Consider the following 115343-nt stretch of genomic DNA (forward strand, 5'->3'; position numbering starts at 1 on the left):
AGTAAAATCTCTTGTTTTTTCCGACAGTTTTTCTGCCCTGTCGTGCCACTCGTCTGCTCTTGCTTTAGCAAACTTCTTGTTATCCTCGTCAAGACTGTATTTTGCCCTGCGGTCAAAGCGTTCGGCTTGCTTTTCTGCGTGCTGCTGCTGTACTTCAAGTCCTCTTTGGCGGTCAAGCTCTGCAAGCTCGTCATCGGAGAGAGGTCCGCTCAAATCGTCAAGTTCAGGGTAGTGGGTGCTTGTGCTGTCCTTACAGCGAGGGTGGAAAAGTCCCTCCGCTATGGCGGTTGAAAGCAGCGGATAATCACCGTCCGATTTTTTGCCGTTTGAATACACATCATCAATAAACACCCTGCCTATATACTTTGCACAATCAGGGCAACCGCCCTGTCTTGAGTTTACCACAACAAGCGAAAGTCCGTACTTAGCTCTTTCTTCACCCTCACCTCTTAGATAGGCTCTCTTGTTCGCCGTCTTGATTGCCATATCCGCATAGTCTGAAAGCGTGTGCCTTGCACCGTTCTTGTACTCCACACAATTCAGCCCTGCGTTTAGCATATCCTTACAAGCCATATCAACAGCTTTTTCGTAAGTGCCTGCACCTGTGTTTGCATAGACTTGAGCGTTAAAAATCGCCTTGCGGCACTTGTCGTTGCTCATACGCAGGACTGCCGTTTCCGCCCTCTTTAAATCGTCTGTGGTCGATTTTACAAGAGCGTCAAGCTTTCGGTCGTTGACCTTAAAAAACTCGCCTGTGCTCTCTCCTGCGGGCATATTCGGTGTAAAGCCGTCCTTGATTGCCTCAAGTATTTTAGCCTCCTGCTCTGCGTTACCGTCAGCCCTTGCCGTGCGTATCATTTCTTCAACCTTGCTGTTAATGCTCTTGAACTGCTTGCCAAATTTTTGGGCGTTCGTTTTGCGGTACTCCTCAAGCGCCTTTAGTTGTTCTGCCTGCCATTGGGTCCAATTATAGCCCTCTTTTTCTTCTTCCGCCCTGTGACGGCTGAAATTGCGCATCATACTGTCAATAAGTTCGTTTTCGATTTCTTCAAAGGCTTTTCCGATATCGTAATCACTCATCTGTCAGTCCTGCCAAATCGTCGAATGACGAGGTTTCTGCCTCGCTCGCTATGCCCTGCTCCTCTTTAATGCGTTGTACCTCTTCGGCTTTCCAATCGTCCGACTTACTGTCGCCGTACAATTCCTCGACCGAGGTTTCAACCGACATCAAACCGCCCTGTCTTGCTTTTGATACAGTTTCAACCTGACTTTCAAATGACGGATTGGCGTACTCACCAAAGTTTACGGATACCTCTATTCCGTCAACAATTCCCTTGCCGTTAAGCTCACTGTCTGCATTGAGTACAACATCAACAAGGCTCTGCATAGCGTTCTCGGTGAGCTCAACAAGGTTCTGTCTTGTATACAGAGTTGTTTTCTCTTTTTCTCTCTGTGCCTCGGCATTATCGAGTTTCTTCGTATCAATACCAAGGGTTGACGGAGAAATAACACCCTGCAAGCAAAGGTCAAGAGCGGTTATATAAGAACTTAAATAGCTTTCATGCTGAATCTGCGGACTTTCGGTGTAAATCCTATTGCCGTTGCCGTTTTCCGACATATCGTTTCCTACTGCAATAAATCGGTTGTCAAACGGATTTGGCGACATCGGCTGACAGGTTTCGGGGTTTCGAGGGATAAGACATTCAGGCACATACTGCTTTGTTCGGCAAGCTCTTAAAGCGTCCATCCACTGCGACCACACTTCATCAAGGCTGTCGAAAGCGTCTGTTTTTATGCCGATAATGCCCGCACCTCTGCCCTTGTGGCACGATTTGCCGTAAATAACCGGTACTGCCCACATATACGATGTATCAAAGGTTACACCGTTGCTGTCTATCCAATCAAGTGCCTTAACTGTGTGTAAATCGACCTCTCTGCCGTTATCATCATACAAAGCATAACGAATATAGCCGTAACCGTATGTTTCCTCAAAACGGAAATGTCGGTGATTTTGCGTGTAATCTGTATAAAACTTAACCTCTCTGATTCTGCCGCGCACATAAGTTAAGTCGATGTTTTCGGCAGGATACCATTCAACAATCGGAACATCTGATACAGCCGTGTCAAAGCTGACCTTAAAAGCACCGTCACCGACAACACAAAGGTCAAGGAGCATTTGCTTTATTACACCTGCGAGTTTGTTTTCTTTCTCTATCTCCGCCCACCGTTCGGCATAAGCTGTCGTATTTTTGCTTGTAACCTCTGTACCGTTGTAGTCTGCAATCACAATATTAGCGAGTGTATCGCAAATGAGAGCGGGCAAGCCTGTGTGGATTTTTCGTATTTTCAGCCCTTTGGTACACTCGGCAGACCAAAAGCGTGTTTTGTCGCTGTCAAGCTGTGTGTAAAGCTGTGAAAGCTGTCTGCTGTTGCCCCAATACCAAATGCGGTTGGTAAAGCATTCAGTTTGATGATTGCTCGTTTCGTCAACGGTTATCGTTCTGTCGGGCGCTTTAGCGATATGTAAAAAATTTCTTAATCCTGTTCTGATTGTATCAGCCATTCTGTTTATCAGCCCCATTTATTTCACTTCCAATAATATTTTTAAACGGCAGCCACGCATATTGACTGCTATTTATGCAATGGTCGTGGCCGTCCTCGGGTGTGTTGTCTTTATCTTCTCGCCAGCTGTAAATTTCAAACTCGGCAATTGTATTCTTGCAATGCTCAAGCACAAGGAAACAATCTTTTGCGAGCCAGCCGAGAACAAGATTGATACGGTCGATTATCTTTGTTTTCTTCCACGCATTTGCAAAATCATAAATACAGCCGTTTTGCCGCTTGTACTTCTGAAATTCGGTAATAGTCGCTTGGTCGGCGTTGTCGATGAATGCTGTTCTCGCAAAGCCCCACTCCTCCCGGTTGCGGTCAAGAAAAGCAATAAAGTTTTTAACCGTATCACTCGGAGCAATCGGCGTTTGCATTTCAGCGTTGTTATAAACTCTTTCATCAAGCTGAACACACTTGCCCTTGTTTGTAATACCGAAAAAGGTCATTGCGATTGTGTCGGGTGACTTCTGCGAATATGCGGTGTCAAGTCCTGCCGTAAACTGAATAAAATGCTCGCTTTTACGGTCGGAGTTTAAAAACCGCTTTGCCCATTCTTTTGTTTTTATGTGCCTTGCCCTCTCAAAGTTTGAGAATACAAGCCCTGTTGCCCTGCCTCGCAATCCTAAGATTTTGTTTTTATAAAGCTTTGTTCCTTTTGGAGCAGAGGCTTTTTTCTTTTCAACCTGTTCGGGTGTAAGGCTTAAATTATCAGTAAAAGAAAAGAACCAGTACCGCCAATCCGGCACAGGTTCTTCGTTAAGCTCCGCCATAATCTCGGGCGGAACATCTTTTGCGTATTTCTTAAACGGTCTTGAACGGTTTACAAATTCCTTGTAAACAGGCAAAGACGGGTCATCGGGGTTAAGTGTTGCAAGCAAATAGTCATTACGGGTTGACATCTCTCGGATAAACTCAATATCGGCGGTGTTTATCTCATCAATATACACACAGCCAAATTGTGCACCGAGTACCATTTCCCATTTATCTCGACTGCTGTAGCCGAGAATATAGATAATTTTGCCCTCAAACTTGATATGCGGGAGCTTGTAGTCCTTGTCGCCGTTGCCACAGTAAACTGCGTTACGGTGCAGGTCGAGAATACCGTTATCCTGCTGAATGATAGTTTCCTCCGCCTTGCCGGTTGTCTTGGCGGCAATGGCATGTATCTTTTTGGAACTTTGCGACACCATTCGCATAAACTTTACACCGGCACCGACCGTTGTCTTGCCCGATGCGGTAGTGCCCTCAAGAAATTCAGCCGACACATTTGTTGTGTTTATGAAGTCAATGTACTTTTGCGACAAAGGAAAGCTACTCACTCAAGCCCTCACCGCCTAACTGTCTGAACACATCAGAGAGCTTTTCGGATTGCTCAACCTTTGCGTCAACCTTGACAATGTATTCACCAGTCATTTTGTTGAGTGTATCAATCGCACGAATACGGTCTGACGGGTCCTGCTCGTCACTTCTTGCAATGTCAGAGAGAGCAACCTGTCTGTCTTTAGCACTCATAATGCGTTCATCTTTGAGCTTGTCGGATAACTCTTTGATGTATTTTGAAACTCCAACATTCTCCAACAATTCATACGCTCTTGCGTTTGCGTAATTTTCTGAATATCCTGCCTGTATCGCACTCTGAACGGTGTTACCGCTCTGCGCATAATATTCCGCAAACTTCCTCTGTCTTGCATTTAATTTGTCTTTCACGGTATCACCGCCCTTTCTAAAAATAAGCAAAAGAAAAGACAGCACATTTCTGTACTGTCTTTAAACACAGGTTTCCGGAGTTGCACCGGAATCTGTAAAAACTGTTTTCCTATTTAAACTATCCCCTGCGTTTATAATATTATATCAATAAATTTCTAAATATTCAAGTGTTTTCTTTTTCTTTCCCATTTATTCAATAATACACTTACATATTTCTGTTCTTTATCAGTCAATTGACGATCTCCAATTTCATTATGTTCATAACCCAAATGGGTATGTGGCATCATTCCATTATGAGGTCTACCTTTAACGTCAATTTGTTTTATTCTTTCGCCGTAGTTGTCATAAAAAGTAACACTTTTGATGTTGCTCTGTTTGTCAAGAGTAGCATACACTCTATTTTTTGTCATAGTTTCCATAGGAGCTTTTATCGAAGTATTACCATTCATACGAATTACTTTTATTTCACCAAATTGAGCAACTGCTTTGTATTCCGTACCGTACTTTTTACCTTTATCGCTTATTCCACTTGAAGAACCTCTTCCGCCCATTATTCTGACCTCCTGAATTTTTCCTGAAATGATTTGATGTTGATGATGTTTCCAACACATTCTTCGGGGACTTTGCCGTAGAAGATGACCGTTTCAGGCTGTAAGCGTTCAATCATATCTTTGTAACCTTTCAAAAACAGTTCTTTGGCAATCTTGTTTTTCTGAGTGCCGACACTCGACACGGCGACTGTTCCGCCGCAAGGCTCGCCGTCAAAGCACCATTCAAAACTCTTTTCGTCGCTCCAACAAATTGTTGGTATTACTTCAATACCATAAAGCTGTAAATATGCGCCTATCCAATGTTTGCGATAGTGGTTATAAATCTGCAACGCTTTCGGATAATCAGCGTAAAGGCTAAAATCAGGTGATAACACACAATTGAATTTTTGTAGCCTCTCAATGTACCTGTCGGGTGTATTCCATAATCTTTGGAACTGGTAATCGTCCAAAAAGAAATGCACACCGCAGTTGTTCTGCTTACTGCTCAAAACTTCATTAAATCCGATAAAGTTGTTTTCTGTAATTTTTGTAGGCTCAATAATCGGGATGTCATATTCTCCTGCACCCTGAAAAATCGCTCTTGTGCTATTTTCGTAACCTGTACCGCATTTGTCTTTATACATTAATTCCACCCCGCAAAAGCAAAACCGCCCTCAACGAGAGCGGTCTGCCGTTATTTTTGAAAAAGGAGAACTACAAAATGTCTCTTATTATCAATTTCTTCATTTTATATTATACTGCACCTAAACCGAAAAACCGAACAACTTTTACCAACGGTGGCGGTTGCACATAATTCTTATGTTATCCGGTGTATTTATTCCGCCTGTATCAACTGCTATCTTCGCCCAGCTGTATCGCAAGCTAAGGTGCATAAACAAACAGTTCTCCACAAAATCGTCACGAGATAGGCTGTTGAGCGCTGCGTTTCGGCGGATTTCAAGGTTTTGTATCTCTCTCTGAATATCTGCAATCTGCACCACCGCATTGCCTACCTTGTCGGAGGTCTGACCTGACGGAACGATTCGTTCACCCAGCGTGCCTGCTGTGTTATCCGCCTCGGCAGAAATGCGTACTATCTTCGCCCTCAGTCTCGAAATCTCTCGGTTAATCTCCTTAATCTCTTTAGCCGTCAAGTTATCACCTCCAAATCACCAAGATAATCAGCCACAATTCCGAATGCAATCAGCATTCCCTCGCTTATGTAATAATGTTTGTCCTTTCTGCTTTTGCTGTCATTATATCCGCTCATCTTCTCCTGTTCACTTTCTATGCGTTCAGATATTTCTGCTTTCAGTTCGTCAAGTGTCATTGTTTTGCTCCTTTTTTCTCTCCTCAATTCTTCTTTTGTGTACTATTTCTTTCTGTATCATAGCGTTATATTCTTCCTCGCCGATAATTTCCTTGAAACAGCTTTCGCAATAATCTAAATTAAATCTGCCGCCGTATGTAGTGTATGGTCTTACGGTTAATTCAACTTTTCTGTGGTCGCCGTATTTTAATTGTTTTCCGCACTTGTTGCAAAAGGTCTTAATCATCTGCTTTCTCCTCCTCTCTATCCATTCTCGCACCGCAATGTGGGCAATAGTTTTCAAATTGATAACGGTTGTTAATGACTTGATAAACAACATCTCTCCCGCAAGTTAAGCAGTATGCTTCCGCTTCACCTACTTTTCTCTCTTTCTTTTTTACCCACTTTGAGAGTTTAACTTCGTCAACAACTTTAAGTTTAATTTTTATACGACTGATTTTTTTAATATGGGACAATCTAAAAACACAATTACTAACAACCTTATCCCCACAAGTGCAGAAATATCGTAACTTTGGTATTGACAAATTAGCGTCATTTTCAAAGGCTTTTTCACTTGTTTTATGTAAAATGCCCTCAATCACCGTTCCGTCAAAAAGTACGATTTCAACATATTTTCCTAAATGTCTTTCGAGTTCATATCTTGTCATAATTTTTACTCCTTTAAAGTTCTGACTTTTTCGCCATATCTGCGAGTTTGACCTCTGAATAATATTTCTCTCATAATATCCTCCTTAAATTCTTCCAAGCCTTTCGAGTGCCGTATATTCTCCGTAGCTTAAGTGTGTTCCGTGCCGCTTATTATACAAATTGATTTTCTTGCATTTTTCTTCAAGTGTATCGGATTTATTGTAATTGCGTGCGGCTGTTTTTCTTAATTTGCTGTTTTTGATGATTTCTCTGTGCTGTTGTTTTCTCATTTCAACACCGCACTCGGTGCAGTATTTTTGATTTGCACTTCTTTTTTCAAATGCTTGCATACATAATTCGCAGATTGCCTGCTGTTTCATTCTTTCATCTCCTTTACCTTTTCACTTATTCTTTTAACAAATCCGTTCTCATTTGTTAATAGCTCTATCGTCTGCAACGCAAGGCTTAGCATTTCGTCTTTGGTTGCCGCCTGCTTGTACATCTTGCGAACGAGATCGGCGGATTTCTTTATATTGTCCTGTATTCTCGTACACAGTCTTAAATACTCCTCGCCCTCATCGTGGTACTGTCTGTACTCACTCTGCAATTCCTGTTGAAGTTTCAGGCAAGTAATCATATCCCACCCCTTGTGGCGGTTGTTGTAACCGAGTTTTGCAAGTTTTGAAAAGTATTTGTATTCGGCAGGCGGATAGTCGGTATAATCAAGCTGACCGTCAATAGCTTTATCCTCAAGCCTTGCAAACTCTGTTTTGTCTTTAAAATTTGGTTTCATATATTCCTCCCTGCGGAGGCTTGTGGTGGGTTGAAGCCATTTTTAAATAACCCTTTATATATATAATATTTTTATTTTTCTTATACGAAAGGTTATAAAACCCCTCAAACCCTCCTCAAGCCACCACACTAACATTCAGAACGAATAGAAATACCGGTGAAATAATTGTAATTTCTTCCCTTTATCTTCTCAAATCGTTTGGCAAGTTCGGTGCTGAACTTGGTATTTGACATACAATATTCGTTGTTGCTGTCTGCCCACGATGCATAGGCGGCATACAGCATACTTGCCTGTACAGTGCCCTCAAGAGTACATTTATCCTCGATAAAAGCAGAAATAACATCCATTTCACGCCTGTACTCTCTCACGCTCTTTAATACAGCGGCGGGCATTTGCAGGCCCTCTCTCTGCCACATCAGACAGCCGTCAATGCACCATTTAAAAATCGCTGTCATCTCCGCCTTTAGCTTATGCGTAAGGTTTTTATCTACCTTGTCCTCGGGTATCTGCACATTGAACGGTATCATATGTATTCTTCGCCAAATGCCTGTGTCTGTGCCTCTGATAATAGGTTTATGGTTTGTCGCCATCCATAATTTGAACTCGGGTTTAAACTCAAATTCCTCACTGTACAGCTTTCTTGCCGTTACCGTATCGTCACCTGTAAGCTGTTTTAAAAGTCCCTCATTCAGCCGCACACCCTCATTTGGCTCTACAGATGTAACAAGTCTTGCGCCCTTTAATCGTGCAATGTCGCTGTTTATGGCATTGCTCTGCGAGCTTTTCACCATAATGGTTTCGGGCTGAATATTCGCCGCATAATCGCCGAAAACATCTCTTATTACATCAATAAAAGTACTCTTGCCGTTTCGACCTGTACCGTAAAGAAAAAATGCACATTGTTCCGCCGTTGAGCCTGTCAGACTGTAGCCTACCGCCTTTTGAATGTATCTGATTAAGTCTTTGTCGCCTGCAAAAATATCGTCAAGGAACGCAAGCCAACGAGGGCAGTCGGCAGCTTCGGCGCAATCGACCGAAGTAATCTTTGTAAAGTAATATTCGGGGTTATGTGCCTTTACATCGCCGTTTTTCAGATTAATAATTCCGCTTGGCGTGTTGAGTGCCATTTTGTATCTGTCCATTTGTATCGGCAAAATTGGAAGATGATGTTCAATTTCGTTGAGCATTGCTTTTTTTGACTTATTTGAACGGCTTGATTTCATATGCTTTTCAAATGCTTTCGCCATATCTCCGCCGCTCTCTTCATCAGCCTGCAAGTAAAGCTTTGCCTCGGCTTTCATAGCCTCAACGCACTTATCTGCCATTCTTAAGATAACACCGAGATTGTCAACGCTCCACCTCATTGAATTATAAAAATACCATTTCTTTTCCGTATAGCAGTAGCGAACATTTTCGCCAAACAGGTCAACAAACCTTTCTGCGTTGCCCATATCGTCAAATGTATATGCACGCATTTTTTCTTCGTCAACAGTCTGAATAACCTTGCCGTTGCCTATTGAAATCGAATAATCGTTTTGTTTTTTAGGGTTATAGGTCTGACTGCAACCCGATATTGCTTTTTGCAGGGTGATTACTCCGTATGTAGTGCCTGACTGCTTTCTGTCCCACTTGTCACGCATTAAACCCGATTGGCGGAAAATTGCGTCCATTTTTTCGGCATCGCAGCCGCACCAAAAGGCAAGCATATTGCAAAATGCCATATCCGCCTCGCTCTGTGATGAGTAAGCCGAAAAGTCACCGCTGTACAGAGCCTTGAAAAGACTGCCGTTCTTAGCGCTGCAGGCGGCTCTGACGATGTCATCAACGGAATTTAAATTGACCGTAATATTCTTGTTCGGCTTAGGCTCTGCCGCCTTGCCGAGATATTTGGAGTGCAACGGCTTAACACTCTCGGTACAATCGTTGATGTATCCGTATTCCGAGCAGTAGTTTCCTGTCACAACGAAAAATCTGCCGTTCTCGTACATTTCAAAACCGCCCGAATCATTCTTTGCCTTTCTTCTGCCCTCGGGAAGAGTTCCCTTGCAAATTATATGAACGCCTGTTTTGCTCTGCGAAAATTCTGTGTAGCTCTGTAAAGTGTTCACGAACTCGCTGATTATGTTGTCAGCTCCGCCGTTTTGGTAATCCTGAATGTCATTCGGCATATCGTCAAGGTCAACACCGAAAAACGGTGAATTTGAGAACATAAAGCCTATGCCCGAATATTTGGCGGATTCTCTGACAGCGGTTTCAAAATCCGACCAAGTGTCGGGATTGTTTGACTGGGCAAGTCCGCCCGTCTTTGGATTGACGGGCTTCTTAGAAATGCCGCTGTGCGACTTCGGGTCAGGGTATGCCTGCCAACACACCCAATTTTTATAGCCTTTTAATTCCTGCGGAATTGCACTGTATTTATCGTTAAAATTTGTAAATCCCATATTTTATACCTCCTTATGGATTCTTATGAATTTCATATGTACCGACTTAAAATTCAAAAGTTGCATAAATTAGTGCAATTTCCGTAAAAATTTTCTGAATTAAAACGGTAAATCATCATCAAGCGGCATATCCGTAAAGCCTTGATTTGTCGGCTGTGCAGATGCATAGCTTTGCTGTGGCTGTGCATAGGCTGTAGCTGTATTGGTCGTCGTCTGCTTTGGAATATGCTTTACAGTCGGATATTTTGTAGGATTTCTCCAGCTTACTCGCTCCTGTGTTTTTCCGTTGTATTCTTCGTGCTTTATAGTTACACGCATTGGCTTATTGACAAGCTCACCGCAGAACTGCTCAAGGCTGTCGTACTCCTTGCCATCGGGAAGTCCTGCCGCCTTGCCGAGTGCCATAATCTGACCATAGCTGTATCCCTTGACCTGCAAGTCTGCGTTTGTAGGCTCTTTCTTCTTCCACAATGTATCAAATATATATCCATTTTTATAGTTCTGCTCAACATCATTTCTGATTACCATTGAGATGTTCAGATTTTCTTTGCCATTCTTTGTTACTCTCTCCTCAACCTTAGCGATAAGGCACTCATAATCGCCCTCCGGCTTGATTGAGCTGCCCTGTGTTGCTTCGTTCCAGTTTGATTTAAAACCCATGATTATTCCTCCAAAATTAATTTAATTGCTTCATTGGCACTTCTGCATATTCCTGCTACCGCACCGTTAAATTTCATCATCTGTAAAAAGTTATGCTGCTTTTCGGTTGCTCTGCCTTTTGCTGTTTTAACCTCAATGAATACCGCCTTGCCGTCTGATTTTCTGACACCGAATAAATCAGAAAAACCCGGTGGTACACCTGTGCTGAAATATCGTCCGTCCTTTGTGTAACCCTGTCCGACATTGATACGAAAAATATCGCAGTACGGTGCAATTGCAAGGCGGATTTCATTCTGTATAGCGTGTTCTTCTGTCAAGCTATCAATCCTCTCTTTCGTGCTTGATAATACGCCCAGCCGGGCTTATAGCCGTGTGTTTTTGCGTAAACAAGTAAATCGTTGTAGCTGCCGCAATCAGATGGTGAACTGAAATCGAGCTTAAAGCCCTCAACCTTTATAAGCTCTGCGGCAGTATCAAAATCAACCTTTCGCTCTGCTGTCGGAAATTCATATCCGCATCGAGGGCATACGGCTTTCTGCCCCGGTGGTGGTGCAGAGAATGTAAAAAAACACTCGGGGCATTGCTTGACCTTTGTTGCCTGCTCGTCTTCAAGCTTTTTAACACTCTTTTTCTCTCGTTTTTCAAGTGACCACACTCTGTCATCGTCAGGCATTCCGTGTCTTGCATAGTTGCCCACATGGTCAATGATTACCGCCCTTTTGTTCGGTCTGTATCGCATACATCGCATTGACTGCTGAATGTAAAGCGTAAGGCTGTGAGTAGGTCGGAGCAGAATTGTACATTCGCAGTCGGGCACATCAAAACCCTCTGAAATCAAATCCACATTGCAAAGAATTGTAATTTTTCCGCTGCGAAACTCGTTTATAATCTGTTCTCTCTGCACCTTCGGAGTTGCTCCGTCAATATGCCTTGCGGATATACCCGCTTCGCAAAATGCCTGTGCGGTTGCCATACTGTGTTTGACAGTTGAACAATAGCACACTGCTTTTTTGCCGTCTGCAAGCTGTCTGTAATACTTGATTACATCTCCGAAAACTGTATTTTTAGTCATTGCTTTTTCTATCTCGGAGGCGACATATTCGCCCATTTTGGTGTGCAGTCCTGTAAGGTCGGCAACACTCGGAGCATAGTAATCATATGGGGCAAGGCAGTTATGCTCAATGAGCCACTTGGTACTTACTCCTACAATCAGCTTGTCGTTGACATCACCCAAGCCATCACCGTTTAGACGGCAAGGTGTTGCGGTTACTCCGACCCTCGGAACATCTGAAAAATATTCATAAATGCGTTTGTAGCTTTGTGCAAGGCTGTGATGATTTTCGTCCGTAATGATTAACGCAGGCTTAGGAAGTTTTTTAAGCCTGCGTGTAAAGGTTTGTACCATACCAATCTGACATAAATCCATAAGCACACCCCAGCGGACAAAGGTTCTGAATATTTGGTCAACAAGCTCTCTCCTGTGAACAAGGAACAGCACCCGTTTACCGTTCCAAGTTGTTCGTCTTGCAATTTCTGCGACAATGCAGGACTTTCCGCCACCGCACCCAAGGACAATGCAAGGAGCTTTGTAACCCTCTCGCCAAGCTTGCCTTACTTGCTCCACAAGGTCATTCTGATACGGTCGAAGCTGCATTTCTGGCACCCTCTCTCTGCTTTTCCTGTTTCTTCTGCTTTATCAGCTTTGCGACACACTGCATACAGAGCTGTCTGCCGTAATTTTTGGTTGTGCCGTCAATGATCTGCTTAACGGTGCGTTTACCGTCAGAAAGTATCGGTGCTTTGCACTCATCGCAATACTGTTCGGGTTGCATTGAATAGTATGTTCTCAATGCTTCATCAACAATTTTAAGGTCATTTGATATGTACATTGAATCAAACAAGCCTATCGGACTTTTGCAAGTGTCGTTACCGTCTGTTTGTGTTGCAAAAAGATACTTGCCGTCAACAACAACCGTTTTCAAAACTGTGGTAAACATTCCCTCAACCGAGATTTTTTCGTCAAGCAGCTTACCGATTGTTTTAGCTTTTTGTCTGCCGTTTTCGTCGGTATCAATATGACTTAAAAAATAAACAATTGTATCGCTTGGTAGAGTTTCAATCTGTTTCACAAGTTCCCAAAAATTTTTGCCAATGTCGGTAAACTTCTGAAAGCCTGTTTCCTTGGCTCTTCTCATATACTCGTTAGCCATGAGATACTGTGCGTCATCAACTGCAATCGACTTACATTTCTGCTTTTTGATAAAGTCCTCAATATCAATGTAGTTATCAGAGTTGATTGATGAAGCAAATTTTGTTCTGAACGGGAGTGATTTTCCATTCACATTTACAAGAGCAAGTTCATTTGCTTTGAAATTTCTTAAAGAGGCAGATTTTCCGCTGCCTGAATATCCTAAAACCAATATAGGTAATCCCATAAATAACACCTCACTTAATACTTAATGACTGCTTGGCTTCCATATGTACGAAGGGGATTTCTTCACCCTTTTTGCAGAGAGCTTTGACATCATTCTTTTTCACTTCGGGCATACTGTATTTCAAAAGGTGGGCAAGATTGTGTTCCTCTGCCCACTCAACGAATGAAATTTCATCATCAATAACAAGGCTCGGTGCGTTGTTTCTGATTGATACAACTGCGTGCGGCATATCTACCTTGCTCCTGCCGATTGCTTTCATTGCGTTAAGAAGATATGCAGCGAGTTTTTCAACCTCTCGCTCTTTCTGCGACTGCCTCTTAGCGATTGCAGATTTCTCAAACTTGAGTATATTAGCCTCGGCTTTAAGCTGTTTGATGTAGACCGCAATGCTTTCTGCTTTCTCGTCAAATTCGCCCTCAATGCCCTCGAGTGTATCAAACCACGCTGTAAGCATTTTTTCTTTGTATGCCTCAACATCTTCGATAATGTCGCCGTTGCCGTCAATCGGCTGACCGTCTGCGTCAGTATCGGGTTCATATTCGTTTATGTCTTCAAATTGGCTGAATAATTCAGCAAAGCTTTCAGTAAGTTCATAAAGTTTCATTGTTGCTCCCCCTTAAAGATTTATGTTTTGTGTGGCAAGTGCTTCTATTAAATGTTCAACCTTGCCCTTGAAAAATTCCTTGTCCTGTGACTGCTTGGCGAAATCGAGCATACGGATAAAGCTGTCATATGCAATCGAAAAATATGCCTTAAAGACATCCTTGTCATCTGATGTACCGTCGGCAGTCTGAACATTTTTCAGCCTTTCTTCATACTCCTCTTTCTGTCTGCGAAGAGCCTCTTGCTTTTCGTCCTCAAGCTGTTTCCTTACGATTTTCTCGTTCTCACGATATTCTGCTTCGAGTTCGTCGTTGCGTTTGATGTTCTCACGCTCAAGTGCTCTGATGGTTTCGTTCAGTCTGCGCTCATTATCGCTCGGCTCTGCAACGGCAACCTCAATAGGGCGGCTTTCAAGTTCCTGAACTTTATTTGTCAGCTTGAAATTTTTGTTCTTTTCCTCTGCAAGCTGATTTTCAATATTGCGATAGCTTTCTTTTGAAGTGTCCGCCTGCTGCTTGTAATAGTCTGCGTCTTTCTTAGCGTTATTGAGCTGTCTGCAATAGTCAATGCTCTTGTCGGTTGCCTCCTGCTTTTCGCCTTTCAGCCTGTCAATCTCTGCCTTTAACTGCTTAACCGTTGTGTTTTCAAGGTCAAGTTTTTCGGCGATTTCAGCCTGTTCGGGTTCGCTGATTGTGGCAAGAAGTGATAGCTTTGTCATTCCGATTTGTCCAATCGATTGGACATTTTCAGGATTTATTTTTTCTACAATAGAAATATAGTTATATGCGTTACTGCGTTTCATACCTACTTCATTCTCGCAGTAGTCCTCAAAATTCGGATAGCCAAGCTCCTTATACAGCTTGTTGTCACGCATAGTCTTGAGTCCGTTGCACATATCCCATATGTTCTGCTGTGCAAGATTTGCGCTGACAAGAATTTTCTGATGCAGTTCAATGGCCTGCTTATGCTGTTTGCTTACTGTTATTTCTGACATTTTTTATATCCTCCAAAAATTTAGTATATTGCTGTTCAAATTCAACAATTTCGGGTGGCTTTTTATAATTCGACTCTCGTTCGTTTTTGTAGCCGTGACATTGCACTATCGTCAGGCTTTTGGGATTTACTTCAATCGTGAAGTAAGGAATTGACGGTGACGCTTTATGCCGAATAAACAGGATTACTGTGTCACCTCTTGCGTGACGGTTTACATATCCGCCGACACAATGCTTAAGAATTTTTCCCTCTGAAATAATTTCTTCGCCTGTTTCAGGCGCAAGCATTACAAGATTTTGCGTGTCCATCAACAGAGGCTTAAGAGTTTTTGCCCTCTTAGCTATCATTTCCGCTTCAGTCTTATTTGTGTAATAAGCAACCTTTTCAACGGCTCTGTCATGAGCCTGTTCAAGATGAGCAGGCATCAGCTCTTCAATTCCCTCGGGAAGTCTTTTGCAGTTGTCGAGATAATCCTTCCACAGCATTACTCTCTGATGATTCTTGCCGTACTTCAAAATCTGCCTGTATTTAACACCGGCATCGTGAATTTCGTTAACGGCAAAAGTTCCAAGCTTTGACAGACTGCTTACAAAACTGCTTGCGTTCTGAATGTTCGGTTCTTCTTTAATGATGTTGCGGTAAAGCTCAATTTCGTTTGTGCCATATTCACAAAACCTGTGTATATCCGTCTTGCGACATCCAAGCATTTTAAGCAGATTGTTTTCTTTCCAATGAATTTTGTTTAGCTTTAACTGACCGTTCATCAATAAGTCTGCAATCCTATCAAATCCGCCTTTGATCAAATACTCTGCATTGTTGTGCCGGACATATAAATTAAGCCACTTTAAGATTTTGTGAACTGTGTACCTATCTGAAAGCTCATACGCCCCTGAATATTTAAGATCTGTATGAGCAATTACATCAAGATTCAGTAGCACCGTTTGTCCCCAGCTGGACAGTAAGGCTTTTTCTGACGGTCCCCAATACCAAGCAAGACCTTGTGAAGTGTATGGAATAACTCCATCACTTTTCATAAGATGAAACGAACCGTAATAGTAAGAGAACCTTTGCATTGCGTGCTGTTCATACACGTACAAGTATTCGTTCGTAAAAGTGTATTCTGGTAATATTTCAATAGGATTTTCATTGTACAAATCATCGGAAAATAACTGATATGCTGTTACAAATCTGATGTACAGCCTGCCGTCAACGGCAAAGCAAAAACCAAACTTGCGACTTCTTTCAAGACTTTTTCGACCGTAGTGCAGGGCTTTTGCTTCTACGCTTTCCTTGCAATGACCGCACACAAATTTCTGATTATGACAAAGTCGGAGCTGTTCGCCGATATGCCAACTTTGACAGCTTGTGCAGAAATAGTCACAGGTTGTTTTGCTTTTATTTTCGTAGAAAGCATACTGCGGAAAGTACATTGCGATCTGCTTTTCGTGTTCATCTGTCAAGTCGGGAATCTTATTAAGCAGGCTGTCAGGATTTTTGATCATGCTGACACCTACCAATCTATAAGATTGCCGAGGTCAAGAGTTACCGGAGCTTTCTCTTGTTCTGTCGGCTGTTCAAGCTCGTATTCGGACATATGTATCTGCATTGCGAAAGTAACCTTTGCTCCGGGGAAAATCTTACCGACAATCTGCTGATACACATCAAGGTCGGAAACTACAGCGGGGAGCTTCTTTCCCACTTCGTCAATCAGGTTTTCAAGGTTTTCTGCAGCCGTAACGGCTCTTGCAAATTCCTCGTTCTGCTCTGAAAATTCGCAGAGCATTTTCTTTACCGGCTCAAGAATTGCTTTAGATTTACGGTCTTTAAGATTTTTTCCGTTGCACAACTTGATTTTTTTTGTTGCAGAGGATATAATTGAATTAGGCTTATTGTTCTTTGTGCTTGTGGCATTTGCGGTGTCACAGGCACTTTTTTTATTGCTCATTTCTTCACCTCTTCCCCGAAAACATCATACTCATACATACTGTTAATGCGTTGTCTAAGCCTTATGTTTTCGTTTTTGTAACCGTTGATTGCGTCATTCTTAATGCAAAGGTCAAGCCTTGCGTTCTCAAGCTCAATCTGCAAGTGCTTAACCAAGCTATGTAAGTGCTTGTTCTCGTCCTTAAGACTGCGTTTTGTTTTAATGTGTCTGAGTGCCATTTGTTATGCCTCCTTATAGTGAATCATAATATTTTTTTGCGTCTTCTTTTGAGATACGCCATTCACCGTACATTTTTTTGGCCGGCAAAACGCCCGACTGTGCTTTTTTCTTTAAACAATCAACCGAGAACCCCCAAAGGGTTGCCAGCAACGGCAAATCTATGTAGAGTGGGACATCGTCCCAGTTGGTTACTGTTTTCATAGATTTTGGCATATATACCCTCCTTATAAATTTATTGCCTTACACCTCTGTTATCCTCTGTAATTTTGTCTGATACGATTTCAACCTTTTCCACATTGGCGACGCTGAGTGCCAGCTTGAGCAGTACAACGTCGCCTACTGTTCGGGTAATCTGATAGCTTGTAACATACGGGATTTCAGTACCGTCAATTTCAAGAAGAAACTTGTCCTTTGTGTCAATAAGTTTAAGTTTTGCCATTTTCTCACCTCCTCGATTTTTGTTGTATTATTTGTAATTAGATGTTACAATATTTTCAATACTATACTGAAAAATATGATTGAAGAACAAAAAGCTACTCATCAGTCGCAAACTTAAAATGAAAATTGAAAAACTCAAGCTGATTAATTGTATCTTGCAGTTCGTCAGCTTGTTTTTTTGCCTTATTTATAAGGCATTTAAACTCCTGAATATTTGTTGCAGATATATAAAGTGTTCCGTCATTTGCATAGTTGCCAATCATTTTTCCTCCCATCTTCTCACCTCCTCACGCTGTTTTCTGCTGTTCGGCAAAGTCCTGCTTATTGTACAGCTGATTTGCTATACTGGATTGTAAGATAAATAACAGAAATCAAGTGATACGCTTTAAGCGTAAATCTTTTCCAAAAAAAATAAAGTCAACAGGAAATCTATACAGTTCACCTATTCTATGCACCATATCCCAACTTGGCGAATATGTTCCTTTTTCGTAGTTAGAAAGAGTTTCCTTGCTAATATTAAGCATATCAGCTGCTTCTTTTTGAGATAAACCAGCGTTTACCCTTGCAGCTTTTAACGTGATTTTAGGATATTCCATTTGCCTCACCTCCTTGGTACACATATATAATATCACGCTAAAAGCGTAATGTCAAGCAAAAAGCGAAATATTTTTAAAAATATCTTGAATTTTTTACGCTTTTAGTGTATAATGCAAATATAACATAAAAGTAGGTGATCTAATGAGCGATAATAGTGAGCTTAACAAAAAAATTTTTGCAAAGAATTTAAACTATTATATGACTACTAACAATAAAACCCAATCGGATCTTGTAACGGACCTTAATTTAACGGCTTCGACTGTTTCTGATTGGGCAAATGGAAAGAAATACCCTCGTGTTGACAAAATGCAACTTTTGGCTGACTATTTTGGTATTCTTAAATCTGATTTGACAGAGGAACACGAAACATCAAAAATGACTGATGACATTGAACTCCAAGAATACCTCGAGGAGCTCAAGAACAGAAGTGAACTAAGAATGTTATTTAGTCTTACTAAGGGTGCTACAAAAGAAGATGTGGAAAAAGCAGTCAGAATTATTGAAGCATTAAAAAAGGATGAATAGCTTTGGGAGAAATTTTTATTAGAGGTTTAGAATTGCCGCTGACCGTACGAGGCGTAACGGTCTTAGATGAGGACGGCAATTACAATGTATATATTAATATTCTGCTTAGCTATGATACTCAACAGAAAGCCGCTAAGCACGAATTAAAGCACATTACATCCGAGCATTTTTATGATTATGAGCCTGTTGTACATAACGAGCTTGAGGCTAATGCTATATAAGAAAGAAGAATTAATTATGGGATTTTTAGATTTATTTAAAAATAAAAATAATAAATTAAAACCAAATACTCTTGCGTATGTTTTGGCTGATTGTAAGAAATTCAAAATTGATACAATTATTATGTTCACTGCCAAAACTTGTAACTATTGTTCAAAATATGGGCGTAAAAGAAACGGTGGAGGAAAAATATATTCAATAAGTGGGAAATCTAAAAAGTACCCTGCATTATCCACTATACCGTCAGATTTGCTACTCGGTAGATGTCCCAAATGCGATAAAACAATCTCTTTTAATACCTACTATCCCGAACTTGAGGATTTAGACAAGCCGTTTTCAGATAAAGAAATAGCAGAGCTTGACCGCCAAAGGAAGAAGAAATGAACAAAGTCCGTATCCTCGGCAAAGCCGTAGGGTTTTACAGTAACATTTATTAGAATAAAAAATCCGCCCTAAAATAGGAAATCAATTTCCCATTTTGGGGTGATAAAGCGAAAATGTCCAATCGATTGGACAAAACAAATTCTGAAAATGTGCAATCGATTGCACAAATCGGAATGATAAAGCGAAAATGTTTACTCGAGTTTACATTTTGCAGTAATGTTAGTGTGGTGGCTTGAGGAGGGTTTGAGGGTTTTTATAACCTTTCGTATAAGAAAAATAAAAATATTATATATATAAAGGGTTATTTAAAAATGGCTTCAACCCACCACAAGCCTCCGCACATAAGCAATAAAAAATCCGCCCTACCCTGCGCCAACAGGATAGAGCGGAAACCATTACACACAGGGTGCAACGGTGCAGTTAAACGCAATATAATTGTATCATACTCCTTTGTGTTTTGCAAGTTTTGCAGATAAATAACACAAGGGATTTTTGCACCCTTTTTACATTAAAAAGGAGTGTTTATAATGAAAAAACGCAAAGACGGCAGGTATCAAAAAAATATCTATATCGGACGAGATGAAAACGGCAAAGCTATGTATAAGTCTGTATTTGGCAAAACGCAAGCTGAGGTTACACGCAAAGCAAATGAAATCAAGCTAAAAATCAGCAAAGGTATGGATATTCTTAGCGAGAATATGCCGTTCAGTGAACTCTGCGAAAATTGGCTGATATACAAAAAGGCTCTGCTTTCTTCTGACAAGCAGTATAAGAGTTATAAAACAAACCTTAAACCGTTTTCTGTATTAGGCGATGTTGCAATCAGCAAACTTGTAAAAGCAGATTTTCAATGTATCATAAATGACTATTTCGCACGAAATCCACATACAGGCAAACCGACTTCAAAGAAAACTCTGCGTGATTACAGAATGACCGCAAGGCAGGTGTTTGACTTTGCTGTTGAAAACCGCATACTTGACTACAATCCATTAACATATGTCAGAATACCGAAAAATGCACCTGTAAGCGAGCGCAGGGCATTGACCGAGCAAGAACAGCGGTGGGTTATGGAAATGCCACACAGAGCACAACTTCCTGCTATGATCATGATGCTGTCTGGTTTAAGATTAAGTGAATGCCTTGCGTTGCAATGGTATGACATTGACCTTGAAAATGCTCAAATTAGTGTTCATCAAAAACTTGTAATGACAGGAACTCCGCACATTGTGCAAGGCGCAAAGTCAAAGGCTGGCATACGAACAGTCAATATTCCCCACACCCTTGTGGATTTTCTGAAAAATCAAAAGAACCATAAACAATCCGACTTTGTTGTACTTACAACAAAAGGGGAGTTCTTCTCAACAACAGCGTGGCGAGAACTGTGGGACAGCTATATGGCAGACCTCAATCTTAAATACGGAGATTTTTCCGAATATGAGCGAAAGCCAAAAAGTAAGTTCGACCCAAAAGGCGTTCCGTTTGTTATTGAAAGATTCACCGCACATTATCTAAGACATACTTTTGCTACAAACTTGTTCTTTTGCGGTCAAGATTTACTTTATGTCCAAAACCAACTCGGACACGCAAAGCCCGAAACGACTTTGAATATTTATACACATTTAGTGCAAACAAATCAGATTAAGAAAATCAATAAAATTATAGACCTAAACGATTACATCTCTGCGATTGCGGAACCGCAAAAAATGATGTTAGTCTGATGTTAGTCAATGTATAATAAAAATACGCTTGTTTACTGCACTTTTTCAAATTCTTGTAATGTTTCGTAATCAGTAGGTCGACGGTTCAAGTCCGTTCACCAGCTCCACAAATAAACCGCATTACCAAGCCGTTTTTAAGGCTTGTGTGCGGTTTTTCTTTTTGCCTGTTTCCCGTAAAACATTGCTTTTAACTGTATTATAATATGCAAATACAGTAAAAAACCCTCACCTACTTCTATTAACTAAGCAAGTCACTGATTTTATATGCTTATATTCTTTATGTTTTTAATACAAGGCTGATTTTAAATCAAATGCAAAATAACCGTTTACATCTAAGAATACTAAATTATGCCGTAAAATTAAGGTGTAGTAATACATACCCATAACAATTTTCGTTAAAACGGTTATTTATCACAAGTTTTGGTAAATTATGGTTTAGAAAACTGTTTTATCAAGCAATTGTAAAAGTTTGGTCGACCTTTTCAAAGGTTGTAAGTGTGGGCAAGCCCACAAATACTTTCCGTTTATGCAATCTGACGATAGGTGCTGTAAAAAGCAGCATATCAAAAAGCCGAGATTCACGAAATAGTGAGTCTCGGTGATTTTTTTGCTTGCATTCTTGAAATTGTATAAAAATATGATATGAAAATATGAAGAATGTTAAAAATGTTTAAAATTTGGGCATAACTCGAAAAGGTGCAAAACCAAGCACCTTTAATGTAGAAAACTTTTTAGTTTTATGTACCTTGTTGATATGGTTTTTCATTGATATTAAATTATATCACAAAAATGACTGCATTCCTACCTTTCGGTTAGAATGCAGTCGTTTTTTTATTTAGGCTGTTTTTTCAGCTCCTTTAAATGCCGTTTAAAATCGTTTAATTTGCGTTTTAATTGATTAGTAGTGTAACTCTTTACATTTTATATAACAAAGCTAACACAACAAAAATATAGTTGTGTTATATTTGAGATAATAGTTCATCATATACAGCATATATCTGTTTGCCTTTTGAATTTATTGCACCTTCTTTATCCATTCCGTATTCGACAACATTAAAGTAAATAATATCCTGAAAACTACTAATATCATCTACAAAGAAAATGGCATTATTATTTTCAAAAGAATGTTTCAAAATAAAATTATTAACATTATCAAGTGTAATTAAAAAATCAAATTGTTTTTTAGTAAGTATAAATTTCATTTTTTTACCTTCTTTGGATTGGTTTGAATAAGATTACCGTTGGCATTAATAGATACTTGGCATTTAGAGTTAGTAAATACAAAACTATCGTTTTTACTACTGTATATAGGTTCTTTATCAGATAGTATAGCATCTTTTATATTCTCAAGCGACACGCCACTTCTTGCTCTGTTATTATGCATAGGATCGTTTTTTGTACCAAAAACACGCTCAATGAAATGCTTGCTTTGTGATTTGATTTTTATTACTTGTTTGATAACATCTTCAACAGCTGATGTATCAAAATAGTTTTTATCAGAATCATAGTTTGTTGGTGTTGCTATTACAACAAAATCCGCATCCTTGTATGCATTTTCATAATCTAAGGTAGCATATAGATTTAAGTTTTCTTTCTTAAAATATTTTTTAATATATTCATCTTTTATCGGAGATAATATGTCATTGATCAGTTTAACTTTTTTTGGAATAATATCAACAGCAATAACTTCATTGTGTTGAGCAAGCAAAGTGGCAATAGATAAGCCAACATATCATGTTCCGGCTACAGCTGTTTTCATTTTAATTACGCCTTTCGCTTTTTTAATTTATTCAGTAGGTTATTAATTGGCACACGAATAACATCCTTCTCATAATCATTCATGGAGAAGAACCAACTACCAACTGAATATAATACTACATATATCAAAACAGTAAATAAAAATACACTCCAGGAATAAAAATTCACAAAATTTGACACTATAAATGTCATTACACATAATAGTGTAGGAATCCATGACATACATAAAATATTCTTCCAAAACAAAGGAATATTGATTTTAGTAACTTTGTAATAATATATATTCATTATTATTCCTTGACCTAAAATATAGGATACACAAGAACACAGTGCAGCTCCGATACCACCCAAATAAGGTACTATAAAATATGTGGATACTGCATTTAATATGGCTATTGCTAAATAAACCAAAGAACGAAATTTATGCTTATTTTGAGCTATTACAATTGTTAGCCCGGTATTTTGAATATACGGAATTACCAAAGGTATCATTGTTACCAGTGCTATATAGTAAGATTCTCCATAATTTTCACCTGCCCACATAATTAAAAATGGGTGACCTAAAGCTATAAAACCCGAAACTACTAATGCCAACAAAAGATACTGTAATCTTCCGACTCTAATAAAAACCTCGGACAAAGCTTGAGTATTTTCTCCATCCAAAGTAACCATTGAATTGATTTTAGGACCAATTACACCGGATACAGCTTGCGACAACTGCATCAATATATTATTAAATGTCGAGCCAACATTATAAATTGCAACAACTGCAGTTCCTACCAACGCACCTAAAATAACCTTATCTGTGGTCCAAAACAGCATATCTACCAAAGTTCCTATAAACATGTACACTGAAAATACGAGCAGTTCTTTAATAAATACACTTTCAAATCGTACAAATTTTGGTATTATTTTTAAAACCTTAAAGCAATAGTATATATTGACAGGGCAGGCAATAAAATTAAGTAGGAGTCCTGAGAATGTCATACCGATTGAGCCAAATCCACAATATAATAGTATAATGTTAGCAACTGGAGCTAAAACTGTAGAAAAAATATCAATAACTCTTCTAAATATGAATCTTTCATATGCAGTAATAATTGATGAAAAAACACTAATTGGAAAGGCAATGGCTGTGTTAAATGCCATCATAACAATCAATATTTTAAGTTTATCTACTTCCTGTTGCGTAAGACCCTTAGAAAAACATGAATCAGTACATAACATTAATATAAATCCGCCGATAATTACTAAAACAGATACTATCCCGTATATTATCAAAAATAAACCAAATATGCTTCTTACTTGTTCTTTCTTGCCTTCGGCTCTATACTTACATATATATCTAATAATTGTACTGCCAAATCCAAAATTCAATAATGATAAATATCCAACAATAGAGTTTGACAAACTGTATAAGCCATACTCAGCTTGACCAAGTATTCTTAACATAATTGGGGTATATATCATAGGTATAATACTACCTATTGCAAGATTGACATACGATAGTAATGTACCCACACGAAGTTGATTAACTTTCATTATGCAGTCTCCTTAATACCGAGTTAAAAAATATCTTTAATGGATTAGTTTTTCTGCCACTTTTCTGTATTTACTTATTTAGCTTTTTACGATTCAGTGGATATGTTTCACCATAATATAATTTATTTAAAACTGTCTTATATTCAAAAGCAGCATTTGAATTAAGCTCATACTCCATAACTGAATTATTTCCCGAGAATGCTTTCCGGCCACTGATAATAATAGTACATCACTTCTTTTGTAAATACAATTTTCTTACATTTATTAATTAGATGATGACTCATATAAATATCTTCAAAAATTTTACCGTCAGGATATTGTAATCCGTTATATAAATCCTTTTTAATAAGCTTAGCCCAAGAGGCAGCCATAATAAAAGAATAATGATCATTTTTATAAATTAATTCTAAACCTCTTTTATTATCAAAACACTCAACGGCAATATTATTACTATCTGGAAATATATAGTCTGTTTCACTGCCTTTTATAAAATCGCATATAGAAATATCTGCGTCACATTTAATTAAATTTTCATACAGCTTTTCAATTATATTTTCTTTTATATAATCATCACTATCTATCCAGAATATGTAATTACCTTTAGCTAATTTTACTCCGAAATTACGAACATATGAAATACCATGATTTTCTTGATGTATTACTTTTATTCGATTATCGTTATTAGCATACTTTTTACATATATTGTAACTGTTATCAGTTGAACCATCATCTATAATCAATATTTCAAGATTTTTATATGTTTGTCTTAATACTGATTCTATACAATATGCAATATTATTTTCAACATTATAAACGGGTATTATAACAGACACAAGAGCTTCGCAGTTTTCTGTTTTAACCATTAATTAATCCTTTCAAGTACTCTTCTTTAAGTTCAGAATACTCTTTAATCTTATCGTTTAATGTAATTTTTATTCTATCTGTATTTTTTTCAAGCCATAAAAAAGAATTTAATAAATTGTTTTTCTGATTCAAATCCTGCACAGGAATAACATAATTATCATATGTACCAAACAAATCTTTAGCAATTCCTTTTGCTTTCACAGAATATCCTACAACTAAAGTTGGTACGCCGGTAGAATACGCAGCAATGGTTGAATGCGTTCTGGCACCAATAAAATAAGCACATTGACTTATAATATATTTTTGTTGCCTACAATTATGATCATCTACAATAGAAATTCTATTTTTGTCTGATATTTTTTTATATAATTGTTGCAATACTTTTCTGTCATCATTAGAATCCCATATTACATGCGGAATTAATGCAATATTATAATCAGTTTGTTCAATGATATAATCAATTAAACATTCATAGTTTTCAAATGTTTTTCCACGGTTCTTTTCATAATCTAAAATAATCGGACTGATATTAATACCTATTGTGTTACCTTTTACAAAGTTTTTGGGTAACTCTGTCTTTTCAATATTAAGAAAAAATGCGGGATCAGGCAATAATATTGTATTAGGATTTACTTGCTTTATAGCATTATAAGATATACTTTCTCTTGCAATAATTAAATCGAATTTTTTAATGTCTTTTCTTATTCTATTATTTTCTAATACAGAAGGCTCAACAGATGTACCCCACAGCACAAGTTTTTTGACTTTTTTTCTTATTAAGTTATTCACAATAGGATACACTTCTGCATCAGAGTAGCAATAATTATCTCCTCCTACAAATAAACCAATATCCATATTATTAATTTGATTAATTGATTGCTTATGAAGTAAAGCGTCCATATAAATAGATTTATTAAAAATTTTCTGCATAAAATATGCTTTAACAAAATCTAAAGACTTTCGATTAATTGTATTTATCTCCTGTCGCAATTGTACAACAGAATCTAAACCATACTGAAGATCTTCACTGCAATTATATGACAAAAGTATAGATTGATTTAAATCTAATTTAAGCAATTGTGCAGTCGATCTTACTATAGCTTCACAACCATGGTTTTTACTCCCGCCATGGACATACATTACTACTTTCATATTATCTACCCAGTTTTCTTCTTATTTTTAATAAGATAAAAATAAGACTATATTTGTTTTTATTATATAAACATAAAATAACTTTTATTAATATTGAATTTACTTCTTTGGGATTAACTCTTTGGATAGTATTTTTTAATCGTTTATAATCAGATAAATATGATTTATATGAATTACAGTTACAATTAATTAATATTGTGTATATGTATCCGGCAACTCTTTTCATATATAGATTTTTTTCATTTTCTCCAAAAGAGTTGTGATTTTCCAAAAAAGTTCTTGTTTTATTTTGTATTTCAATTTGCTTTATAAAATCAATTTTTTTATCAGACATACCAATGGCGGAATTGTCTGTACCGATTAAATAAAAATATCCGGAATAATCTAAAAATAGTATACTATCTAATTTATTATAAATTTTAAGAAAAAAATCATAATCCTCTGCTAAGTTTATACTTTTGTCAAATGAAATACTATTATCAGTTATAATACTTTTTCTAATACATTTACCTGCCACAAATCCATAAATACCGGTGTCCATCTGTTCTTTATAAAAATTTTTACATATATCATCTATTTTGATTACACCATTGTTAAGAGGTTTAATTGTATCTATCAGTTCACTGTTCTTACTTACTTTTGATAAACCTGAAATTATAAAATCATACTGTGGCTGATACAAATTTTCCAAATAATCACTTGCTACATAATCATCAGCATCAATAAAAGTTACAAAATCGCCACAAGACATATTCAAACCAATGTTTCTTGCATTAGAAACACCGTTATTTTCAATACTTATAACTTTTATTTTTTCATTTTCATACTTTTTACATAAGCTAAGCGACTTATCTATTGAACCGTCATCTACAATTATTAATTCCCATTCTTTAAAATTTTGACCGATAATTGATTGTATAGCCCTGTCTATATATTCTTCTTTATTATATACAGGCATAATAATCGAAAGTAAAGTCATTTTTTCATCCTTTTTTATTATATATTTTATATAATACTTTGGTTTTCTTATGTTTCATTAGATATAATTGAAATCTTAATTTTATGGAAATATCTGATAAGTGCAAATTTTTAAAAGCTGTTTTTAACTCTTGTGAATTTAATATCATATTCATTTCATATAAAGCATCTTCTTCAGACAACTTAGAAGCCATACCTAAACAATTACATGCATAATATAGCATATGGATTTTAAGTTGTTCAGAAAAATCATAATCAGAAATTTGATCAAAAAAATTATGTAAATACTCATTCATTTTGCAGTAAACATTCCATGCTCCCGCTCTATATGAAGTTGTGATAGTTCCCGGATTGGAATAATAATGATATAAATATTCGGTTTTTAAATAATAAAAGCTATTACATTTATATCCGACAATAGCACTAAACAAATTATCTTCTGACCATTTTACATCATTTGCGAAAGTAATAGAATTATCAGCTAAAAACTGACGCTTATATAGGCAATGCCAAACCGAAAGTAATGGTCCATAGTCAATATTACTTCCCATAATTAACGCAGGAAAAATATCGCTTCTGATTTTTTCTTTATCATAAAAACCGGAATCAATATTAAGTGTTTTGTTGAAATTAGTACTGTTACTATTAATTCTTTGATAATCGCACATAACAAAGTCGACTTTATATTTAAGCGCTGCATTATACATTTTTTCATACATATCAGTTTCAATATCATCATCAGAGTCCACAAAACCTATATATTCACCTGTAGCTATCTTCAAGCCTGCATTTCTTGCACTGCTTAAACCACCATTTGCTTTATGTACAACTTTAATTCTATTATCTTTATCAGCAAATGAATCGCACATTATTCCGCAATTATCAGGAGAACCATCATCTACTAAAATTATTTCAAGTTCACTGAGAGATTGCTTAATAATAGAATTAACACATCTCTCTAAATATTTTTCAACTTTGTATACAGGAACTACAACACTAACTTTAACTTTATTCATAAAAATATCCTAACACATAATTAACTATTTTCAATAATTTCATATATTTTATTTATTTCTTGAGAATTTGAATAATCATTTTCAGCACAATTTTCAGAAAGCTGTTGCATAAGTACTTTATTATTTAATAACTTTGCTATGCCATCTGCACATCCTTGATTATCCATAGGAACTATAATACCATCATAACCGTCTTTCAATTGACTTGATGATGTAGCGAATTTTGTAATAACAACCGGTTTGCAAAGCATTTGAGCTTCACGAACGGTTACAGCTTTTCCCTCATATCTTGACGGCTGTACATATAAATCACAATTTTTTATGTATGGATATGGATTTATTTTTTTGCCAAGAATAATAACATTATCTTCCATATCAAATTCTTTTATTTTACTTCTGATAATTTCCTCATCTGTGCCATAACCAATTAAATACCATTTTATATTTAACCCTTTTTCTCGTATAAGTTTACATATCGCAGGGACATTATCAAAATTTTTAGCTTCACAAAATCTACCGATTGAGAGTATTATAATTAAATTTTCTTTAAAATCCGTTATTTTTTCTTTTGATTGAAATTCCAAAAATTTAGAACTTAAGATATTCTCTATTGTTATTGACTTGGAAATAAATTCCGGATAATATTTCAAAAATTTTCTTGTACAATCATCTGACACATTTGCGATATAATCTATCTTTGAATAAACTAATCTATCATATCTTCTTGATGGATTTAGTGTATCATAGTCTGTATGAATCCAGGCGATTTTTTTTTTAGCATTAATTTTGTTAACCAAAACATCTGGAACGCCCAAAAAAGAGATAGCACAATCATATTCACCGGGTATATTAGGTAAAATCCACTGTAAAAAACGAGAAGTATATTGCATATGCATCCATACTCCCTCTTTTTCTTTAGACATTAAACAATGTAATTTTAAAAATATTTTGCTTATAATCCTCGAAATGCCAAATAAATACAATTTACTTTTTATTAAACTAACTATAGGAACATCAAATGTTTTATATTTATTTATTTCCGGTATAATTGTCACTTTAGGATTAATAAATTCTAAAAATTCTCCTTCGTGTCTATATAAAAAAAGTTCAACATCATACTTATTATAATCAATAGCGTCGAGTAATCCCAATAAACTTCTCTCGGCGCCTCCCATAAACATAGAAGGCATAGTAAAAAGAATTCTTTTTTTCATGCTTTATCCTCAATATGTCTTATTTTCAAATTATTTTGTAATGTTACTATAGATTTAGACGGTATATCGTCCTTAATAATACACCCGGCACCTATTACGCAATTATCACCTATAGACACCCCTTTTAAAATAATAACATCAGAGGAAATCCAACATTTTTTACCAATTTTTATTGGTGATGATTTATGTAACGGCAGCACTCCTTCATTAGAAGTAAACATATGATTATTATCAAAAATCTTCACATTTGGGCCAAACTGGCATCCATCACCTATTTCCACAGATGATTTAACACTAATCATATTATTTTCATTAAAATAAACATTATTGCCGATTATTAATTTTGCATTGTCATCTACAATTATTGTAATACGACCGTCATTAATAATTTTATCACCTAAATAAACACTGGATTTTTTTGAAAACAAAAGCTTTGAATTATACGAAAACAATTGATATCCGAATAATTTTAATTGTTTACATTTAATAACTTTTATATAAGTTAATTTAATTTTATTAATAATTACTTTTAAATATGGTTTCATCTAATTTTCCTTAACATTCTATGTATTGGTTTCATAATATCACATCTTAACCTTTTATTTTTACTCATCCAAGAAGCTGAAAACCAATGAATCGAATAAGTATTACTTGTTTTTTCTAATATTCCTGTGGGAGCATCATAAGGATTAAAATAATCCGAAGCATATACGGTTATACCATTTAAATATTGAGTTTTTCCATTAAGCTGCAATCCTAATTTTTTTATAGCTTCTGTATTTAAAATAGGACAACCTACTGTACCGCTTTTTCCATCCAAAAGTTTATCATATTCATTTATCATTAATTTTATTGCAGAACTTTCTTTCTCTGCTCCAAAACCAATACCGGTATTAATATATTCATTAACTTCAAAGCCGACAAAAGCTTTATTTTTTAATAAATCGTTAATTGGTTTTATTACCTCAACATCAGTATCATAATAGATACCGCCTTCAAAATATACAATCAACAATCTGGCATAATCGCTCAAAAACGCATATTTCTTATTATCATAGCAATATTTAGTATAAGCGTTTTGATACACATCAAAGTTATCTTCATTCCATTCGACAATTTCATAGTCCGGACAATATTTTCTCCAACTTTCAATGCATTTTTTGATTTTTTTTGATTTCTCTCCTCTGCCAAACCAACAATAATGTATTTTTTTAGGTATCATTTTATTCTCCATTTGTATTAAAACACTAAACTAAAAAGTTCACATAACATTTTGTAGCATATTCCTTTGAATGAATTTTTGCAGGATTTCCCAATACTACCGAATGATCAGGTACATCAAAATTAATAAAGCTGTTTGGTGCAATCATAACATCATTTCCTATATTGACTTTACCGACAATAGTAGAATTTATACCAACCGACACATTATTACCAATTTTAGGAACACCTGCTCTATCTCCTCTATTTTCTCTACCTATAGTACATCCTTTATGTAAATTAACATTATCACCGATTATAACATCTGATGCCACAGTAATATTGTATGGATGTCCTAAATATAACCCTTTTCCAATTGTGGCTGACAGTGAAATTTCTAAACCGTATTTTTTAGTCAATCTATATAATCTTGCTCTGTTAATACAGTTATTTTTTACTTTTAATTTTCTCCATAAATACATAAATTTAAGTTGATGATATAAAAATAAACTAAATTTAGCTTTAAAAGAAAAAGAATAGCTATTACCTGTCATTCTATAGTAATCATATTTAAAAATCTCATTCATAAGCTGCACCTTTTAAAAATTTATATCCAAGATACTTGTCCATAGCTGTTAGTAAAAAATTGGTAATTAGTATGCCATCCCATACCATAAGTAAATACGATTTGATATATAAAATATAATGTATAGCAGATATATGCCGCATTTTTTATCCACGGAATTTTTGAATTAACTACCATCTCGTTAACATTCCATACCAATAGCAATACAGAAAATACTTCGAAATATATATTAAATCTGGCATACACAGATGAAAACACTCCTGCCATTGTAAATACAGTGAAAAACAGAGCCATATTAAATACAGTGTTGTAATATTTATATTTATTTTTCATTAGATCTTTATTGAAAAAAGCTAAAACAATCGGCACAACACTTACCAATACTCTGAAGATATTTATGCTGTAGTTCCATTCTTGTCCGGAATATCTATCACCATAATCCGATCCCGATAACAGGTTATCAACAAATCCTCCTGTCAATGGGGATGTAATTACAATTAATATTGAAATAGCTAAAATAAATTTTGTCATTTTACCGCAAGCTTCTGTATTTGTTATAAAATACAAAAGCAAAAAAATATATGCCGATGTATGTATTTGAGCAACAATAAATACTAACGGTAAAAACAAATACCATTTTCTGTTCGCTAAAAGTTGAAATCCCGCAACTATTATTGCAGTAGCCAAATACTGTCTCAGTCCATTCATTGAATGTTCCCAACAGCCGGACATTATAAAAATATAAAAAGCAAATTTTAAATCACCGCTATAATTATATAAAAAATACATTAAAGGGAAAATAGTTATTAATGAAGTAATTTCAATAAAAACTCTCGGGTCAGTAGATATATAAGTATGTATGAACGACATATAAAACTGAAACAACCATTCGTTTCCAATTGAAAAGGAGGATATGCACTCATCAATTGGCATAGCTTTAGTAAAGATTTCCCAATATGCTATAGTATCACCAAAATCAAATCTTTGTCCTGTTACATACACTAATAACAATGTTCCTAAAATAAAAAATAATGTATTTGTATCTCTTATCTTAGTCTTTTCGGTTTCAATTGTAATATTTTTATCAAGCGGTTTTCTGCCAACATAAAACAATATTAATACTAATACTGTTGTATATACAAATACATTCATTAACTAAATCCCTTCAACCTTCATATAAGAAGATTTTGATTTTTTTACAACGATTATCTTTAACAGAAATCCAAGCGGAACGCTTAATACTGTTAAAAACTTTTCCGGTGATTCTTTTATAAAGTGTTTATTTTTAGCTATTAAAGAACTTGAAACATAGTGAATACAAGCCTTTATCTTTTGTTTGGTATTTATACTGTGTTTCATTTGTTCTTTTCTCCAAAAAGCAAATCCTTTTGGATTCCTTACATATTGTCTGTACATATTTGTACTCGAACCGTCCATTTGATAATCAACAATACAAACACATTCATTAAGTATTTTTAATTCATATTTTTCATCAATCAGATGATACTTATATGCAAGTGCAACATATTTCTCATTGTCAAACACAGGATACGGAGGCGTTTGTTTTATTATATCTGTCCTGTAAATTAGTTTTTTATCACCAAAGCCACCATTATTATAATACCCCATAAGGGTTGTGCTTTCTTTGTCTGTTGGCAATTCTTTGCCAATTACTTTTTTTGTTGAATCGGCAAAATCGAGTGCAATTATACCGGCATAACCTTTATTTTTGTTTTTATTCCAACAATCAATAATCAATTGCACCGCATTATCCGGCATATAATCATCCGAATCTACACAAACATTGAGTTCGGTATCAATATTTTCGTAAGCCGTATTATGCGCTGTATGCATTCCGCCATTTTCTTTGTAAACATACTTTATTTCAAAGCCATTATTAATTTTAATCCATTCCTTTATAATCTCATATGGATTATCAGTAGAACCGTCATCAATAATCAGCCAAACAAAATCCTTGGATGTTTGTCTTTTTAAACTTTCATAAGTTCTTTTTAAAGTATTTATTCTATTATATAATGGTGTAAATACAGTTAAAGTTGCCATTTTCATTCTCCATAACAAAACGAAGTGTAAAAGTTTTGCAGTTTATTTGCATTATTTTTAATATCAAATCCGGAAGCTACAATTTCATCATATGTATCATTTTTCTCAATTTTTGCAGCCTCTATTATTTTATTCGCCCAAAAATCTAAAGGCTTTTCTAAACTATAACGAAAAACTCTATCTGTTTTTATACACTCCGGTGGAACATTATCGGATATAACGCATGGTAATCCGGCAGCTTGAGCTTCAATTATAGAAAGCGGCAAACCCTCGTAAAGTGACGGAAAAAGAAATACATCCATAGCCTGTAAAATTTTATTTACATCGGTTCGGTTACCTAAAAATAAAACACTATCAGATAATGCAAGAGATTCTACTTTTTCTTTAATTGCTTTCTGTCCATCGCCTGTACCAACAAGCACCAGTTTCGCCGCTGTATTCTTTTTATGCACAAAATTAAATACATCAATTATAAAATTATGATTTTTTTGAGGATTAAATCTGCCTACATGGCCGATAACAAAATCTTCTTGGTTAAAGCCAAGTTGTTCTCTCATTTCTTCACGAATTTGTTTATCGAAACGATAAGATTGGGCATCTATTGCATTATTTAAAATTGTATACGGCTTTCCGTTAAACATCCAATCGCCTGCCTCTTTTCCACAAGAAAGCAAATGTGTAGCGTACTTTGGAATTAATCTCTTAGAATATAATTTAATCGGATATTTTAAATTTTTATCTTGACTTTTATTGTGTGAATGAGCAATCCTAACTCTTACACCATTTTTTTTGGCTATTTTTAGAGGGTATGCGCTCATACAATCTAAATGACAATGTACAATATCATATTTATGTTCTTTAAAAAATGAATCCAAAGCATTAAAATAAGATTTTGAAAAAGGATTTAACATTGGCATATGATAAATTTTACCGCCCAAAGCAACTATTTCTTTATCATAATCAGCTTCTTCCTGACGATGAACAAGAAAGTCAAACTGAACTTTATTGCGATCAATATTTCTATAATAGTTCATTATCATAGTTTCAAGACCGCCTCTGCCCATATATGTTACAATTTGTAATACTCTTATCATACTAATCCTTCCAACAATCTATATTAAACATTTAATTTAAATCTAATGCGGCTATAGTTTGTTTCACAATCGAATTTTTGTCAAACTCTTTTTCCATTTTTTTACGAGCTTTCTTTCCCATTTCTTCACGAGTAGTAATATTTGTATTTAAAAACATTTTCATCTTTTCGTAAAGATTATCTGCATTTTTCGATTCACACAGCCAGCCTGTAATTCCGTCTTCCACAGATTCTCTGCATCCGGGAATATTTGTGGTAATTACCGGTCTGCCGGTAGCAGAAGCCTCAAGATTGACATTACTCATTCCCTCATGATAACTGGGCATCACTACACAGTCTGCTTTTGCATAATAAGGTCGAGGTTCTTCCTGGAAGCCGTGAAATGCAACAATGCCTTTCTCAACAAGTCGGTCAACTTTTTCTTTATACTCATCTTCAAAAAAGCCAACTAAATCCAGAATAAATTTCTCGCCGTCATTGTGCAGTTTCTCCGATGCCTCAAAAAGTTCATCCATACCCTTTTCTTTCATAATTCTGCCAAGATATAAAAATCTTGGCGGTTTATTATGCGGATATGGTTGGTAATTATATATTTCCAAATTTATGCCTGCACCGTTTAATACGGTTTCTTTTTCAGGTTGTATGATTTTTCTGCTTTTAAATTCATCAGCATTAACCTGATTTTCAAAAAATACAGTTTGTACTTTTTTAAAAGCGGTTTTATACAATAAAGTAACAAATTGCGCAAGACCTTTTGTTTGAAAAGCTGTTCCTAAGCCCTGAACATTAGCATAAAAAGGAATTTTTAGCTTAGAACACATTAGTCCGCCATAAATATTAGGCTTAATTGAATATGTTATAACTAAATCTGGTTTTTCTTCTTTTAGCATTTTCTTATAAAAATTAATTAAAGAAAGATCGGTAAAAGGATTTATACCTCTTCGCTCCATTTTTGTTTCTATACAGTGCAAACCCATATTCATAAAATCTTCATGATGACCGACAAAAGGCATACTTAATATTACCTCATTATTCTTCATCAACTCTTCAATTAACTCTTTCCTGAAACGATAAAGCATATAAGAATGGTTAGTCAGAATCAAAATTTTCTTTTTCTTATTGCTCATCACTCATAGCTCCTGTTCCGCCTTCCACTACTCCCTCGTGTTTAAATACGCTGACAACTGTCATAAACAAACACTTAACATCAAACGCAAAGCTCAAATTATCATAATAAACCTTGTCCATCTGTACTTTTTCAGGTATAGGAAGTTCATCTCTTCCGTTAATCTGAGCCCAACCGGTCAACCCGGGGGTTAAATTGTTAATGTTATATTCATCTCTTTCAGCTATTAAATCATCTTGATTCCACAGTGCAGGTCTAGGTCCTATAACACTCATATCACCTATAAATATATTGAAAATTTGCGGCAATTCATCTAAACTTGTTTTTCTCAGAAATTTGCCAACTTTAGTGATATATTGTTCCGGATTTTTTAACAAATGAGTAGGACAATCTTTCGGAGTATCAATTCTCATTGTTCTGAATTTAAGTATATTAAAATATTTTTTATCTTTTCCGATTCTCTTTTGCTTAAAGAAAATCGGGCCTTTACTTGTACATTTTATAACTACACAAATTGGTAAATAAACTATTGAGAGAAATACAATTGCCATAAAAGAGCATATAACATCTAAAATTCTCTTAATTATTCTATTGTAAATTGTTTTTTCTCTGTTCATAATTAATACCTCTTAATATATGCACACACTTACACACTACACTTTTTCATAATTATATCACATAAAGTTCAATATATCAACAAAAAAGCTTATTTAAGATTAATATAACTAATAAATTGGCACTTTTCTTTAATATATGCATATTGACCAATATAAATTTGACTATTTTGCATTTTTTTACAAAATCATTGTTAATTTGCAAGAAAACCTACAATTAAATTTGATTATAGTACACAAAATTTTGGGTTCAGCTTTATTTGCAAAAACAGCAGTAATCCTTGCCCCTGAGAGAGTGAAAACAAATACCAACCAATCAGGAGTTCTGCAAATCATAGAGTGCTTTTAAAATATTTTAATATTTTTAGGGGTCATATCATCTACAATATTATTTTATATTATATTAAATTATTGCGATATAAAAATCTTATATAAATGCTATAAATCATAATCTATACCACTATCCGATCTCGGCAACCGCTTTATCATAGTTATCTAATAAAATATAATTATGTTTAAATATTTGCTTATCTCAATTTGCAATACATCTCTCGACCTAATAAACAAAACACTTAGGCTGAATTGCACTTTCATCACCAATAATAGCTATTATATTGTTTCACAACAAAGTTTCTTTCAGCACTTTAATATAACATATTAGCTAAATTTTCGATATTTTTTCTCTAATTAATTGCAATATTCTATATCAATATGGTATAATTTTAAATACATACTACCTAATAAAAGCTGCAGCAGGTGATTAACTTGAACGAAAGCGAAAAACTTTTAAAAGCAAAATCATATCTTGACAAACTCGCCAACGGAATAAATCCAATAACCAATGAATTGGCGTCAGAAAACGATACTATAAATAATATACATATTTCAAGATGTCTTTTTTATGTTTCAGATGTACTTAGAAATTTAATTGAAAATAACAACAATCCGCAAAAAAGAAAAACAGTAAAATTCCCTTTTCTGTTACACCACAGCAATTAGCAGATTATGTTTTTGATGATAACCCAATTACAGTTACCGAAATTACCAAAAAGCTTAACAGTTTTGATTGATACCGAGGAAATGAAAGGAATTAAAACAACAAGCATAACTAATTGGCTTATAAAAATTAATATGCTTGAATATTTTGCAGACGAAAACGGTATTCAACTCGGCATCACAACACAGGAACGCTTGGGTATGTACGGTTCATATAAAGTCGTTTTATATGACAGCAATGTCCAACAATTTATACTTGACAATATAGACACAATTGCGTATTACAACACTCAAAAGAAATCATATAATTTTAATACGGAGAGCAACATATGAAAAAAAGTACACTTGCCAACAATTTCATCTATTATCTTTTTTGCGGGTTCAGCGGTGCGGTAATAGCCTGTATAGTATGGCTATTTCTTAAATTAATGAGCCTTGGAATCAGCTTTATATGGGAAACTGTTCCGTCAAATATCAATTTTACATATTATCCTCTTGCAGTTTGTACAATCGGCGGAATACTTCTTGGAATATATCAAAAAATCTCAAAAGCAGTCCCCGACGAGCTTGACGAAGTAATGAAAAAAGTTAAGCGAGATAAATTTTATCCGTACAATAAAGTGCTGTTGCTTTGTATTTCCGCACTTATTCCACTGCTTTTCGGCGGCAGTATCGGACCGGAAGCAGGACTTACAGGAGTTATTGTCGGACTTTGTTACTGGGCAGGCAATCATATGAAGAATGCACAAAGTAAGATACCCGAACTTATGCAAACAGGTGTGAGCGCCACATTAACGGCTATTTTTTATGCACCGCTTTTCGGTCTTGCCGCAGCAAATGAAGAACAATTAGATACCCAAGACAAAGCAACCGATATACGCACAGGCAAATTAATTTCAAATATCGTAGCTGTGCTGTTTGCAACAGGAACAATATTTTTACTGAATCAAGCTTTCGGTGGCAGTATGGGATTACCGAGAATAGGCGAATACAACATTACAAATACTGAAAGACTATGGGGTATTCCCCTTGCACTTCTCGGCACTTTAGCTGGACTTTTATTTATAATATCAGAAAAACTGCTCAAAATTTTATTTGATAAAATTCAGAGCAGTTTAGGAATAATAATAAGCACCACACTCGGCGGAATTATTCTTGGAATTTTCGGTACATACCTTCCGCTTGTAATGTTTTCGGGTGAAGACAGCATTAACGAGATAAATAACGGCATCGGAGAATTTGCGCCGTGGATACTGATAATTTCAGGATTATTAAAACTTGTAATAACAAATGTTTGCATTAAATCAGGGTGGAAAGGCGGTCATTTCTTCCCCGTTATTTTCTGCGGAGTGAGTATCGGCTTTGGTGTAGCCCTACTTATGGGACTTGATACCGCATTTTGCGCAGCAGTAATTACCGCAGCACTTCTCGGTGTTACAATGCGAAAACCTCTTGCAGTAACCGTACTTCTCCTACTCTGCTTCGACGCAAGAATCCTCCCATGGATTTTGCTTGCGGCTTTTTTGAGCAGTTTGGTGGTAGGGAAAGTATTAAATAAAAATAAACATCAAAACAAATAAATAGCAAAAAGGAATCAAAACTTCAAAATTTTGATTCCTTTTTATCCCTCATCACGGAAAAATGTGGGATAATCAAAAGTAAATATTGAAAAAGAGCATATGAAGCTCCGGAATTGTAATTGACAAGACAAACAACGGAGGAGAGAAACCTATGCTCTTTTTAGATGACATCAAAGTCGAATTTTAAAGTAAAGGATTTCAAGGAACACATATAGAAATCAGCCCTAATAAAGATAAAAGCGTACTGTTTTTGGAGAGCGTAAGGTCAACGCAGTCAATCCGATGCCCTTATTGCAGAGGCAGTGTATATATTTATGAAAACGGACAAGTCAAACTCAAAGATATTCCATTACAGAAAAATGACTGCATTCCTAACTTTCGCTTAGAATGCAGTCATTTTTTATTTGGGCTGTTTTTTTACAGCACCTTTAAAATTCAAATAATCACTATACTTTGGCAGAAATAAAATTACTTAGAAAGTAACTTCTTAATTCTTTCAACTGCCTCAATTGTGTTTTCTCTGTCACCGAATGAAGTAAGACGGAAGTAACCTGCACCGTTCTTACCAAAGCCCTCACCCGGAGTACCTACTACATTAGCCTCGTTAAGAAGGAGGTCAAAGAATTCCCAGCTACCCATATCATTAGGGCACTTGAGCCAAATATACGGTGAGTTCTTACCGCCTGTATAATAAATGCCGAGTTCATCCATAGCTGATGAGATAATTTTTGCATTATCCTGGTAGTAAGAAATATTCTCCTTAATCTGCTTCTGACCCTCTTCACTGAATACAGCGGCAGCTGCACACTGTACAGGCCATGAAACACCGTTAAACTTAGTTGCCTGACGGCGATACCAAGTATTGTAGATGTTGTGACCGTCACGCTCAAGCTCTCTCGGAATGATTGTGTAGCCGCATCTTGTACCTGTAAAGCCTGCTGTCTTTGAAAGTGAGCACATCTCAATTGCGCACTTTCTTGCACCCTCAATTGCGAAAATTGAACGAGGGAGATCCTCTGTAATAAATGCCTCATATGCTGCATCATAGAGAATGATAGCGTCATTCTTGATTGCATAGTCAACCCACTGCTTTAACTCGTCAGCTGTATAGGCTGAACCTGTTGGGTTATTAGGTGAACAGAGATAGATGATGTCAGCCTTTACATTCTCATCAGGGAGAGCCGCAAAGTTATTCTCACGGTTTGAGTTAGCATAAACAATCTTTCTGCCTGCCATAATGTTTGAGTCAACATATACAGGGTAAACAGGGTCGGTAACGAGAACAACATTATCCTTGCCGAAAATGTCACCGATGTTGCCGCAGTCTGACTTTGCGCCATCGGACACAAAGATTTCGTTTGCATCTACTGTTACGCCAAAACCTGCATAATAGTTAGAAATAGCCTCTCTGAGGAATGCATAGCCCTCATAATCAGGATAGCCCTTAAAAGTATCCTTATGTGCAAGGTCTTCCGCACCTTTCTTCATAGCCTCAATTACAACAGGAGCAAGCGGAAGTGTTACATCGCCGATACCGAGCTTAATTACCTTCTTGTCAGGGTGTTCCTGCATATACTTATTTGTTCTTGATGCAACCTCTGCAAAAAGATAGTTTGGCACGAGGTTGTCAAAATTTCTGTTAATCTGCATTATTATCAATCCTTTTCTGATATATGGGCAAAAGGTTAGTGACAAGTAATTGCCAAAACCAAGAAAATTCCAAAATTACTTATCAAGCGAAGCCTTAATAAACTCTCTGAAAAGCGGATGTGCTCTGTTAGGACGGGACTTAAATTCAGGGTGATACTGAACACCGATGTAGAACTTATTGGCAGGAATTTCAACTGCCTCAACAAGCATACCGTTAGGTGATGTACCTGTAATAATCATACCTGCCTTTTCAATTTCTTCTCTGTAATCATTATTAAATTCATAACGATGACGGTGGCGCTCCTGTACTTCAGGCTTACCGTAAGCTCTTTCCATAATTGAGCCTTTCTTGATAACGCAAGGATAAGCACCGAGGCGCATTGTACCGCCCATATCTTCAATACCGAGCTGTTCGGGCATAAGGTCGATTACATTGTGCTTGCCCTCCGGAGCAAACTCACCGCTGTTTGCATCCTCATATCCGAGTACATGCTTAGCAAATTCAATTACTGCTGTCTGCATACCAAGGCAGATACCGAGGTACGGAATATCGTGCTCACGAGCATATTTGGCAGCCATTACCTTGCCTTCAACACCTCTGTTGCCAAAGCCGCCCGGAACAAGAATACCGTCAACATCGCCTAAAAGGTCATCTGCCGAATACTTTGTGATAAGCTCACAATCAACCCACTTGATTTCAACATCAGCGGAATTTTCGTAACCTGCGTGACGAAGTGCCTCGGCTACTGAAAGGTATGCGTCGTGAAGTGCAACATATTTACCGCAAAGAGCAATTTTGCATTTCTTTGAACGGTTATTGATTCTTTCAAGCATTTCTTTCCACTCTGTAAGGTCAGGTGTTTTGTCTGTGGCTATGTTAAGTTCACGGCAAACTACATTTGAGAAGTTGCTCTCTTCAAGCATAAGCGGTGCCTGATAAAGAGTCGGAAGTGTAATGTTCTCAATTACACAGTCAGGCTTTACATTACAGAACAAAGCAATTTTCTTAAAGATACTCTCTTCAAGCGGTTCGTCACAACGAAGAACAATAATATCAGGGTTGATACCGAGTGAACGGAGTTCCTTAACCGAATGCTGTGTCGGCTTTGATTTATGCTCTTCACTGCCCTTAATGTACGGAACAAGTGTAACATGAATGAAAATACTGTTTTCTCTGCCGACTTCAAGCGAAACCTGACGGATTGACTCAAGGAAAGGCTGGCTTTCAATGTCGCCTACTGTACCACCGATTTCTGTAATTACAATATCGGCGTCAGTCTTTTCACCTACATTGTAAATAAAAGACTTAATTTCATTTGTAATGTGCGGGATTACCTGTACTGTTTTGCCGAGGTAATCGCCGTGACGCTCTTTTTCAAGTACATTTGAATAAACCTTACCTGTTGTAAGATTTGAATACTTGTTGAGGTCTTCATCAATAAAACGCTCATAGTGACCGAGGTCGAGGTCGGTTTCTGCGCCGTCCTCAGTTACATAAACCTCGCCGTGCTGATACGGGCTCATTGTACCCGGGTCAACATTGATGTACGGATCAAGTTTTTGAGCGACTACCTTAAGGCCTCTTGCCTTAAGGAGTCTGCCGAGAGAAGCTGCTGTAATACCCTTACCAAGACCGGATACTACGCCGCCTGTTACAAATATATATTTTTTAGCTTTTTTTTCAGTATGATTAGCCATAAATTATACCTCAATCTCTCCTTCAAATACTTTTTCGGCGTTACCTGTCATATATACGGTTTCGTCTGTGTAATTGATGACAAGGTCACCGCCCTTGAGCTTGATTTTAATATCGTCGCCCTTTTTGCAGAAGCCGTTTTCACAAGCCGCAACAGCTACCGCACAAGCGCCTGTACCGCAAGCCCATGTTTCGCCTGAACCTCTCTCCCATACTCTCATCTTGATTGTATGGTCGTCAAGAACTGTAACAAATTCTGTATTAACTCTCTCCGGGAAGAGTTTATCGTTTTCAAACATAGGACCAATCTTTTCAATGTCAAGATTGTCAATGTCATCCATAAATACAACGCAGTGTGGATTACCCATAGATACGCAGGTAATGTTGTATTCCTTGTCGCCGATTGTAACAGGCTCGTTTACAATCTTGTCCTTATTCATAGCAACAGGGATTTCCTTTGGATCAAGAATTGCCTTGCCCATATCTACTCTAAGGCTTGTTACCTCACCGTTGGTTGTGTAAGCCTTAAGGCTCTTGATACCTGAAAGGGTTTCAATTGTGATTTCGTCTTTCTCCTTGTAATCAACCATACCGTGGTCATAGAGGAACTTACCCACGCAACGGATACCGTTACCGCACATCTTACCCTCTGAACCGTCAAGGTTGTACATCTTCATCTTAGCGTCAGCAACCTTAGATGGGCAAACAAGAATAATACCATCGCCGCCGATACCGAAGTGTCTGTCTGAAAGTCTTACAGAGAGAGCCTCCGGATTGTTGATTTCCTGATCAAAAGTGCTGAAATAAATATAGTCATTACCGATGCCCTGCATCTTTGTAAATTTAAGCATTTCTTTTTCATCCCTCATATGGTTAATATCTATAAGCTCTGTACTGTGCTGTGAATAATGGCTCTTAAGGCAATCCGCAAGTGCGTTTGCGGTATCAAGAGCTGTAAGACAAGGAATGTTTCTCTCAACTGTCTTTCTGCGGATTTTAACAGAATCTCTTGACGGAATTCTGCCCTTTGCGGAAGTTGAAATTACATACTGAATCTTACCCGACTCAATAAGTGTGAGTGTGTTGTCTGTCTTGCACTCGTGAATCTTCTTTACGGCAACAGCGTCAATACCGTATTTCTTAAGTACGGCTGCTGTACCCTCTGTAGCATAAATCTTAAAGCCGAGGTCATAATACTTCTTGGCAATTTCGCCGATTTCTGCCTTATCGGAATCACGAACAGTAATAAATACACCGCCGTTTTTCTTCATCTTGTAACCTGCACCGATAAGTCCCTTATAAAGAGCCTCTTCAAGAGTGCCTGCAACACCGAGAACTTCACCTGTTGACTTCATTTCAGGTCCGAGGTGGTTATCAACATTGATAAGTTTTTCAAAGCTGAATACCGGAACTTTTACTGCAATGTAAGGGCTCTTTCTGTAAAGACCTGTGCCGTAACCCATATCCTTGAGCTTTTCGCCGAGCATTGCTCTTGTAGCGAGGTCAACCATAGGTACGCCTGTAACCTTACTGATATAAGGAATTGTTCTTGATGAACGGGGATTTACCTCAATTACATAAAGCTCATCGTTATAGATAAGGTACTGAATATTTACAAGACCCTTTGTCTGTAACTCAATAGCAAGGTTCTTAGAACTTTCAATGATTGTCTGTGTCATCTTGTCAGAAATATTCCAAGCAGGATATACAGCGATTGAGTCACCGGAATGGATACCGGCTCTCTCAATATGCTCCATAATACCCGGAATGAGAATATCCTCACCGTCACATATAGCGTCAACTTCAAGCTCTGTACCCTGTAAGTATTTATCAATAAGGATTGGGTTCTCTATATTCTGTGCAAGAATAATAGCCATATACTCCTTAACATCAGCCTCGTTAAATGCGATAATCATATTCTGACCGCCAAGTACATAAGACGGACGGAGAAGTACAGGATAGCCGATTGTTTCGGCAACCTCGAGAGCCTCATCGGTTGTCATAACCGTTACGCCTCTCGGACGCTTAATGTGGTATTTCTCAAGGAGTTCGTCAAAACGCTCTCTGTCCTCTGCCATATCAATGGCATCATATGAAGTACCGAGAATATTAACACCGCAGTCGCTCATATGCTTTGTAAGTTTGATAGCTGTCTGACCGCCGAATGCTACTACAACACCGTATGGCTTTTCTGTATTGATGATACCCATAACATCTTCTGTTGTAAGCGGCTCAAAGTAAAGTCTGTCGGCAGTGTCGAAGTCGGTAGATACGGTTTCAGGGTTGTTGTTTACGATAACAACATCGTAGCCTGCCTTTTTAAGTGCCCATACGCAGTGAACCGACGCATAGTCAAATTCGATACCCTGACCGATTCTGATAGGGCCTGAACCGAATACGATAACTGTCTTTTTATCTGATTTATTATTTTTAATAAACTCTTCTGCCTCGTTTTCCTTATCAAAGGTTGAGTAGAAGTAAGGTGTCTGTGCCTCAAATTCAGCGGCGCAGGTATCAACCATTTTATATACAGGCAAAAGGTTCTTTTCGCATTTCTTACCTGTAATAGCCTCAATAGTTCTGTTGAGGAATCCCATTTTCTTTGCTCTGTAGTAGAGGTCATCTGTAAGCTCGCTGTTTTTAAGCTCATTCTCAACAGCAATGATATTCTTGAGTTTCTCCAAGAACCACTCGTCAATAAGTGTAACTTCGTGAATCTGCTCTACAGTAATGCCTCTCTTGAGTGCCTCATATACGCAGAAAATTCTCTTATCATCGCAAACGCTTAATCTGTCGTAAACAGACGCATTTGAAAGTTGAGCAAATTCCTTATCATCGAGTGTATCGTGAGAAATCTCTGCACCTCTTACAGCCTTCATAATAGCCTGCTCAAATGTAGGAGCAATAGCCATAACCTCGCCTGTTGCTTTCATCTGAGTACCGAGTGTGCGGTTTGCATATACAAATTTATCGAACGGCCATTTTGGGAATTTAACTACAACATAGTCGAGAGCAGGCTCAAAGCAAGCATATGTTGTACCCGTTACAGCATTCTTGATTTCATTAAGTGTGTAGCCGATAGCAATCTTAGCCGCTACCTTTGCAATAGGATAACCTGTTGCCTTTGACGCAAGAGCCGATGAACGGGAAACTCTTGGGTTTACCTCGATTACGGCATAATCAAATGTTTCCGGATTAAGTGCGAACTGGCAGTTACAGCCACCCTCTACCTTTAAGGCAGAGATAATATCGAGCGCCGCACTTCTGAGCATCTGATACTCTTTATCTGCAAGAGTAACAGTAGGAGCAATAACGATACTGTCGCCTGTATGTACGCCGACAGGGTCAAAGTTCTCCATTGAGCAGACAGTAATAACATTGCCGTCGCTGTCACGCATTACCTCAAACTCTATTTCTTTCCAACCCGAAATACATTTCTCTACAAGAACCTGTGTAATCGGTGAAAGCTCAAGACCGTTTGAAGTAATCTCTCTTAATTCTTCCTCATCATTTACGATACCGCCGCCTGTACCGCCGAGTGTAAATGCAGGACGAATAATTACAGGGTAGCCGATTTCATCTGCAAATTTTACGGCAGACTCAACATCGTTTACAACGAGTGACGGAATAACAGGCTGTCCGATTTCAAGCATTGTGTCCTTGAACATCTGTCTGTCCTCTGCCTTGTCAATTGTTTCAGGATTAGCGCCGAGGAGCTGAACTCCGTATTTATCGAGGAAACCTTCCTTTGCAAGCTGCATAGAAAGTGTAAGACCTGTCTGACCGCCGAGTGTGGAAAGAAGGCTGTCGGGACGCTCTTTTTTAATAATTCTTTTAACTGTTTCAAGTGTAAGCGGCTCGATATAAATTTTATCAGCCATTGCATTATCTGTCATAATGGTAGCAGGGTTAGAGTTTACGAGAATAACCTCAAGTCCCTCTTCCTTAAGCGCACGGCAAGCCTGTGTGCCTGCGTAGTCAAATTCAGCAGCCTGACCGATTACAATCGGACCCGAACCGATTACCATAACTCTTTTAATGTTGCTTTTAAGTGGCATAAAATCATTCCTTATCCTTATTTAAAAATCAAATTCGTATATAAATTATGGATAGTTTTATTTGTTGTTTTTCATCAAATCAATGAAACGGTCAAACAAAAACGCTGTGTCGTGAGGGCCGCCGCAAGCCTCGGGGTGGAACTGAACCGAGAAAGCAGGCATATTGTTGTACTTAACGCCCTCGCAGGTGTTGTCGTTGCCGTTTACAAAGCTAACCTCACCGTTTGACGGCATACTGTCGCTTACAACCGCATAGCCATGGTTTTGAGAAGTAATGTAAACTCTGCCTGTTTCAACCTCTTTTGCAGGTTGGTTAGCTCCTCTGTGGCCGTATTTAAGTTTTTCTGTCTTAGCGCCCTGGCTAAGTGCCAAAAGCTGATGTCCTAAGCAGATACCGAATGTAGGAATTTTATATTCGCAAAGCTTTTTAAGCTCGGCAATAATTGCAGTGTTGTCCGACGGATCTCCCGGACCGTTTGAAAGCATAATGCCGTCAGGATTCATAGCTTTAATCTGCTCTGCTGTTGTATGAGCAGGTACTACCGTAACATTGCAACCACGCTTAACAAGCTCTCTGCCTATGTTGTGCTTTGCACCGAAATCCATAAGAACAACATTGAGGTCGCCGTTTTCAGCTTTGAATTCTTCTTTTTCGCTGATTGTTGTGCTCTCTACAGCCTGTTCTATTTTATAAGCCTTAATCTCTGCAAGCTCTTCTTCGGTAACTTCGCCCGAATAAGCGATTTTGCAGTTAAGCACACCATACTCACGAACAATTCTTGTAAGCGCTCTGGTGTCGAGTCCGTAGATGCCCGGAATATCCGACTCTTTTAAAAAGGTGTCAAGATCGCCCTCGCAACGGAAGTTAGAGGGAGCTTGGCACCATTCTCTTACAATATGACCTCTAAGTGAGGGCACTTTGCTCTCGAAATCAGAGGGAATTACACCATAGTTACCGATTAAAGGGAAAGTCTGAATAACCACCTGACCGAAATAAGAAGGGTCGGTGAGTGTTTCAAGATAACCGGTCATAGCTGTAGTAAAAACCAATTCTCCCATAGTTTCTTTTTCTGCACCAAATGATTTGCCCTCAAAAACAGTTCCGTTTTCAAGTATCAAATATGCTTTACGGCTCATAAATACACATTCCTTTCAGAAATTTTGCATAATTAGTTTTCGTAAGTTTTAATAACCTGCATTGCAATCTGCATTTTGCTCATTCTCATATCCATCGCCTGTTTTTCAAGGTAGCGATGCGCTTCCTGTTCTGTCATATTAAGGCAGGTAATAAGCAGAAGCTTGGCTCTGTTTATTATCTTCATATCCTCCACAATATGGCGGAGCTTTTCATTTTCCTCGTTTACGGTCAACATTCTCATTCTGAAACATTCCGTAAACTGCAAATAGTGATGAAACAAATGCTTATTAATAGGTTTGGCTATTACAAGCACACCGTGCTCGGTCAAAGCATCGTTTACATCGTCTGCGTTTTTTTGAGGAACAATAATAACCACGCTTGAACGGGTTACTCTCGCAAAATGCATGGAAAGCTCAATACCGCTTTCCTCAGCAAGAGGTGCATTAATACAGATAAGGTCAAACTCATCGTTCTCAACAAGTTTTTTTGCTGTTTTAGAATTATCAGCAATAGAAATCTGCGTAAAATACTCAATTTTAAGCAGCTGTGAAAGAGCCTCGGCACTTTGCACAGAGTGAGAAATAATTAAAGCTTTTTTCATAACCTTATCACCTCAGTCACTTATCTTCAACATCATATTTTACAAGATTTCGGAGTATTCTAATTTACATAAAGGAATTATAATATATTTTTTTATTAATTTCGACAATTACAATTCTTGTATCGCAAAATAGTTACATAAAAATTAAAAAATGATGAAAATTATAAAGTATTTACAAAAAGGCTGTTTCATTTGTGAAGATGAAACAGCCCCGTTGCTGTGAAATAAAATTTTAATCAAATTTGACAAAAACAAAATCTTATTCTTCGCCTTTGCTCAAAAGCATTCTGTCATTTTCAAGTTTAGAACCGCTCGCCTTTTCAAACTTCTGCAAGAGGTCGTCAACGGTGAGTTTTTTCTTTTCTTCACCTGAAATATCAAGTATAACCTTTCCGTTGCCCATCATAATAAGGCGGTTACCGTGCACAATCGCATCGTGCATATTATGTGTAACCATAAGGGCTGTAAGGTTATTTTCGGCAATAATCTTATCGCTCAGTTCAAGCACCTTTGCCGCAGTCTTAGGGTCAAGCGCCGCTGTATGCTCGTCAAGAAGCAAAAGTTTAGGCTTATTGATTGTAGCCATTAAAAGGGTGATTGCCTGACGCTGTCCGCCCGAAAGAAGACCTACCTTTGATGTCATTCTGTCCTCAAGACCGAGTTCAAACTGCTTTAAAAGTGTTCTGTATTCTTCTTTTTCGGATTTCTTAACGCCCCAGCTAAGACCTCTTTTCTTGCCTCTTCTTGCCGCAAGAGCAAGGTTTTCCAAAATTTCCATATCGGCAACAGTACCTGTCATAGGGTCTTGGAAAACTCTGCCGAGATACTTTGCCCTTTTATGCTCGGGAAGTCCCGTTACATCTACTCCGTCAATAAGAATCTGACCGCTGTCAACAGGCCATACACCGGCAACGGCATTAAGTGTAGTTGACTTACCCGCACCGTTGCCGCCGATTATTGTACAGAAATCGCCTTCGTTTAAGTGAAGTGTTACACCGTCAAGTGCGACCTTCTCATTTATTGTGCCTTTATTAAAGGTTTTGTGAATATTAATAATATCAAGCATTGTCACTGCCTCCGTTTGCCTTGTTAGCTTTTAAATTCATTTTAGCTACCTTTTTAAAGGAGGTTTTACTCTTCTTTTGTAAATAAGGTACTGCAAGGAAGATTGCAACTATAATTGCTGTGAAGAGCTTTGTATCATCTGTCGGCATCTTGAGCCAAAGAACAATACCCATTGCAATATAATAAAGAATACCGCCCACAATAACGAAGAGCATTTTTACAACAAAGTTCATACGCTTACGGAAGATAGCCTCGCCGAGGACTTCACCGATAATAACTGCGGCAAGACCGATTACGATAGCGCCTCTGCCCATATTGATGTCTGCAAAGCCCTGGTACTGTGCAAAAAGTGAGCCTGCAAGAGCAACAAGACCGTTTGAAAGCGCAAGTGCAATTACCTTTGCAACATTAATATTAATGCCCTGAGCCTTACTCATTGCAGGGTTTGAACCTGTTGAGCGGATTGTAGAGCCCTGCTCAGTACCGAAGTACCAATACATAGCCGCAATAACAATGGCCGCAATGGCAAGTCCGATAATAATTGAAAGATTGATGTCGCTTGCGGAAATAACAAGCGCATAGTTTCTATAACTTACAGGTAAGTTTGATTTACCCATTATATTCAAATTGATTGAATACAGTGCTATCTGTGTGAGAATACCTGCGAGTATGTCAGGAATACCGAGCAAGGTATGCAATAGTCCTGTGATAAGTCCTGCCGCAATGCCTGCGAGAATAGCTACAATGAGCGCCACCCATACAGAACAGCCATTGATAAGCAATATTGCCGTAACAGCGCCGCCTGTGGCAAACGAACCGTCTACGCTAAGGTCGGCAAAGTTTAAAAGTTTGTAGGTGATAAATACACCAAGTCCCATAAGTCCCCAGATAATACCCTGTGCAATGTTACCCGGCAAAGCCGCAACAAAATTGGCAGGATTAAGAGAACCAAAGTATTCTGCTAAAAATTCCATAAGAACCACCAATACATAAAAGATTGGGGTGTCGTTTTATCGGCACCCCACCGTTTTTTAATTTAAAATTAAGGTAATTATATAAGGATAATTATTCCTCAATAGCCTCGTAATCTGACGGAACTGTGATTCCGTAAGCATCGCAACGGCTCTTTACATACTTCTTTGTTACACTTGGAGCTGACTCAACCTTTAATGAAGTAATGTCTGCGCCGTTTACAAGAATGTCGTAAGCCATTTCGCCTGTTTTCTGACCAAGCTCATAGTAGCTGATTGAAAGTGTTGCAACACCGCAGCCCTTACAAATACCCTCTTCACCTGCAATGATAGGTGTTTTGGACGCTGATGCTGTGTTGTCTATAATACCTGTGTTGGATGCTGCTGTGTTATCTGTCGGAAGATAGAGAACATCGCTCTCGTCACAAGCTGTCTTTGCTACAGCCGCAACATCGTTTGAATCTGCAAATGAATATGTCTTTACAGTGTAGCCCGCACTCTCAAAGAAAGGTGTGATTGTATCGCTCTGATATTTTGAGTTAGCCTCTGCCGAGCAATAGAGAATACCGATTGTTTTAGCGTCAGGGAAAAGTTCCTTGAGCATATCAGCCTGCTTGTCAAGCGGAGCAAGGTCTGTTGTACCGGATACATTCATACCTGAAACGCCTGTCCACTCTGCCATATCAAGAGCTGTGCCGTAGTCTGTAATCGAAGTACCGAGAATAGGAATAGACGGTGTTGCCGTGTATGCAGCCTGAAGAGCCGCAGTACCGTTACCGAGAATAAGGTCATAATTTGAAGAAACAAACTGGTTACAGATTGTAGCGCAAGTAGCCGAATCGCCCTGTGCGTTCTGCTCGTCAAACTTAACCTTGTCTGCGCCGAGTTTTTCAGTAAGAGTGTCTTTAAAGCCCTTAGTTGCGGCGTCAAGAGCCTCGTGCTGAACAAGCTGACAAATACCGATATTATATACTTTGTTTGCATCTGCCTGTGAAGGAGCAGCTGTTGAAGTTGTTGATGAAGTACCGCCTGTACAGCCTGCGAGTGCAGCTGTTACTGTAAGCGCTGCTGTTGCGGTTGCCAAAATTCTTTTTGTCATTTTCATAAAAATTCGTCCTCCCGTTTTCACTTTAGCACTTAAACAAACATACGCTTTAAAGTTTTTATGCGTTAAAGTGAATATCATATATAGTATTATATACCTATTAAACGAATTTTGCAATAGCTAAAAGGTGAATTTATATGTTTTCGATAGTGATATTATAAAGAATTTGTTTATTTTACCGCTACATTTTCATCACCAAGCTGATGTTTAAGCTCTTTTATCATAACATCATTAAGGCTCACCCACATATTTGCAGGGGCTTTTACCTTGCGTTTTGAATCGGTAAGATAAAAAATAATCGGTGTTCTGCCGTCGAAAATATCCGTAACTCTCTTTGCTCGACGGTACATATCCGTATTAAGGTCATCAATTCTCAAATAAAGTGCCTGCGGTACATAAGGCTTTTGATATGCGCTTTTATGTTCTGCCGCTGCCCTGTTTTGTTCGTAATTTGCGGCAGACATATTTTTACATTCCTCATTATTAAAGGCTTTTGCAATGCTGTCGCAAATTATTTTCGGTTCTTCGTTTTCTTTAAAATTCAATGTGCCTTTTATAATAACGGGTATGTTTTCATTTAAAAGAATAGTGCTTTTTTCATACACATTCGGAAAAACAACCGCTTCCATTATGCCGTACTTATCTTCTACATTTATAAAAGCCATAAGTTTGTTGCTTTTGGTAAGTTGAGTTTTCACTTTGGAAATAATACCTACAATCAGCACTTTCTTGCCGTCGGGATAGCGTCCTGTTTCGTCATTTATAATTTCACCTATTCTGTCGGCTTTCATTCTCTCGGAATAAAGGCTGTAATTATCGGCAGGGTGGCCGCTTAGGTATATGCCTGCTATTTCCTTTTCCATTCTCAAAAGCTCATCAGTCGAAAATTCTTTCAAATCAGGCAGTTGGGGTTCTGATGTAGCCTTTGTACTGTCGTCACCCATATCAAAAAACGAAAGCTGTCCGCCTTGATTCTTTTTAGCCTCATATTCAACATCGTCAAGCACGGTTTTGCTTATTGCAAGCAGTTGCCTGCGGTTAGCGCCAAGTCCGTCAAGCGCACCGCACTTTATAAGACTTTCTATAGCACGGCTGTTCATATTTTTGCCGCAAAGTCTTTTACAAAAATCGTAAAGGCTTGTATAAGGCTTTAATCTGCGCTCTTTAATTATCTGATCAATAAAAGCTCTGCCGAGATTTTTGATTGCAAGCAATCCGTAGCGTATATTGTTACCGCTGACAGTAAAGCCGAGATCGCTTTCGTTTACACTCGGAGGCAAAACTTTTATTCCGAGCCGCTGACATTCGCCTATATATGCTGCAAGTTTGTTTTGGTTATCAAGTACACTTGTGAGCAATGCCGCCATATACTCCTGCGGATAATGACATTTTAAATATGCGGTTTTGTATGAAATCATAGAATATGCCGCTGCGTGTGACTTATTGAAAGCGTAAGAAGCAAAACTTTCGATCTCATCATAAATTGAATTGGCGATTTTCTCGTCAATACCTCTGCGAATACAACCGTCAACAATTACTTTGCCGTTTTCATCTGTAATGCCGTGAAGAAAAATCTCTCTTTGCTTTGCCATTTCTGCGGCTTTCTTTTTACTCATGGCACGGCGAACAATATCCGCTCTGCCAAGACTGAAACCTGCAAGCACTCTTAAAATCTGCATCACCTGTTCCTGATAGACAATACAGCCGTAGGTAACCTCAAGTATAGGCTTTAATAACGGGTGCTTATAGGTAATGTGCGATGGATTGTGGCGGCAGTCGATGTAACGGGGAATACTGTCCATAGGTCCGGGTCGATAAAGCGAAACCACGGCGATTAAATCCTCGATCGAATCGGGCTTTAGTCGCATAAGAACATTTTTCATACCCTGGCTTTCAAACTGAAACACACCCTCCGTATTGCCTTGAGAAATCATAGCAAAAACTTTTTCGTCTTTATCGTTTATATTATCGGGATTGTACTCGGGATGATTTTTTCGTATCTGTTTATCCGCATAGTCAATTACCGTAAGATTGCGAAGTCCGAGAAAGTCCATTTTGAGCAAACCGAGCTCCTCAAGTGTGGTCATGGTAAACTGTGTTACCACATTGTCATCATTTTTTGAAAGCGGAACATAGTCAGATACGGGACGGTCGGTAATTACTACACCTGCGGCGTGCATTGTAGCGTGTCTTGGCATTCCCTCAATGCTCTTTGCAATGTCAAGCAATTGCTTTGTCTGTTCGTCCTCTTCATAGCGATGTCTTAATTCGGGACTTGCCTTGAGTGCGGAATCTATAGTAACCTTTAATTCCATAGGTACAAGTTTGGCAACCGAATCAACGGTGGCATACGGAATTGCAAGCACTCTGCCAACATCTCTTATAGCGCCTCTTGCCGCCATAGTACCGAATGATATAATCTGCGCAACTCTGTCCGTGCCGTATTTACGCACTACATAGTCAATTACTTCTCCTCGGCGCTCGGTACAGAAATCAACATCAAAGTCAGGCATACTTACACGCTCAGGGTTTAAAAATCTTTCAAAAAGAAGATTATACTTGATCGGATCTATCGCTGTAATTCCTATGCAATAGGCACAAAGCGAACCTGCACCCGAACCTCTGCCGGGTCCGACAGGGATTTTTTCACTCTTTGCATACTGTACAAAATCATTTACGATAAGGTAATAATCGACAAAACCCATTTTTGAAACAGTTGCAAGTTCGTATTCAAGTCGGTCAATCAAAGACTTATCGGGATTTTCTCCGTAATGTCTGTAAAGGCCCTCATAGCATTTTCGGCGAAAATACTCGTAATGATCTTCGTTATTCGGCACATCAAATCGTGGCAGTTTACGCACGCCGAACTCAAACTCAACATTACAGCGGTCGGCAATTTTCTGTGTATTATCATATGCCTGCGGCAGATTTGGAAAGAGTGAGCGCATTTCTTCCTCTGTTTTAAGGTAAAACTCGCTCGTTTTAAACTCCATTCTGTCCACATCATTTACCGTCTTATTGGTCTGGATACAAAGCAAAATACTGTGCGTAAAGCTGTCCTTTTTATCTATATAATGGCTGTCGTTTGTAACCACAAGTTCGGCGCCGATTTCTTCGGCAATGCGAATAAGCTGCGGATTAATTCGTTTTTGCTCCTCTATGCCGTGGTCCTGAAGTTCTATAAAAAAGTTATCCTTACCGAAAAGCGATTGATAAAAAAGAGCCTTCTGCTTTGCTCCGTCATAGTTTCCGTCAAGCAGATTCTGCGGAATTTCACCGGCAAGACAGGCAGAAAGGCAGATTAGACCCTTGTGATATTCTTTCAAAAGCTCATCGTCAATTCTCGGCTTTGAATAAAAGCCCTCGGTAAAACCTTTTGAAACAAGTTTAATTAAATTTTGATAGCCCTCGTTATTTTCGCAAAGCAGCACCATATGATAATACTTTTCATACGCCGAAGTTTTGTCAAAACGAGAGTGCGGCGCAACATAAACTTCACAGCCGATAACAGGCTTTATCCCCTGCTTTTTACAGGCACGGTAAAAGTCAATGACGCCGTACATTACACCGTGGTCGGTAATGGCAAGAGCGGTTTGTCCCTTTTCCTTTGCCGATTCCACAAGTTTGTTTATTCTGCTTGCTCCGTCAAGCAAGCTGTATTCGGTATGATTATGAAGATGTGTAAAAGCCATAGTTATTCACCACATACCTTTGCGTTTATTTTACCGTCACTCAAAATAACAGTGAAATCGTCGCCGTCTTTAAGCTGTTTTGATGAGGTAATGATTTTTTCGTCCTTTTCGGCGATTGCATAACCACGATTCAATACATTAAGCGGATTCAAACCGTCAAGTTTGCCCTTTGCGACAATAAGCTTATTTTCTTTATCAGAAATATAAATATTCATAAACCGTGTCAGCTTTTCGCTCTTTGCCGAAAGCTGTTTTTCAAGCTGTTCCGCTTTGAGCTTTGGCGATGACGCAGACATTCTCCTCTGCTGATTTTCAAGTCTTAACTGCGCCGTTTTTATCTTTCTGTCAAGCATAGCTGATATATATTGCTTTTGCTTAAAATAGTAAGACATAAGCTCCTGCCTGTCGGGTACGGCAAGTTCTGCCGCGGCAGACGGAGTAGAGGCACGAACATCGGCGACAAAGTCACAGACAGTAAAATCTGTTTCGTGTCCCACACCAGAAATTATGGGAGTTTCGCAATTATAGACCGCATACGCAAGTTGTTCGTCATTAAACGCCCATAAGTCTTCGGCAGAACCGCCGCCTCTGCCTATGATAACCACATCGGCAATCTTGCTTGCACTGAATTTATTTACGGCACGCACAAGCTGCTCGGGCGCACTTTCTCCCTGAACAAGCACAGGTGCGAGCACTATATCCGCACTCGGAAATCTTCGTCTGATAATATTCGTTATATCCTGAACCGCCGCACCCGTGGGAGAAGTTATGACACCGATTGTTTTAGGAAATTTCGGCAGCGGCTTTTTATGCGCATTGTCAAACAGTCCTTTTTGAGCAAGGCTCTTTTTAAGCTGTTCAAAAGCAAGCGTAAGCGCACCCACACCGTCTGGCTGCATATCTTCAATATAAAGCTGATACCTGCCGCTCGGCTCATATACAGAAATTCTGCCACGACAAATTACTTTCATTCCGTTTTCAAGGCGGAACCTAAGTCGTCTTGCGTTGCCTGCAAACATAACGGCACTTATAACTGAATTGCTGTCTTTAAGCGAAAGGTAAATGTGACCGCTGCGTTGGTGCACGGTAAGATTAGAGATTTCACCCGTTACAAGCACAAACTGCAAACTGCCGTCATTCTCGATAATTGACTTTATATAAAAATTTATTTGTGAAACAGAAAGCACTCTCGGCTTTTGAATCTGCGGTGAATACATCTCTTTACCTCCCGCTGATGAAGTATTTTAATATTTTACACTTATAATCGTCTTAGATTTCCGTATATTTCTTATATGCCAAATACGCAATACCCGCTGCGTTATCGGCGGAATATTCGGGTTTTGCAAATGTAGCGCCGAATTTCTCGGTCAGAGCATTTCTTATAATGGAATTTGACATTACTCCGCCCGCAAAAATCACAGGCAAATTGCCGAATTGCTCGAACAATTTTTCAGTCATTTTTTCAAGCGTAGCCTGAATAAAAGCAAGGCAAAAAGCAGCGATTTTTTCTTTGCTTTCGCCGTTATCAAGCATTTTTTTACACTGATTTTCAAGTCCGCTCAAACAGCAATCGGCGCCCTTAAGAGTAGGACGAACTTTGAATTTTTCTGTATTATTAAGCGCAAGCTGTTCAAGCTGCGGACCGCACGGAAATTTTAAACCGAGCATAAGCCCCACTCTGTCAACTGCCTGTCCGGCATTTAAGTCAAGTGTTTTTGCAGTCTCTTTAACGGCAAACGAGCTTGTACTGCCCTTTGCGAGCACCGCCTCCGTTGTGCCTCCGCTTATATGAAATGCTAAAAATTCTTTTTCAAACAAATCTTCTCTTGCGGCTGAAAACAGTGCTGCGGCAATATGCCCCTCCTGATGTGAAAATGTCAGGAGAGGCTTTTTTATTACTGCCGATATAATTCTTGCTGTGTTTTCTCCGACCGTAAAGCACGGCATATATGAGCCGTCAACCGGACGGGGGCGTGTTGATACGCCTAATGCAGACACACCCGACAAGTCAACTTCCTTTGCAATGTCCTCAACAAGAGTGTGAAGCTGTTGTGTGTGATGAAAAACCGCATCGCTCTGTCTTAAGCCGAGCTGTCCCTGTTTTACGGGCAAAAGCTGCTTTCGCTGTAGCATTTCGCCGTTTTCGCTGTTATATACCGCAACCGAAGTTGTGTAGTTAGAGGTATCTATACCAAGGAAAAGGCTCATTACTTTTCTCCGTTATCTCTTACAAATGAGCCTAATATTCCGTTGACAAATCCGCTCTCGTCAATAGTGTACTTCTTTGCAAGTTCTACCGCCTCGTTGATTGCTACGCTTGCGGGAACATTGTCAAGATACTTGATTTCATACACTGCAAGTTCAAGGATTGCAAGCGACGGCTTTGAAATTCTTGAAAGAGTCCATCCTTTTTTTAGATAGCGTGAAATAATCTCGTCAAGTTCCTCTTTAGCCGATACAATACCCTCAACTTCTGCCTGTGCAAGTGCGCTTACTCCGCCCATAAAGAGTTCCGAGCTGTCCTGCACCATATTGTCGACAGATGTGTTTGTAAATGACTTTGAAAATAAAAGCATAAATACCTGCTCACGCTGTTCGGAGCGTGTAAGTTTAATCTGTACTGCTTCGTTTTCATTTTCTTCTGTTACTTCCTGAGAAGTTACATTTATCTCTTCAGACATATTATCCCAACTTTACAATAAATTATCAGGATAATTATATCACATAAAATTTTGATTGTAAACTATATTCACGCACCTACAACAGATATTGCGTCACTTGCAATTTCATAGTGCGTTGTTACGGCATCGTATATTGACAAAACAGTGTTTTCGTTAAGCTCGTTTTTCGGAACTATAACGGTTACACCCATATCGGTTATACAGCAAAGGCAATCGGAAAAGCCTTTCGCTTTCACAATAGTTTCTATGGTATCCTGCGTTGTAAAAAAGCTGATGATTCGCCCTACATTTTCTTGCGCCTCGGTAAGCTCCGTGTCTGAACTCGAGTCGGAATCGAGTATCTCCTCCGCATCGTCAATTACCTTGTCTTGCGTGTTCTGCCTTTTAGTGCGTTCGGATGCAAAGAAATCCTGCTGCTCTTTCGATAGTGCCATTGCAGCTGCCGCCTCGTCGGAGGTTGCTGTTTTCCCGACTGTTGCATTTACATATGACGCTGCCCCCAGCTCCTTTGCAGGTGAAGTTGTACGAGCCTGCGAAATCTGATAGTTTATGTAAACCGCCGTTGCCAGAGCAAGTACAAGTGATGTCATTACAATATGTTTCTTCTGAATTTTCATAATACCTCTACCTTCGTTCTGTTAATTTTGTAACACATACCTTTGCCGATGAAATATCCAGTGCCCTTGTTACCGCTTGTGTGACCGTTTGTGTTACGACGGGATCATCTCCGCCCTCGCACACAACAAGCACACCGCGGATAACAGGCTGAATTTCCTTTGTCTTGGTGGTACTGTCCTCAAGATATACATATTCGACCGAGTTTTCTATGGTAAGAAGCACCTTTGTTTCTCCGCAGCCGCTGATACTTGAAAGGATTTTTTGCAAATCGCTTTCAATCTCCGTGCTGTAGGTAGTAACCGAAAAGCCCTCGGTTTCCGTTTTTTTATCGGTATTAATTCCCGAAATTGAAGAAATAAAAATAAGTGCTATTCCGATAATACCGATAATTACTATAATTTTTCTTGCTTTGTCACTTTCAAACAGCTTTTTTATTCCGTTTGTTTTTTCTTCCATAGCTTTGCACCCTTAAATAAAAGTTATTCTCGGATATGCTCCGAAGCTTTCAAAAACAATTGAGCCGATTTTATCTTTCCGGCTTTTATATTCATTACTCATATATATGCTGATGTCACCGATAATTATGCTGTTTGACTGCGATTTTGCAAGTACGATTTTACATTCGGATATTTTTATGTTGTTTTGAGCAAGCAGGTCGGTAAGGCTTTGTTCAAGATTTTGTTGTGCCTGTTTAATCACAACATTTGCGTAGGCTTCGTCGGAAGTGGAAACTTGATCTTCGCTGTAATCAACAGGTTCGGCATCAAAATCTATAGAAGAAATTGCCGAGGTTATCGGCGAAATAAGACAGCATACCATAAACGCACCGATTACAAGGGCAACGGTTTTTTTGGTAGTACCCTCGGGTACAAATGCCGACAGCAGACTGCAAATAAGAGCACCGGCACAAACTGTTATAACCGCAGAAATCATACCGCTCATATTCCGCCGCCTCCCATCAAAAGCACAAGTGCAGTTGAAATTATGTAAACCGACATAATGCACAATACAATTGCAAGCAAGGTTGAAAGCACGGTACCGACACCCTCAAGCAAATCTTTTACCTGATTTATGCCGAGTATCTCCGCAAGTAACTTTCCTGCCGATAAAGTAAATATCCACAAAAGGCTGTTAAGTATTATAGGCAGAAACACAAAAGCAATAGATACTATAACAAAAATTCCAAGTCCCGATTTAAGCAAGTTTACACTGCCCTGTACGGTTTTGTATGCATCTGAAAGCGCTGAGCCTACTATCGGAATAAATGAATTTAAAGTAAATCGCACGGCTCGTGTAGAAACATCGTCAACCGAGGTAGTTATCATCTGCTTAAAAGAAAGTACAGCTGTAAATACAGTCATAACAAACCCGAGTACCCATTTTACGGCTTTTGAAATTATTGAAGTTATACCCGTAAGTTTTGATTCCGAGCATACGCTTGCCGTTACTGATACACCGAGAAACATATTAAGAAAAGGAACTATTACCTTTGAGCTTAGTTGTCCCACTCCCTCTCCTGCGCCGATCATCATTGCGTAATATGACGCACCGCTTACGGCGTGTCCCGTGCTCGACATAATCATAACCATTACAGGCACAAATGCAAGCATAAAACTTGATGCCGTTTTTACTACCGTTGACATATCTGAAATTACTTCAATTACGGGGAGTGCAGCCGTACAGGTAGCACACAGTACGGCTGCTATGCCAAGTGAGGAGGAAAGTTCACTTGAAAGCGAATTTTTGTACGAAGATAAAAGCGAGCATATAAGCAAGAGTGCGGTAAGTGAGATTACCGCTTTTAACGGCCCTGCGCTGTTTTCGCCCGCAAGTTTTACAATTTCATTCACAACTTCTCCGAACGAAATCTGCGAAAGCTCATTGCTGTCTATGCCGTTTATCCCTATATTTTCAAGGCTCTGCTTTACATCGTCAGACAGGCTGTCATATAAAGCAGAAGTATCGTAAATGCTGTTAATATCATTTGTTGTACTTCCGGTTTTGGCTGTTGTATCGGCTGCAAATACAGTAATCTGCGACAGAAAAACAACCGCAATCACAACTAAAAACACCGCTGTTTTTTTCAACATCAACACTCCTTCAGGAGTTTTCTACAAGTGACACCACTGTATTTAAAATTTCCGTATAAAGCGGAAGTGATGTTACCATAATCAATATTTCACCTGCAAGCGTAACATTTGTTGCTATTGCCTGCTGTCCCGACTCCTTACATACACTGACAGCAAGCTCTGTTACAATGCATATTCCTATTACCTTGAGCAATATTTTTATATACTCAATATTCATATCAGATGCTGCCGCAATTTTATTTACCGTCTGCAAAATCGTAGCCGCAAACGAAATTACGGCTGTAAGCAATATTACACCGCAGGCAATTGAAAGCATAAGCGAGATTTCACCGTTATGCTTTTTTATTGCTACGGCAGAAATTGCAGATACAATTGCGACAGCGGCTATAGTAATAATATTCATACTTTATTCCTAAAAGCCGAATAACTGCTTTATCGTGTTAAACAAGGCGCTTATCTGCGTGACAATCAGAGTAAGCACAACTATAAGACCCGCAAGCGTCGTAAGCATTGCCTGTTCTTCTCTGCCGCTGCGTATGAGCACCTGACACAACACGGCTACAATTATACCGATTGCAGCTATTTTAAAAATCAGTTCAACATCCATAGCTATCCTTTCAGATTATAACAAGTGCGGCTGCCGTGCCGACAAAAAATCCCATAGTTTTGTAAAGCCGTGATTTTTGTTTTATTTCATTTTTACTGTCATCAAGATGAGCGTTCGCAAGCCCTTTGTAAAGCTCAATATGTTTGAGCTGTCCCTCTACATCGGTTATGCCGAGTTTTTCTCCGAATGAGCATAAAAGCTGTTTATCCTCGTGCTTTAAAGCGTAACCGTCGGAAATATCCGCTACCGCATTTTTCCATTTTTTAAAAAATGTACCGTCGTATTTTTCGTACGCACCGTATATTGCTTTTCCGAATCTGTCTTCGCTTTTGGAAAAAATAATCGAAAGTTCATCTGTACTGTAGCGAATATTTGTCGCAAGAGTATCAAGGAAAACCAAAAAGTCATTTATAAAATCTCTGCGTTTGTACAGCCGTTGGGCTTTTTTAAATCCCATAAGAGTTGTTGCGCTCACAAGCAAGATACAGCCGATAATTTTAATTACCAAATACATCACCGACTCTCATAATCTTGCTCACTCTGCCGGCAGACGCTCTGTTATCAAGGAAAACAAGGGTTTTAAAGCCGCCGCAGGAAACGAGTTTACGGATATTATCTTTTCTTCTAAGTTCGTCAACGCTTGAACAATGCAAGGTAGAAATAAAAGATACACCCGAATTCACGGAATATTCCACAGCGTCAATATCTCTCTGCGTACCGATTTCGTCGCAAACAATAATATCGGGCGACATACTGCGTATAGCCTGAATAATTCCGCTCGGCTTATCGTAAAGGTCAAACACATCACAAAGTCCGATGTCATTTTGCAGGATACCCGAGGAAGTGCCCGCAAGTTCTCCCCTTTCGTCAATCAAAGAAATTCTCTTGCCGTATTCGGTCGAGAGTATTCTTGCCATATCCCTTAAGAGCGTGGTTTTGCCCGTGCATGGCGCACCGCAAATAAGCACGCCGCCAAAGTCGGGATTAAGAGTGTCAATAACAGCTCTTGAACACTCTTTATGCTCTCTTGCAATTCTGATGTTAATTGACGAAATATCACGGATATTTATTACCTTGTCACCCTCACAAATTGCCGTACCGCAGATACCCGCTCTGTGACCGCCGTGCATTGAAACAAAGCCGTTTATAATTTCACTTTGTTTTGAATATACCGAGTAATTGCAAATGTTGTGAAAAGTATCCGTAAGGTCGCCACGGCTGACTGTGAGCATTGAGCCGTCAAGTATAGTGTTGGTAAGCCCGCCCTTTTCCGTAAGAAAATATGTAGTATCCGGGCAAACAACCGCTACAGGTCTGTTTACACGCAATCTTATTTCCTGCGCAGTATCGCAGAATTTTTGCGACAGCGGTAAAATTCTCTGATAAATATTCTGACTTAGCGAGCGTATGGCAAGTACAAACCTGCCCTCATTATTAAGACTTGTCATTTTTATCGTCCTTTCCTTGGCTTTGTTAATATGTATGCAGACAAGCACATAAAAAGAACAAGGTTTAAATATTTTTTGAATGATAGATTGTAAGCAAAAACAAAAAACTATCCTACTTATGTAAGATAGTCCTTTGTGTTATAGTCATATATTTTGCGGACAGTGCAGTCCCCGTGATAATAGCTATAGTTAATTTATTTTTAGGTTAGCGCATTTCTTATTAAATTCATTCAGCAAGCATATTTAATAATTCTTCTTCCGAAATAATTGCAATACCGAGTTGCTGTGCTTTTGTCAGTTTACTTCCGGCGTCTTCGCCCGCAAGCACATAGTCGGTTTTTTTAGATACGGAAGAGCTTGTTTTTCCGCCGTTCTGCTCAATCAGTTTGCCTGCCTCACTTCTTTTCATAGTCGGCAGAGTGCCTGTAAGAACAAAGGTTTTGCCCTCAAGAATTCCGCCCTTTTTCTTCTGTTCGGACGGTTTCATTTCAAGTCCGAGTTCTTTCAGTTCGTCAATCAGATTTTTTGTGCTTTCGGCAGAAAAATAATTCACTACGCTTTCCGCCATAATCAGGCCAAAGCCCTCTATTGCGGAAATATCCTCTGTTTTTGCATTCATAAGGTCATCAATATTCGCAAAATTTTCGCATAAAAGTTTTGCGGCTTTAAGACCTATATTTCTGATGCCAAGTGCAAAAACAAGGCGATATAATTCATTGTGTTTTGATTTTTCAATTGAATTAATAAGATTTTGCGCAGATTTTTCGGCTTTTCTGTCAAGGGCGGTTATGCTGTCAACCGTTAATCTGTAAAGGTCGGCAGGAGATTTTATCAGTCCCTCATTCACAAGCTGTTCAAGCACAGCAGGTCCGAGGCCGTCAATATCCATAGCATCTCTGCCTACAAAATGGATAAGGTGTCGCATAAGCTGGGCAGGGCAATCGGTGTTTGTACAGCGAATAGCAGCCTCATTTTCGTCACGCACAACAGGAGTGTGACAGGACGGACAAAGTTTCGGAAACTCAAAAGGCACCGCATTTTCGCCGTGTTCTTTTACAGAAAGAACCTCCGGAATAATCTCTCCGGCTTTACGGATAATTACCGTATCACCTACGCAAATACCTTTTTCATCTATAAAATCTTTGTTGTGGAGCGTTGCACGGCTTACTGTCGTACCCGCAAGAAATACAGGTTCAAAAATTCCGACAGGAGTAAGCACGCCTGTTCTGCCGACATTTATTTCAACTTCAAGCAATTTTGTCGCCTTTTCTTCGGGCGGATATTTATATGCCTCCGCCCATTTCGGATATTTTGCGGTACTGCCCAATAATTCTCTTGTTGCAAAATCATCAACCTTTACAACCGCACCGTCAATCGCATAATCAAATGTACCTCGCATATTTCCTATACGCTCAATTTCTTCAACAGCCTCTTGCATATCGTCAAAAATATTGTAAAAAGCGGTAGGAAAACCAAGCTCTGTGAGGTAATCAAGGCCTTGGTGGTGGCTTGTAATCTCTGCGCCCTCAATCTGCTGGATATTAAACACAAAAATATCGAGCTTGCGCTTTGCGGTAATCTTAGAATTTTTTTGCCTTAATGAACCTGCGGCGGCATTTCTCGGATTTTTAAACGGCTTTTCTTCGTTATCTTCCTGTTCCTTGACAAGTTCGTTAAAGCTGTCAAAAGACATATAAACTTCGCCACGCACCTCTAAAAATGCAGGCGCATTTTCAATCTTTTTCGGGAGTGAGCGTATTGTCATAAGATTATCCGTAACATCTTCACCGACTGTTCCGTCACCTCTTGTCGAACCTCGAACAAATACACCGTTGCGATACTCGCAAGATACGGAAAGACCGTCAAATTTTGGCTCAACAACATATTTTACTTTCGGAGCAACCTCACGCACTCTTCTGTCAAAATCAAACAATTCCGAGTGAGAAAAGCTGTCGTGCAAACTTTCCATAGGCACTATGTGAGTTACGGGAGAGAATTTTTCTCCACGCTCGCCACCTACTTTATTTGTCGGCGAAAGCGGTGACTTGAGTGTAGGAAAATCGTTTTCAAGGTTTTCAAGCTCACGCAAAAGCATATCATAATCGTAATCGGAAATTTCGGGATTATCGAGATTATAATAACGATTATTGTGATACTCAATCGTCTTTGTAAGCTCTTTTATTCTTTGTTCTGCCAAAATTATATCCATAAAATCATCCTTATTTAACATTTCATAAAACAAGCGGTGTTATATGCCAAAAATAAAGCAAAAATGAAAATTACTTGTTTACTGCCGAAGTGCCCTTTTCTTTCAAATATGTTGATTCAAGGTCTGCAAGGTGGAGCTTTACGGCAAGCGGATAACGCTCGTATGCAAGAGAAATTGAATTGCTGTTTTTATCACCAAACTCTCCCATATGCCAACGGATTGCCATTGCCTCATCAATCTTTAAGTGCATTTTGCGTTCAATCAAAAATACTGACTTTTCGCCATGACCGTACGGGAACTGATCGTCTATTGCATAATAAGGTACTTTTTCCCACGCACCTGTCTGCTCGTTCTTAACATTTCTTGAGGATACCTTGTAAAACTGAGCCTTGCACAAATCGTGCAAAAGTCCGCAAATGGCAAAGCTCTCGATATTGTCGGTTTCCTCGTCATAATGCTTTTCCATCATTGTATTAAACACGCTTACCGAGTGCATTACAAGTCCGCCCTCGCAGGCACAATGATATTTCGTACTTGCAGGAGCAGTAAAAAAGTCTGTGCGCTTGAGCCATTCAAGCAGTTCATCTGCACCGTTGCGTGTTATGTACTTTGTATAAATCTCAATAAATTCTTCTTTTGGAGTCATTTTTTATCGCTCCTTTTGCGGTTTATTATATAAAATAGAACAAAAGGGCATCCCTATAATGGAATGCCCTGTTTAATAACAAATTATTCAGCAACCTCTTCAGTAGCCTCAGCAGGAGCCTGCTCGTCCTCCGGAAGAAGTGCACGCATTGAAAGGCTTACACGCTTCTTGTCAAAGTCAATAGCAGTAATCTTAGCTTCTACTGTTTCGCCAACTGAAAGTACATCAGCGGGCTTTTCAATTCTCTTGTTAGCAATCTGAGAAATGTGGATAAGACCGTCAATACCCGGGATGATGTTTGCAAAAGCACCGAATGATGTAAGACCAACGATTGTAGCCTTAACAACTGTGCCCACCGGATACTGGTTCTTGAGGATCTCCCATGGATTCTCGTCAGCGTTCTTAAAGCCGAGAGAAATCTTCTTTGTTTCCTCGTTGATGTCCTTTACATATACTTCTACAGTATCGCCAACATTTACAACCTCACTTGGGTGCTTAATGTGTGTCCAAGAAAGCTCTGAAATGTGAATCATACCAAATACACCGCCAAGGTCAACAAATGCACCGTAGCTTGTAAGTGACTTAACAACACCTGTGTACTTCTTACCGATTTCGCAGTTCTTCCAGAACTCCTCACGCTGAGCAGCTCTCTGCTCCTTAAGTACGCTTCTGATTGAGCCGATAGCTCTCTTTCTTCTGCCACGCTGTGAAACCTCAATAAGTCTGAACTGTACTTCTTTACCTACGAGATCCTCAAGGCTCTCGTCACGAGTAGCAGTTGCCTGTGAAGCAGGAATAAATACTCTTACATCGTTGTAGATAACGATTACACCGCCCTTAACAGCCTCTGTAACCTTACCTGTAAGAACTTCCTGTGAGTCAACCTTAGACTCAAGAATTTCCCAGCCCTTAGCTGCGTCTACTCTGCGCTTAGAAAGCATAATTGTGCCTTCCTGATCATTTGTCTTCATAATAAGAAGCTCGATCTTGTCGCCAACCTTTACGATATCCTCCGGCTTAGCGTTAGGATCGTTAGAAAGCTCACTGGCAGGAATAAAGCCTGTCTGCTTTCTGCCGACATCAACCTGAACCTCGTTAGGCGCAATGCTGAGCACTGTACCCATTACCCTCTCATTTGTATTTAAGTTTTTGAGGGATTCCTCAAGCAATGCCTCAAAAGATTCTTCACCATTTGTTACACCGGATTTAATTTCACTCATTGTATCCAGTACCTCCTTTATTATCCTTGCCGGAGTAGATGCACCGGCAGTAACGCCAATTTTTTCAGCAACGCTGACTTGTAAAGCATCAAGCTCATCCGCTGTTTCAATAAGAACTGTGTTATCGCACTGCCTTTTGCATATATCAAAAAGCTTGCCCGTGTTTGAGCTGTGCCTGTCGCCTATTACTACCATAAAATCGGATTGAGCCGCAAGTAAGTCAGCTTCGGTCTGTCTAACTGACGTTGCATTACATATTGTATCAAATATTTTTGCATTTGTACATAGTTTTTTAATCTTTTTTACACACTTTTTCCATTCTTTTGTGTCAAATGTGGTCTGTGCGACAACAAAAACCTGTTTATTATTCTTTTTTAGAACAATATTGTAAATCTCGTCAATTTCTTCACTGTTTTTAAAGGTGTGACATTCGGTGCTGCAATGACCTATAATGCCCTCAACCTCGGGGTGAACGCTGTTGCCTGCAATTAAAACTATGCCGTCCTTGTTGTCGGGATTTGCAACTATGTTGTGAATCTTCTTGACAAAAGGACATGTTGCATCTTCATATTTTACACCATTTTCAACTAATTTGTCAATAACATATTTTGGAACACCGTGAGAACGGATAACAAGAGTAGCGTCTTTTTCTACCTCGACAATATTATCAACCGCTTTACAGCCACGGCTTTCAAGTTCGTTTACGACTTCCATATTATGAATGATAGGTCCGAGAGTAGATACTTTTACATTCTTGTCAAGCAAACTGTTCACAATATTTATTGCTCTGTTTACGCCAAAGCAAAAGCCGGCAGACTTTGCAACGGTTATGCTCATTTTCTGTCCTGCTCCCTCATCTTCTTGATTTCGTCCATAATCATATTTGTGGCATTTTTAAGCTGTCGTCTGTCGCCGTCGGGTGTAAGTCCGAGCTGCTGCGGAGTAAGCGGATCGCCGAAATGAATTACTCTCTTTGCAAAGCGGTACTTCGGGTTACCCGTAATTGTGATGCACGCAGGAATAACCGGCACCTGCATTTGTTGAGCAACAAGTGCGCAGCCGCTTCTCGGACGCATAAATTCGCCTGTCTTTGTTCTGCCTCCCTCAATAAAGATAGTCATTACATTGCCCTCTTTTATGAGGTCTTCACCTGTTTTTATAGCTTTGCCGTCACCTGCGCCACGCTCAACGGGAAACGCACCGAGTGCACGGATTAATCCTGCAAAAAACTTGTTTTTAAAAAGTTCCTGTTTTGCCATAAAGAAAAGTCTGCGCCTTTGACCAAGACCTAAAAGCACAGGGTCAGAAAACGACATATGATTGCTTGCAATTATATATGCTCCCTCATGCGGAATAGAGTTGTTATTGATAAATTTATATCTGTAAAACACTTTCATAATCGGACGGCAAACCGCCTGACCGACTCTGTAAAGCACCTTTGACTGTCCCATTAAACATTCTCCTTTATAACGGAAATTATTTTTTCTACCGACTGCTCAAAGTCAAGCTCTGTAGTATCTACAATCACACAGCCTTCTGCAGGTTTGAGCGGAGCGGTTTTGCGGTGAGAGTCATTGTAATCACGCTCGTTTACATCTTTAAGAACATCGTTGTAACTTACAGTCATTCCCTTTTCCAAAAGCTCCTTGTATCGTCTTTCGGCTCTTGCCTCGGGAGATGCGGTAAGAAAGATTTTTACTTTTGCATCGGGAAGAACAACCGTACCGATATCTCTGCCGTCCATAATCACATTATTTTTCTTTGCCATATCTCTCTGCAAATCAAGCAAATACGCTCTTACTTCGGGAATTGCGGAAATTTTTGACGCTGTCATAGATACTTCGGGAGTTCTGATAAGTGAAGAAACATCTTCGCCGTCAAGCAAAACTATCTGCTCCATTTTATCATTAAAAGCAATTTCAACCTTAATTTCCGAAAGCATATCACTCACTTCTTTTGATTCGACAGGCTCAATATTTCTTCTCATTGCGCTAAGACCGATTGTGCGGTAAAGAGCGCCCGTGTCAATATATATATAATCAAGAGCTTTCGCTGCTCTTTTGGCTATAGTGGATTTACCTGCACCTGCAGGACCATCGAGTGCTATTGCAACAGACATTTTATTCTTCCTTTCTTAATAAGCGGCGCTTTCGCCTGCAAGATTACCTGTACTCCATGCTATCTGTAAGTTAAAGCCGCCCGTATATGCATCGCAATCTATTACTTCGCCTGCAAAGTAAAGTCCTTTTACAAGTCGGCTTTCCATTGTTTTCGGATTAATTTCAGTGGTTTTTACGCCGCCCGAAGTAATAATTGCCTCTTCAATAGGACGAAAACCGCTGATTTCTACGGTAAAAGCCTTTAAAAGTTCGCAAAGAATTCTGCGTTCTTCCTTAGTAACAGAATTGCATTTTTTATCAAAAGGTATACCCCAACGCTTTAAAACAGGTACAACAAGTTTTTTAGGCAGCAACTTAGTAAATGAATTAGAAACATCTTTATTATGATTTTCGTCAAAATCACGCTGTAAGCGTTTTTCAAGCTGCTCATAAGAAAGTGCAGGTTTTATGTCAATTACGGCATTGTATCTGCCGTCCGAAATATCACGGATATGTGAGCTTGCCGAAAGTATCATAGGGCCGCTCATACCGAAATGAGTAAAGAGCATTTCTCCGAAATCATCGTAAACCGTTTTACCGCTCTGTGTATCAACAATCTTAAGACCAACATTTTTAAGTGCAAGGCCCTGCATTGATTTACAGTCGAGATTTTTGCTTTCGAGCGGAACAAGCGACGGTTTTAGCGGTACTATTGTATGTCCCGCCTGCTTTGCGAGAGTGTATCCGTCACCCGTAGAACCTGTGAGAGGATAGCTTTTACCGCCGCAGCATATAATCACACTGTCCGCATAATATGTTTTGTTCTTACACTTAACTCCGACTGCCTCGCCGTTTTCAAGCAAAAGTTCTTCGGCGGTGTCTTCCACAATTTTACAGCCGCAGTTTTTTACATAGTTATACAATGTATCAACCACATCAACAGCTTTGTCGGACTGCGGGAAAACCCTGTTGCCACGCTCTGTTTTAAGAGAAAGTCCAAGTCCCTCAAAGAACGCAACAGTGTCTTCGGGAGTTAATTTGTTGATTGCCGAATAAAGAAATTTTCCGTTTGTAGGAACATTTCTTATAAAAGTTTCAACATCGCAGTTATTGCAAACATTACATCTGCCTTTGCCCGTAATCATAATTTTTCTGCCGACACGCTTGTTTTTTTCTATTAATGTTACGCTTGCGCCGTACATTGCCGCTGCCGATGCAGCCATAAGACCCGCCGCACCTGCGCCGACCACAACTACCTTTTTACTTTCCATTCTTCTTTCCCGCTTCCGCCTCTTCTTCCTCGTTCTTCTCTCCGCTTGCGTAAACTCCTTCTCTGTTCCATACGGTTTCAAGTCTGCGGAAGTTTTCGGATACTTCGTCTTTCTTTTTAAGAACAGTCGCAACAATAAGCGCATTTATAAGGCTTAACGGGGCTACAAGCGAATCGACTATTGACGCCATATCGCTTCTTGCAATAAGTACGGAGTCTGCCGATTTAACAAGCGGCGACACCATACTGTCGGTAATTGCTATAGCGTGCGCACCCTGCGAACGGGCATAGTTCATAGCGTCAACAGCCATTGTGCTGTATCGTGGGAATGAAATTCCTATCATAACATCTTTGTCGGTCATTCTGAAAATTCTCTCATATGTTGTTGTATGGCTTGTAGAGTCGATTACTCTTACATTATCGAAAATAAGTTCAAAATAGTAGCCGAGAAAACTTGCGATTGCGGCAGTTGAACGAACACCGAAAATATAGATTCTGTCGGCATTGCAGATTTTGTCTACAGCCCTTTCAAAATCCTCGTGCGAGGTTTCTTCAATGGTTCTGCGGATTTTATCAATATCCTGATTCAGCACGCTGTTTAAAACATCGTCATTGCCGATTCTGCTTGAAGTAACCTCAATTCGCTGAACAGAAGTGAGCTTATCCCTTATCATTTCCTGCATGGCTTTCTGCAGCTTTGGGTAGCCGTCATAGCCAAGCTCTGTGGCAAATCTTACAACCGTACTTTCCGAAACGCCGACGGTTTCGCCGAGCTTTGAGGCAGTCATAAAAGCCGCTTTGTCATAATGCTCCTCTATATAAAGTGCAATTCGCTTTTGACCTTTTGAAAGCGAGTGCATACTCAAATCTATTCTTGTCAATAAATGAGTGATCATCAAATAACCTTCTTTTAAAAATTCTGTAATTATGAGCAACCTGCAAACGCAGGATTTTTCTTAATTTTACATACATATTTAATTGTAACACACAAGTTATTTTAATTCAACCGAAAAACAGGTTAATTTTTTATTTTTTGAAATAATGAATTATCGCACTGTTTTTCTTGCAAAAAACGAGCAAATATGCTAATATACTACTATGCTGAAATGTAATCGGGAGGACAGATTATGATTGCTATAATTGACTACGGCGCAGGAAATATTCAGAGCGTAAATAAGGCTTTGAAATATATCGGCTGTGACTGTGTTGTTACAAGAAATAAAGATATGATTTTAAAGGCAGACGGTGCCGTTTTGCCGGGCGTAGGCTCATTCGGAGATACAATGGACACCATGGAAAGCTACGGCATTAAAGACACCGTACTTGATTTTATAAAGACAAAAAAGCATTTCTTAGGTATTTGCCTTGGATTGCAGTTGCTTTTTCCCGAAAGCGAAGAAAGCCCTAATAAAAAAGGCTTATCTGTTTTTGACGGCAGCATAACAAAAATTCCTGCCGATACAGGCTTAAAGATACCGCATATAGGTTGGAACAGTCTTGATATTGTAAAAAAGGACGGCATTTTTAAAGGTATAGAAGACAATGCCTATGTATATTTTGTTCACTCATACTTTTTAACGGCAAAGAACCCTGAAATTGTTGCCGCAAGGACAAACTACGGAGTTCAAATTGATGCGGCAATCGAATGGGAAAATGTTTCCGCAACGCAATTCCACCCCGAAAAAAGCGGTGAAGTCGGATTAAAAATTCTTAAAAACTTTGCCGATATGGTAAACGGAAAGTAAGGAGAAAAGATATGTATGCAAAAAGAATTATCCCCTGCCTTGATGTAAAAAACGGCAGAGTTGTAAAAGGTATGAGCTTTGTTAATCTTGTAGATGCGGGCGACCCCGTGGAATGTGCAAAGCAATACGATAAAGAAGGCGCAGACGAGCTTGTATTTCTCGACATTACAGCTTCAAGCGATTCAAGAAATATTACAATTGATATGGTTGAAAAAGTAGCAAATTCAATTTTCATTCCGTTCACCGTAGGCGGCGGTATAAGAAGTGTTGACGATTTCAATTTACTTTTACGAGCAGGCGCAGACAAAGTTTCCGTTAATTCCGCTGCCGTTCATCGACCTGAACTTATCAGCGAGGCGGCTTATAAATTCGGCAGTCAGTGCGTAGTTGCCGCCATTGACGCAAAGCGAAAAGAAAACGGTTGGGAAGTTTATGTGAATGGAGGAAGAACTCCTGTAGGCCTTGATGCGGTTGAATGGGCTGTAAAATGTGAACAGCTCGGCGCAGGCGAAATTCTGCTTACAAGTATGGACGAGGACGGACAGAAAAAAGGCTATGACATCGCACTTACAAGAGCAATCTCGGAAAAAGTTTCAATTCCCGTAATCGCCAGCGGCGGCGCAGGCGCTCTTGAGCATTTCTATGACGCATTCACAGAGGGAAAAGCAGACGCAGTCCTTGCAGCCTCTCTCTTCCATTTCGGCGAAATTCCGATTCCCACATTAAAAAAATATCTTAACGAAAAAAATATTCCTGTAAGACTTTAAACTCGAAGCATACAGCCGTCAGACTGAAACAGTTTGACGGCTGTATTTTTATACTGGCATATTTTATAACACTCATTCTAAAAGTTTAAAATTTTTTGACACAACTTGCCAATTATTTCACCAAGAGCATTTTCAAAATTACGATCATTATCTACATAGCCAGTCATAGCGTGTACCAGTTCATGAAAAAGCACCTCACAAAAAACAAATTCATTTTGTAGTATACTTCGTTTAAGTATTATCCTATCCTCACTTTTTTCATATACACCAAGTGTATCACCGGATATCATTTCATTAATACTTTCAGACACATAAATTTTGTTTAAATACTCTTTATTTCCATAAATTGACAATACCCAATCTTTAAGAGACAAAACTTGTTTTTCCCTTTCAGTTAGCAACGACTCATCAACAAATTGATATTTAAAATTATCTTTATATTCACGTAAAACAGTTGAAAATGTCACAATTTCATTATCATTATAATCTTTTTCTTGTTCTATTTTTTTATGAGTGGCATTTGGGAGTACAACAATTTCTTTACCCGATTCTTTTATTTTTTCTTTATCATCATTTGTAAGACTTAATGCATCCGATTGTGAAATGTAAACTCTTTGTTTTGTTTTATTATCTATTTTTACTATATGACTTTGCACATCAATTAAAGAAATCTCATCGCAATTAGTTCCTTCTGGTATTTTATTTTGTAATTCGTTAATCAATAACTCAATAACAGAATATTCTTTTGCATTAAGGAGCATTTTTTTAACAAGATCTGAATAAGCAGTTCTACCTACTGCACTTCTTTCTCTATTAAGGCTTTTATTTAATTTCGTATTAGGTTTTGTAATATTGTAATCAAAAAGATAATTCGATTCCTCAGCGACTTTTACACCATGAACATAAATCGAAGCAGATAAATCGTTAGATTTTAAATAAATATCCCCGTACTCCGTATTTTCCAGTGGTGTTCTATCAGAAAAAGCTAAAAACAAGGACTTTGCTGCTCCTATGTCTTCATCACTTACATCCAAAATAAACTCAGTCCCTATCATTTGATCATTTGTAGGTTCTGAGATTAAAGCATGTAAAGTATATGTATCAGGAAATCCCTCTTTAGGATACATTCCTAATTCTACATCACCGTATTTTGATAAGATTTTAACATAAATATTATTTTTATAAAGAACGGCAAGAGCATCTTTTAAACCAACCCCAAATTTTCCAATAACAGAATGACTGTTTTTCTTTTCTGTGCTTTCATTTTGAGTAAAATGTTGGTATTGTAATCCACGTCCAAAATCTTTAATATGCCAAAAGCCATCATCATACTTCTCAATAGTAATCATTTTTGTTTTGGTTAGCACCATTTCATCAAGCGCATTTGCGATAATCTCTCGTATAGCGTGGTGTATTTCCCAATTATCCAATATTTTTTCGATATTTAAGTCAAACTGTCTTTTCATTTTTCCTCCTACACTCACTAAAGTAGTACTTAATAAAAGAAAACAATTCTTTTACAAGGTAAAATTTATATTGTATTTATTATCATAAAATTTATGCGCTGTAACTCTGACTGTTATTTCCGGATAAAAGCTCCTGCTTGCGCTCGTCAAGCTGACTTTGCATTTTTTCAAGAATTTGAGGATTTTCCGTATTTGCGATTATCTCGGCAAAAAGGTCGGGAATATTCTCTTCTTTAAAACCTTTTTGAGAAAAAATCCGCTTTACGGAATAAGCGTACTTTGACATTGTAGGCTGAAAAGTGCGGGCATAATTCTTTGTCATCTGTTTTACACCCACAACCTCAATCATTTGCTTGTTAAGCAATGAATTGATTAAAAGGTTAATGTAACTTTTGCGCCATGTTCTGTTTACAGATTTGCTTACAATCTCAGAACTTGCCAGAGGCTCGCCCACCTCCCATAATAAATTCATAATCTCTTCTTCGCTTTTAGTCAGCATTGCCAATCATCCTTCCGTAATTTTCTTTATATATACCGCAAAATTCTTTAAGCCAAAGCCTTGTGCTGTGGCAATTATCAATTAAACATACCCAATAAATGCGAAAAAACGAAAAATATACAATTTATTTTTAATCTATTGTACTTTATTGCAGTAATTAAGTCAATATATATCTATCAATATTTTTAAAATTTTGAGCAAAAACACAGTTTTATGTCTAATTTATAACAATACTTGACATACACAAATTTCCACAATAAAATTATATGTGTATATTATTAAACATTATAATCATCATTACATATTTGTAATTTGGAGGCTGTTATGTCAGAATTTAAAACTAATGTAATGCGTATTCTCGAAAAAGCAAAAATAGATTATGCAGCACACGAATATCCGCACGGAAAAGACGCTGTTGACGGCATAAGCGTTGCCAAACTTTTGGGGCAAAATCCCGAATGTGTATTCAAAACGCTTGTCACAAAAGGCGTAAGCGGCAGCTACTTTGTATTTGTTGTTCCCGTTGCGGCGGAACTCGACCTTAAAAAAGCCGCAAAATCAGTTGGTGAAAAATCCGTTGAGATGATTCATGTAAAAGATATTTTAAAAGTAACAGGCTACATTCGAGGAGGCTGCTCACCTATCGGAATGAAAAAGCAATACCCTACCGTTTTCCACGAAAGTTGCCTTAACAATCCGAACATTATTGTAAGTGCGGGAAAAATCGGTTATCAGATTGACCTTGACCCTCAAACTTTAATTGAATTTACAAAAGGAAAATGTGCTGACATTATTAAGTAGTTTGTACACAAAAACTTCACATAACATTTGTGTTACCTTTATTGACTAAGGATTTATATAATGCTAAAATTATAGCAAATATGATAACCTGTCATATCAGGAGGTAATAGGTATGATTAAAAAAACATTTTACAATCTTCCGTACGAAAAAAGAAAGCGTATTACCGACGCTGTCATAAAAGAATTTATGGAACGACCTAACGAAAAGGTTTCTATAAACAGAATTATAAAAACCGCTGAAATTTCCCGAGGCAGTTTTTATCAGTATTTTGATGACAAGGTAGATTTGATAGAAATTATCACTAAAACTATGTTTGAAGAATCAAGCAACAAAGCCAAAGAAATTTTAAAACTTTCATGCGGCGACCTTTTTGTTATGTACATTAAAATGTTTGATTATTTCGGCGATTACAGCAGTCAAAAGCAAACAATGAAAATTATGCGAAACATTGTAGACAGCTTTAAGGCAAACGATGACCTTGTGAGCGAATATCTGAAAAATCGCTTTAATATGGCACTCACCAACAACGAGATTTACACTATGGTTGACAGACAAAATCTGAAATTTCAGGATAACGAAAGCGTTAAATGCCTCATAGAAATTCTTACACAAGTGCTTAAAAATGCAATTTTCGATGTTTTTGTCGCAGGCAGTGACCGTGAAGAAGTGCGTGAACGCCTTATCAAAAAAATCGACATAATCAAACAAGGCGCAGTCAAGTGATATTAGGTAATAAATAATTTATTAAACAGTAATTTTATGGAAATAATCGAAATAATCAATGAAAGAGGAATGATATGCTGCCAAAACTAAGTGTAAAAAAGCCGATGACAATTTTTGTGGCGGTTATTGTGGTAATTGTATTGGGTATAGTGTCGGTATTTAAAATGACGCCTGACTTACTGCCTAATATGGATTTTCCGTATGCAATAATTCTTACAACCTATCCGGGACAAACTCCGGAAACAGTTGAATCGGTGGTAACAAAACCGCTTGAACAGTCACTCTCAACCATTGACGGCGTAAAAACCATCACCTCCACCTCATCTGACAACTATTCAATATTGACACTTGAGTTTGAGGACGGTACAAATATGGACACCGCTACCGTTGATATGAGAGGCAATCTTGACACTATCAAAGATGCATGGCCTGACGGTGTAGGCAGTCCGTACCTTATGAAAATTAACCCTAATATGATGCCTGTAGCTATGGTTGCGGTTGATTACGACGGTTACGATACAGTGCAAATTTCCGACTATGTAAACAACGAACTGAAAAATCAGCTTGAGGGAATTGACGGTGTAGCCTCTGTATCTACAAAAGGTATTGTAACTCAAAAGGAAAATGTTATTATTTCGCAAACCAAGATTGACGCTCTCAACGCAAAAATCAATGACGCTCTCAATGACAAATTCGGCGATGCGGAAAAGAAAATTTCCGATGCAAAGAAAGAATTGCAGGACAATATTTCTAAAGCGGAGCAAGGCAGTGATACCATTGAGCAGTCAATAAACGACTTAAATTCTCAACAGGAAGAAGTTGCAAAACAGCTTGCTGACGCCCATGGTAAGGCACAAAGCGGTTACACTGAAATTTTGAATGCAAAAATGCAGTTGCTTGACCAACAGCAGTCGCTTACTGCAACCAAGCAAACTTTGACAATTGCCTACCAAACATTAACACAGATAAAAGAAAAGCTTGACAGTTTGCAGGACGAAAAAGCACAGCTTACACAACAGATAGAAGCTTTTGAAAAAATATACAACGACTACAAAGATGCGCTTAGCAAACTTGCAAACCCCGATCTTACAGACGAGCAGCTTGCACAGGTAAGAGCAATCCTTGCTAAAATAGATGAAGAACTTGATAAATACGGTTTTCCGAAAGAAGAGCTTGAAGAAAGACTTAATAATGCAAAAAATGCTCTTACAAATGTAGATAAAGCAATAACTCAAACAGTTGAGGCATTAAAAGGACTTGACACCACAGAAGAAAAACTTGATGATACAATAGCGGAAATTGCGGATAAAATATCTCAAGTAGACGGCGGTATTACACAAATTGCAGCCGCTGTAAAAGGTCTTGACAACAATACCGTATCTGTAAATCAGGCACTTTCAGAGATAGAAAAACAGCAATCTCTTGCGGCATATCAGCTTTCGGGCGGACTTTCTGCGCTAAACACAAAGCAAAGTGAAGTAAACAGTGCATTAACCCAGCTTAATTCCGCTCAAGAAGAATTAAAATCCGCAAGTGATGAACTCTCCGACCAAAAAGATAAAGCCAAAAAAGCCGCCGATATGACAAACACTGTTACAATAAGCAATGTTTCAAATATTCTTACGGCACAAAATTTCTCAATGCCTGCAGGATATGTAAGTGATGACGAAAATATTAAATATCTTGTGCGTGTCGGCGACAAAATAGACGGTGATAAAGAAATGCAGTCGCTTGCTCTTTTTGACACGGGAATTGACGGTATCGGCGTTGTAAAACTAGGCGATGTTGCAGATGTATTTATAGCTGACGATTCGGACGAGGTATTCACAAAGATTAACGGAAACTCCGGCGTTGTATTCAGTTTTTCAAAGCAGAGTGATGCCGCAACCGCTACTGTTTCCGAAAATATAGCCAAAAAGCTCAACTCTCTTACACAGGAAAACGAAGGTCTGCACTTTACCACCCTTATGGACCAGGGCGACTACATAGATATTATTATAAACAGCGTTTTACAGAATCTTCTTATGGGTGCTGTACTTGCAATTATAATTCTGTACCTTTTCTTAAGAGATATTAAACCAACCCTCATTGTTGCGCTTTCAATTCCTATCAGCGTTATTTTTGCACTTGTGCTGATGTATTTTAGCGGTGTTACTCTCAATATGATTTCGCTGTCGGGACTTGCAATCGGCGTAGGTATGCTTGTTGACAACTCGGTTGTAGTAATTGAAAATATATACCGACTGCGCAATTTGGGTGTGCCGCCTGTAAAAGCCGCTTTAAACGGTGCTAAACAGGTTGCGGGTGCAATTGCATCGTCTACACTTACAACAATTTGCGTATTCTTCCCTATCGTATTCATAGAGGGTCTTACCCGTCAGATATTTATGGATATGGCGCTTACTATCACCTATTCCCTGCTTGCAAGCCTTATTGTTGCCCTTACGCTTGTGCCTGCTATGGGTCAGCGTATGCTAAGAAAGGTTAAACCTGTTAAGCACGGAATGTTTGATAAAATGCTCGGCGGCTACGAAAAATCTATTCGTTTTGTATTAAAGCACAGAGCAATCGCACTTATCGCTGCAGTTGTACTTCTCTTTGGCAGTATGTTCGGTGCTGTGGCAAGAGGCTTCAGTTTTATGCCGAATATGGCAAGCACGGAGCTTTCCGTAACAGTCAGCCTTGACGACTCGGCTACTATGGATGATACCATTGATGCCGCACAAAACCTACTCGACACTCTTTCCGAGTATGACGAATTTGAAACTGTTGGTGTTATGACAGGTTCAACAACAAGCCTTATGGGTCTTACAGGCTCTGTATCGTCTTCCGATGCAGACAAAGGTTCTGTTATGGCATATGCAGTATTCAAAGACGACAAAGTAAAGAACAGCGAAAGTATCAGCAAAGAAATTGAAGCAGAACTTCAAAGTATTGACGGAGATGTGGTTGTAAGCGGCAGTTCATCTTCAAGCTCAATGTCAGCTATGCTCGGTGATGACGGTGTGTCAATCAAACTTTACGGTGACGACCTCAAAACTTTGCAGAATACCGCAAAAGATATGACGGAAAAACTTGCTGCGGTTGACGGTATTGACGAAACCGATAACGGTATCGGCGCTACTTCGGGCGAAATCAAGGTAACTGTCGATAAAACAAAGGCTGCCAAAAAGTCACTTACGGTTGCACAGGTATATCAGCAGATTGCCGCCGCAATCACCTCGGAAACCACATCTTCTACCCTTACAAACAGCGGCAAAGACCTTGATGTGGTTGTAATCAAAGACGAAAACAGTGATGTTACAAAGAACAATATCAAGGATATTAAACTCACTTATACAGACAAAGAAGGCAACGAAAAGACCACAAAACTCTCCGAAGTTGCCGAGATTTCAGATTCCGAATCAATGAATTCAATCACAAGAAGTGACCAAAAGCGTTATATTAAAGTCAGCGGTACTTTAAAAGACGGTTATACAAACACCGATGTTTCAAACAAGGCAAAAGCTGTATTTGATGATTATAAACTTCCTGACGGCTGCAGTATTGAATACTCGGGTTCAAACGAGAGCACAATGGAGGCTGTAAATCAAATGCTGCTTATGATGCTTTTAGGCATAATTCTTATTTACCTTATTATGGTTGCTCAATTCCAGAGCCTTAAGTCACCGTTTATCATTATGTTTACAATTCCTCTTGCATTTACGGGAGGATTCCTCGGATTGCTTATTACAGGTTTTGATGTCAGCGTTGTGGCATTGCTCGGTTTTGTAATGCTCTGCGGTATTATCGTAAACAACGGTATTGTACTTGTTGACTACATCAACAACCTAAGACTTGAGGGCAAAGAAAGACGAGAGGCAATTGTAGAGGCAGGCAAAACAAGAATGAGGCCTATCCTTATTACGGCAATCACAACCGTTCTCGGACTTTCAACAATGGCACTCGGTATAGGCACAGGTTCAGAGATTATGCAGCCTATCGCTATTGTATGTATCGGCGGTTTGCTGTACGCAACAATTATGACTCTTTATATTGTTCCTGTAATTTACGATATTTTAAGCAAAAAAGAACTTCGCAAAGTTAGCGAAAGCGACCTTGAGGAAATAGATATTTAATTGAGGAGAAAAATTATGATACTTACTACTACAGAAACAATTTCAGGCAAAAACCTTGCTACACTCGGTCTTGTGCAAGGCAACACAATTCAGTCGAAGCATATGTTCAGCGATATGGGACAGAGCTTTAAGACTATGGTTGGCGGCGAGCTTAAATCATACACTGAAATGATGAACAAGGCAAGAGATATTGCCACTCAGCGTATGATTGATATGGCTGCAAGAATGGGGGCGGACGCTATTGTATGCGTTCGTTACACATCAGCTTCTGTTATGCAGCAGGCTGCCGAAGTGCTTGCTTATGGCACAGCAGTTAAATTTATTTAAAACTGTAAAACCATAACAAAAAAACCTGTACGGCAACTGCTGTACAGGTTTTTACTTTACGCTTTGCTATATTAAATTAAAAGAACTTTGCAATATCCTCAATAGCCTTACGCTTTGGCATTGCAGGCTCTGCATTGCTGTAGCCTACTCCGATTACGCTTACTACCGCCTCGGTTTCGGGAATATCCAAAACCTCCTTGATTTTTTCGTTATCTCTTATACCCATTACAAGAGTTGCAAGTCCAAGTTCTGTTGCCTTAAGCAAAAGATTCATACTCTGCAAACCGCAGTCGTAAAATCCCCAACCGTTGCCGAGTTCGTTTGTCGGTGTACCGTCCTTTTCGTATCCGGAACGATTAAGCACAATTGCGGTAACAATAAGTGCGGGAGCGTCTGCAACATTTTTCTGATTGTAAGGCGACAATGCATTTTTAACATCTGCAAGTTTTTCGCCTGTTACCACATAGTAGCGTGATACCTGCGAGTTTTTCCATGACGGTGCAAGTTGAGCCGCCGCAATCATCTCTCTTAACTTTTCTGTTTCAACAGGTTTATTTATGTATTCTCTTACGCTTCTGCGAGTTTCCGTTACTTTTGATAATTCCATCATAATACCTCCGATTTCATTTTATTTATAAGGTAATATTAGCACAAAATAAAATTTTTTACAATAAAATTAGCCTAATTTCTGCAATTTTTGCACTTTAAGCACTGTAAATGAAAAGTTTAACTTTTGGTATTATTTTTAATATTATACTAAAGTAAACTTTATCAATTTGAAAGGATGATTTTATGGCAAAAGTAAGCTGTGTTGATATTTCAGAATTTCAGCAAGGCATTAATTTTAACAAAATGAAAAGCGACGGTATAAAAGCGGTCATTATAAGAGCAGGCTACGGCAGAGAATCAAGTCAGAAAGACAGTATGTTTGAAAGTCATTACAAAAACGCAAAAAGCGAAAATATGATGATTGGTGTGTACTGGTACAGTTACGCAGACAGCGTCGGCGATGCAGAAAAAGAGGCAAGGGCTTGCCTTGAATGCATTAATAACAAATCTCTTGATATGCCGATTTATTATGATTTGGAAGATAATTCACAAACTAAACTCGGCAAAGCAAAACTTACAGAAATTGCGGAACGCTTTTGTGAAACGATCAAGAAAAGTAACTACAGAGCAGGTGTATATGCTAATCTGAATTGGTTTAATAATTATCTCGATTACGATAAATTAAAGAAAAAGTACAGTATCTGGCTTGCACAATATAACTCCGTAAATGAATTAAACTGTGATATATGGCAGAACAGTTCATCAGGCAGAGTAAGCGGTTACGGCAAAAATATTGATACGAACATCATATTTAACGAAAGCGTTTTCAACAGCAAAAAAGAAGACGATAAAGACAAAGGAAAAATAACCAAACCCGATATTTTCTACAGAGTGCGCTGTGACGGAGTTTGGCTGCCCGAAGTAAAAAATCTTGAAGATTACGCAGGTTTAAAAGGCAAAGCAATTACGGATATTGCAATAAAAGTAAGTGAAGGCAAGGTGTGGTATCAGGTTCACACTAAAAGCGGATGGCTGCCAAAGGTGAGCGGATATGATATTGACGATTACGAAAACGGTTATGCAGGCAACGGCAGTAAAATTGACGCAATCAGAGTGTATTACACCACACCGCAGAGTATTGCCGAAAGTCTTAACAAATATCTTGTTGCAAAATATAAAGTTTCGGCAATAAGCAAAGAATATTTTGACTGGCAGCACGACGACCAAACTTCAAACGGTCAGGACGGCTACGCAGGACTTTTCGGTAACAACATAGACAGAGTTTTATTGGTGCTCGAATAAATATATAAGGCGGTGGAAGCATCGCCTTATTTGCTTGAAATAAAAAATTTTGTGCTAAAATATTCATATACAATTACAAATCGGGAAATTAAAATAATAAAAATTGTTATTTGAGGGCAAAACTTTTGTCCTCTTTGCTTTTATATATTTGTCAACTGTAAAAATAAACAAAAATACTTACTTTTATTTGTGCGAATAATTCCTATTTTGATATTGCATACAACAAGATGTTGTGCTATAATAGATTTACTCTACAAGATATATGCTTTTAAAGAATTAAAAGTTACATTATACATTAAAGAGGATTATGAAATTACGAAAGGGAAGGATTTATTATGACAGTAAATGTAAAGGGCGGAAAGCTCAGCAAAAAGGAAATTGAGGCATACACAACACAGCTTCGAGAGGCTAATCCGGATAAATATATCAAGAATGTTGAACTCACAGTTGACGGTGACTATGTTGATGTTAAATACGATTACGATTCTGTTCCGTTTGAAAGAATCCGCAGAATCACAGGCTATCTTGTAGGTACGATAGACCGCTTTAACAATGCAAAGCGTGCCGAGGTTGAGGACAGAGTAAAACACAGCGTACCTTGTACAGAATGTTGTTCCGTTGATGAAATCGCATAATTTTTTTGTTTGATTATCCGATTTTATAATATACCTGTTATTTCTTGTTGACTTTTGTCGATATAACGGTATATAATTAAAACAATAAGTTAATATTTATCTTATCAAGAGCGACTGAGGGAACAGGCCCTGTGAAGTCCGGCAACCTACATTTGCAAGGTGCCAAATCCTGCGGTATTTACCGAAAGATGAGTCTTAATAGCACCTTTCGGCTGAAAGGTGCTTATTTTTTGCAAAGGAGAATTATAATGGCAAAACATTTTTTCACTTCTGAGTCAGTAACAGAGGGACATCCCGACAAAGTTTGCGACCAGATTTCCGATGCTGTTCTTGACGCTATTCTCGAACAGGATAAAAACGCTCATGTTGCCTGCGAGGTAACCGCTACAACAGGTGTAGTTCATGTTATGGGCGAAATTTCTACAGACTGCTATGTTGACATTGCAGGTATCGCAAGAAAAGTTGTAAATGACATCGGCTATGACAACCAGGCGTGCGGTTTTAACGGCAATACTTGCGCTGTACTCACTTCTATTGACCAGCAGAGCCCTGATATTGCAATGGGCGTAAACGAAAGCTACGAGCTTAAAGACGGCGAAAATGACGCCAACAATCAGATTGGTGCCGGCGACCAGGGTATGATGTTCGGCTACGCTTGCAACGAAACCAAAGAGCTTATGCCGCTTGCTATCTCACTTGCTCACAAGCTTGCAAAACAGCTTACAGCGGTAAGAAAAGACGGTACTCTCTCCTACCTTCGTCCTGACGGTAAAACACAGGTAACCGTTGAGTATGAGGGTGACACACCTGTAAGGGTAGACACCGTTGTTGTGTCTACACAGCACGATGAAAAGGTTACACTGGAGCAGATCAGAAAAGATATGGTTGAATATGTAGTAAAGCCAATCATTCCTGCCGAGCTTTTAGACGAAAACACAAAATATTTCATCAACCCGACAGGCAGATTTGTAATCGGCGGCCCTGTAGGCGATTCAGGTCTTACAGGCAGAAAGATTATAGTTGATACCTACGGCGGATTTTCTCGTCACGGCGGCGGTGCATTCAGCGGTAAAGACCCGACAAAGGTTGACAGAAGTGCCGCTTACTACGCAAGATACATCGCAAAGAATATTGTTGCCGCAGGTCTTGCCGATAAGTGCGAGGTTCAGCTTGCATATGCAATCGGTGTTGCTAAACCTGTATCAATAATGGTAGATGCTTTCGGTTCATCAAGCTACACAAACGAACAGCTTTCAGACGCTGTGGAAAAGGTATTTGACTGCCGTCCGAATTCTATTATTGAGCAGTTAAAGCTTAAAGAAACAAAGTATCGTCCGCTTGCCGCTTACGGTCATATGGGCAGAGAAGAACTCGGCGTTGCTTGGGAAAAGACAGATAAAGCACAGGCTCTCGTTAAAGCTATTAACGAATAATTATTAAAACAAATACACAAACCGCTCTTCTAAAAAATTCTTAGGAGAGCGGTTTTTATAATTTGTCGGTTCTATCCTTAAGTCAAAAAATTATAAAAGGTTGACCAAACTTTTATAATTATTTAGATTATAAAAGAAAGTTGTAAACAATTGCGAAATTCAAAACAATATATCCGTTACGGTTTTAAAAACAAAAAAATTCGGTGAAAATATTGCATATTTTGCAGTGGGCTTTCTGAATTTTATGTGAATTATATTGCTTTTTAAGTGCAAATTTTATAAAATTTAATTATTAATATATTGCGAGGTGGGTTATGAATAATCTTATAAACTATTTAAAATGGCGTGGCGATTTAGGTTTTGACATTTCACCTTTAAACGAAGTTGACGCTCTTATATTTTCAGAGCTTGTTTATCTTGATTTTTCGGGATATACAGAAAAATCACAGCTTCCGCTTTCCGACATAAATAAACTTTATTTTAAAGAAAAGCGTGATGTTGTTTTTAAAGATTACTATGTAATTAAAGATTTTTACAACACAGTCGGCAAGGAAATAACCAAGTTATTATCCGAATCAGCTAAAAGCAACAGGTTAAAAAATATATATGTATCGGATTTTGCGGCATATGACTGCGAAGATAATCCAATGCAATTCGGCGCTTGCACTTTTCATTTTGATACAGATAAATTATTTATCGCTTACCGTGGCACAGACAATACGCTCAACGGTTGGAAAGAAGATTGTATGATTGCCATAACCGACAATATTCCCTCACAGCTTAACGCAGCGGCATATCTGAGTATGGTTGCAAACAAATATCCAAACAGCGAAATATACCTCGGAGGTCACTCCAAAGGCGGAAATCTCGCAATCTATTCCGCTGTAAATACTTTTCCTGAAATCAAAGACAGAATAATAGCTGTATATAACAACGACGGTCCGGGTTTTTCAAAGGAATTCATAGAAAGTGAGCAGCACAAAGAAATTGCCGACAGAATCACTACCTTTGTTCCGCAGTCATCATTTGTGGGTATGTTACTTGAGCATGATGAAGATTATATAATAGTAAAAAGCGCAAGTCATTCTTTCTGGCAGCACGATGCTTTCAGCTGGAATGTAGTAGGCACACACTTTGTACACCTTGATGAAGATACCAAGAGCATTAAATTTGCCGAAAAAAATATGAAAGAGCTTATTGACGGACTTACAACCGAACAGAAAAAACAAATCATAGACTCTGTATTTCAAATTATGGCAGAAGGCGGTAAAATCACCTTTGACGACATACGAAAGGCAGGCATAAAAAATATACCGACTATGATTAAAGCATTTAATAAGATAGACAATGAATCTAAAAAGGCTCTTACGGACGGAATTGTATTGCTTGCAAAACTTTCCATTAAAAACGGCTATGAAATAAATAAACCTGAACCTAAAGGTAAACTAAAGAAAAAAGGGCTTGTTTAAGTTATTTTAGTTCTATATACGAATTATAATGCAGTGCTGTACAAATAAATTTAATTGTTTATAAATTAAAGGTCAAATTTAGTCAAATTTCTCTTGACATTTCTAAAAAATGGTATAAAATATAATTAGCACTCAAGGATACAGAGTGCTAACCGAAATAACACATAAACTTTTTAGGAGGATTTATATTATGAGTATTAAACCATTACTTGACAGAGTAGTATTACAGGTTGAAGAAGCCGAAGAAAAAACAAAGAGCGGTATCATTCTTTCATCTGCCGCACAGGAAAAGCCACAGTTTGCAAGAGTAGTTGCAGTAGGCCCCGGCGGAGTTGTTGACGGCAACGAAGTTAAGATGTATGTAAATGTCGGCGACAAAGTAATCGCAAGCAAGTATGCAGGCACAGAAGTTAAGATTGACGGTGAAGAGTACACAATCGTTCGTCAGTCAGATATTCTTGCAACAGTAGAATAATTATTTTTATTTGATATATTTTGGAGGTAATTAATTATGGCTAAACAAATTGCTTATGGTGAAGAAGCAAGAAAATCTCTTATGAGAGGTATTGACCAGCTTGCTGATACAGTTAAAATCACACTCGGTCCTAAGGGCAGAAATGTTGTACTTGACAAAAAGTACGGCGCTCCGCTCATCACAAACGACGGTGTAACAATTGCTAAGGAAATTGAGCTTGACGACCCATTCGAGAATATGGGCGCACAGCTTGTTAAGGAAGTTTCAATCAAAACAAACGATGTTGCAGGTGACGGTACTACAACAGCTACACTTCTTGCTCAGGCTCTTATCAGAGAGGGTATGAAGAATGTAACAGCAGGCGCAAACCCAATGGTTCTTAAGAAAGGTATTGCAGACGCTATCAATGTTGCGGTAAAGGCTGTTTCTGACAACAGCAAGCAGGTTTCGGGTTCTGACGATATTGCAAGAGTTGCTACAGTTTCTTCACAGGATGAGTTCATCGGTAAGCTCATTGCCGAGGCTATGGAAAAGGTTACAACAGACGGTGTTATCACAGTTGAAGAGTCAAAGACAGCCGAAACTTACAGCGAAGTTGTAGAAGGTATGATGTTTGACCGTGGTTACATCGCTCCTTATATGGTAACAGATACAGACAAGATGGTTGCAGAACTTGACAACCCATACATTCTTATTACAGATAAGAAGATTTCAAATACACAGGAAATTCTCCCGATTCTTGAGCAGATTGTTCAGTCAGGCAGAAAACTCCTTATCATTGCCGAAGATGTAGAGGGCGAAGCTCTTACAACTCTCGTACTCAACAAGTTAAGAGGTACATTTACTTGTGTTGCTGTTAAGGCACCGGGCTTTGGCGACAGAAGAAAAGAAATGTTACAGGATATCGCAACACTTACAGGCGGTACAGTAATTACATCAGACTTAGGTCTTGAGCTTAAAGATACAACAATGGATCAGCTTGGTACTGCTCGTCAGGTAAAGGTTGAGAAAGAGAACACAATCATTGTTGACGGTGCAGGCGACAAGGACGCTATTAAGGGCAGAGTTGCACAGATTCGTCAGCAGATTGAAACAACAACATCTGATTTTGACCGTGAAAAACTTCAGGAGCGTCTTGCTAAACTCGCAGGCGGCGTTGCAGTAATCAAAGTCGGTGCTGCTACCGAAGTTGAAATGAAAGAAAAGAAACTCAGAATCGAAGATGCTCTTGCCGCTACTAAGGCTGCTGTTGAAGAGGGTATCGTAGCAGGCGGCGGTATCGCTTGTATGAACGCTATTCCAGCTGTTTCCGCTTTTGTTGATACACTTGAGGGTGATGCTAAGACAGGTGCTAAGATTGTTCTTAAAGCTCTTGAAGAGCCGCTCCGTCAGATTGCCGCAAATGCAGGTCTTGAGGGTAGCGTAATCTGCGAAAACATCAAGAAAGCTAACAAGGTTGGTTACGGCTTTAACGCTCTTACAGAGGAATACACAGATATGATTGAGGCAGGTATCGTTGACCCGACAAAGGTTACCCGTTCTGCTCTCCAGAACGCATCTTCTGTTGCTGCAATGGTACTCACAACAGAGTCACTCGTTGCAGATATTAAAGAGCCTGCAGCTCCTGCTGCTCCTGCTGCTCCTGATATGGGCGGTATGTACTAATTTAAAGCTCCTTATAAAATCCCTTAAAAATTCATCTGCCATACCTGATTTGGTATGGCAGATTTTTTATGTTTATAATTAATCATACTTAAACGGTTCTTTATAAAAGTTAGAATAAATATGGTATAGCGAAACACATAAGCCAAGCAATTATAAAAGTTTGGTCGAACTTTTATAAGATTGTGGGTGTGGGCAAAGCCCACAAATATTTTCCTGTTTTGCTACTTGAACACAATGGCGAAAATCTATTAAAAAGTTTTGCAGCTTAAATTTTACAAACTATTTACTTTTAGGCACAAACAGCTTAGACATATCGACATTTTCAAATTTTAAAAGTTTTTCTTTAATATCAACACCACCCGCATAGCCTGTCAAACTTCCGTCCTTACCTACTACCCTGTGGCACGGAACAATGATTGAAATAGGATTATGTCCCACTGCGCCACCCACAGACCGTGCAGACATCTTCTCTACTCCCCTGTTTTCAGCCATAAGTTTAGCTATTTCACCGTATGTCATTATTTTACCGTACGGTATAGTCAAAAGTATTTTCCAAACTTCATTACGAAACGAAGTTGACGATAAAAACAAAGGCGGCGTAAAATCGGGATTTTTGCCGCTAAAATAAATATCAAGCCATTTTGCCGTCTGCTCAAAAACAGGCAGATTTTTTTGCTCATATTCTTTAGTAAGCGTAGAAGCAAAATATTTTTGCCCGTTAAACCATAATCCCGTAAGTTCTTTTCCGTTGCTTGCAAAAGTAATTTTTCCAAGCGGTGAATTGTAATGATTTATGTAGTGCATAATATTCTCCTATGCCGATAAACAGTTTTATCCTGCTTATCGGCTTATTTACTTAACTTATCAACAAATGCAAGCATACGGCTTTCATAGGCTTTTTTATCAATGTAATGCGACTCGGCGTGTTCCGACTCTCTTACTATAAAAAGCTCCTTATACGCCTTACAGTGGGAATAATTTTTCATTGTCATCCATAGCGGTACAAATTCGTCATTTTCTCCGTGGATAAATAAAACAGGAATATCCGATTTTGCAATTTCCGCAGCGGTATTAACATCTTTATATCCGTAACCGGCACGAATTTTTGACATAATATTTGTAAGATAAATGATAGGGAATCTCGGAAGATGATAATCTCTTTTCAGTACATACTCAAAAATTTCGTCTACGCTTGTAAATCCGCAGTCTGCAATAATGCCACGCACATTTTTTGGCATAATACTGCTTGCCATAAGTACAGTTGCACCACCCATTGATATACCGTGCAAAAATATTTTTATATTACTGCCGAAACGATTTACAGTATATTTCACCCAATTGCGCAGATCTAATCTGTCAAGCACTCCAAAGCCTACATATTTGCCCTCACTTTGCCCGTGTGCCCTGTTATCCACAAGAAGTACATTATACCCGTTTAAATAATAAGTACGGGCAAGGCTTGCAAAATCCTTTTTACCGCTGCCTGTAAAGCCGTGAACACAAATAATAATTTTATCGGAAAATTTTTCGTTTTCAAGCAAAGCGCCGTATAATCGCAGTCCGTCAAAAGACTTTATATAAACATTAATATATGGCATATTTTCAAGCCATAATCTGCCTGTTTTTGCAATCGGATAATGCCTGTACCAGCTTGCTACGGCATCAATGTCCTTTTGACAACTGCTCTTTTTTTGCCTGTAAATAATCATTTTAAACAGATATTCAGACACAAGCACACTGCAAGCCACGAGAAGTACAACAAACAACAATATTCCCACTAAAATCTCAAACACGGCTATTCCCCATTTCATAAGGCAAGGTTTTTACTGCTCTTAATAGTATATCCGTACCTTTAAGATTTTAGTATAAAATTAAAAGGATGTACCGAAAAAGTACATCCTTTATTGTTATCAAAGTGCGCTGTTGAAGATTTCTTCTGCGTTGCTCATCATTTTTCTTACTGTGCTTTGTCCGCATTTTGCAGAAATAAAGTCCAAAGCCTCTGTAAATGTGCGTGGGTCATTATGGGTCAATGAATGTGCATCACTGCCGATAACATCAATATATCCGCCTTTTATAAGCTTTATAAGCTTAAGTTTTGAGAAAAATGACGCTTTTTTGGTATAAGAATTGGTGTTGGTCTGGATAATTACACCCATATCCTTAAGCTCACCGATAATAGACGGATCGTTGATTAAAGCAGGGTATCTTTCAACATGAGTAAGAACAGGAATCATATTGTAATTCTCTGTAAGTTTTACAAAATACTCCATAGTGTGACTTGAAAACTGCGATGTGTAAGCAAACTCGGTAAGTATGTAATTGGAGTTGCCGTAACAAGCGCAGGAAAAGTCATCTCCGTTAAACATATATCGAGTGACATAAACTTCCGCACCAACAACAACTTTCATACCGTCAGGAATATGCGGCATAAGTTTATCAATCGCATGCTGTCTTTGTGCGGCAAAATCCTCTGCACTGATTTCATTTGTATAAAAATGAGGAGTAAGACAAACATTTGTTACGCCTTGTTTTTTTAGTTCATTTAATATAACAAGGCTTTTTTCTACGCTTGGCGCTCCGTCATCAATTCCAGGAAGTATATGCGAGTGCATATCGTACAACTGCATTTTACTCCTCCATTCTGTTAGATATTAAAGTGCCTCACATACGAGGTCGCCCATCTGCTCACAAGTAACCTTGTTTGTACCCTCTTCGTAAATATCCGGTGTACGGTTATTCTCAAGAACTTTGGTAACTGCTGCCTCAATAGCGTCTGCCGCCTTTGGCTGATCAAGTGAATAACGGAGCATCATTGCAACAGAAAGAATTGTTGCAAGCGGGTTTGCGATACCAAGACCTGCAATGTCAGGAGCCGAACCGTGGATTGGCTCGTAAAGACCGCTCTTGCTCTCTGAAAGGCTTGCAGATGCGAGCATACCGATTGAACCGCTGATCATTGACGCCTCATCAGAAAGAATATCGCCAAAGATATTTGAAGTAACAATAACATCAAACTGACCCGGGTTTCTTACAAGCTGCATAGCACAGTTGTCAACATACATATAGTTAAGCTCAACTTCGGGATATTCCTTAGAAATTCTTGTTACTGTTTCTCTCCAAAGTCTTGATGACTCAAGTACATTTGCCTTATCAACGCTTGTGAGCTTTTTATTTCTCTTCATTGCAAGGTCAAAAGCTACTCTTGCAATTCTCTCTACTTCCGGTACGGAATACTGTTCTGTATCCCATGCGGCAGGCTGACCGTCAACTTCTGTTCTGCCTCTCTTACCAAAGTAAATACCGCCGGTGAGTTCACGAACAATCATAATATCGAGCGAACCGCCGATAATTTCATCTTTAATCGGTGATGCTTTCTTAAGAGGTTCAAAAATAACAGCAGGACGAAGGTTTGCAAAAAGTCCGAGTGCTCCTCTGATGCCGAGAAGACCTGCTTCGGGACGATTATTACCCGGCTGATTATCCCACTTAGGACCGCCTACTGCGCCTAAAAGCACACTGTCTGCTGCCTTACATTTAGCAACTGTTTCATCAGGGAGCGGAACTCCTGTTGCGTCAATAGCACAACCGCCGAGGAGTGCCTCGTCATATTCTACTGTAAAATTAAACTTTTCGCTTGCTTTGTTGAGTACCTTAACAGCCTGGTTTACGATTTCAGGACCGATACCGTCACCTTTTAACAAAACGATTTTGTAGTCTGCCATATTAATATCTCCTTTGAGTTAATATATTTGTCAGTATAGGCATAAATAAATGATTTTATTACACCTTTATATTACATTATTGCACAATCTTTCGCAAAAGATTGTAAACTGCGCTACAATTCGTACTATTTTAAAAATTAATCTTCAATATCCTTTTTTTCGGGAATTACCGAGAATACCTCCATAATCTTATCTCTCTGCCAAAGCTGCGGTGTAATTCTTACGGAGTAGCCGAAACCGTTGTCCATAACCCATTCAAAAGGCTTTGCCTGTGGCATTCCGTACACTGCAAGCAAGGTCATTATAACGCCGCCGTGTGTGACAATAACGCTTTCTGTTGTGCCTGTTTTGATAAGTCCCTCAACAATGCTTTCAAACATTTTGCAGATTCTGCGTGTGAAATCGGCATTGCTCTCACCTCTCGGAGGTTTTACCGAGGGGTCACCCGCAAGCCATTTTTGGAAATCTTCATCTTCGTTTAAATCATTTGCGGTTTTTTCCTCCCATTCGCCAAAATTACATTCCGAAAGATTGGCGATGACAATCGGATTTTGCTCCGGATAAAGAATTTTGCAAGTCTGTGTACAACGCTTTAACGGACTTGTAAACACTGCCTGTGCACCAGGATAACGATATTCGTAATCAAGTTTTCTAAGTTCTGTTTTTCCTTTATCCGAAAGCGGAACATCAGTAGTGCCTATGTACTTGCCCGATAAAGTTTCGTCTATACTTCCGTGGCGAAGAAAGTGAATAATATAAGATTTCATAATTGTAACTCCTATGGTATTTACAAATTGTAATTAATATATTATACTGTTCGTATAAAAGAGGTGCTTTCAATGAACAGTGATTTTCCTATGATAATTTCAATGCTACGAAGAGAACGCAGATTAAGCCAAAAGCAGGTAGCGGCGGACTTGGGTATTTCCCAGGCGCTACTCTCTCATTACGAAAAAGGAATAAGAGAATGCGGACTTGATTTTCTCGTAAAAACTGCCGAATATTACGATGTGTCTTGTGATTATTTGCTTGGCAGAACACCGAACAGAAACGGTCAGCAGGCACAGCCTGTCAATATACCCGATGCGGAGATTCCGACAGTTGAGCCGGGCAGCAATATGGTCGCTATGATTAACAAAAAAGTTGTAATGAATACAAGCGCCGTTATTTTCGATATACTCGATAAACTCGGAAACAAAAAGCTGACAAACGCTGTAAGCAACTATCTTATGAATGCCCAGTATCAGGCATTTCGTTCGGTATATTCGTGTGAAGAAAGCAACCCGCAGGATTTATTTACGCTGAACAAAAGCAAGTACAGAAGTCTTTGCAGCGCAGCTATGACGCTCGACCTTGCTATGATTGACGCTATAATCGAAAGTAAGACCGAAAATACATCAATTGCTCTTTCACCCGATTTGCTTTCAAGATATTTTGAAAAAGGTACTGCTTCACTTTTTACATTGGTAAGGAATGCGGAAAAAAGCGTAAAAAGCAAGTTTAAATAAACGGTTCTTTGTAAAAAGTCGGATAATTATGGTTTTGCAAATTGATTTGTAATATAAATTTTAAATTCTTAAATCAAAATGGCTGAGTCAATATACAATTGATTCAGCCATTATTTTTAGCTTTAATATCAGGAAGTTGCTTGAGTTGTAGTCTGCTGTCTGCCCTTACTTACAATAATTATAATGTTAGAACCGCTTTCAAGAGTATCGCCTGCAACATGATTTTTGTAGCCGATAACTCTGTTTTCCGCTACTGTATCACTGTACTGATATTCAGCTGTAGCAAGAAGTCCCGCATCTGCAAGCGACTGCGCAGCCTCATCAATTTTATTACCCTGAATTGCAGGAAGTTCACGCATCTGAGCACCAAGACTGACTGTTACAGAAACTGTAATACCGTCTTCCTGCTCTACTTTAGAACCTGCCGGAGGATACTGTTCCATTACAACACCGTCGGCATATTTATCGCTGTAAGCATCATTGTAATCTCTGTAAACCACAACGCTGTCATCGGAAGCCGCAGCCTTTACAACATCTTCGTACTTCATTCCGACATAGTTAGGAACAACAGGACCTGTCCATTCCGTGCTTGATGTAGACGCTGCAGTGGCATCAGTATTACCCGAGAATAATCCTGCAAGCGGATTCTGCATAAGCCAAAATACACCGGCAATACCAAGTACAAGAACTGTAATTGCAACAGAAATAGTAACAATGGAAGTATGCGACATACCGTTATTACGGCGTGACTGCTCCTTTGTAATATTCATACTTGCTGTTCTCGAAATTTCGTCCTGAATAGCCTTTGCGGTATGTGCAACGGAAAGTTGAGAACGAAGCTCGTCAAAATCTGTAATTCTGTTCTCACGCTGAACCTGTAAACCGTTTGCAAGTGCAGATACAACATGAGGAGGCAAACTCTTTACAGTAGATGTGCTCATAAGAAGTCTGCTGTCTTTTAAACGCTCAACCGCACTCTTTGGAAGATGACCTGTAAGTGCATAGAAAAGTGTAGAACAAAGTCCGTAAATATCCGTAATATCATCAAGCGGAAAATTATCTTCATACTGTTCGGGTGCTGCTGCGCCTGAAAACAATTGAGATTTAAGCGCTGTACCACGCTTACGCTCATTTTCCGTAGCATAGCCTGCCATTCTGATTTTACCCGAAGCAGTAATAAACAGATTTTTAGGTGCTACCGCATAATGACCGACACCACGCTTATGAAGAGCCTCAAGTGCCGAAATTACGGGCATAAAGAGCGGTCTTGCAATATCCCAGTCAAGATGACCGTTGCTACGCTCAATATATTCTTCAAAAGGAATAAGGTCCTCTTTTTCTTCAATAGCATATGCTGTATTGTTTTCTTCAAAAACATCAACAATATTTGTAAGTGCCGAAAGATCCTTTAATTCTGAAATAATGCGAAAATATGAAATAAACTCATCTTTAAGTTTATTAAAAGCAAGTCTGTCATCGTAATTAACTTTTAATTCAGTCTGTCCTTCATCTCTTGAAAAAAGACCGATCGGTAAAAATTCAGTTACAATTACAACATCGCCCGTCTGCTTGTCAAAAGCAATATAGCGTGTTGATTCACCGTTAGTTTCAAGTCCGGTACCTGTTACATATCTGCCTGCAAGCTCTGTGCCAAAAGGCAGAAAAGGTGCCGACTGAACTTCTGAATTATCAAAATGGCAGTTCGGGCAGATTACACTACCGTTAAGTTCCTGCATACAACCCATACATAATGACATAAAAATTCAACTCCAAATAGAATAACACAAAACGAAATGATACTAATATATTATATCATAAGGTTATAATTCTTTTCAAGACTAATGAGTGTCATTATAGTTACAATTTTGTTATTACAACCGTTTATATAACAATGACATCTCTTTATAAAACTAAGTGGTGGAGATAATGGGGCTTGAACCCATGACCTTCTGACTGCCGGTCAGACACTCTCCCAACTGAGCTATACCCCCATATTGGTGTTTAAAAATTACCGCATACTATATAATGTTTTTGTAAATTAAATTTAATTTATGAACTGATTAATAATAATTATTGCATTTCCGTAATTTATTTTTACATTTGCTCTGTCAGAAATAAAAATATTTGAAATGCCCATTGCTTCTTCCGCAGTTAAAATAAGATTCTCCGCCGAATACTCGGCACCTATGTAAGATACATTCACACTGTCACAGGCAAAAGGAAAGACTGAAAAAGTTTTTCCTTTATTTCCGTCAAAATTATATTCGCCCATTTTCAAAAAGCGAATAATCTCTTTGTCGGAAACGATTATTCCGCTTGCACCTTTTTTATCAAGATACATAAGAACAGAAATATTTGCAAAGGTATGATCAAATCTTCCGCCTGTTGCGGCAAGGATAACAAAATCATCATATCCACGGGACAGTGCAACCTCTATGCAATGCAAAAGGTCTGTATCATCTTTATGTGAATTGAGTTTGATTACTTCGCAATCATCGGGTAAATTACCGCTGTACGAATCAAAATCGCCGACTATAAGGTTAGGCTTTGCACCTGCTTTTTTTGCATATTCATAGCCCTTGTCGGCACAAATAAGATAATTGCAGTCCTTAACCTGTTTCGATATAAAATCTATATCCGCTTCAGGCGAGCCCGCAATTATCGTACAACGCATTTTAATTCCCCTTTACTTTTTTAACTGCCACTTTTTAATATCTTTTACCTCATTGTACATAGCAACATAACTGTTGTGACGGGTTTTCTCAATATCTCCGTCAGCAAGTGCCTGCAAAACTCTGCAGCCTTTTTCGCAAGTATGAGAACATGAAGTAAACATACATTCTCCGAGATACTCTTTAAATTCGGGAAAGCAATATTGAAGTTCGTCTTTATCAATAATTTCGTATCTCTGCAAATCAACGGTTGAAAATCCGGGTGTGTCTGCGATATAACAGCCGTCAAGATTAAACAGTTCAACTGCTCTTGTAGTATGTCTGCCTCGTCCGAGTTTATCGCTTATTTCACCTGTTGCAAGGCTTAGGTTAGGAAAAAGCATATTTAACAAGGTTGACTTACCCACACCGCTGTTGCCTGTAAAAGCAGAAGTTTTGCCCATAAGTAAGGCCTTTAATCTCTCTGCTTCATCTGATTTTAGCGGAGAAGTACAAAAAACTTCAAATCCCGCATTTTTATAAATATCGGCAACCTTTTCACCGCTTTCAATATCATCTTTTGAAATGACAATTACAGGCTGCATATTGCTGTTAATCGCAGCGGCGGTCATTTTATCTATAACCGCATAATTCGGACTTGGCGAAACTGTCGAACAAACGATTACGAGAATATCAATATTAGCAAGCGGCGGTCGCTTTAATTTATTTTTTCTCGGCAGGATTTCGTCAAGAGAGGCAAAGCCCTCTTTCTGAACAGAAATTTTCACCCTGTCGCCAACAAGAGGAGAATTTCCGCTCTTGCGGAAACTTCCTCTTGCTTTACATTCATATATTTGATTGTCGCACTCGACATAGTAAAAACCGCCGAGCACTTTCATCAATAATCCTTCGTTACTGCTCATATCAATTAATGCAATGCCTCGGAAGGTTCGGTTGCATCTGTTGGCTGAACCGGTGTGTATGGCGGCTCTGTAACAGGCGGCTCTGTATATGCAGGCTCTGTTACAACAGGTGCGGTTGTAGGTACAGCATACTCATGAGTAGCTGTTTGTGTTACAACAAGTGTTGAATAATCAATTGAATATTCACGGTAAACCTGACCGTCAAGCTGTACCACAATGTTTGAAGTACCGGAACCCGTAAATTCAAGAGTACAGGTCTTATTGTACTGCGGCACAAGTGTTTTTGAATACTTAGTATCAACAACACCGTCTACAATTACAGTCATCTCAACCGATTCAGTAGCATTTGTAGGTAAATCTACATATACATTTACTGTAGCCACATCACCCTTGCCCGAACTTACAGTAAGGGTTACAACAGTACCTTTATCTACCTTACCGTACTGCAACGGTGACTGTGAAAGAACTGTGTCTTTTGCCTCTTTACTTTCATCATCGTAAACTGTTTCTACAGTAAGACCTGCATCAACAAGTTTTGTTTTAGCCTCTGAAAGTAAAAGTCCGGATACAGACGGAATAGTTACCTTTTCATCTCTTTCGCCGTTTGCAATGTAAATATAAACGGTAGAACCGATATTTGTATGAACACCTGCCTTAGGGAATACTTCTGCAACATATCCCTTAGGAGTTTTAGTGTTTTCAACATAGATTATCTTTGGAACAAGGCTCTTTTCCTCAATAATTGCAGATGCGTCTTTTTCGGAATAATTAAGAACATAAGGAACCGAAGCATTTGTATCTGTTCCGTTTACTTTAAGAGTAATCTGTGAGCCTGATTTTACAAGTTTTGAATCAGCGGCAGGCTCCTGTTCAAGAATTACACCAAGCTCTTTTGAAGCGTCATACTTGCTCTCCACAACAAAGTTAAAATTGTCTTTGTTGTCGGCATTGGCCTCTGCCAAAGTTTTACCGACAAAATTCGGTATTTCAACATCTTTAGCCTGTGAAGTCGAACAGCCTCTGAAAATTGCAAGACCTACAAATACGGCAACCACAACTACGGCAGAAATTACAATACCCTTGATTGCGTAATAAGACGGCTTGTGTTCAACCTTCTTTTCCTCTTCTGCGGTTTCGATTTCAGGTTCTGGAGTTTCCTCCGGTTTTGCAACAGCCTTATCAAACTTTGTACTGTTTGTTTTTGTATCTTTAAGTGAAGTAACAAACTTTGTAGGCTGATTATCAACAAATTTTGAATAATCAAATACAATAGACGGATTAAGTCTGAAACGCTCCATATCGTTGAGCATTTCAGCGGCAGAATTATATCTGTCGGCAGGATTCTTTTCCATAGCCTTCATTGTAATCTGCTCAAGTCCGATAGGAATAGTTGGATTAAGCTCTCTCGGGCGCTTAGGAGTTGACTGTAACTGCATAAGAGCTACTGAAACTGCACTGTCTGCGTCAAAAGGAAGTTTACCTGTGAGCATTTCATAAAGCATAACACCGACCGAGTAGATGTCAGACTTGCCGTCTGTTGCCTCACCTCTCGCCTGCTCCGGTGAAATGTAATGAACCGAACCAATTGCGTGTTCTGTCATTGTGCGTGTAGCTTTGTCGGAAAAACGGGCAATACCAAAGTCTGTAACCTTGATTGTGCCGTCCTGTAAAAGCATAATATTCTGCGGCTTTATGTCACGGTGGACAATGCCGTGCTCGTGCGCATGCTGTAAAGCCTTAAGAACCTGACTTGTGAGATACAAAGCCTCTTTCCACTCAATGATACCCTGCTGATCAAAGTATTCTTTAAGTGTAATGCCGTCAATGTATTCCATTACAATATACTGAATCATATCACCGAAGCTGACATCATACACCTTAACAATATTAGGGTGTGAAAGTGTTGCGATAGCCTTTGATTCATTTTTAAAACGACGGATAAATTCCTCGTTATTGAGGTATTCATCTTTTAAAATCTTAATGGCAACTTCACGGTCATCAAGAGTATCGTTACAGCGATATACATTAGCCATACCGCCAACGCCGATAAGCTCATGAATTTCATAACGGCCATCAAGTCTTTTGCCGATATATTTATCCAATTTATTTCACTCTCCGTTTCTCAATAAATAACCGTGGCGGTAATATTATCGGTTCCGCCGCCTTCCTTTGCCTTGTCAACAAGCTTATTAATAAGATCCTCGCCCCTGTTTTCGTGGCAAATTTTAACCATATCGCCTGTTGTAATGCAATTGGAAAGTCCGTCTGTGCATATTAAAAGAACATCACCGTAAATAAAGTTTGCCTCTATATAGTCAAGCCTTACGGACGGTTTTATTCCAAGTGCTCTTGTTATAAAATTCTTATTGGGATGATTCTGTGCCTGTTCATAGGTAAGCTCACCTCTGCGCACCATTTCCTGTACAACAGAGTGATCCTCAGTAAGCTGTTTGATTTTGCCGCCCCTTATTGCATAGGTACGGCTGTCGCCAACATGGACAATATGAACCGTGGTATCCTTTACAAAAACAAACTCGCAGGTTGTACCCATTCCCGTAAGTTCGGGATCTTTCAAAGAAAGTTCATATATTTTCATATTTGCGTTTACAACAATTTCTGCTATAAGCTCGCCGATTTGTTCTTTGGTCATATCGTCCTTGTATAAATCGGTTATTTTGGAGCTTATGTATTCCACAGCTGTTGCACTCGCTATGTTGCCGCCGTTGGCACCTCCCATTCCGTCACAGACTACTGCCCAAGCACAGCTGGGAGAAATAACTCCGAAGCGGCAATCGTCCTGATTTTGTGAACGAACTAAGCCAATGTCACTTTTGCTAAAGACTTCCAAGTTATTTTCCTCCTTTGTTAGTATGATTTCGTCTGAGCTGACCGCAGGAAGCGTTAATGTCACTTCCAAGGGTTCTCCTGACTGTCGCCGCAATATGTTTTCGACCAAGTATATTTACAAAGGCCTGTTGCCTTTCAATACTGCTCTTTTTGTATCCTGTTCCGTCAACGGTGTTTACCGGAATGAGATTTACATGACAGTTCATATCGGCAAGTCTGTCCGCAAGCTCGTAAGCGTCCCTGTCAAAATCATTTACACCGCTTATCATAGAGTATTCAAAAGTAACCCGTCTGCCTGTAATATCAAAATAATCTTTACAAGCCTTTAAGAGTTCATCCATAGAATATCGCTTAGCGATAGGCATAGTTTTTTGCCTTACGGTATCGTTAGGTGCGTGTAATGACACGGAAAGCGTAATGCCGAAGTGCAGCTTTGCAAGCTCATAAATTTTAGGTACAATACCGCAAGTGGAAATTGTGATGTGGCGCATACCGATATTAAGACCGTTGTCATCGGATACAAGTCTTAAGAACTTTACCACATTTTCAAAATTGTCGAGCGGTTCGCCCATTCCCATAAGGACAATATTCGATATTCTGATATTCAAATCTTTTTGTGCGGATTCAATCTGATTGAGCATTTCGGACGGAGTCAAACTCCTCGAAAAACCGCTTTTGCCGGTTGCACAAAAAGTACAGCCCATTTTGCAACCCACTTGTGTGGAAATGCAAATTGAGTATCCGTGTTTATAATTCATAACAACGGACTCTACACATTCACCGTCATTGAACGAAAAAAGATACTTTACTGTCTTATCATACCTTGAAATTAGTTTTTTTTCAATATTTGCAACAGAAATGTAACAACTTCTTTTTAAAAAGTCCTTGATTTTCAAAGGAATATTCAGCATTTCATCAAAAGAAGTGACATTTTTGTTAAGCCATTGGTATATTTGTTTTGCTCTGAACTTTTCAAAACCGTTCTCGGTTACAAAGTCGGTAAGCTCATTTAGGTCAAGAGATTTAATATCAATTAAGCTCAAAAGATTACCTCCTTGTAAGTACGGCTATGTAAAAACCGTCGCCGTCAAAAGTGTGCGGCATAAGTGTTATTTCATACGGTTTTTCGTCAAATGCTCTTTTAAGTTCAGGAGGCAGTTCAAGTTCAACTCCCTCAAAATCATTGTGCTCGGCAAGAAATTTTGCTGTATTTTTATTGTTTTCCTGCGGATTCAGCGTACAGGTCGAATATACAAGTTTTCCGCCTTTTTTTAGATATTTTGCGCTTTCGCAAAGTATTTTATACTGAATATCAGCAAGGTCTGTATCTATAAGGTCATCTTTATAGCGAATTTCCGGCTTTCTTGAAAGCACTCCGAGTCCGCTGCACGGCACATCGCAAAGTATTCTGTCTGCCGACGGCAATTCCTTATCGGCAGACGCACCGTCACGCAGGCAGGTTTCAATAATATTGATACCCAGCCTTTTGGCGCCTTTTTCTATAAGTTTCAGCTTATGCTTATACATATCGCAAGCCGTTATTTTTCCGCTGTTTTGCATATACTCGGCGATTGTAAAAGTTTTGCCGCCCGGTGCCGAACAAATATCAAGCACGGTCTGTCCTTTTTTGGCAGAAAGAAAGTATGCACAAAGTTGGGACGACAAATCTTGAATATGCAGTAAACCGCCTTTGTAGGCTTTCAATCTTTCGATTGAACCCGTATCTGATATTTTTACCGCATTACTCGGAAAATCAACTTTTTCAGCCTTTACCTTATCATCGGCAAGCACACTTATAAGTTCGTCTGTATTTGTTTTCAGCGTATTAACTCTTGCGTAAATATTCGGTCTGCCGCTAAGATTTTCTAAAATCCCCCTTGCGTTATCCTCGCCGTAGGAATTTATCCATAATTTAACAAGCATTTGCGGGCAGGAATATTTTACCGAGTAATACTCTGCCTTATTGTTTGAATCGGGATATTTTATTTTACAATTATCTCTCGCAAAACTGCGCAGAATTGCATTTATAAAACCGGAGGATTTTTGCAGTTTTTGCTGTTTGGCAAGTTTTACACTTTCGTTAACAGCGGCACTTTCGGGAATTTTATCCATAAAAGACATTTGCAAAAGTCCGAGACGGAGAATAATTTTTGTCTTTAACTCAATTTTCCTTAGCGGAATTTTAGAGTATTGTTTAATGATGTAATCAAGAGTGATTTTACGCTCAAGCACACCGTAAACAAGCGCAGATGTAAAAGCCGCATCAAGCGGCGAAAGCTCACTTTCCTTCACTGCGTTATTGAGTGCTATATTGGAATATGCTCCGTCCTGTTCAATTTTTAATAATACTTTAAATGCAGTTTTGCGTGAATTAGCCATTTAAAAATCTCTTTTCTTATCTTCTTCTGTTATTCGCTATTATAAGCAATCTTAAAAGCTGTAAAATTGCCGTAAGAGCAGATGCAACATAGGTCATAGCGGCTGCCTGCAAAGTGCGTTTCGCACCCGTGTATTCTTCACCGTAAAGCAAATTTCCGTTTTTGATAGTTTCAAGTGCTCTTTTAGAAGCATTAAACTCAACGGGAAGAGTTGCAATTGTAAAAAGTACTGAAAATCCGAATAAAGCTATACCGATATACAACATAACAAAACCGATTTTTGCGGAAAAACAAAGTCCCAATATAATCAAAAACCAACTTAATTTTGAACCGATATTCGCCATCGGAAGAATTGCCGAACGAATTATATTCGGTAAATAATTCTGTGCGTGCTGAACAGCGTGACCTGCCTCATGACAAGCAACGCCTACGGCTGCTACGGTATTTGCATTATAAACACTGTCTGAAAGTCTGATTACATTAGTTCTCGGGTCAAAGTGGTCAGTAAGATTTCCCGCTACCCTTTCAATACGCACTCCGTAGACGCCGTTTTGTCTTAAAACAAATTCGGCAGCTTGTGCGCCTGTCATATTTCTTGAATTTCTCATTTGAGAATATTTTGAAAAAGTTGATGAAACATTAATTTGACATATAAGTGAAATAATTACGCAAGGAAGAATAAACACAACATATGTCCAGTCAAAACCATAAAACATAAAAATTCTCCTTTATATACCTATATCAGTTAAAGCTGTCACCGATATTTAATTTATGACCTGCAAGAAAAGCCGCTGACGGCATACGCTTTTTGCCCTCAGGCTGCAACTCTATAATTTCGACCGAACCGCTGCCGCAAGCAACAATCAACGGCTTTATGCTGATTATCGTGCCCGCTTTTCCGCTTTTTTCGCATACTTTTGTAGAATAAATTTTCAGTCTTTTTCCGTTAAGTTCGGCAGTCGCAATCGGCCAGGGATTAAGTCCACGGACTTTATTATGCACTTCGTAGGCTGATTTTGTAAAATCAATCGGGCAAAACGACTTATCAATCTTTGATGTATGCGTAGCCTTGCTTTCATCCTGCTTTACAGGCTTAATTTCTCCGTTCTCAAGCATTTCAAGAGTTTTAATAATTAACTCTCCGCCGAGTATACTAAGTCTGTCAAAAAGCTCTCCCGAAGTTTCGTTCTCTCCGATTTCGGTTTCAACAGTAGTGAGAATGTCGCCTGTGTCAAGCCCCTCTGCCATTTGCATAGCTGTCACACCTGTTACTTTGTCGCCGTTAAGAACCGACTGCTGAATAGGTGCCGCGCCTCTGTATTTCGGCAAAAGTGAGCCATGAATATTGATACAGCCGTACTTTGCGCTTTCAAGCACTGCCTTCGGTAAAAGTTTACCGTAGGCCGCAACTACGATTACATCGGGATTATATTTTTTTATTATTTCAATAGGTTCTTCCGATTTAAAGGTTGTCGGCTGATATACGGGAATGTTAAGTTCCTGCGCACATACCTTTACATCAGGAGGAGTAAGCACCATTTTTCTGCCCTTTGGCTTGTCAGGTTGTGTAAACACAGCCTGCACCGTATGCTTGCTTTCGTATAATTTTTTGAGTGCAGGCACCGCAAAATCAGGAGTGCCCATATAAATTATATTCATAATTAACCCTCAAATCAGCCAAACATTTCTTCGTATTCTTCAGGAGTAAGCATCTTGCTTGCTTTCTGTTTAAAAAGAATACCGTCAAGATGGTCAAGCTCATGACAAAAAGCTCTTGCAAGCAATTCTTCACCGTCAATCGTAAATTCATTGCCGTGTCTGTCAAAAGCCTTTACTTTAACATAGTTAGGACGCTTTGTAATACCCCATTCGCCCGGACAAGAAAGACAGCCCTCAAGGCCCTCCTGCTCGCCGCTTGATTCAATTATAACAGGGTTTACAAGCTCGATAACCTGATTTTGTTCTTTACTTACATCAATAACAACAACTCTGCGGATAATGCCAACCTGCGGTGCGGCAAGACCTACTCCGCCAGAGTCGTGCAAGGTTTCTGTCATATCATCTATAAGCTGTGCGAGTCTGTCATCAAATTTAACAACCTCACGGCAGTGCTTTGTGAGAACGCTGTCGCCCTCTTTTACAATTTGCCTAATAGCCATATTCACACTTCCTTAACATACAAGAGCGTTCATATCGGCATAAGCCGTAACGCCCGAAAATTCCTTACTCTTGCCAAACTCACAAAGAATCTTTGAAAGCAGGGCACGAAACTCGGAATTGTTTTTACATTTTATAATAATTTTAAACCTGTATTTATTACTTATTTTTACCACCAATGCAGGTGTAGGCCCTAATATTCGCAACGGCATATTCGGATAATTTTTCTTTGCCTCTTCTGTAAAGAGTTCAAGGAACTTTCTCGCACCTTTAAAGGCATCTTCTCTGTTCTGCGATACAAAGCCTACAAGGCATATATCGGCAAACGGCGGATACAGCATTGCCTTGCGTACCTTTATTTCGTTCGAATAAAAGGTATTGTAATCCTGTCTTGATGCCATTGAAATTATCAGATTTTCGGGTGTGAATGTCTGAATAACAGCCATACCCTTATCATTGCCTCTGCCGCTTCTTCCGACTACCTGTGTGAGCAGTGAAAAAGAACGCTCATAACTGCGGTAATCATCGGCATAAAGCATATGGTCGGCATTAAGCACACCAACCAAAGTCACATTTGGAAAATTAAGTCCCTTTGCAACCATTTGTGTACCCACAAGAATATCATATTCACCGTCAGCAAAAGCTGAAATCATTTTTTCATACGAAGATTTCGACGAAGTGGCATCGGTATCCATTCTTAAAATCCTTGCCTCGGGAAAAATATCGGAAATATCTTTTTCCGCTCTCTGTGTGCCCGTTCCGCCAAAAGTAAGTCTGTGACTGTGACATACGGGACATTCATCTGTGTAAGGCACAGAATAGCCGCAATAATGGCACATTAATCGGTTATTTGCACTGTGGTAAGTAAGAGAAATTGAGCAATTCGGGCAAGTCACAGCCTCTCCGCACGCTCTGCAAGTAACAAAAGTATTGTAACCACGGCGGTTAAGCAAAAGTATCGACTGCTTTTTATGCTCAATATTATATGCAATATTTTGCAGGAGAACATCAGAAAAACCGCTTGTGTTGCCGTTTTTCAGTTCTTCCCCCATATCCGCAACAACAACCTCCGGCAGCACGGCTTTACCGTATCGTGCAGAAAGCGTATTAAGCGAATATCTGCCTGTCTGTGCATAGTAATAGGTTTCTATACTCGGTGTAGCCGAGCTAAGTACAAGCAAAGCATTGTTGTACGAGCAACGGAACTTAGCAATCTCTCTTGCATGGTAGCGTGGAGAGCTTTCGGACTTGTAGCTGTATTCCTGCTCTTCGTCCATAATAATCAGTCCGACCTTATCAAAAGGCGCAAACACAGCACTGCGTGTACCTATTACAATTTGTGCAAGACCTTGTTTTACTCTTTTGTACTCATCAAGTCTTTCGCCGAGTGAAAGTGCACTGTGAAAAACCGCAATCTTATCGCCAAACCTTTTGGCAAACTGCGATACAAACTGCGGAGTAAGCGAGATTTCAGGTACCATAACAATAATGCCCTTACCGTCATCAATTACTTTTTCAATCAGTTTGATAAATACACTTGTCTTTCCCGAACCCGTAACTCCGTAAAGCAAACTTACGCTCGGAAAAGGCGAATCATATTCATTGTAAAGAGAATCGCAAGCAGACTGCTGTTCTTCGGAAAGCACAATTTCTTTCAAAGAGCTGTCTTTTTGTCGATTTTCAATTCTGAATACTTCTTCATCAAAAAAGTATATCAGTCCTTTTTTACAAAGCGCATCCACAACGGCGGCGGTAACTCCTGTAAAATAGCAAACTTCTTTTACCGAAATTGCACCTGCCATTTCAATAAGTTCAAACACATTTTTCTGCTTTTCGGTAAGTTTTACTCCCGATATATCAACTTCGGGAGTAACCGCCGCCATTTTCATTACGGCGTCATTAACCTTGCGAAAAATCTCGTCCGACTTATACAACGCCCCTTTTTGAACAAGGAGTTCAAAAGGTTCTGTTGTACTGTAACCGAAAGCATCAAGCAATACTTCGCTTTTTACTGCTTTTCGCTTAGAAAAAAGGTAATTATAAACTCGTTTTTCCTCGTCCGTAAGTTCGTCAAAGGAAAACTCGCTTTCATCTTTTGCACCGTACATAGTAGTAACTTTGTAGTTAATACCTGCCGGCAACATTGTTTTTACAGCCTCATAAAAGGTGCAAAAGTAATGAGATTTCATAAAAGCGGCTGTTTTAAGCATTTCATCGTTTAAAACAGGCTCATCATCAAGTACGGAAATAACAGACTTCAAGCCTTTGCTTTCACCCTGATGAACAGCGGTTATTATCCCCTGCCTTTTACGATTTCCTCTGCCAAAAGGCACAAGAACCCGTGTTCCCGCTACCGCCTTATCAAGCATAGAATCGGGAATCACATAGTCAAATGCCTTGTCAAAGGAATACGCTGCTTTTTCAACAGCAATTTCAGCTATTCTGGAGTTCATCATCGTCAGGCTCTAAAATGCCTATTTCATGATTTTTGATTTCATCAATAGCAATGAGAACAGGCTTGTCGTCTGTAACCTCACCGCTTTCTTCCTGCTCTGCTGTAATCTCTCTTGCTCTCTTTGCAACACCTACAACGAGTGCATACTTACTTTGCTTACCTGCGAATAATTCGTCAACATTAACCTTATGCATAATTAATCTCCTATCATTATCATAATATATTTTCCGAAAAAATCGGTTATTTACTCTCTTTTTCTAAAATATCAAGAACTTCGTTTACCGCTGTGTCGAGGTCATCGTTCACAACATTGTACTTATATCTGTTCTTAAATGACATCTCATGCTCCGCCTCTGCAAGTCGCTTAGCGATGGTTTTTTCATCTTCGGTTCCTCTGCGGTGAAGTCTGCGTGAAAGCGAATCTATAGAAGTAGGAAGAATAAAAATACTTAGCACATCAGGATATTTTTCAAGAATTTGAAGTCCTCCCTGAACCTCAATTTCAAGGAACACATCATAGCCTTGATTGAGTAAATCTTCTACCTGTTTTTTAGGTGTGCCGTAGTAATTGTCACAATACTTTGCATACTCAAGAAAACCGTTTTCTTCTATAAGTTTTTCAAACTGTTCCTTAGTAACAAAATTATAATGCACTCCGTCAATTTCACCTTTTCGAGGTTTTCTTGTGGTATTTGATACCGAAAGGCGAATATTGGGATTGCGCTTTAAAAGCTCTGCCATAATTGTGCCCTTGCCTACACCGGAAGAACCTGTGTAAAGCACGAGCTTACCCTTAGACTTACTGTTCATCCTTTTGTTCCTCGCTTTCAACTGTTCTGTTATGAATAGCCTCTGCGGAGATGGCGGACAACACAATGTGGTCGTCTTCCGTTACAAGTACCGCCTTGCACTTTCTTCCGCAAGTGGCGTCAACAAGCATTCCTTTTGATTTTGCATCCTGCACAATTCTCTTTACGGGTGCCGCATCGGGTGCAACAACGGCAATAAGTTTATCAGAATTTACAAGATTGCCAAATCCGATATTGATAAGTTTCATAATTTCTCCTTACTCAATATTCTGAATCTGCTCACGCATTTTTTCAATTTCGCTCTTGATTTTTACAACCTTATGGGCAATTTCGGCGTCCTGAACCTTTGAACCGATTGTGTTCGCCTCTCGGTTCATTTCCTGAATAATAAAGTCTATTTCTCTGCCGATCGGAGTCTGTGATTCCATTATCTTTGAAAGCTGTGCAAAGTGACTTCTAAGTCTTACGGTTTCTTCGGCAACAGCTACTTTATCGGCAAAAACAGCTACTTCGGTAAGCACTCTCTGCTCGTCAATATTGATATTGTAATCCTGCAAAGTACGGTTAATTCTGTCAAGCAAACGCTCTTCGTATTCTTTTACCGTTTGCGGTGAACGCTCGTCAATCTCATCAACGGTAGCAAGTATAACTTCCGCTCTGCCAAGAATATCGGCTTTCATTTTTTCGCCCTCAGCCTCACGCATTGCAATAAATCCGTCAATAGCCGTATTTGCTGCCTCAAGTACATCAGCTGTGATTTCTTCTTCATTTTCAGGTGCTTTTGAAACCGTATATACATCGGGAAAACGAGAGATAGCCGTAACCGTAACATCATTTTCGATTCCGTAAGTTTCCGAAATCTCTTTCATTGCATTAATATAACCCGAAACAAGAGAATGATTAATTTTTACCTCGGCAGGTGTGCCTTCTGCAGCGCCTACTGTAACAAACATATCAATCTTACCGCGGGATACTCTTGAATTTACAAGGGCCTTGAGTTTATCGTCAAGAAAACCGTAGCCCTTTGGAGTTCTGCAGGAAAATTCAAAAAAACGATGATTTACGCTTTTTATCTCAACACTGATTTCTCTGCCGTGCAAAACAGTGCGACATCTGCCAAAGCCTGTCATTGATTTTATCATTGGTAAACTTCCTTTCATATTATAAATTCTTATATTTCAAAACTTCATTTATAAAATCTGTTTTTATTTAAATACATTATACCACACTATAATTCATATAGCAAAGAGATTGTTACAAAACTGTAATAACTTTTTTAGTTTACATCAGATATAAGTATATGATATACTAATAAGGATGTAGTATTTTATTAAAAAGGAATGATTTTATGTCAGGACATAACAAATGGAGTACCATTAAACAGAAAAAAGGTAAAAACGATGCTGCAAGAGCTAAGGTTTTTACCAAGATAGGCAGAGAGCTTATCGTTGCTATCCGTGAGGGCGGCAGTGCTGATCCGAGCGTAAACTCAAAGCTTAAGGATTGTATTGCTAAAGCAAAGGCTAACAATGTTCCTAACGACAACATTGAGCGTATTATCAAAAAGGCTGCCAGCGGCGGCGACGGTGCAAACTATGAGGCAGTTACATACGAAGGATACGGTCCTAACGGTGTTGCGGTAATCGTTGAGGCTCTTACAGACAACCGTAACAGAACAGCAGGTGAAGTAAGACATTACTTTGATAAGTTCGGCGGTAATATGGGCACTCAGGGTTGCGTAAGCTTTATGTTTACAAAGAAAGGCGTACTTGTAATTGAGCGTGAAGACCTTGATAAGGACGAAGACACTGTTATGAGCGACGCACTTGAGTACGGCGCATCTGATTTTGAGGCTGACGAAGATGTATTTACAATTTACACCGAGCCTGAAGATTTCAGCGCAGTAAGAGATGACCTTGAAAAAGCAGGTTATACATTCGTTTCTGCCGAACTCGAAATGGTACCGAGCACATACACAAAGATTGATGACGAGGATGCTAAAACAAAGATGCAGAAAATGCTCGATATGTTTGAGGACAACGATGACATCCAGAATGTATGGCACAACTGGGAAATGGAAGACTGATTTATCTTCCCTGTGCTATCAAAACTAAATCCTTATTATCAACAGAGCCGTCGAGGTTATAATCGGCGGCTTTTTTGTATGCTCCAAAAATTTCTTTCTCTCCTGTCAATGTTTTCATAAGCAATTTATAATCATTTGAGCTAACTGTTCCCGTACCTGTTACATCACCGAGTACAACAACAGTGTAGCTTGTTTCTTTTGTGGCTACAACTGCACCTGTTCTCAATTTACCGCTCAAATTATTTCCGTTTTTATCGGTTACAGAAGTTATCAGCGGACAATTCTTTTTAAGCTGTGCTGCTGTTGTTCCGCTTTTTATATTGCAAATAAAGCCGTCATCAGTAAAAATATAATCGGAGAAATTCGCATTTGAATTACCGTCATTTTTATCTGTGAAATTATTTGATTGCGGTTTGGTATCTGAATTTGTATTAAAATCAATATTTTTAAAATCGGAATTACCGATAATCGTTGCAGTAGAATAATCATCTGTAATTGCAACGACTTTTCCGCACGCATATAGAATTTTTCCTATATTTCGGTTTATTTCATACTTTGTAATGCTGCTGTTATTAAGAGAAGTGCGATATACAGAACCCGATCTGTAGTAATAAATACTCTCATTACTTACAGAAAACGGATTTGTACAATTATACATATTTGTATATTCTTTATTTTCGTTTAACGAATAAATATATCCTCTGCTGTCAGACAAAAATCCCGCACCGCTGTTATAAAAATCCGAGCAATCACGCACTCTCGTGCAATATTCGGCTTTGTTTTCATCAAGTCTGTATACGGAACCGTCATAAAGAAAAACATATGCACTGCCGTTATTAGTTGTAATGGCATTCACATTCTTTTCGCTGAATCTGTAATCAGACAAATGTTTTCCGTTAAAATCATATGCAGAAACATAACAATACACTTCGTCCGTTTTCATAACATAAAGCCTGTTATTGCAAATTGAAATATCGGTATAATTAAAGTCATCTAAAGCATTGGAATTTACATAACTTACTCTGCCGTCAAAACAATTAATACGCACTATACGGTACTTAAAATCATTTGTCATATATACTGCACAAACAGTATCTTTATCAATGAAAGGTACTCCTACAAATCCACCATCAACGGTAAAGCTGTATGACTTTATTGTAGGTACAAAACTTTGAGTATAAACAGTTTTTCCGTTGTACGCAAAAGCAAACGCACCGTTATCATCGGCATCAAAATAAACTTCTTCACAATTTGAAAAGGTATTAAAATTGTATTTTTCAACCGCAATTGCAGACATATTTGCGACAAAAAACATTATAACAATAGTCAAAACAGAATAAATAAACTTTTTAATACTCTTTCCCTCCTTGTGAAATAAAATAACTTATCCCTAAAATAACGATAGGCAACACCGCAAAAAGCAGTGTTGCCTAATATATTTGTTATTTAATTTTAAGCCTGATCCGGTGTAGCTACAAGCGAGCCGTCATCGTTCATTCTGTAATATCCCATACCGTTCATAACAAGTGTATCGTTTCCGTCAAACGCATACGGAATATCAATTGTTGCTTCTGAATCTGCATAGTATGTTACTGTTATTTTTTCATTATCGTAGGTATAAACACCCTCATATGTGATTGAACCGTACATATCGGCGATAAAAGTACCGTCAGCATTAAATTTATAAGTAATATCATAAGAAGGAATGTTCCAATTACCTGTTAATTTATCGCTCTTTTTGAATGTGTCAGGAACTTTAAGTTCAGGTTTTTTTACAGTTGCGCTCTTGAAAATATAAGGTTTTTCAACACCGTCTACTGTAAGCTTAAATGTTCTTCCAGTGAAGATATTACCTGAAATTGTGTATGAACCCGAGAAAACATTAGTTGAGTTTACATAATCAGTACCGTTTTCGCTTGTTGTTGTATAAGTTGATTTTTGAGTAATTGTACCGACAGAAACTGTAATGTTGCCATCTTTATCAAGTGTGTAATATGTAATACCGTCGCCAGCCTCATCATAAGTAGCGCCGTTACTGTCCTCTACAAGTACCCATGTACCAACAATACTTGAATTGAAGAATGAAGTAAATACGAAAAATGCAACAATAAAAGCTAAAACTATTACGCCCGCAATAATAATCGGGGTCTGAATTGTTTTCTTTTTCGCAGGAGTTGAATCGGCTGTAAATACCGCTGTAGGACCGTCCTCTCCGGCAATTACATTTGTTGTGCCTTTAACTTTAGCAGGGGTTTCTGCAGCATCATTATTTGTTTCTGCCGAAGTCTGGTTATTCTCTGTTTCGGCAAAAAAATCTTTATTCTCTTCCAAAAGAATGCCTCCTAAAATAATATATCTAAATTATCATACTACATTTTTAAAAATAAATCAACAACTTCACTTAGGTTTCACTTAAAATACATATAAAGTTGGCATTTTAAAGTGCCGTTATACAATTTTCTGCGCTTATCGGCCTTTCTTCCAAAGATTTTTTCAAAGTCATCGTCAGGAGTAATTATTGTGTAACTTTTACCTTGTGTTCTTTTAAATTTTTCACCCATTACCTTGTAAAGTTCTTCTGCTGATTTTACATCAAGCAATCTTTCTCCGTAAGGCGGATTAGTTATCACTGTCATAAAACCTTCGTTAAGTTCAAAATCCTTTATATCACGCTTAGCAAATGTAATTCTGTCAGCAACACCTGCAAGTTTTGCATTCTTTTTTGCTACTTCAAGTGCAAGTTCGTCAATGTCATATCCCTCGGCACGGAAATCACAATCACGCTTTTCATTTGCTTTTGCAATTTCTCTTTGCTCTTTCCATACATCTGACGGAACGCAATTCCATTTTTCGGCTGCAAAATAACGATTGATTCCCGGTGCTATTTTCATTGCTTTTAAAGCCGCCTCTATAAGAATAGTACCGCTGCCACACATAGGGTCAACAACAAAATGATTACCTCTTACCCTTGACAAATCAGCCATAGCAGCGGCAAGAGTTTCTTTTATCGGTGCTTCGTTTGATTCAGCACGGTATCCACGCTTGTGAAGTCCTGCGCCCGAAGTATCAAGCATAACGCTGACCTTATCATTCATAATAAGAAACTGAATTTGGTGCAGCGGGCCGCTTTCCTCAAGCCAAGGCAGCATATATTTTTCGGAAAGTCTTGTTACAACAGCCTTTTTGATAATTTTCTGACAATCAGGAACACTCATCAGTTTTGAGCTAAGGCATCTTCCTTTTACAGGGAAAGCGTCGTTAACACCTATAAAATCTTCCCAAGCGACTGATTTGATGCCCTCAAACAGTTCTTCAAAACTTACCGCCTCAAACTCTGCAAGCAAAATCTGTATTCTTTCGGCATATCTTGAATTGATATTTGCTTTTGCCATATCTGAAAAATCGCCCTCAAAGGTTACCTTTCCGTTATGAGCCTCAACATTTTTTAAACCTAAAAATTTAAATTCATTTGCACACAGTCCCTCAAGACCGAAAATACAAGGTGCGGAAAACTTAAGCACCGAATTCACTCCTTATTCCTTAAAAAAGGGTATCGGAATAACCGATACCCTTATCAGTATTTTTAATTTATATTAGCATACAAAATTAATTAAAATCCTGCACGCTTAATTACAGGCCTTAGACAGTTGGCTCCAAAAGACCGTAATCACCGTTTTCACGCTTATAAACCACATTGATTTCATCAGTGTCGGCATTCTTGAACATAAAGAAGTTATGGTTTACCATATTCATCTCAAGAATAGCCTCGTCAACGGTAATAGGTTTAATAATAATATGCTTTTTACGCATGATCTTGTAGTCATCGTCTTCAGCCTCGTTAATTTCCGGACTTAGACTTACGAAATCATCAATGCTACCGCTCTTAATCTTCTTTTCGAGCTTAGTCTTGTTTTTACGAATCTGACGGCCGAGAATGTCAACAACTTTATCAAGTGCGTCATTCATTTCAGGCATTGTGCTCTCAGCACGAAGAACAAGACCGTTATCTCTGATTGTAACTTCAACAGTCTGACGGTTCTTTTCGAGGGTGACAACTATGTTTACTGTGGCATTCTCAGAAAAAAGTTTTCCGAATTTATCAAGCTTTTTTTCTGCTCTTTCTTTAAAGTTATCTCTGAGTGTTACCTTTCTTGCTGTGTAAGTATATTTCATAATTGTGCCTCCCTTTTCAGGTAAATTTATTTTCTGCCGTTGCCGTTGCCTCTGCGGCTGTAGCTGCGGCTTTCACCACCACGCTTGAGGTCAGAAATTTTGTCTTCGCTTGTCTGTTTAAACTTAGACATCATATCCTCAAAGCTTGTGGGGGTATTCTTTTTTGAAGCCTGCCACTCATAATTTCCCGGTGACTTAACGGGTGGTGCAGGTTTGTACGGCTGTCTTGGTGTACCCTGGCGGCGGTTGTTTCTGTCGCCTCTTTCAGGTCTGTCACCTCTGTCGTTATTTCTTGGCTTACGCTCCTGCGGAACTGCCTGTTTCATAGAAAGGCTGATTTTGCCGTTATTGAGGGCAAGAACCTTTACCTTTACAGTCTGTCCTACCTTAACATAATCACCAATTTCATTAATATAGGTATGTGCAACCTCTGAAATATGTACCATACCTGTCTGTGAATCGGGTAAATCGACAAATGCACCAAACTTTGTTATACCCGAAACCTTACCTTCTAAAATCATACCGACTTCAATTGCCATAAAAATTATTTACCCCTTAATTTATATTCTACCCTTTGACTGCACAAGAGCTATTCGCCCGAAACATTATAGAAAATTCTTTCGCCTTCGCTAACATAACCCATTTCGTTTTTGGCTATTTTCTCAATGTATTCTTTAAGCTGGTCGCCTGTGTAGCCTTTAACTTTATCCAAATATCTGGTCTGGATTTCAACCACATTAATCTGCTTATTAATCTCATCAAGTTCAGCTCTTTTGTCGGCTATCTGAATATTTTGATTAACTATAGTGATAACTGCGTAAAAAGCAAATCCGATAATTGCGAGATATAAAAGTACATATCTTCCTCGTTTTTTCTTTTTAGGTTCAATTTCCTTTATAGTTGTATTTTCGGCTTTACTTTCAGGATTAATCTGCGGTTTTTTCTTTTCCTTTTTCATTACTCGCCTTAACCTTTTTTCTTACCGATAAACCTATTCGTTTATTTCTAAATGTATCTATTTTCTTACTCATATTATACAATATATTGTTGCTGCTTTTCAATAGTTTTTTTGTAATTTTTTTAAATTTTGTTTTAATTTTTTGGATTATAACATTAATCGCATTTATTATTGGGCAATATATCCTTGAAATGAGTTTTCCGAGTGAAAACCTGTACGCCAAAAAGCCGCACAAAGCACCGAATACAATATAAATTCTGACATATCCGTACAGCATTGCAAGTGAATATAAAAACAGCGCAATACTTGCAATAAGCATAAAAATTATATCGGCAATAATAACTGCGGTTTTGGTACTTAAAAACGCTACTCTTATAAACTTAAATATGCCGTACAACATTCCAAGCCCTACACCGAATAAAAGCGAATATAAAAAAGCTTGAGATTGAATATAAAAATCAATTTCCATAGCTCACCTATTTAAAAAGTTTAGAAAGTCTTGAGCGGGAATTATCATTGCCTATATACTGCATGGCATTTATTTTTCCGTCAATTGACACTTCACCCGATTCAAGATTCAATTTGTCAATATGCAGTCGTTCTCCCTTAATAATCAATCTGCCGCACGAGGTAAGTACAGACACCGTTTCTTCGTTAAAGCCGCTTACATCTTCCGCACCCGTAAGCATAAGTTTACCTCGTGCATCAAGCATAAGAGTATGATTTTTTCCTTTTGGAATTTCACTCATAAAAATACCTCCGTATAAATGCTACTTAATTTATACGGAGATTAAAACAAAAATATTACATTTTCAATTAAACTACAGCCTCATACATTGTATCGGCTTCCTCTTTACGGACAACTTCCTTTACGGCTGTAACCTTTACTTTGACACTTCTTGAACCGAGAGTAATTTCGATTACATCTCCGACTTTTACATCGTATGACGCTCTCGCTTCTTTACCGTTCACGCTTACTTTACCTGCGTCGCAAGCCTCGTTAGCAATAGTTCTGCGTTTAATAAGTCTTGAAACTTTTAAATATTTATCAAGTCGCATTGTTTCACCTCCGACAAAAAAAGGAGCCGACAAACGCCGACTCCGAAAAATCAATTACTGATTTACAGTATCCTTAAATACCTTGCCTGCCTTGAAAGCCGGAACCTTAGATGCTGCGATTTCAATTGGATTACCTGTTCTTGGGTCGCTGCCTGTTCTTGCCTTTCTCTGGCGCTGCTCAAATGTACCGAAGCCTGCAATCTGTACCTTCTCGTCTT

General features: G+C 38.6%; 122 protein-coding genes, 1 tRNA gene, 1 pseudogene and 1 riboswitch (2 of these 125 only partly in view). Of the genes and pseudogenes, 21 read left to right on the top strand and 103 right to left on the bottom strand.

All coding sequences use genetic code 11. From position 1 onward, the window contains the following. The 26 genes from KGF34_RS03540 to KGF34_RS03665 all read right to left on the bottom strand — a co-directional run. Nucleotides 1-1080, bottom strand: the 5' portion of a protein-coding gene (locus KGF34_RS03540) for a phage minor capsid protein (RefSeq protein WP_252559821.1). Its footprint begins 639 nt before the window's first position; 1080 of the gene's 1719 nt are visible here — the first part of the coding sequence; its start codon is at nt 1078-1080; the stop codon falls past the left edge of the window. Continuing rightward, nucleotides 1073-2581, bottom strand: a complete 1509-nt coding sequence (locus KGF34_RS03545; RefSeq protein ID WP_252559822.1) for a capsid protein — start codon at nt 2579-2581, stop codon at nt 1073-1075. Before KGF34_RS03545 ends, KGF34_RS03540 begins: the two co-directional genes overlap by 8 nt. Beyond that, nucleotides 2556-3929, bottom strand: coding sequence for a terminase (locus KGF34_RS03550; protein ID WP_252559823.1), 1374 nt, complete (start codon nt 3927-3929; stop codon nt 2556-2558). The genes KGF34_RS03545 and KGF34_RS03550 overlap by 26 nt, the downstream gene beginning before the upstream one ends. Continuing rightward, nucleotides 3922-4317 (bottom strand): terminase small subunit, encoded by a 396-nt coding sequence (locus KGF34_RS03555; protein ID WP_252559824.1) that lies wholly within the window; start codon nt 4315-4317, stop codon nt 3922-3924. Before KGF34_RS03555 ends, KGF34_RS03550 begins: the two co-directional genes overlap by 8 nt. A 155-nt stretch (nt 4318-4472) precedes the next feature. Next, nucleotides 4473-4868 (bottom strand): polymorphic toxin type 24 domain-containing protein, encoded by a 396-nt coding sequence (locus KGF34_RS03560; RefSeq protein ID WP_252559825.1) that lies wholly within the window; start codon nt 4866-4868, stop codon nt 4473-4475. Then, on the bottom strand, nt 4868-5491 hold the full coding sequence (locus tag KGF34_RS03565; RefSeq protein WP_252559826.1) for a DUF4417 domain-containing protein: 624 nt from the start codon (nt 5489-5491) through the stop codon (nt 4868-4870). Before KGF34_RS03565 ends, KGF34_RS03560 begins: the two co-directional genes overlap by 1 nt. A gap of 144 nt (nt 5492-5635) precedes the next feature. Continuing rightward, a complete protein-coding gene (locus tag KGF34_RS03570) occupies nt 5636-6001 on the bottom strand; it encodes a hypothetical protein (RefSeq protein ID WP_252559827.1) in 366 nt (121 codons plus the stop codon). Further along, complete coding sequence (locus tag KGF34_RS03575) at nt 5998-6177, bottom strand: hypothetical protein (RefSeq protein WP_252559828.1); 180 nt, start codon at nt 6175-6177, stop codon at nt 5998-6000. The genes KGF34_RS03570 and KGF34_RS03575 overlap by 4 nt, the downstream gene beginning before the upstream one ends. Continuing rightward, nucleotides 6167-6403, bottom strand: a complete 237-nt coding sequence (locus KGF34_RS03580; protein ID WP_252559829.1) for a hypothetical protein — start codon at nt 6401-6403, stop codon at nt 6167-6169. Before KGF34_RS03580 ends, KGF34_RS03575 begins: the two co-directional genes overlap by 11 nt. Beyond that, nucleotides 6396-6824, bottom strand: a complete 429-nt coding sequence (locus tag KGF34_RS03585; RefSeq protein ID WP_252559830.1) for a hypothetical protein — start codon at nt 6822-6824, stop codon at nt 6396-6398. Before KGF34_RS03585 ends, KGF34_RS03580 begins: the two co-directional genes overlap by 8 nt. A gap of 84 nt (nt 6825-6908) precedes the next feature. Next, nucleotides 6909-7184 (bottom strand): hypothetical protein, encoded by a 276-nt coding sequence (locus KGF34_RS03590; protein WP_252559831.1) that lies wholly within the window; start codon nt 7182-7184, stop codon nt 6909-6911. Continuing rightward, a complete protein-coding gene (locus tag KGF34_RS03595) occupies nt 7181-7597 on the bottom strand; it encodes a hypothetical protein (protein ID WP_252559832.1) in 417 nt (138 codons plus the stop codon). The genes KGF34_RS03590 and KGF34_RS03595 overlap by 4 nt, the downstream gene beginning before the upstream one ends. A 128-nt stretch (nt 7598-7725) precedes the next feature. Beyond that, nucleotides 7726-10038, bottom strand: a complete 2313-nt coding sequence (locus KGF34_RS03600; RefSeq protein ID WP_252559833.1) for a phage/plasmid primase, P4 family — start codon at nt 10036-10038, stop codon at nt 7726-7728. A 99-nt stretch (nt 10039-10137) separates the two neighbouring features. Further along, nucleotides 10138-10698: a DUF669 domain-containing protein gene (locus KGF34_RS03605; protein WP_252559834.1), complete on the bottom strand. Its 561-nt coding sequence runs from the start codon at nt 10696-10698 to the stop codon at nt 10138-10140. Nucleotides 10699-10700: 2 nt separating this feature from the next. Then, the gene (locus KGF34_RS03610) at nt 10701-11015 is read right to left on the bottom strand and encodes a VRR-NUC domain-containing protein (protein WP_252559835.1); all 315 of its coding nucleotides are present in this window, start codon (nt 11013-11015) and stop codon (nt 10701-10703) included. Beyond that, nucleotides 11012-12352, bottom strand: coding sequence for a DEAD/DEAH box helicase family protein (locus KGF34_RS03615; protein WP_252560202.1), 1341 nt, complete (start codon nt 12350-12352; stop codon nt 11012-11014). Before KGF34_RS03615 ends, KGF34_RS03610 begins: the two co-directional genes overlap by 4 nt. Next, the gene (locus tag KGF34_RS03620) at nt 12327-13133 is read right to left on the bottom strand and encodes an AAA family ATPase (RefSeq protein ID WP_252559836.1); all 807 of its coding nucleotides are present in this window, start codon (nt 13131-13133) and stop codon (nt 12327-12329) included. Before KGF34_RS03620 ends, KGF34_RS03615 begins: the two co-directional genes overlap by 26 nt. 10 nt (nt 13134-13143) lie before the next feature. After that, entirely contained in the window at nt 13144-13737 is a 594-nt protein-coding gene (locus KGF34_RS03625) for a siphovirus Gp157 family protein (protein WP_252559837.1), read from the bottom strand. 12 nt (nt 13738-13749) lie between these two features. After that, nucleotides 13750-14730 (bottom strand): hypothetical protein, encoded by a 981-nt coding sequence (locus KGF34_RS03630; protein WP_252559838.1) that lies wholly within the window; start codon nt 14728-14730, stop codon nt 13750-13752. Then, nucleotides 14699-16231: a PcfJ domain-containing protein gene (locus tag KGF34_RS03635; RefSeq protein WP_252559839.1), complete on the bottom strand. Its 1533-nt coding sequence runs from the start codon at nt 16229-16231 to the stop codon at nt 14699-14701. Before KGF34_RS03635 ends, KGF34_RS03630 begins: the two co-directional genes overlap by 32 nt. 8 nt (nt 16232-16239) lie before the next feature. Beyond that, nucleotides 16240-16674 (bottom strand): hypothetical protein, encoded by a 435-nt coding sequence (locus tag KGF34_RS03640; protein ID WP_252559840.1) that lies wholly within the window; start codon nt 16672-16674, stop codon nt 16240-16242. Further along, complete coding sequence (locus KGF34_RS03645; protein WP_252559841.1) at nt 16671-16892, bottom strand: hypothetical protein; 222 nt, start codon at nt 16890-16892, stop codon at nt 16671-16673. The genes KGF34_RS03640 and KGF34_RS03645 overlap by 4 nt, the downstream gene beginning before the upstream one ends. Before the next feature lie 13 nt (nt 16893-16905). Further along, nucleotides 16906-17106, bottom strand: coding sequence for a helix-turn-helix domain-containing protein (locus tag KGF34_RS03650; RefSeq protein WP_252559842.1), 201 nt, complete (start codon nt 17104-17106; stop codon nt 16906-16908). Nucleotides 17107-17125: 19 nt separating this feature from the next. Next, nucleotides 17126-17332: a hypothetical protein gene (locus tag KGF34_RS03655; protein WP_252559843.1), complete on the bottom strand. Its 207-nt coding sequence runs from the start codon at nt 17330-17332 to the stop codon at nt 17126-17128. 94 nt (nt 17333-17426) lie between these two features. Further along, a complete protein-coding gene (locus KGF34_RS03660) occupies nt 17427-17606 on the bottom strand; it encodes a hypothetical protein (RefSeq protein WP_252559844.1) in 180 nt (59 codons plus the stop codon). A 96-nt stretch (nt 17607-17702) separates the two neighbouring features. After that, nucleotides 17703-17927, bottom strand: a complete 225-nt coding sequence (locus KGF34_RS03665; RefSeq protein WP_252559845.1) for a helix-turn-helix transcriptional regulator — start codon at nt 17925-17927, stop codon at nt 17703-17705. Nucleotides 17928-18069: 142 nt separating this feature from the next. Between KGF34_RS03665 and KGF34_RS03670 the strand changes: the two genes are divergently transcribed. The 4 genes from KGF34_RS03670 to KGF34_RS03685 all read left to right on the top strand — a co-directional run bounded on the left by KGF34_RS03670 (nt 18070) and on the right by KGF34_RS03685 (nt 20774). Next, nucleotides 18070-18453: a helix-turn-helix transcriptional regulator gene (locus KGF34_RS03670; protein WP_252559846.1), complete on the top strand. Its 384-nt coding sequence runs from the start codon at nt 18070-18072 to the stop codon at nt 18451-18453. A gap of 2 nt (nt 18454-18455) precedes the next feature. Further along, entirely contained in the window at nt 18456-18674 is a 219-nt protein-coding gene (locus tag KGF34_RS03675) for a hypothetical protein (RefSeq protein WP_252559847.1), read from the top strand. 16 nt (nt 18675-18690) lie between these two features. Further along, complete coding sequence (locus tag KGF34_RS03680; protein WP_252559848.1) at nt 18691-19056, top strand: hypothetical protein; 366 nt, start codon at nt 18691-18693, stop codon at nt 19054-19056. 527 nt (nt 19057-19583) lie between these two features. Then, nucleotides 19584-20774, top strand: a complete 1191-nt coding sequence (locus tag KGF34_RS03685; RefSeq protein WP_252559849.1) for a site-specific integrase — start codon at nt 19584-19586, stop codon at nt 20772-20774. A gap of 959 nt (nt 20775-21733) precedes the next feature. Here the strand turns inward: KGF34_RS03685 and KGF34_RS03690 are convergent. From KGF34_RS03690 to KGF34_RS03765, 16 genes and pseudogenes are all read right to left on the bottom strand, one after another. Continuing rightward, nucleotides 21734-21976 (bottom strand): hypothetical protein, encoded by a 243-nt coding sequence (locus KGF34_RS03690; RefSeq protein ID WP_252559850.1) that lies wholly within the window; start codon nt 21974-21976, stop codon nt 21734-21736. Nucleotides 21977-22215: 239 nt separating this feature from the next. Further along, a pseudogene (locus tag KGF34_RS03695) lies at nt 22216-22491 on the bottom strand (UDP-glucose 6-dehydrogenase); the annotation flags it as partial. A gap of 47 nt (nt 22492-22538) precedes the next feature. Beyond that, nucleotides 22539-24074, bottom strand: a complete 1536-nt coding sequence (locus KGF34_RS03700; protein ID WP_177817338.1) for an oligosaccharide flippase family protein — start codon at nt 24072-24074, stop codon at nt 22539-22541. A gap of 185 nt (nt 24075-24259) precedes the next feature. Continuing rightward, on the bottom strand, nt 24260-24937 hold the full coding sequence (locus KGF34_RS03705) for a glycosyltransferase family 2 protein (RefSeq protein WP_252559851.1): 678 nt from the start codon (nt 24935-24937) through the stop codon (nt 24260-24262). After that, on the bottom strand, nt 24930-26090 hold the full coding sequence (locus tag KGF34_RS03710) for a polysaccharide pyruvyl transferase family protein (protein ID WP_252559852.1): 1161 nt from the start codon (nt 26088-26090) through the stop codon (nt 24930-24932). Before KGF34_RS03710 ends, KGF34_RS03705 begins: the two co-directional genes overlap by 8 nt. 1 nt (nt 26091) lies before the next feature. After that, on the bottom strand, nt 26092-27069 hold the full coding sequence (locus KGF34_RS03715) for a glycosyltransferase family 2 protein (RefSeq protein WP_252559853.1): 978 nt from the start codon (nt 27067-27069) through the stop codon (nt 26092-26094). A gap of 4 nt (nt 27070-27073) precedes the next feature. Then, a complete protein-coding gene (locus tag KGF34_RS03720; RefSeq protein WP_252559854.1) occupies nt 27074-28084 on the bottom strand; it encodes a glycosyltransferase in 1011 nt (336 codons plus the stop codon). A 20-nt stretch (nt 28085-28104) separates the two neighbouring features. Continuing rightward, complete coding sequence (locus KGF34_RS03725) at nt 28105-29298, bottom strand: glycosyltransferase (protein ID WP_252559855.1); 1194 nt, start codon at nt 29296-29298, stop codon at nt 28105-28107. After that, a complete protein-coding gene (locus KGF34_RS03730; RefSeq protein WP_195410022.1) occupies nt 29295-29843 on the bottom strand; it encodes an acyltransferase in 549 nt (182 codons plus the stop codon). Before KGF34_RS03730 ends, KGF34_RS03725 begins: the two co-directional genes overlap by 4 nt. After that, complete coding sequence (locus KGF34_RS03735) at nt 29840-30520, bottom strand: glycosyltransferase (protein ID WP_252559856.1); 681 nt, start codon at nt 30518-30520, stop codon at nt 29840-29842. The genes KGF34_RS03730 and KGF34_RS03735 overlap by 4 nt, the downstream gene beginning before the upstream one ends. Before the next feature lie 25 nt (nt 30521-30545). Continuing rightward, nucleotides 30546-31085, bottom strand: a complete 540-nt coding sequence (locus KGF34_RS03740; protein WP_243240562.1) for a serine acetyltransferase — start codon at nt 31083-31085, stop codon at nt 30546-30548. A gap of 20 nt (nt 31086-31105) precedes the next feature. Continuing rightward, nucleotides 31106-32236: an EpsG family protein gene (locus KGF34_RS03745; protein WP_252559857.1), complete on the bottom strand. Its 1131-nt coding sequence runs from the start codon at nt 32234-32236 to the stop codon at nt 31106-31108. Nucleotides 32237-32239: 3 nt separating this feature from the next. Beyond that, nucleotides 32240-33148: a glycosyltransferase family 2 protein gene (locus KGF34_RS03750; RefSeq protein WP_252559858.1), complete on the bottom strand. Its 909-nt coding sequence runs from the start codon at nt 33146-33148 to the stop codon at nt 32240-32242. Nucleotides 33149-33150: 2 nt separating this feature from the next. Then, nucleotides 33151-34242, bottom strand: a complete 1092-nt coding sequence (locus KGF34_RS03755; protein ID WP_252559859.1) for a glycosyltransferase family 1 protein — start codon at nt 34240-34242, stop codon at nt 33151-33153. A 31-nt stretch (nt 34243-34273) separates the two neighbouring features. Further along, nucleotides 34274-35368, bottom strand: a complete 1095-nt coding sequence (locus tag KGF34_RS03760; RefSeq protein ID WP_252559860.1) for a glycosyltransferase family 4 protein — start codon at nt 35366-35368, stop codon at nt 34274-34276. Then, on the bottom strand, nt 35358-35966 hold the full coding sequence (locus KGF34_RS03765; protein WP_354667455.1) for a sugar transferase: 609 nt from the start codon (nt 35964-35966) through the stop codon (nt 35358-35360). The genes KGF34_RS03760 and KGF34_RS03765 overlap by 11 nt, the downstream gene beginning before the upstream one ends. A gap of 780 nt (nt 35967-36746) precedes the next feature. Between KGF34_RS03765 and KGF34_RS03770 the strand changes: the two genes are divergently transcribed. The 3 genes from KGF34_RS03770 to KGF34_RS03780 all read left to right on the top strand — a co-directional run bounded on the left by KGF34_RS03770 (nt 36747) and on the right by KGF34_RS03780 (nt 38557). Then, nucleotides 36747-36980, top strand: coding sequence for a hypothetical protein (locus tag KGF34_RS03770; RefSeq protein ID WP_252559862.1), 234 nt, complete (start codon nt 36747-36749; stop codon nt 36978-36980). A gap of 81 nt (nt 36981-37061) precedes the next feature. Further along, a complete protein-coding gene (locus KGF34_RS03775) occupies nt 37062-37310 on the top strand; it encodes a hypothetical protein (protein ID WP_249376062.1) in 249 nt (82 codons plus the stop codon). After that, on the top strand, nt 37307-38557 hold the full coding sequence (locus KGF34_RS03780; protein ID WP_252559863.1) for a chloride channel protein: 1251 nt from the start codon (nt 37307-37309) through the stop codon (nt 38555-38557). Before KGF34_RS03775 ends, KGF34_RS03780 begins: the two co-directional genes overlap by 4 nt. Before the next feature lie 468 nt (nt 38558-39025). Here the strand turns inward: KGF34_RS03780 and KGF34_RS03785 are convergent, their stop codons facing one another. The 27 genes from KGF34_RS03785 to KGF34_RS03915 all read right to left on the bottom strand — a co-directional run bounded on the left by KGF34_RS03785 (nt 39026) and on the right by KGF34_RS03915 (nt 70317). Further along, nucleotides 39026-40207 (bottom strand): LL-diaminopimelate aminotransferase, encoded by a 1182-nt coding sequence (locus tag KGF34_RS03785; RefSeq protein ID WP_252559864.1) that lies wholly within the window; start codon nt 40205-40207, stop codon nt 39026-39028. Between the two features lie 75 nt (nt 40208-40282). Beyond that, on the bottom strand, nt 40283-41905 hold the full coding sequence (locus KGF34_RS03790) for a CTP synthase (RefSeq protein ID WP_022235519.1): 1623 nt from the start codon (nt 41903-41905) through the stop codon (nt 40283-40285). A gap of 3 nt (nt 41906-41908) precedes the next feature. Next, on the bottom strand, nt 41909-45961 hold the full coding sequence (gene carB / locus KGF34_RS03795; protein WP_252559865.1) for a carbamoyl-phosphate synthase large subunit: 4053 nt from the start codon (nt 45959-45961) through the stop codon (nt 41909-41911). Nucleotides 45962-46018: 57 nt separating this feature from the next. Further along, nucleotides 46019-47098 (bottom strand): carbamoyl phosphate synthase small subunit, encoded by a 1080-nt coding sequence (locus KGF34_RS03800; RefSeq protein ID WP_252559866.1) that lies wholly within the window; start codon nt 47096-47098, stop codon nt 46019-46021. 32 nt (nt 47099-47130) lie between these two features. Continuing rightward, nucleotides 47131-47700 (bottom strand): response regulator, encoded by a 570-nt coding sequence (locus KGF34_RS03805; protein WP_195410034.1) that lies wholly within the window; start codon nt 47698-47700, stop codon nt 47131-47133. Nucleotides 47701-47959: 259 nt separating this feature from the next. Then, nucleotides 47960-48766 carry an ABC transporter ATP-binding protein gene (locus KGF34_RS03810; protein ID WP_022235515.1) on the bottom strand — a complete coding sequence of 269 codons (807 nt, stop codon included), beginning with the start codon at nt 48764-48766 and terminating at the stop codon, nt 47960-47962. Continuing rightward, on the bottom strand, nt 48759-49739 hold the full coding sequence (locus KGF34_RS03815; RefSeq protein ID WP_252559867.1) for an ABC transporter permease: 981 nt from the start codon (nt 49737-49739) through the stop codon (nt 48759-48761). The genes KGF34_RS03810 and KGF34_RS03815 overlap by 8 nt, the downstream gene beginning before the upstream one ends. A gap of 91 nt (nt 49740-49830) precedes the next feature. After that, the gene (locus tag KGF34_RS03820; protein ID WP_252559868.1) at nt 49831-50841 is read right to left on the bottom strand and encodes an ABC transporter substrate-binding protein; all 1011 of its coding nucleotides are present in this window, start codon (nt 50839-50841) and stop codon (nt 49831-49833) included. Between the two features lie 170 nt (nt 50842-51011). Further along, the gene (locus KGF34_RS03825) at nt 51012-54533 is read right to left on the bottom strand and encodes a DNA polymerase III subunit alpha (protein WP_252559869.1); all 3522 of its coding nucleotides are present in this window, start codon (nt 54531-54533) and stop codon (nt 51012-51014) included. Between the two features lie 2 nt (nt 54534-54535). Then, on the bottom strand, nt 54536-55750 hold the full coding sequence (xseA, locus tag KGF34_RS03830) for an exodeoxyribonuclease VII large subunit (RefSeq protein ID WP_252559870.1): 1215 nt from the start codon (nt 55748-55750) through the stop codon (nt 54536-54538). Nucleotides 55751-55802: 52 nt separating this feature from the next. Next, complete coding sequence (locus KGF34_RS03835) at nt 55803-56741, bottom strand: peptidase M22 (RefSeq protein WP_252559871.1); 939 nt, start codon at nt 56739-56741, stop codon at nt 55803-55805. Next, entirely contained in the window at nt 56741-57214 is a 474-nt protein-coding gene (gene nusB, locus KGF34_RS03840; RefSeq protein WP_022235509.1) for a transcription antitermination factor NusB, read from the bottom strand. Before nusB ends, KGF34_RS03835 begins: the two co-directional genes overlap by 1 nt. 68 nt (nt 57215-57282) lie before the next feature. Continuing rightward, entirely contained in the window at nt 57283-57831 is a 549-nt protein-coding gene (locus tag KGF34_RS03845; RefSeq protein WP_252559872.1) for a SpoIIIAH-like family protein, read from the bottom strand. A 7-nt stretch (nt 57832-57838) separates the two neighbouring features. Then, a complete protein-coding gene (locus KGF34_RS03850; protein ID WP_022235508.1) occupies nt 57839-58288 on the bottom strand; it encodes a hypothetical protein in 450 nt (149 codons plus the stop codon). Between the two features lie 12 nt (nt 58289-58300). After that, a complete protein-coding gene (locus tag KGF34_RS03855; RefSeq protein WP_022235507.1) occupies nt 58301-58774 on the bottom strand; it encodes a stage III sporulation protein AF in 474 nt (157 codons plus the stop codon). Continuing rightward, nucleotides 58771-59922, bottom strand: a complete 1152-nt coding sequence (locus tag KGF34_RS03860) for a stage III sporulation protein AE (protein ID WP_252559873.1) — start codon at nt 59920-59922, stop codon at nt 58771-58773. The genes KGF34_RS03855 and KGF34_RS03860 overlap by 4 nt, the downstream gene beginning before the upstream one ends. Before the next feature lie 10 nt (nt 59923-59932). Beyond that, nucleotides 59933-60325, bottom strand: coding sequence for a stage III sporulation AC/AD family protein (locus KGF34_RS03865; RefSeq protein ID WP_252559874.1), 393 nt, complete (start codon nt 60323-60325; stop codon nt 59933-59935). 9 nt (nt 60326-60334) lie between these two features. Beyond that, nucleotides 60335-60529, bottom strand: a complete 195-nt coding sequence (gene spoIIIAC, locus KGF34_RS03870; RefSeq protein WP_022235504.1) for a stage III sporulation protein AC — start codon at nt 60527-60529, stop codon at nt 60335-60337. Between the two features lie 10 nt (nt 60530-60539). Beyond that, a complete protein-coding gene (locus KGF34_RS03875) occupies nt 60540-61037 on the bottom strand; it encodes a stage III sporulation protein AB (protein ID WP_252559875.1) in 498 nt (165 codons plus the stop codon). Continuing rightward, on the bottom strand, nt 61027-61977 hold the full coding sequence (locus tag KGF34_RS03880) for an ATPase, T2SS/T4P/T4SS family (RefSeq protein ID WP_195410042.1): 951 nt from the start codon (nt 61975-61977) through the stop codon (nt 61027-61029). Before KGF34_RS03880 ends, KGF34_RS03875 begins: the two co-directional genes overlap by 11 nt. A 226-nt stretch (nt 61978-62203) precedes the next feature. Then, nucleotides 62204-64186: an NAD-dependent DNA ligase LigA gene (ligA, locus tag KGF34_RS03885; RefSeq protein ID WP_252559876.1), complete on the bottom strand. Its 1983-nt coding sequence runs from the start codon at nt 64184-64186 to the stop codon at nt 62204-62206. Between the two features lie 70 nt (nt 64187-64256). Then, nucleotides 64257-64832, bottom strand: a complete 576-nt coding sequence (locus tag KGF34_RS03890; RefSeq protein ID WP_117704287.1) for a hydrolase — start codon at nt 64830-64832, stop codon at nt 64257-64259. Nucleotides 64833-64915: 83 nt separating this feature from the next. Further along, nucleotides 64916-66889: a bifunctional 4-hydroxy-3-methylbut-2-enyl diphosphate reductase/30S ribosomal protein S1 gene (locus tag KGF34_RS03895; RefSeq protein ID WP_252559877.1), complete on the bottom strand. Its 1974-nt coding sequence runs from the start codon at nt 66887-66889 to the stop codon at nt 64916-64918. Beyond that, nucleotides 66886-67503, bottom strand: coding sequence for a lysophospholipid acyltransferase family protein (locus KGF34_RS03900; protein WP_022235498.1), 618 nt, complete (start codon nt 67501-67503; stop codon nt 66886-66888). Before KGF34_RS03900 ends, KGF34_RS03895 begins: the two co-directional genes overlap by 4 nt. Continuing rightward, on the bottom strand, nt 67503-68171 hold the full coding sequence (gene cmk, locus KGF34_RS03905; protein WP_252559878.1) for a (d)CMP kinase: 669 nt from the start codon (nt 68169-68171) through the stop codon (nt 67503-67505). Before cmk ends, KGF34_RS03900 begins: the two co-directional genes overlap by 1 nt. 15 nt (nt 68172-68186) lie before the next feature. Then, entirely contained in the window at nt 68187-69422 is a 1236-nt protein-coding gene (locus tag KGF34_RS03910) for an NAD(P)/FAD-dependent oxidoreductase (RefSeq protein ID WP_271229689.1), read from the bottom strand. Further along, nucleotides 69412-70317 (bottom strand): MurR/RpiR family transcriptional regulator, encoded by a 906-nt coding sequence (locus KGF34_RS03915; RefSeq protein WP_252559880.1) that lies wholly within the window; start codon nt 70315-70317, stop codon nt 69412-69414. The genes KGF34_RS03910 and KGF34_RS03915 overlap by 11 nt, the downstream gene beginning before the upstream one ends. Before the next feature lie 231 nt (nt 70318-70548). On the opposite strand from KGF34_RS03915, the gene hisH reads away from it, so the two are divergent. Then, a complete protein-coding gene (gene hisH / locus KGF34_RS03920; RefSeq protein ID WP_252559881.1) occupies nt 70549-71166 on the top strand; it encodes an imidazole glycerol phosphate synthase subunit HisH in 618 nt (205 codons plus the stop codon). 11 nt (nt 71167-71177) lie between these two features. Further along, complete coding sequence (gene hisF / locus KGF34_RS03925; protein WP_022235493.1) at nt 71178-71933, top strand: imidazole glycerol phosphate synthase subunit HisF; 756 nt, start codon at nt 71178-71180, stop codon at nt 71931-71933. A 77-nt stretch (nt 71934-72010) separates the two neighbouring features. On the opposite strand, the gene KGF34_RS03930 is transcribed toward hisF, so the two are convergent. Both KGF34_RS03930 and KGF34_RS03935 read right to left on the bottom strand, forming a co-directional pair. Beyond that, nucleotides 72011-73399: an ATP-binding protein gene (locus KGF34_RS03930; protein ID WP_252559882.1), complete on the bottom strand. Its 1389-nt coding sequence runs from the start codon at nt 73397-73399 to the stop codon at nt 72011-72013. Nucleotides 73400-73490: 91 nt separating this feature from the next. Beyond that, entirely contained in the window at nt 73491-73898 is a 408-nt protein-coding gene (locus KGF34_RS03935; protein WP_252559883.1) for a BlaI/MecI/CopY family transcriptional regulator, read from the bottom strand. Between the two features lie 324 nt (nt 73899-74222). On the opposite strand from KGF34_RS03935, the gene ybaK reads away from it, so the two are divergent. The 4 genes from ybaK to KGF34_RS03955 all read left to right on the top strand — a co-directional run bounded on the left by ybaK (nt 74223) and on the right by KGF34_RS03955 (nt 79868). Continuing rightward, nucleotides 74223-74699 carry a Cys-tRNA(Pro) deacylase gene (gene ybaK, locus KGF34_RS03940; protein ID WP_022235491.1) on the top strand — a complete coding sequence of 159 codons (477 nt, stop codon included), beginning with the start codon at nt 74223-74225 and terminating at the stop codon, nt 74697-74699. Between the two features lie 112 nt (nt 74700-74811). Then, the gene (locus KGF34_RS03945) at nt 74812-75423 is read left to right on the top strand and encodes a TetR family transcriptional regulator (RefSeq protein ID WP_022235490.1); all 612 of its coding nucleotides are present in this window, start codon (nt 74812-74814) and stop codon (nt 75421-75423) included. A 74-nt stretch (nt 75424-75497) separates the two neighbouring features. After that, nucleotides 75498-79541, top strand: coding sequence for an efflux RND transporter permease subunit (locus KGF34_RS03950; RefSeq protein ID WP_252559884.1), 4044 nt, complete (start codon nt 75498-75500; stop codon nt 79539-79541). A gap of 15 nt (nt 79542-79556) precedes the next feature. Continuing rightward, nucleotides 79557-79868, top strand: a complete 312-nt coding sequence (locus KGF34_RS03955; RefSeq protein ID WP_252559885.1) for a YbjQ family protein — start codon at nt 79557-79559, stop codon at nt 79866-79868. Between the two features lie 76 nt (nt 79869-79944). Here the strand turns inward: KGF34_RS03955 and KGF34_RS03960 are convergent, their stop codons facing one another. Continuing rightward, nucleotides 79945-80475 (bottom strand): nitroreductase family protein, encoded by a 531-nt coding sequence (locus KGF34_RS03960; protein ID WP_252559886.1) that lies wholly within the window; start codon nt 80473-80475, stop codon nt 79945-79947. Between the two features lie 185 nt (nt 80476-80660). Here KGF34_RS03960 and KGF34_RS03965 point away from each other — a divergent pair, with 185 nt between their 5' ends. The 6 genes from KGF34_RS03965 (at nt 80661) to groL (ending at nt 87396) form a co-directional block, all read left to right on the top strand. Next, nucleotides 80661-81719 carry a glycoside hydrolase family 25 protein gene (locus KGF34_RS03965; RefSeq protein ID WP_252559887.1) on the top strand — a complete coding sequence of 353 codons (1059 nt, stop codon included), beginning with the start codon at nt 80661-80663 and terminating at the stop codon, nt 81717-81719. A gap of 335 nt (nt 81720-82054) precedes the next feature. After that, entirely contained in the window at nt 82055-82354 is a 300-nt protein-coding gene (nrdD, locus tag KGF34_RS03970) for an anaerobic ribonucleoside-triphosphate reductase (protein ID WP_271229688.1), read from the top strand. Nucleotides 82355-82452: 98 nt separating this feature from the next. Next, a riboswitch (SAM riboswitch) is annotated at nt 82453-82549 on the top strand. Between the two features lie 53 nt (nt 82550-82602). Beyond that, the gene (metK, locus tag KGF34_RS03975; RefSeq protein ID WP_252559888.1) at nt 82603-83787 is read left to right on the top strand and encodes a methionine adenosyltransferase; all 1185 of its coding nucleotides are present in this window, start codon (nt 82603-82605) and stop codon (nt 83785-83787) included. A gap of 314 nt (nt 83788-84101) precedes the next feature. After that, nucleotides 84102-85256 (top strand): Mbeg1-like protein, encoded by a 1155-nt coding sequence (locus KGF34_RS03980; RefSeq protein ID WP_252559889.1) that lies wholly within the window; start codon nt 84102-84104, stop codon nt 85254-85256. 190 nt (nt 85257-85446) lie between these two features. After that, nucleotides 85447-85731 (top strand): co-chaperone GroES, encoded by a 285-nt coding sequence (locus KGF34_RS03985; RefSeq protein WP_022235482.1) that lies wholly within the window; start codon nt 85447-85449, stop codon nt 85729-85731. Between the two features lie 36 nt (nt 85732-85767). Continuing rightward, a complete protein-coding gene (gene groL / locus KGF34_RS03990; RefSeq protein WP_186934638.1) occupies nt 85768-87396 on the top strand; it encodes a chaperonin GroEL in 1629 nt (542 codons plus the stop codon). 279 nt (nt 87397-87675) lie between these two features. Here the strand turns inward: groL and KGF34_RS03995 are convergent, their stop codons facing one another. From KGF34_RS03995 to KGF34_RS04015, 5 genes are all read right to left on the bottom strand, one after another. After that, nucleotides 87676-88200, bottom strand: coding sequence for a methylated-DNA--[protein]-cysteine S-methyltransferase (locus KGF34_RS03995; RefSeq protein ID WP_252559890.1), 525 nt, complete (start codon nt 88198-88200; stop codon nt 87676-87678). Between the two features lie 44 nt (nt 88201-88244). Beyond that, on the bottom strand, nt 88245-89207 hold the full coding sequence (locus tag KGF34_RS04000) for an alpha/beta hydrolase (protein WP_252559891.1): 963 nt from the start codon (nt 89205-89207) through the stop codon (nt 88245-88247). Between the two features lie 99 nt (nt 89208-89306). After that, entirely contained in the window at nt 89307-90026 is a 720-nt protein-coding gene (locus KGF34_RS04005; RefSeq protein WP_186934635.1) for a CpsB/CapC family capsule biosynthesis tyrosine phosphatase, read from the bottom strand. Between the two features lie 24 nt (nt 90027-90050). Continuing rightward, nucleotides 90051-91121, bottom strand: coding sequence for a 3-isopropylmalate dehydrogenase (gene leuB, locus KGF34_RS04010; protein ID WP_252559892.1), 1071 nt, complete (start codon nt 91119-91121; stop codon nt 90051-90053). Between the two features lie 137 nt (nt 91122-91258). Then, nucleotides 91259-91888, bottom strand: a complete 630-nt coding sequence (locus KGF34_RS04015; RefSeq protein WP_252559893.1) for a histidine phosphatase family protein — start codon at nt 91886-91888, stop codon at nt 91259-91261. 72 nt (nt 91889-91960) lie between these two features. On the opposite strand from KGF34_RS04015, the gene KGF34_RS04020 reads away from it, so the two are divergent. Beyond that, nucleotides 91961-92629: a helix-turn-helix transcriptional regulator gene (locus KGF34_RS04020; RefSeq protein WP_178586146.1), complete on the top strand. Its 669-nt coding sequence runs from the start codon at nt 91961-91963 to the stop codon at nt 92627-92629. A gap of 128 nt (nt 92630-92757) precedes the next feature. On the opposite strand, the gene KGF34_RS04025 is transcribed toward KGF34_RS04020, so the two are convergent. The 16 genes from KGF34_RS04025 to KGF34_RS04100 form a co-directional block, all read right to left on the bottom strand. Beyond that, nucleotides 92758-94386 (bottom strand): PASTA domain-containing protein, encoded by a 1629-nt coding sequence (locus tag KGF34_RS04025; RefSeq protein WP_252559894.1) that lies wholly within the window; start codon nt 94384-94386, stop codon nt 92758-92760. 158 nt (nt 94387-94544) lie between these two features. After that, nucleotides 94545-94620, bottom strand: a tRNA-Ala gene (locus KGF34_RS04030). Nucleotides 94621-94673: 53 nt separating this feature from the next. After that, complete coding sequence (locus KGF34_RS04035) at nt 94674-95303, bottom strand: thiamine diphosphokinase (protein WP_252559895.1); 630 nt, start codon at nt 95301-95303, stop codon at nt 94674-94676. A gap of 12 nt (nt 95304-95315) precedes the next feature. Next, complete coding sequence (gene rsgA, locus KGF34_RS04040) at nt 95316-96203, bottom strand: ribosome small subunit-dependent GTPase A (protein WP_186934631.1); 888 nt, start codon at nt 96201-96203, stop codon at nt 95316-95318. A 5-nt stretch (nt 96204-96208) separates the two neighbouring features. Further along, nucleotides 96209-98305, bottom strand: a complete 2097-nt coding sequence (gene pknB / locus KGF34_RS04045; RefSeq protein WP_252559896.1) for a Stk1 family PASTA domain-containing Ser/Thr kinase — start codon at nt 98303-98305, stop codon at nt 96209-96211. Between the two features lie 20 nt (nt 98306-98325). Beyond that, a complete protein-coding gene (locus KGF34_RS04050) occupies nt 98326-99051 on the bottom strand; it encodes a Stp1/IreP family PP2C-type Ser/Thr phosphatase (RefSeq protein WP_022235470.1) in 726 nt (241 codons plus the stop codon). Nucleotide 99052: 1 nt separating this feature from the next. Then, the gene (gene rlmN, locus KGF34_RS04055) at nt 99053-100093 is read right to left on the bottom strand and encodes a 23S rRNA (adenine(2503)-C(2))-methyltransferase RlmN (RefSeq protein ID WP_252559897.1); all 1041 of its coding nucleotides are present in this window, start codon (nt 100091-100093) and stop codon (nt 99053-99055) included. Nucleotides 100094-100097: 4 nt separating this feature from the next. Further along, nucleotides 100098-101429 carry a 16S rRNA (cytosine(967)-C(5))-methyltransferase RsmB gene (gene rsmB, locus KGF34_RS04060; protein WP_252559898.1) on the bottom strand — a complete coding sequence of 444 codons (1332 nt, stop codon included), beginning with the start codon at nt 101427-101429 and terminating at the stop codon, nt 100098-100100. Between the two features lie 16 nt (nt 101430-101445). Then, entirely contained in the window at nt 101446-102144 is a 699-nt protein-coding gene (locus KGF34_RS04065; RefSeq protein ID WP_252559899.1) for a zinc metallopeptidase, read from the bottom strand. A 25-nt stretch (nt 102145-102169) separates the two neighbouring features. Then, nucleotides 102170-103087: a methionyl-tRNA formyltransferase gene (fmt, locus tag KGF34_RS04070; RefSeq protein ID WP_252559900.1), complete on the bottom strand. Its 918-nt coding sequence runs from the start codon at nt 103085-103087 to the stop codon at nt 102170-102172. Nucleotides 103088-103101: 14 nt separating this feature from the next. Then, entirely contained in the window at nt 103102-103587 is a 486-nt protein-coding gene (gene def / locus KGF34_RS04075) for a peptide deformylase (RefSeq protein WP_022235465.1), read from the bottom strand. 12 nt (nt 103588-103599) lie between these two features. Next, nucleotides 103600-106041: a primosomal protein N' gene (priA, locus tag KGF34_RS04080; protein WP_252559901.1), complete on the bottom strand. Its 2442-nt coding sequence runs from the start codon at nt 106039-106041 to the stop codon at nt 103600-103602. Continuing rightward, entirely contained in the window at nt 106019-106234 is a 216-nt protein-coding gene (rpoZ, locus tag KGF34_RS04085; RefSeq protein WP_022235463.1) for a DNA-directed RNA polymerase subunit omega, read from the bottom strand. The genes priA and rpoZ overlap by 23 nt, the downstream gene beginning before the upstream one ends. Before the next feature lie 46 nt (nt 106235-106280). After that, complete coding sequence (gene gmk, locus KGF34_RS04090; RefSeq protein ID WP_022235462.1) at nt 106281-106850, bottom strand: guanylate kinase; 570 nt, start codon at nt 106848-106850, stop codon at nt 106281-106283. Continuing rightward, entirely contained in the window at nt 106840-107097 is a 258-nt protein-coding gene (locus tag KGF34_RS04095; RefSeq protein WP_022235461.1) for a DUF370 domain-containing protein, read from the bottom strand. The genes gmk and KGF34_RS04095 overlap by 11 nt, the downstream gene beginning before the upstream one ends. Before the next feature lie 9 nt (nt 107098-107106). Further along, nucleotides 107107-107991 (bottom strand): YicC/YloC family endoribonuclease, encoded by an 885-nt coding sequence (locus tag KGF34_RS04100; protein WP_252559902.1) that lies wholly within the window; start codon nt 107989-107991, stop codon nt 107107-107109. 206 nt (nt 107992-108197) lie between these two features. On the opposite strand from KGF34_RS04100, the gene KGF34_RS04105 reads away from it, so the two are divergent. Next, nucleotides 108198-108935, top strand: coding sequence for a YebC/PmpR family DNA-binding transcriptional regulator (locus tag KGF34_RS04105; protein ID WP_178586810.1), 738 nt, complete (start codon nt 108198-108200; stop codon nt 108933-108935). Between the two features lies 1 nt (nt 108936). Here KGF34_RS04105 and KGF34_RS04110 read toward each other — a convergent pair whose 3' ends face one another. From KGF34_RS04110 to KGF34_RS04155, 10 genes are all read right to left on the bottom strand, one after another. Continuing rightward, entirely contained in the window at nt 108937-110232 is a 1296-nt protein-coding gene (locus KGF34_RS04110) for a dockerin type I domain-containing protein (RefSeq protein WP_252559903.1), read from the bottom strand. A gap of 155 nt (nt 110233-110387) precedes the next feature. Next, on the bottom strand, nt 110388-111266 hold the full coding sequence (locus tag KGF34_RS04115; RefSeq protein ID WP_252559904.1) for a DUF5640 domain-containing protein: 879 nt from the start codon (nt 111264-111266) through the stop codon (nt 110388-110390). 77 nt (nt 111267-111343) lie between these two features. After that, nucleotides 111344-112456 (bottom strand): class I SAM-dependent RNA methyltransferase, encoded by a 1113-nt coding sequence (locus KGF34_RS04120; RefSeq protein WP_252559905.1) that lies wholly within the window; start codon nt 112454-112456, stop codon nt 111344-111346. A 118-nt stretch (nt 112457-112574) separates the two neighbouring features. Next, on the bottom strand, nt 112575-113108 hold the full coding sequence (gene raiA / locus KGF34_RS04125; RefSeq protein WP_022235455.1) for a ribosome-associated translation inhibitor RaiA: 534 nt from the start codon (nt 113106-113108) through the stop codon (nt 112575-112577). A gap of 26 nt (nt 113109-113134) precedes the next feature. Continuing rightward, on the bottom strand, nt 113135-113647 hold the full coding sequence (locus KGF34_RS04130; RefSeq protein WP_022235454.1) for a S1 RNA-binding domain-containing protein: 513 nt from the start codon (nt 113645-113647) through the stop codon (nt 113135-113137). A 50-nt stretch (nt 113648-113697) separates the two neighbouring features. Next, nucleotides 113698-114066, bottom strand: a complete 369-nt coding sequence (locus KGF34_RS04135; protein WP_022235453.1) for a septum formation initiator family protein — start codon at nt 114064-114066, stop codon at nt 113698-113700. Continuing rightward, nucleotides 114035-114535, bottom strand: coding sequence for a spore cortex biosynthesis protein YabQ (gene yabQ, locus KGF34_RS04140; protein WP_271229687.1), 501 nt, complete (start codon nt 114533-114535; stop codon nt 114035-114037). The genes KGF34_RS04135 and yabQ overlap by 32 nt, the downstream gene beginning before the upstream one ends. 7 nt (nt 114536-114542) lie before the next feature. Further along, nucleotides 114543-114815, bottom strand: coding sequence for a sporulation protein YabP (gene yabP, locus KGF34_RS04145; RefSeq protein ID WP_022235451.1), 273 nt, complete (start codon nt 114813-114815; stop codon nt 114543-114545). 67 nt (nt 114816-114882) lie between these two features. Then, nucleotides 114883-115125: an RNA-binding S4 domain-containing protein gene (locus KGF34_RS04150; protein WP_186934620.1), complete on the bottom strand. Its 243-nt coding sequence runs from the start codon at nt 115123-115125 to the stop codon at nt 114883-114885. A 54-nt stretch (nt 115126-115179) separates the two neighbouring features. Continuing rightward, nucleotides 115180-115343 carry the 3' portion of an HU family DNA-binding protein gene (locus KGF34_RS04155; RefSeq protein ID WP_022235449.1) on the bottom strand. The gene runs 112 nt beyond the window's last position, so only the last 164 of its 276 coding nucleotides appear in the window; its start codon lies off the right edge, out of view; its stop codon occupies nt 115180-115182.

Source organism: Ruminococcus sp. FMBCY1, assembly GCF_023921805.1.
GTDB lineage: Bacteria > Bacillota > Clostridia > Oscillospirales > Acutalibacteraceae > Ruminococcoides > Ruminococcoides intestinale_A.

Excerpts from the sequence above, each read along its gene's own strand:
- KGF34_RS03845 (WP_252559872.1), bottom strand. The coding sequence starts at position 57,831 with ATGAAAATTCAGAAGAAACATATTGTAATGACATCACTTGTACTTGCT.
- KGF34_RS03735 (WP_252559856.1), bottom strand. The coding sequence starts at position 30,520 with ATGATACCTAAAAAAATACATTATTGTTGGTTTGGCAGAGGAGAGAAA.
- yabQ (WP_271229687.1), bottom strand. The coding sequence starts at position 114,535 with ATGGAAATTGATTTTTATATTCAATCTCAAGCTTTTTTATATTCGCTT.
- KGF34_RS03880 (WP_195410042.1), bottom strand. The coding sequence starts at position 61,977 with ATGACAAGTCTTAATAATGAGGGCAGGTTTGTACTTGCCATACGCTCG.
- KGF34_RS03670 (WP_252559846.1), top strand. The coding sequence starts at position 18,070 with ATGAGCGATAATAGTGAGCTTAACAAAAAAATTTTTGCAAAGAATTTA.
- KGF34_RS03715 (WP_252559853.1), bottom strand. The coding sequence starts at position 27,069 with ATGACTTTACTTTCGATTATTATGCCTGTATATAATAAAGAAGAATAT.
- KGF34_RS03790 (WP_022235519.1), bottom strand. The coding sequence starts at position 41,905 with ATGGCTAATCATACTGAAAAAAAAGCTAAAAAATATATATTTGTAACA.
- nrdD (WP_271229688.1), top strand. The coding sequence starts at position 82,055 with ATGACAGTAAATGTAAAGGGCGGAAAGCTCAGCAAAAAGGAAATTGAG.
- xseA (WP_252559870.1), bottom strand. The coding sequence starts at position 55,750 with ATGTATTCACCGCAGATTCAAAAGCCGAGAGTGCTTTCTGTTTCACAA.
- nusB (WP_022235509.1), bottom strand. The coding sequence starts at position 57,214 with ATGTCTGAAGAGATAAATGTAACTTCTCAGGAAGTAACAGAAGAAAAT.
- KGF34_RS03560 (WP_252559825.1), bottom strand. The coding sequence starts at position 4,868 with ATGGGCGGAAGAGGTTCTTCAAGTGGAATAAGCGATAAAGGTAAAAAG.
- KGF34_RS03740 (WP_243240562.1), bottom strand. The coding sequence starts at position 31,085 with ATGAATGAGATTTTTAAATATGATTACTATAGAATGACAGGTAATAGC.
- spoIIIAC (WP_022235504.1), bottom strand. The coding sequence starts at position 60,529 with ATGGATGTTGAACTGATTTTTAAAATAGCTGCAATCGGTATAATTGTA.
- KGF34_RS03855 (WP_022235507.1), bottom strand. The coding sequence starts at position 58,774 with ATGAGCGGTATGATTTCTGCGGTTATAACAGTTTGTGCCGGTGCTCTT.
- KGF34_RS03615 (WP_252560202.1), bottom strand. The coding sequence starts at position 12,352 with ATGCAGCTTCGACCGTATCAGAATGACCTTGTGGAGCAAGTAAGGCAA.
- KGF34_RS03755 (WP_252559859.1), bottom strand. The coding sequence starts at position 34,242 with ATGATAAGAGTATTACAAATTGTAACATATATGGGCAGAGGCGGTCTT.
- KGF34_RS03645 (WP_252559841.1), bottom strand. The coding sequence starts at position 16,892 with ATGGCACTCAGACACATTAAAACAAAACGCAGTCTTAAGGACGAGAAC.
- KGF34_RS04130 (WP_022235454.1), bottom strand. The coding sequence starts at position 113,647 with ATGGCAATTGAAGTCGGTATGATTTTAGAAGGTAAGGTTTCGGGTATA.
- KGF34_RS03630 (WP_252559838.1), bottom strand. The coding sequence starts at position 14,730 with ATGTCAGAAATAACAGTAAGCAAACAGCATAAGCAGGCCATTGAACTG.
- KGF34_RS04065 (WP_252559899.1), bottom strand. The coding sequence starts at position 102,144 with ATGTTTTATGGTTTTGACTGGACATATGTTGTGTTTATTCTTCCTTGC.
- hisF (WP_022235493.1), top strand. The coding sequence starts at position 71,178 with ATGTATGCAAAAAGAATTATCCCCTGCCTTGATGTAAAAAACGGCAGA.
- KGF34_RS03760 (WP_252559860.1), bottom strand. The coding sequence starts at position 35,368 with ATGAGCAATAAGAAAAAGAAAATTTTGATTCTGACTAACCATTCTTAT.
- metK (WP_252559888.1), top strand. The coding sequence starts at position 82,603 with ATGGCAAAACATTTTTTCACTTCTGAGTCAGTAACAGAGGGACATCCC.
- KGF34_RS03620 (WP_252559836.1), bottom strand. The coding sequence starts at position 13,133 with ATGGGATTACCTATATTGGTTTTAGGATATTCAGGCAGCGGAAAATCT.
- KGF34_RS03910 (WP_271229689.1), bottom strand. The coding sequence starts at position 69,422 with ATGGAAAGTAAAAAGGTAGTTGTGGTCGGCGCAGGTGCGGCGGGTCTT.
- KGF34_RS03780 (WP_252559863.1), top strand. The coding sequence starts at position 37,307 with ATGAAAAAAAGTACACTTGCCAACAATTTCATCTATTATCTTTTTTGC.
- priA (WP_252559901.1), bottom strand. The coding sequence starts at position 106,041 with ATGATGAACTCCAGAATAGCTGAAATTGCTGTTGAAAAAGCAGCGTAT.
- KGF34_RS03815 (WP_252559867.1), bottom strand. The coding sequence starts at position 49,739 with ATGGAATTTTTAGCAGAATACTTTGGTTCTCTTAATCCTGCCAATTTT.
- KGF34_RS03665 (WP_252559845.1), bottom strand. The coding sequence starts at position 17,927 with ATGGAATATCCTAAAATCACGTTAAAAGCTGCAAGGGTAAACGCTGGT.
- KGF34_RS03565 (WP_252559826.1), bottom strand. The coding sequence starts at position 5,491 with ATGTATAAAGACAAATGCGGTACAGGTTACGAAAATAGCACAAGAGCG.
- KGF34_RS03800 (WP_252559866.1), bottom strand. The coding sequence starts at position 47,098 with ATGAGCCGTAAAGCATATTTGATACTTGAAAACGGAACTGTTTTTGAG.
- KGF34_RS03945 (WP_022235490.1), top strand. The coding sequence starts at position 74,812 with ATGATTAAAAAAACATTTTACAATCTTCCGTACGAAAAAAGAAAGCGT.
- KGF34_RS03775 (WP_249376062.1), top strand. The coding sequence starts at position 37,062 with ATGAAAGGAATTAAAACAACAAGCATAACTAATTGGCTTATAAAAATT.
- KGF34_RS03690 (WP_252559850.1), bottom strand. The coding sequence starts at position 21,976 with ATGAAATTTATACTTACTAAAAAACAATTTGATTTTTTAATTACACTT.
- KGF34_RS03810 (WP_022235515.1), bottom strand. The coding sequence starts at position 48,766 with ATGCTTGATATTATTAATATTCACAAAACCTTTAATAAAGGCACAATA.
- KGF34_RS04105 (WP_178586810.1), top strand. The coding sequence starts at position 108,198 with ATGTCAGGACATAACAAATGGAGTACCATTAAACAGAAAAAAGGTAAA.
- KGF34_RS03625 (WP_252559837.1), bottom strand. The coding sequence starts at position 13,737 with ATGAAACTTTATGAACTTACTGAAAGCTTTGCTGAATTATTCAGCCAA.
- KGF34_RS03635 (WP_252559839.1), bottom strand. The coding sequence starts at position 16,231 with ATGATCAAAAATCCTGACAGCCTGCTTAATAAGATTCCCGACTTGACA.
- KGF34_RS03955 (WP_252559885.1), top strand. The coding sequence starts at position 79,557 with ATGATACTTACTACTACAGAAACAATTTCAGGCAAAAACCTTGCTACA.
- KGF34_RS04150 (WP_186934620.1), bottom strand. The coding sequence starts at position 115,125 with ATGCGACTTGATAAATATTTAAAAGTTTCAAGACTTATTAAACGCAGA.
- raiA (WP_022235455.1), bottom strand. The coding sequence starts at position 113,108 with ATGAAATATACTTACACAGCAAGAAAGGTAACACTCAGAGATAACTTT.
- KGF34_RS03575 (WP_252559828.1), bottom strand. The coding sequence starts at position 6,177 with ATGACACTTGACGAACTGAAAGCAGAAATATCTGAACGCATAGAAAGT.
- groL (WP_186934638.1), top strand. The coding sequence starts at position 85,768 with ATGGCTAAACAAATTGCTTATGGTGAAGAAGCAAGAAAATCTCTTATG.
- KGF34_RS04020 (WP_178586146.1), top strand. The coding sequence starts at position 91,961 with ATGAACAGTGATTTTCCTATGATAATTTCAATGCTACGAAGAGAACGC.
- carB (WP_252559865.1), bottom strand. The coding sequence starts at position 45,961 with ATGCCACTTAAAAGCAACATTAAAAGAGTTATGGTAATCGGTTCGGGT.
- KGF34_RS04025 (WP_252559894.1), bottom strand. The coding sequence starts at position 94,386 with ATGTCATTATGTATGGGTTGTATGCAGGAACTTAACGGTAGTGTAATC.
- KGF34_RS03860 (WP_252559873.1), bottom strand. The coding sequence starts at position 59,922 with ATGTTGAAAAAAACAGCGGTGTTTTTAGTTGTGATTGCGGTTGTTTTT.
- KGF34_RS03890 (WP_117704287.1), bottom strand. The coding sequence starts at position 64,832 with ATGACTCCAAAAGAAGAATTTATTGAGATTTATACAAAGTACATAACA.
- KGF34_RS04015 (WP_252559893.1), bottom strand. The coding sequence starts at position 91,888 with ATGAAATCTTATATTATTCACTTTCTTCGCCACGGAAGTATAGACGAA.
- KGF34_RS03725 (WP_252559855.1), bottom strand. The coding sequence starts at position 29,298 with ATGAAAAAAAGAATTCTTTTTACTATGCCTTCTATGTTTATGGGAGGC.
- KGF34_RS04110 (WP_252559903.1), bottom strand. The coding sequence starts at position 110,232 with ATGTCTGCAATTGCGGTTGAAAAATACAATTTTAATACCTTTTCAAAT.
- KGF34_RS03835 (WP_252559871.1), bottom strand. The coding sequence starts at position 56,741 with ATGAGCCTTTTCCTTGGTATAGATACCTCTAACTACACAACTTCGGTT.
- KGF34_RS03850 (WP_022235508.1), bottom strand. The coding sequence starts at position 58,288 with ATGGAAGAAAAAACAAACGGAATAAAAAAGCTGTTTGAAAGTGACAAA.
- KGF34_RS03730 (WP_195410022.1), bottom strand. The coding sequence starts at position 29,843 with ATGAAACCATATTTAAAAGTAATTATTAATAAAATTAAATTAACTTAT.
- KGF34_RS03660 (WP_252559844.1), bottom strand. The coding sequence starts at position 17,606 with ATGGGAGGAAAAATGATTGGCAACTATGCAAATGACGGAACACTTTAT.
- KGF34_RS03895 (WP_252559877.1), bottom strand. The coding sequence starts at position 66,889 with ATGAGCATAACCGTTGCAAAGTCTGCCGGCTTTTGCTTTGGCGTAAAC.
- KGF34_RS03640 (WP_252559840.1), bottom strand. The coding sequence starts at position 16,674 with ATGAGCAATAAAAAAAGTGCCTGTGACACCGCAAATGCCACAAGCACA.
- KGF34_RS03720 (WP_252559854.1), bottom strand. The coding sequence starts at position 28,084 with ATGAATAAAGTTAAAGTTAGTGTTGTAGTTCCTGTATACAAAGTTGAA.
- KGF34_RS03935 (WP_252559883.1), bottom strand. The coding sequence starts at position 73,898 with ATGCTGACTAAAAGCGAAGAAGAGATTATGAATTTATTATGGGAGGTG.
- KGF34_RS03805 (WP_195410034.1), bottom strand. The coding sequence starts at position 47,700 with ATGAAAAAAGCTTTAATTATTTCTCACTCTGTGCAAAGTGCCGAGGCT.
- KGF34_RS03545 (WP_252559822.1), bottom strand. The coding sequence starts at position 2,581 with ATGGGGCTGATAAACAGAATGGCTGATACAATCAGAACAGGATTAAGA.
- def (WP_022235465.1), bottom strand. The coding sequence starts at position 103,587 with ATGGCTATTAGGCAAATTGTAAAAGAGGGCGACAGCGTTCTCACAAAG.
- KGF34_RS03960 (WP_252559886.1), bottom strand. The coding sequence starts at position 80,475 with ATGGAATTATCAAAAGTAACGGAAACTCGCAGAAGCGTAAGAGAATAC.
- hisH (WP_252559881.1), top strand. The coding sequence starts at position 70,549 with ATGATTGCTATAATTGACTACGGCGCAGGAAATATTCAGAGCGTAAAT.
- rpoZ (WP_022235463.1), bottom strand. The coding sequence starts at position 106,234 with ATGCATAAGGTTAATGTTGACGAATTATTCGCAGGTAAGCAAAGTAAG.
- KGF34_RS03985 (WP_022235482.1), top strand. The coding sequence starts at position 85,447 with ATGAGTATTAAACCATTACTTGACAGAGTAGTATTACAGGTTGAAGAA.
- fmt (WP_252559900.1), bottom strand. The coding sequence starts at position 103,087 with ATGAATATAATTTATATGGGCACTCCTGATTTTGCGGTGCCTGCACTC.
- KGF34_RS03650 (WP_252559842.1), bottom strand. The coding sequence starts at position 17,106 with ATGCCAAAATCTATGAAAACAGTAACCAACTGGGACGATGTCCCACTC.
- gmk (WP_022235462.1), bottom strand. The coding sequence starts at position 106,850 with ATGAACAGTAAGTCTAAGGGTAAGCTCGTGCTTTACACAGGTTCTTCC.
- KGF34_RS03585 (WP_252559830.1), bottom strand. The coding sequence starts at position 6,824 with ATGACAAGATATGAACTCGAAAGACATTTAGGAAAATATGTTGAAATC.
- ligA (WP_252559876.1), bottom strand. The coding sequence starts at position 64,186 with ATGGATATAATTTTGGCAGAACAAAGAATAAAAGAGCTTACAAAGACG.
- cmk (WP_252559878.1), bottom strand. The coding sequence starts at position 68,171 with ATGTCTGTTGCAATAGCACTCGATGGTCCTGCAGGTGCAGGTAAATCC.
- KGF34_RS03685 (WP_252559849.1), top strand. The coding sequence starts at position 19,584 with ATGAAAAAACGCAAAGACGGCAGGTATCAAAAAAATATCTATATCGGA.
- KGF34_RS03900 (WP_022235498.1), bottom strand. The coding sequence starts at position 67,503 with ATGGGACAGTCAAAGGTGCTTTACAGAGTCGGTCAGGCGGTTTGCCGT.
- KGF34_RS03750 (WP_252559858.1), bottom strand. The coding sequence starts at position 33,148 with ATGGCAACTTTAACTGTATTTACACCATTATATAATAGAATAAATACT.
- KGF34_RS04000 (WP_252559891.1), bottom strand. The coding sequence starts at position 89,207 with ATGAAATGGGGAATAGCCGTGTTTGAGATTTTAGTGGGAATATTGTTG.
- KGF34_RS03605 (WP_252559834.1), bottom strand. The coding sequence starts at position 10,698 with ATGGGTTTTAAATCAAACTGGAACGAAGCAACACAGGGCAGCTCAATC.
- KGF34_RS03680 (WP_252559848.1), top strand. The coding sequence starts at position 18,691 with ATGGGATTTTTAGATTTATTTAAAAATAAAAATAATAAATTAAAACCA.
- KGF34_RS04035 (WP_252559895.1), bottom strand. The coding sequence starts at position 95,303 with ATGCGTTGTACGATAATTGCGGGCTCGCCTGAAGCGGATATAGATTTT.
- KGF34_RS03980 (WP_252559889.1), top strand. The coding sequence starts at position 84,102 with ATGAATAATCTTATAAACTATTTAAAATGGCGTGGCGATTTAGGTTTT.
- KGF34_RS03930 (WP_252559882.1), bottom strand. The coding sequence starts at position 73,399 with ATGAAAAGACAGTTTGACTTAAATATCGAAAAAATATTGGATAATTGG.
- KGF34_RS03820 (WP_252559868.1), bottom strand. The coding sequence starts at position 50,841 with ATGAAAATGACAAAAAGAATTTTGGCAACCGCAACAGCAGCGCTTACA.
- KGF34_RS03950 (WP_252559884.1), top strand. The coding sequence starts at position 75,498 with ATGCTGCCAAAACTAAGTGTAAAAAAGCCGATGACAATTTTTGTGGCG.
- ybaK (WP_022235491.1), top strand. The coding sequence starts at position 74,223 with ATGTCAGAATTTAAAACTAATGTAATGCGTATTCTCGAAAAAGCAAAA.
- KGF34_RS03965 (WP_252559887.1), top strand. The coding sequence starts at position 80,661 with ATGGCAAAAGTAAGCTGTGTTGATATTTCAGAATTTCAGCAAGGCATT.
- KGF34_RS03590 (WP_252559831.1), bottom strand. The coding sequence starts at position 7,184 with ATGAAACAGCAGGCAATCTGCGAATTATGTATGCAAGCATTTGAAAAA.
- KGF34_RS03655 (WP_252559843.1), bottom strand. The coding sequence starts at position 17,332 with ATGGCAAAACTTAAACTTATTGACACAAAGGACAAGTTTCTTCTTGAA.
- KGF34_RS03995 (WP_252559890.1), bottom strand. The coding sequence starts at position 88,200 with ATGCACTACATAAATCATTACAATTCACCGCTTGGAAAAATTACTTTT.
- KGF34_RS03580 (WP_252559829.1), bottom strand. The coding sequence starts at position 6,403 with ATGATTAAGACCTTTTGCAACAAGTGCGGAAAACAATTAAAATACGGC.
- KGF34_RS03710 (WP_252559852.1), bottom strand. The coding sequence starts at position 26,090 with ATGAAAGTAGTAATGTATGTCCATGGCGGGAGTAAAAACCATGGTTGT.
- KGF34_RS03705 (WP_252559851.1), bottom strand. The coding sequence starts at position 24,937 with ATGGTTAAAACAGAAAACTGCGAAGCTCTTGTGTCTGTTATAATACCC.
- KGF34_RS03825 (WP_252559869.1), bottom strand. The coding sequence starts at position 54,533 with ATGGCTTTTACACATCTTCATAATCATACCGAATACAGCTTGCTTGAC.
- KGF34_RS03865 (WP_252559874.1), bottom strand. The coding sequence starts at position 60,325 with ATGAATATTATTACTATAGCCGCTGTCGCAATTGTATCTGCAATTTCT.
- KGF34_RS04135 (WP_022235453.1), bottom strand. The coding sequence starts at position 114,066 with ATGAAAAAGGAAAAGAAAAAACCGCAGATTAATCCTGAAAGTAAAGCC.
- KGF34_RS03785 (WP_252559864.1), bottom strand. The coding sequence starts at position 40,207 with ATGCAGATTAACAGAAATTTTGACAACCTCGTGCCAAACTATCTTTTT.
- KGF34_RS03595 (WP_252559832.1), bottom strand. The coding sequence starts at position 7,597 with ATGAAACCAAATTTTAAAGACAAAACAGAGTTTGCAAGGCTTGAGGAT.
- yabP (WP_022235451.1), bottom strand. The coding sequence starts at position 114,815 with ATGAGTGAAATTCCAAAAGGAAAAAATCATACTCTTATGCTTGATGCA.
- KGF34_RS03745 (WP_252559857.1), bottom strand. The coding sequence starts at position 32,236 with ATGAATGTATTTGTATATACAACAGTATTAGTATTAATATTGTTTTAT.
- rsmB (WP_252559898.1), bottom strand. The coding sequence starts at position 101,429 with ATGGCTAATTCACGCAAAACTGCATTTAAAGTATTATTAAAAATTGAA.
- KGF34_RS04100 (WP_252559902.1), bottom strand. The coding sequence starts at position 107,991 with ATGATAAAATCAATGACAGGCTTTGGCAGATGTCGCACTGTTTTGCAC.
- rsgA (WP_186934631.1), bottom strand. The coding sequence starts at position 96,203 with ATGAGCAGTAACGAAGGATTATTGATGAAAGTGCTCGGCGGTTTTTAC.
- KGF34_RS03915 (WP_252559880.1), bottom strand. The coding sequence starts at position 70,317 with ATGATCACTCATTTATTGACAAGAATAGATTTGAGTATGCACTCGCTT.
- KGF34_RS04005 (WP_186934635.1), bottom strand. The coding sequence starts at position 90,026 with ATGCAGTTGTACGATATGCACTCGCATATACTTCCTGGAATTGATGAC.
- KGF34_RS03700 (WP_177817338.1), bottom strand. The coding sequence starts at position 24,074 with ATGAAAGTTAATCAACTTCGTGTGGGTACATTACTATCGTATGTCAAT.
- KGF34_RS03600 (WP_252559833.1), bottom strand. The coding sequence starts at position 10,038 with ATGGGATTTACAAATTTTAACGATAAATACAGTGCAATTCCGCAGGAA.
- leuB (WP_252559892.1), bottom strand. The coding sequence starts at position 91,121 with ATGGCAGACTACAAAATCGTTTTGTTAAAAGGTGACGGTATCGGTCCT.
- KGF34_RS04095 (WP_022235461.1), bottom strand. The coding sequence starts at position 107,097 with ATGAAACTTATCAATATCGGATTTGGCAATCTTGTAAATTCTGATAAA.